Source organism: Nonomuraea sp. 3-1Str, from assembly GCF_031570565.1.
Lineage (GTDB): Bacteria > Actinomycetota > Actinomycetes > Streptosporangiales > Streptosporangiaceae > Nonomuraea.
On the sequence record NZ_JALHBK010000023.1, the window covers coordinates 57,672 to 152,909 of the forward strand.

General features: G+C 72.9%; 93 protein-coding genes, 1 tRNA gene, 1 pseudogene and 1 riboswitch (1 of these 96 cut by a window edge). Of the genes and pseudogenes, 49 read left to right on the plus strand and 46 right to left on the minus strand.

From position 1 onward, the window contains the following. The 4 genes in view from MTP10_RS29900 to MTP10_RS29915 are tightly spaced (each overlapping or abutting the next) and all read left to right on the plus strand, a layout consistent with a single transcriptional unit that may run on beyond the window. A protein-coding gene (locus MTP10_RS29900; RefSeq protein WP_310713278.1) for an acyl-CoA dehydrogenase family protein crosses the window boundary here: on the plus strand, positions 1 to 114 show its final stretch. Its footprint begins 1,062 nt before the window's first position; only the last 114 of its 1,176 coding nucleotides appear in the window; its start codon lies off the left edge, out of view; the stop codon is at positions 112 to 114. Then, positions 111 to 1,199, plus strand: coding sequence for an HAD-IIIC family phosphatase (locus MTP10_RS29905; RefSeq protein WP_310713280.1), 1,089 nt, complete (start codon positions 111 to 113; stop codon positions 1,197 to 1,199). Before MTP10_RS29900 ends, MTP10_RS29905 begins: the two co-directional genes overlap by 4 nt. Further along, entirely contained in the window at positions 1,196 to 1,990 is a 795-nt protein-coding gene (locus tag MTP10_RS29910; protein WP_310713281.1) for an alpha/beta fold hydrolase, read from the plus strand. Before MTP10_RS29905 ends, MTP10_RS29910 begins: the two co-directional genes overlap by 4 nt. Further along, the gene (locus MTP10_RS29915) at positions 1,981 to 2,712 is read left to right on the plus strand and encodes a 4'-phosphopantetheinyl transferase superfamily protein (RefSeq protein WP_310713283.1); all 732 of its coding nucleotides are present in this window, start codon (positions 1,981 to 1,983) and stop codon (positions 2,710 to 2,712) included. The genes MTP10_RS29910 and MTP10_RS29915 overlap by 10 nt, the downstream gene beginning before the upstream one ends. On the opposite strand, the gene MTP10_RS29920 is transcribed toward MTP10_RS29915, so the two are convergent. Genes MTP10_RS29920 through MTP10_RS29940 form a run of 5 tightly spaced genes read right to left on the minus strand, consistent with a single transcriptional unit; the run spans position 2,675 to position 14,204 of the window. Continuing rightward, positions 2,675 to 3,835, minus strand: coding sequence for an acyl-CoA dehydrogenase family protein (locus tag MTP10_RS29920; RefSeq protein ID WP_310713285.1), 1,161 nt, complete (start codon positions 3,833 to 3,835; stop codon positions 2,675 to 2,677). The two genes, MTP10_RS29915 and MTP10_RS29920, sit on opposite strands and share 38 nt — an antisense overlap. 7 nt (positions 3,836 to 3,842) lie before the next feature. Continuing rightward, the gene (locus MTP10_RS29925) at positions 3,843 to 7,811 is read right to left on the minus strand and encodes an SDR family NAD(P)-dependent oxidoreductase (protein WP_310713287.1); all 3,969 of its coding nucleotides are present in this window, start codon (positions 7,809 to 7,811) and stop codon (positions 3,843 to 3,845) included. Further along, positions 7,808 to 12,505, minus strand: a complete 4,698-nt coding sequence (locus MTP10_RS29930) for an SDR family NAD(P)-dependent oxidoreductase (protein WP_310713288.1) — start codon at positions 12,503 to 12,505, stop codon at positions 7,808 to 7,810. The genes MTP10_RS29925 and MTP10_RS29930 overlap by 4 nt, the downstream gene beginning before the upstream one ends. Before the next feature lie 60 nt (positions 12,506 to 12,565). Beyond that, positions 12,566 to 13,384 (minus strand): ABC transporter permease, encoded by an 819-nt coding sequence (locus tag MTP10_RS29935; RefSeq protein ID WP_310713290.1) that lies wholly within the window; start codon positions 13,382 to 13,384, stop codon positions 12,566 to 12,568. Further along, entirely contained in the window at positions 13,374 to 14,204 is an 831-nt protein-coding gene (locus MTP10_RS29940) for an ABC transporter ATP-binding protein (RefSeq protein ID WP_310713291.1), read from the minus strand. The genes MTP10_RS29935 and MTP10_RS29940 overlap by 11 nt, the downstream gene beginning before the upstream one ends. Before the next feature lie 185 nt (positions 14,205 to 14,389). Between MTP10_RS29940 and MTP10_RS29945 the strand changes: the two genes are divergently transcribed. The 3 genes from MTP10_RS29945 (at position 14,390) to MTP10_RS29955 (ending at position 17,017) form a co-directional block, all read left to right on the plus strand. Then, positions 14,390 to 15,055: a phosphotransferase gene (locus MTP10_RS29945; protein WP_310713293.1), complete on the plus strand. Its 666-nt coding sequence runs from the start codon at positions 14,390 to 14,392 to the stop codon at positions 15,053 to 15,055. A gap of 48 nt (positions 15,056 to 15,103) precedes the next feature. Further along, a complete protein-coding gene (locus MTP10_RS29950) occupies positions 15,104 to 15,532 on the plus strand; it encodes a DUF1707 domain-containing protein (protein ID WP_310713295.1) in 429 nt (142 codons plus the stop codon). A gap of 315 nt (positions 15,533 to 15,847) precedes the next feature. Continuing rightward, positions 15,848 to 17,017 (plus strand): acyltransferase family protein, encoded by a 1,170-nt coding sequence (locus MTP10_RS29955; protein ID WP_310713297.1) that lies wholly within the window; start codon positions 15,848 to 15,850, stop codon positions 17,015 to 17,017. 71 nt (positions 17,018 to 17,088) lie between these two features. Here the strand turns inward: MTP10_RS29955 and MTP10_RS29960 are convergent, their stop codons facing one another. The 3 genes from MTP10_RS29960 to MTP10_RS29970 form a co-directional block, all read right to left on the minus strand. Next, positions 17,089 to 17,442, minus strand: a complete 354-nt coding sequence (locus MTP10_RS29960) for a nuclear transport factor 2 family protein (protein WP_310713298.1) — start codon at positions 17,440 to 17,442, stop codon at positions 17,089 to 17,091. A gap of 40 nt (positions 17,443 to 17,482) precedes the next feature. Further along, positions 17,483 to 17,917 carry a MarR family winged helix-turn-helix transcriptional regulator gene (locus MTP10_RS29965; protein WP_310713299.1) on the minus strand — a complete coding sequence of 145 codons (435 nt, stop codon included), beginning with the start codon at positions 17,915 to 17,917 and terminating at the stop codon, positions 17,483 to 17,485. A gap of 113 nt (positions 17,918 to 18,030) precedes the next feature. After that, complete coding sequence (locus tag MTP10_RS29970; RefSeq protein ID WP_310713301.1) at positions 18,031 to 18,762, minus strand: helix-turn-helix domain-containing protein; 732 nt, start codon at positions 18,760 to 18,762, stop codon at positions 18,031 to 18,033. A gap of 287 nt (positions 18,763 to 19,049) precedes the next feature. On the opposite strand from MTP10_RS29970, the gene MTP10_RS29975 reads away from it, so the two are divergent. Then, positions 19,050 to 20,282: a serine hydrolase domain-containing protein gene (locus MTP10_RS29975; protein ID WP_310713303.1), complete on the plus strand. Its 1,233-nt coding sequence runs from the start codon at positions 19,050 to 19,052 to the stop codon at positions 20,280 to 20,282. Between the two features lie 216 nt (positions 20,283 to 20,498). On the opposite strand, the gene MTP10_RS29980 is transcribed toward MTP10_RS29975, so the two are convergent. Beyond that, a complete protein-coding gene (locus MTP10_RS29980; protein WP_310713305.1) occupies positions 20,499 to 21,215 on the minus strand; it encodes an FCD domain-containing protein in 717 nt (238 codons plus the stop codon). A 142-nt stretch (positions 21,216 to 21,357) separates the two neighbouring features. On the opposite strand from MTP10_RS29980, the gene MTP10_RS29985 reads away from it, so the two are divergent. The 5 genes from MTP10_RS29985 to MTP10_RS30005 are packed head-to-tail and all read left to right on the plus strand — an operon-like array spanning position 21,358 to position 27,794. Continuing rightward, positions 21,358 to 22,965: an ABC transporter substrate-binding protein gene (locus MTP10_RS29985; protein ID WP_310713307.1), complete on the plus strand. Its 1,608-nt coding sequence runs from the start codon at positions 21,358 to 21,360 to the stop codon at positions 22,963 to 22,965. A 6-nt stretch (positions 22,966 to 22,971) separates the two neighbouring features. Continuing rightward, positions 22,972 to 23,931: an ABC transporter permease gene (locus MTP10_RS29990; RefSeq protein ID WP_310713309.1), complete on the plus strand. Its 960-nt coding sequence runs from the start codon at positions 22,972 to 22,974 to the stop codon at positions 23,929 to 23,931. After that, positions 23,928 to 25,880 (plus strand): dipeptide/oligopeptide/nickel ABC transporter permease/ATP-binding protein, encoded by a 1,953-nt coding sequence (locus MTP10_RS29995; RefSeq protein WP_310713311.1) that lies wholly within the window; start codon positions 23,928 to 23,930, stop codon positions 25,878 to 25,880. Before MTP10_RS29990 ends, MTP10_RS29995 begins: the two co-directional genes overlap by 4 nt. Beyond that, positions 25,864 to 26,865, plus strand: a complete 1,002-nt coding sequence (locus tag MTP10_RS30000) for an ABC transporter ATP-binding protein (protein ID WP_310713312.1) — start codon at positions 25,864 to 25,866, stop codon at positions 26,863 to 26,865. The genes MTP10_RS29995 and MTP10_RS30000 overlap by 17 nt, the downstream gene beginning before the upstream one ends. A gap of 2 nt (positions 26,866 to 26,867) precedes the next feature. Then, entirely contained in the window at positions 26,868 to 27,794 is a 927-nt protein-coding gene (locus MTP10_RS30005) for a dihydrodipicolinate synthase family protein (RefSeq protein ID WP_310713432.1), read from the plus strand. A gap of 116 nt (positions 27,795 to 27,910) precedes the next feature. On the opposite strand, the gene MTP10_RS30010 is transcribed toward MTP10_RS30005, so the two are convergent. Both MTP10_RS30010 and MTP10_RS30015 read right to left on the minus strand, forming a co-directional pair. Beyond that, complete coding sequence (locus MTP10_RS30010; protein WP_310713314.1) at positions 27,911 to 28,474, minus strand: hypothetical protein; 564 nt, start codon at positions 28,472 to 28,474, stop codon at positions 27,911 to 27,913. 129 nt (positions 28,475 to 28,603) lie between these two features. Continuing rightward, positions 28,604 to 29,503: a LysR family transcriptional regulator gene (locus MTP10_RS30015; protein ID WP_310713316.1), complete on the minus strand. Its 900-nt coding sequence runs from the start codon at positions 29,501 to 29,503 to the stop codon at positions 28,604 to 28,606. A 79-nt stretch (positions 29,504 to 29,582) separates the two neighbouring features. Between MTP10_RS30015 and MTP10_RS30020 the strand changes: the two genes are divergently transcribed. From MTP10_RS30020 to MTP10_RS30030, 3 genes are all read left to right on the plus strand, one after another. Then, entirely contained in the window at positions 29,583 to 30,833 is a 1,251-nt protein-coding gene (locus tag MTP10_RS30020) for an MFS transporter (protein ID WP_310713318.1), read from the plus strand. A gap of 2 nt (positions 30,834 to 30,835) precedes the next feature. Beyond that, positions 30,836 to 31,717, plus strand: coding sequence for an NAD(P)H-binding protein (locus tag MTP10_RS30025; RefSeq protein WP_310713320.1), 882 nt, complete (start codon positions 30,836 to 30,838; stop codon positions 31,715 to 31,717). A 152-nt stretch (positions 31,718 to 31,869) separates the two neighbouring features. Then, entirely contained in the window at positions 31,870 to 32,466 is a 597-nt protein-coding gene (locus tag MTP10_RS30030; protein ID WP_310713322.1) for a YdeI/OmpD-associated family protein, read from the plus strand. A 15-nt stretch (positions 32,467 to 32,481) separates the two neighbouring features. On the opposite strand, the gene MTP10_RS30035 is transcribed toward MTP10_RS30030, so the two are convergent. Beyond that, positions 32,482 to 32,706: a hypothetical protein gene (locus tag MTP10_RS30035; protein ID WP_310713445.1), complete on the minus strand. Its 225-nt coding sequence runs from the start codon at positions 32,704 to 32,706 to the stop codon at positions 32,482 to 32,484. Between MTP10_RS30035 and MTP10_RS30040 the strand changes: the two genes are divergently transcribed. Together MTP10_RS30040 and MTP10_RS30045 are read left to right on the plus strand one after the other, a co-directional pair. Beyond that, positions 32,700 to 33,152 carry an MFS transporter gene (locus tag MTP10_RS30040; protein ID WP_310713435.1) on the plus strand — a complete coding sequence of 151 codons (453 nt, stop codon included), beginning with the start codon at positions 32,700 to 32,702 and terminating at the stop codon, positions 33,150 to 33,152. The genes MTP10_RS30035 and MTP10_RS30040 overlap by 7 nt on opposite strands. A gap of 72 nt (positions 33,153 to 33,224) precedes the next feature. After that, a complete protein-coding gene (locus MTP10_RS30045) occupies positions 33,225 to 33,701 on the plus strand; it encodes a VOC family protein (protein ID WP_310713324.1) in 477 nt (158 codons plus the stop codon). A gap of 50 nt (positions 33,702 to 33,751) precedes the next feature. Here MTP10_RS30045 and MTP10_RS30050 read toward each other — a convergent pair whose 3' ends face one another. After that, positions 33,752 to 33,961: a S1 RNA-binding domain-containing protein gene (locus MTP10_RS30050; RefSeq protein ID WP_310713325.1), complete on the minus strand. Its 210-nt coding sequence runs from the start codon at positions 33,959 to 33,961 to the stop codon at positions 33,752 to 33,754. A 218-nt stretch (positions 33,962 to 34,179) separates the two neighbouring features. Between MTP10_RS30050 and MTP10_RS30055 the strand changes: the two genes are divergently transcribed. Next, a complete protein-coding gene (locus tag MTP10_RS30055; RefSeq protein WP_310713327.1) occupies positions 34,180 to 34,923 on the plus strand; it encodes an ABC transporter permease in 744 nt (247 codons plus the stop codon). A 30-nt stretch (positions 34,924 to 34,953) separates the two neighbouring features. On the opposite strand, the gene MTP10_RS30060 is transcribed toward MTP10_RS30055, so the two are convergent. After that, positions 34,954 to 35,823 carry a LysR family transcriptional regulator gene (locus tag MTP10_RS30060; protein ID WP_310713328.1) on the minus strand — a complete coding sequence of 290 codons (870 nt, stop codon included), beginning with the start codon at positions 35,821 to 35,823 and terminating at the stop codon, positions 34,954 to 34,956. A 262-nt stretch (positions 35,824 to 36,085) separates the two neighbouring features. Between MTP10_RS30060 and MTP10_RS30065 the strand changes: the two genes are divergently transcribed. The 3 genes from MTP10_RS30065 to MTP10_RS30075 all read left to right on the plus strand — a co-directional run bounded on the left by MTP10_RS30065 (position 36,086) and on the right by MTP10_RS30075 (position 39,100). Further along, complete coding sequence (locus MTP10_RS30065) at positions 36,086 to 37,456, plus strand: MFS transporter (RefSeq protein WP_310713329.1); 1,371 nt, start codon at positions 36,086 to 36,088, stop codon at positions 37,454 to 37,456. A 100-nt stretch (positions 37,457 to 37,556) separates the two neighbouring features. Further along, entirely contained in the window at positions 37,557 to 38,105 is a 549-nt protein-coding gene (locus MTP10_RS30070) for a DUF4232 domain-containing protein (RefSeq protein WP_310713331.1), read from the plus strand. Between the two features lie 74 nt (positions 38,106 to 38,179). Further along, positions 38,180 to 39,100, plus strand: a complete 921-nt coding sequence (locus MTP10_RS30075) for a slipin family protein (RefSeq protein ID WP_310713332.1) — start codon at positions 38,180 to 38,182, stop codon at positions 39,098 to 39,100. Here the strand turns inward: MTP10_RS30075 and MTP10_RS30080 are convergent. From MTP10_RS30080 to MTP10_RS30110, 7 genes are all read right to left on the minus strand, one after another. Next, on the minus strand, positions 39,090 to 40,049 hold the full coding sequence (locus tag MTP10_RS30080) for a sugar kinase (RefSeq protein ID WP_310713334.1): 960 nt from the start codon (positions 40,047 to 40,049) through the stop codon (positions 39,090 to 39,092). The two genes, MTP10_RS30075 and MTP10_RS30080, sit on opposite strands and share 11 nt — an antisense overlap. Positions 40,050 to 40,145: 96 nt before the next feature. Then, positions 40,146 to 41,249: a winged helix DNA-binding domain-containing protein gene (locus tag MTP10_RS30085; protein ID WP_310713336.1), complete on the minus strand. Its 1,104-nt coding sequence runs from the start codon at positions 41,247 to 41,249 to the stop codon at positions 40,146 to 40,148. A 65-nt stretch (positions 41,250 to 41,314) separates the two neighbouring features. Beyond that, positions 41,315 to 44,062 carry a sugar-binding protein gene (locus MTP10_RS30090; protein ID WP_310713339.1) on the minus strand — a complete coding sequence of 916 codons (2,748 nt, stop codon included), beginning with the start codon at positions 44,060 to 44,062 and terminating at the stop codon, positions 41,315 to 41,317. Between the two features lie 17 nt (positions 44,063 to 44,079). Further along, a complete protein-coding gene (locus MTP10_RS30095) occupies positions 44,080 to 44,895 on the minus strand; it encodes a carbohydrate ABC transporter permease (protein WP_310713341.1) in 816 nt (271 codons plus the stop codon). Then, a complete protein-coding gene (locus MTP10_RS30100) occupies positions 44,892 to 45,788 on the minus strand; it encodes a sugar ABC transporter permease (protein ID WP_310713343.1) in 897 nt (298 codons plus the stop codon). Before MTP10_RS30100 ends, MTP10_RS30095 begins: the two co-directional genes overlap by 4 nt. Next, positions 45,785 to 47,197 (minus strand): extracellular solute-binding protein, encoded by a 1,413-nt coding sequence (locus MTP10_RS30105; RefSeq protein WP_310713345.1) that lies wholly within the window; start codon positions 47,195 to 47,197, stop codon positions 45,785 to 45,787. Before MTP10_RS30105 ends, MTP10_RS30100 begins: the two co-directional genes overlap by 4 nt. 4 nt (positions 47,198 to 47,201) lie before the next feature. Then, positions 47,202 to 48,392 carry a carbohydrate kinase family protein gene (locus tag MTP10_RS30110; protein WP_310713346.1) on the minus strand — a complete coding sequence of 397 codons (1,191 nt, stop codon included), beginning with the start codon at positions 48,390 to 48,392 and terminating at the stop codon, positions 47,202 to 47,204. 132 nt (positions 48,393 to 48,524) lie between these two features. On the opposite strand from MTP10_RS30110, the gene MTP10_RS30115 reads away from it, so the two are divergent. Further along, complete coding sequence (locus MTP10_RS30115; RefSeq protein WP_310713348.1) at positions 48,525 to 49,283, plus strand: DeoR/GlpR family DNA-binding transcription regulator; 759 nt, start codon at positions 48,525 to 48,527, stop codon at positions 49,281 to 49,283. 60 nt (positions 49,284 to 49,343) lie between these two features. Then, positions 49,344 to 50,687: a 6-phospho-beta-glucosidase gene (locus MTP10_RS30120; protein WP_310713349.1), complete on the plus strand. Its 1,344-nt coding sequence runs from the start codon at positions 49,344 to 49,346 to the stop codon at positions 50,685 to 50,687. Here the strand turns inward: MTP10_RS30120 and MTP10_RS30125 are convergent. Further along, positions 50,684 to 51,703, minus strand: a complete 1,020-nt coding sequence (locus MTP10_RS30125; protein WP_310713350.1) for a substrate-binding domain-containing protein — start codon at positions 51,701 to 51,703, stop codon at positions 50,684 to 50,686. The genes MTP10_RS30120 and MTP10_RS30125 overlap by 4 nt on opposite strands. 209 nt (positions 51,704 to 51,912) lie before the next feature. Between MTP10_RS30125 and MTP10_RS30130 the strand changes: the two genes are divergently transcribed. Beyond that, positions 51,913 to 52,950, plus strand: coding sequence for an asparaginase (locus MTP10_RS30130; RefSeq protein WP_310713352.1), 1,038 nt, complete (start codon positions 51,913 to 51,915; stop codon positions 52,948 to 52,950). A gap of 28 nt (positions 52,951 to 52,978) precedes the next feature. Here the strand turns inward: MTP10_RS30130 and MTP10_RS30135 are convergent, their stop codons facing one another. The 3 genes from MTP10_RS30135 to MTP10_RS30145 form a co-directional block, all read right to left on the minus strand. Beyond that, on the minus strand, positions 52,979 to 53,521 hold the full coding sequence (locus MTP10_RS30135; RefSeq protein ID WP_310713354.1) for a dihydrofolate reductase family protein: 543 nt from the start codon (positions 53,519 to 53,521) through the stop codon (positions 52,979 to 52,981). 121 nt (positions 53,522 to 53,642) lie between these two features. Then, positions 53,643 to 55,523 (minus strand): protein kinase domain-containing protein, encoded by a 1,881-nt coding sequence (locus tag MTP10_RS30140; protein WP_310713355.1) that lies wholly within the window; start codon positions 55,521 to 55,523, stop codon positions 53,643 to 53,645. A 192-nt stretch (positions 55,524 to 55,715) separates the two neighbouring features. Beyond that, positions 55,716 to 56,207, minus strand: coding sequence for a shikimate kinase (locus tag MTP10_RS30145; RefSeq protein WP_310713358.1), 492 nt, complete (start codon positions 56,205 to 56,207; stop codon positions 55,716 to 55,718). Between the two features lie 58 nt (positions 56,208 to 56,265). Between MTP10_RS30145 and MTP10_RS30150 the strand changes: the two genes are divergently transcribed. Next, on the plus strand, positions 56,266 to 56,547 hold the full coding sequence (locus MTP10_RS30150) for a hypothetical protein (RefSeq protein WP_310713359.1): 282 nt from the start codon (positions 56,266 to 56,268) through the stop codon (positions 56,545 to 56,547). A gap of 52 nt (positions 56,548 to 56,599) precedes the next feature. Further along, on the plus strand, positions 56,600 to 56,986 hold the full coding sequence (locus tag MTP10_RS30155) for a ChaB family protein (RefSeq protein WP_310713362.1): 387 nt from the start codon (positions 56,600 to 56,602) through the stop codon (positions 56,984 to 56,986). A gap of 146 nt (positions 56,987 to 57,132) precedes the next feature. Here MTP10_RS30155 and MTP10_RS30160 read toward each other — a convergent pair whose 3' ends face one another. The 3 genes from MTP10_RS30160 to MTP10_RS30170 form a co-directional block, all read right to left on the minus strand. Further along, the gene (locus tag MTP10_RS30160; protein ID WP_310713363.1) at positions 57,133 to 58,959 is read right to left on the minus strand and encodes a transketolase; all 1,827 of its coding nucleotides are present in this window, start codon (positions 58,957 to 58,959) and stop codon (positions 57,133 to 57,135) included. An 81-nt stretch (positions 58,960 to 59,040) separates the two neighbouring features. Further along, a complete protein-coding gene (locus tag MTP10_RS30165) occupies positions 59,041 to 60,138 on the minus strand; it encodes an SDR family oxidoreductase (RefSeq protein WP_310713366.1) in 1,098 nt (365 codons plus the stop codon). Between the two features lie 2 nt (positions 60,139 to 60,140). Further along, a complete protein-coding gene (locus tag MTP10_RS30170; protein ID WP_310713368.1) occupies positions 60,141 to 60,395 on the minus strand; it encodes a hypothetical protein in 255 nt (84 codons plus the stop codon). Positions 60,396 to 60,451: 56 nt separating this feature from the next. On the opposite strand from MTP10_RS30170, the gene MTP10_RS30175 reads away from it, so the two are divergent. From MTP10_RS30175 to MTP10_RS30185, 3 genes are read left to right on the plus strand one after another with little or no spacing between them, the layout of a single operon-like run. Next, positions 60,452 to 61,459 carry a DNA topoisomerase IB gene (locus MTP10_RS30175; RefSeq protein WP_310713370.1) on the plus strand — a complete coding sequence of 336 codons (1,008 nt, stop codon included), beginning with the start codon at positions 60,452 to 60,454 and terminating at the stop codon, positions 61,457 to 61,459. 43 nt (positions 61,460 to 61,502) lie between these two features. Next, positions 61,503 to 61,751 (plus strand): BON domain-containing protein, encoded by a 249-nt coding sequence (locus tag MTP10_RS30180; RefSeq protein WP_310713372.1) that lies wholly within the window; start codon positions 61,503 to 61,505, stop codon positions 61,749 to 61,751. Next, positions 61,744 to 62,463, plus strand: a complete 720-nt coding sequence (locus MTP10_RS30185) for a metallophosphoesterase (protein WP_310713374.1) — start codon at positions 61,744 to 61,746, stop codon at positions 62,461 to 62,463. Before MTP10_RS30180 ends, MTP10_RS30185 begins: the two co-directional genes overlap by 8 nt. Positions 62,464 to 62,747: 284 nt before the next feature. Here MTP10_RS30185 and MTP10_RS30190 read toward each other — a convergent pair whose 3' ends face one another. Further along, positions 62,748 to 62,897, minus strand: coding sequence for a GPGG-motif small membrane protein (locus tag MTP10_RS30190; protein ID WP_175593845.1), 150 nt, complete (start codon positions 62,895 to 62,897; stop codon positions 62,748 to 62,750). A gap of 89 nt (positions 62,898 to 62,986) precedes the next feature. Here MTP10_RS30190 and MTP10_RS30195 point away from each other — a divergent pair, with 89 nt between their 5' ends. Beyond that, on the plus strand, positions 62,987 to 63,940 hold the full coding sequence (locus MTP10_RS30195; protein WP_310713379.1) for an LLM class F420-dependent oxidoreductase: 954 nt from the start codon (positions 62,987 to 62,989) through the stop codon (positions 63,938 to 63,940). Between the two features lie 72 nt (positions 63,941 to 64,012). On the opposite strand, the gene MTP10_RS30200 is transcribed toward MTP10_RS30195, so the two are convergent. After that, positions 64,013 to 64,498: a DUF1360 domain-containing protein gene (locus tag MTP10_RS30200; protein WP_310713381.1), complete on the minus strand. Its 486-nt coding sequence runs from the start codon at positions 64,496 to 64,498 to the stop codon at positions 64,013 to 64,015. Positions 64,499 to 64,559: 61 nt separating this feature from the next. Then, positions 64,560 to 65,468: a 5-dehydro-4-deoxyglucarate dehydratase gene (kdgD, locus tag MTP10_RS30205; RefSeq protein ID WP_310713382.1), complete on the minus strand. Its 909-nt coding sequence runs from the start codon at positions 65,466 to 65,468 to the stop codon at positions 64,560 to 64,562. Between the two features lie 130 nt (positions 65,469 to 65,598). Between kdgD and MTP10_RS30210 the strand changes: the two genes are divergently transcribed. Continuing rightward, positions 65,599 to 66,513, plus strand: a complete 915-nt coding sequence (locus tag MTP10_RS30210) for a LysR family transcriptional regulator (protein WP_310713384.1) — start codon at positions 65,599 to 65,601, stop codon at positions 66,511 to 66,513. Continuing rightward, on the plus strand, positions 66,510 to 67,106 hold the full coding sequence (locus tag MTP10_RS30215; RefSeq protein WP_310713386.1) for a nucleotidyltransferase: 597 nt from the start codon (positions 66,510 to 66,512) through the stop codon (positions 67,104 to 67,106). Before MTP10_RS30210 ends, MTP10_RS30215 begins: the two co-directional genes overlap by 4 nt. An 80-nt stretch (positions 67,107 to 67,186) precedes the next feature. On the opposite strand, the gene MTP10_RS30220 is transcribed toward MTP10_RS30215, so the two are convergent. Then, a complete protein-coding gene (locus MTP10_RS30220) occupies positions 67,187 to 67,531 on the minus strand; it encodes a PRC-barrel domain containing protein (protein WP_310713437.1) in 345 nt (114 codons plus the stop codon). 190 nt (positions 67,532 to 67,721) lie between these two features. Between MTP10_RS30220 and MTP10_RS30225 the strand changes: the two genes are divergently transcribed. From MTP10_RS30225 to MTP10_RS30245, 5 genes are all read left to right on the plus strand, one after another. Continuing rightward, entirely contained in the window at positions 67,722 to 68,567 is an 846-nt protein-coding gene (locus tag MTP10_RS30225; RefSeq protein ID WP_310713388.1) for an SAM-dependent methyltransferase, read from the plus strand. Between the two features lie 232 nt (positions 68,568 to 68,799). Then, positions 68,800 to 69,681, plus strand: a complete 882-nt coding sequence (locus MTP10_RS30230) for an EamA family transporter (RefSeq protein ID WP_310713390.1) — start codon at positions 68,800 to 68,802, stop codon at positions 69,679 to 69,681. Positions 69,682 to 69,885: 204 nt separating this feature from the next. After that, positions 69,886 to 72,078 (plus strand): accessory Sec system translocase SecA2, encoded by a 2,193-nt coding sequence (gene secA2, locus MTP10_RS30235; protein WP_310713439.1) that lies wholly within the window; start codon positions 69,886 to 69,888, stop codon positions 72,076 to 72,078. A 55-nt stretch (positions 72,079 to 72,133) separates the two neighbouring features. Next, complete coding sequence (locus tag MTP10_RS30240) at positions 72,134 to 72,508, plus strand: VOC family protein (protein ID WP_310713391.1); 375 nt, start codon at positions 72,134 to 72,136, stop codon at positions 72,506 to 72,508. Positions 72,509 to 72,649: 141 nt separating this feature from the next. Next, entirely contained in the window at positions 72,650 to 73,534 is an 885-nt protein-coding gene (locus MTP10_RS30245; RefSeq protein ID WP_310713394.1) for a hypothetical protein, read from the plus strand. Here MTP10_RS30245 and MTP10_RS30250 read toward each other — a convergent pair. Continuing rightward, a complete protein-coding gene (locus MTP10_RS30250) occupies positions 73,437 to 74,597 on the minus strand; it encodes an FAD-dependent monooxygenase (protein ID WP_310713395.1) in 1,161 nt (386 codons plus the stop codon). The two genes, MTP10_RS30245 and MTP10_RS30250, sit on opposite strands and share 98 nt — an antisense overlap. Before the next feature lie 93 nt (positions 74,598 to 74,690). Here MTP10_RS30250 and MTP10_RS30255 point away from each other — a divergent pair, with 93 nt between their 5' ends. Continuing rightward, on the plus strand, positions 74,691 to 75,269 hold the full coding sequence (locus tag MTP10_RS30255) for a TetR family transcriptional regulator C-terminal domain-containing protein (protein WP_310713396.1): 579 nt from the start codon (positions 74,691 to 74,693) through the stop codon (positions 75,267 to 75,269). Positions 75,270 to 75,356: 87 nt separating this feature from the next. On the opposite strand, the gene MTP10_RS30260 is transcribed toward MTP10_RS30255, so the two are convergent. Then, on the minus strand, positions 75,357 to 75,932 hold the full coding sequence (locus tag MTP10_RS30260; protein ID WP_310713399.1) for a GNAT family protein: 576 nt from the start codon (positions 75,930 to 75,932) through the stop codon (positions 75,357 to 75,359). Between the two features lie 125 nt (positions 75,933 to 76,057). Between MTP10_RS30260 and MTP10_RS30265 the strand changes: the two genes are divergently transcribed. Genes MTP10_RS30265 through MTP10_RS30275 form a run of 3 tightly spaced genes read left to right on the plus strand, consistent with a single transcriptional unit; the run spans position 76,058 to position 79,613 of the window. After that, positions 76,058 to 77,260, plus strand: a complete 1,203-nt coding sequence (locus MTP10_RS30265; protein WP_310713400.1) for an acyl-CoA dehydrogenase family protein — start codon at positions 76,058 to 76,060, stop codon at positions 77,258 to 77,260. Positions 77,261 to 77,280: 20 nt separating this feature from the next. Next, positions 77,281 to 78,444, plus strand: a complete 1,164-nt coding sequence (locus MTP10_RS30270; protein WP_310713402.1) for an acyl-CoA dehydrogenase family protein — start codon at positions 77,281 to 77,283, stop codon at positions 78,442 to 78,444. Continuing rightward, positions 78,441 to 79,613 (plus strand): acyl-CoA dehydrogenase family protein, encoded by a 1,173-nt coding sequence (locus MTP10_RS30275; RefSeq protein WP_310713404.1) that lies wholly within the window; start codon positions 78,441 to 78,443, stop codon positions 79,611 to 79,613. Before MTP10_RS30270 ends, MTP10_RS30275 begins: the two co-directional genes overlap by 4 nt. On the opposite strand, the gene MTP10_RS30280 is transcribed toward MTP10_RS30275, so the two are convergent. Then, complete coding sequence (locus MTP10_RS30280; protein WP_310713406.1) at positions 79,578 to 80,174, minus strand: TetR/AcrR family transcriptional regulator; 597 nt, start codon at positions 80,172 to 80,174, stop codon at positions 79,578 to 79,580. The two genes, MTP10_RS30275 and MTP10_RS30280, sit on opposite strands and share 36 nt — an antisense overlap. A 182-nt stretch (positions 80,175 to 80,356) precedes the next feature. Here MTP10_RS30280 and MTP10_RS30285 point away from each other — a divergent pair, with 182 nt between their 5' ends. Beyond that, positions 80,357 to 81,121 carry a nuclease-related domain-containing protein gene (locus tag MTP10_RS30285; RefSeq protein WP_310713408.1) on the plus strand — a complete coding sequence of 255 codons (765 nt, stop codon included), beginning with the start codon at positions 80,357 to 80,359 and terminating at the stop codon, positions 81,119 to 81,121. A gap of 18 nt (positions 81,122 to 81,139) precedes the next feature. Here MTP10_RS30285 and MTP10_RS30290 read toward each other — a convergent pair whose 3' ends face one another. From MTP10_RS30290 to MTP10_RS30310, 5 genes are all read right to left on the minus strand, one after another. After that, positions 81,140 to 81,514, minus strand: a complete 375-nt coding sequence (locus MTP10_RS30290; RefSeq protein WP_310713410.1) for an STAS domain-containing protein — start codon at positions 81,512 to 81,514, stop codon at positions 81,140 to 81,142. After that, positions 81,511 to 82,689 carry a cobalamin B12-binding domain-containing protein gene (locus tag MTP10_RS30295; protein WP_310713411.1) on the minus strand — a complete coding sequence of 393 codons (1,179 nt, stop codon included), beginning with the start codon at positions 82,687 to 82,689 and terminating at the stop codon, positions 81,511 to 81,513. Before MTP10_RS30295 ends, MTP10_RS30290 begins: the two co-directional genes overlap by 4 nt. Continuing rightward, complete coding sequence (locus MTP10_RS30300; protein WP_310713413.1) at positions 82,689 to 84,290, minus strand: PP2C family protein-serine/threonine phosphatase; 1,602 nt, start codon at positions 84,288 to 84,290, stop codon at positions 82,689 to 82,691. Before MTP10_RS30300 ends, MTP10_RS30295 begins: the two co-directional genes overlap by 1 nt. Before the next feature lie 161 nt (positions 84,291 to 84,451). Next, the gene (locus tag MTP10_RS30305; RefSeq protein WP_310713414.1) at positions 84,452 to 85,813 is read right to left on the minus strand and encodes a VWA domain-containing protein; all 1,362 of its coding nucleotides are present in this window, start codon (positions 85,811 to 85,813) and stop codon (positions 84,452 to 84,454) included. Further along, the gene (locus MTP10_RS30310) at positions 85,806 to 86,645 is read right to left on the minus strand and encodes a MoxR family ATPase (protein WP_310713441.1); all 840 of its coding nucleotides are present in this window, start codon (positions 86,643 to 86,645) and stop codon (positions 85,806 to 85,808) included. The genes MTP10_RS30305 and MTP10_RS30310 overlap by 8 nt, the downstream gene beginning before the upstream one ends. A gap of 128 nt (positions 86,646 to 86,773) precedes the next feature. Between MTP10_RS30310 and MTP10_RS30315 the strand changes: the two genes are divergently transcribed. Further along, a tRNA-Lys gene (locus MTP10_RS30315) sits at positions 86,774 to 86,847 on the plus strand. Between the two features lie 50 nt (positions 86,848 to 86,897). Here the strand turns inward: MTP10_RS30315 and MTP10_RS30320 are convergent. Together MTP10_RS30320 and MTP10_RS30325 are read right to left on the minus strand one after the other, a co-directional pair. Beyond that, positions 86,898 to 87,311 carry a hypothetical protein gene (locus MTP10_RS30320; RefSeq protein ID WP_310713415.1) on the minus strand — a complete coding sequence of 138 codons (414 nt, stop codon included), beginning with the start codon at positions 87,309 to 87,311 and terminating at the stop codon, positions 86,898 to 86,900. A 56-nt stretch (positions 87,312 to 87,367) separates the two neighbouring features. Continuing rightward, positions 87,368 to 89,149 (minus strand): alpha/beta hydrolase, encoded by a 1,782-nt coding sequence (locus MTP10_RS30325; protein WP_310713418.1) that lies wholly within the window; start codon positions 89,147 to 89,149, stop codon positions 87,368 to 87,370. Between the two features lie 112 nt (positions 89,150 to 89,261). Between MTP10_RS30325 and MTP10_RS30330 the strand changes: the two genes are divergently transcribed. Then, entirely contained in the window at positions 89,262 to 89,639 is a 378-nt protein-coding gene (locus MTP10_RS30330; protein WP_310713419.1) for a VOC family protein, read from the plus strand. 46 nt (positions 89,640 to 89,685) lie between these two features. Here the strand turns inward: MTP10_RS30330 and MTP10_RS30335 are convergent, their stop codons facing one another. Further along, a complete protein-coding gene (locus MTP10_RS30335; protein WP_310713421.1) occupies positions 89,686 to 90,078 on the minus strand; it encodes a DUF1232 domain-containing protein in 393 nt (130 codons plus the stop codon). Positions 90,079 to 90,384: 306 nt separating this feature from the next. Between MTP10_RS30335 and MTP10_RS30340 the strand changes: the two genes are divergently transcribed. From MTP10_RS30340 to MTP10_RS30355, 4 genes are all read left to right on the plus strand, one after another. Further along, a complete protein-coding gene (locus tag MTP10_RS30340) occupies positions 90,385 to 91,245 on the plus strand; it encodes an aldo/keto reductase (RefSeq protein ID WP_310713423.1) in 861 nt (286 codons plus the stop codon). Between the two features lie 73 nt (positions 91,246 to 91,318). Continuing rightward, positions 91,319 to 91,522, plus strand: a complete 204-nt coding sequence (locus tag MTP10_RS30345) for a DUF5302 domain-containing protein (protein WP_310713424.1) — start codon at positions 91,319 to 91,321, stop codon at positions 91,520 to 91,522. A 184-nt stretch (positions 91,523 to 91,706) separates the two neighbouring features. Beyond that, positions 91,707 to 91,843, plus strand: a riboswitch (cyclic di-AMP (ydaO/yuaA leader). A 188-nt stretch (positions 91,844 to 92,031) separates the two neighbouring features. Further along, entirely contained in the window at positions 92,032 to 92,847 is an 816-nt protein-coding gene (locus MTP10_RS30350) for a hypothetical protein (RefSeq protein WP_310713426.1), read from the plus strand. A 264-nt stretch (positions 92,848 to 93,111) separates the two neighbouring features. After that, positions 93,112 to 93,951 carry an alpha/beta hydrolase gene (locus MTP10_RS30355; RefSeq protein ID WP_310713444.1) on the plus strand — a complete coding sequence of 280 codons (840 nt, stop codon included), beginning with the start codon at positions 93,112 to 93,114 and terminating at the stop codon, positions 93,949 to 93,951. Between the two features lie 19 nt (positions 93,952 to 93,970). Here the strand turns inward: MTP10_RS30355 and MTP10_RS30360 are convergent, their stop codons facing one another. The 3 genes and pseudogenes from MTP10_RS30360 to MTP10_RS30370 form a co-directional block, all read right to left on the minus strand. Next, the gene (locus MTP10_RS30360; protein ID WP_310713428.1) at positions 93,971 to 94,342 is read right to left on the minus strand and encodes a hypothetical protein; all 372 of its coding nucleotides are present in this window, start codon (positions 94,340 to 94,342) and stop codon (positions 93,971 to 93,973) included. Between the two features lie 39 nt (positions 94,343 to 94,381). Continuing rightward, positions 94,382 to 94,756: a roadblock/LC7 domain-containing protein gene (locus MTP10_RS30365; protein ID WP_310713430.1), complete on the minus strand. Its 375-nt coding sequence runs from the start codon at positions 94,754 to 94,756 to the stop codon at positions 94,382 to 94,384. A gap of 53 nt (positions 94,757 to 94,809) precedes the next feature. After that, positions 94,810 to 95,238 (minus strand): annotated as a pseudogene (locus tag MTP10_RS30370) (hypothetical protein); the annotation flags it as partial.

Genomic DNA, 95,238 nt, shown 5'->3' on the forward strand with positions numbered 1-95,238 from the left:
TACCCCGTGGCCCGCTACTACAGGGACGCCAAGGTGATGGAGATCATCGAAGGCAGCAACGAGATCCAGCGGATGACCATCGCTGGCCAGGCCGATCGGGAGAAGACCGGATGAGCGTGACCGCCGAGAGCCCGGACGCCGGCGTCGCCCTGCTTCCACGGAAGCCGGCGCGGGGCCGCATCAAGTGCATCGTGTGGGACCTCGACAACACGCTCTGGAACGGCGTGCTGCTGGAGGACGGCGAGGTGACCGTGCGCCCGGCCGTCGTCGAGCGCATCCACGAGCTGGACCGCAAGGGCATCCTGCACTCCGTGGCCAGCAAGAACGACCGGGACACCGCGCTGGCCAAGCTGCGCGCCCTCGGCCTCGAGGAGATGTTCCTCCACCCCCAGATCGGCTGGAACCCCAAGTCGGAGTCGATCCGGAACATCGCCAAGGCGCTCAACCTGGGCCTGGACGCGTTCGCGTTCGTCGACGACCAGGAGTTCGAGCGTGCGGAGGTGGCGCACGGCGTGCCGGAGGTCACCTGCGTGGACATCCTCGACCTGGAGGAGGCGCTGGCCCGGCCGGAGTTCCAGCCGCGGTTCGTCACCGACGAGTCGGCGCAGCGGCGCCACATGTACCGGGGGCAGATCGCCCGCGACGAGCTGGAGGAGGAGTTCGTCGGCACCAACGAGGAGTTCCTGGCGAGCCTGGAGATGGAGTTCACCATCGCCCCGGCCGCCCGGGAGGACCTCCAGCGGGCCGAGGAGCTCACCGTCCGCACCAACCAGCTCAACTCGACCGGCCGCACGTACTCCTACGACGAGCTGGACGAGCTGCGCGAGTCCGACGACCACCTGCTGCTGGTGGCCTCGCTCACCGACCGGTTCGGCAGCTACGGCAAGATCGGGCTGGCGCTGGTGGAGAAGGGCGAGGACGCCTGGCGGCTCAACATGATGCTCATGTCGTGCCGGGTGATGTCGCGCGGCGTCGGCATGGTGCTGCTCAACCACATCATGCGGCTGGCCGCCGAGGCCGGCGTGGCGTTGCGCGCCGACTTCGTGGAGACCGGCCGCAACCGCATGATGCAGGTGACGTACGCGTTCGCCGGCTTCAGGGAGGCCGACAGGGACGGCGCCCACGTGGTGCTCCAGGCCGACCTGAGCACGCTCCAGCCGCCCCCGTCGTACGTGCGGCTGGAGGTGAGGGCGGCATGACCGTCGGCGAGCTGGTGAGCGACGAGACGCTGGCGCGCTGGCTGCCGTTCCGCACACAGACCGGCGCCGAGCCGGGCGCGCTGCCGATGTACTGCCTGCCGCACGCGGGCGGCGCCGCCTCGGCCTTCCGGGTGTGGCAGCGCAAGCTGCCCGGCGTCGCGGTGCAGCCGGTGCAGCCGCCCGGACGGGAGGCCCGGCACAAGGAACCGCCGTACCTGCGGATGGAGCCGCTGGTGTCGGACCTCGCGGACGTCGTGCTCGCCGACGTGGAGCTGTCGGCGGCCGGCCGCAGGTACACCCTGTACGGGCACAGCCTGGGCGCGATCGTGGCGTTCGAGCTGGTCCGGGAGATCCGGCGGCGGGGCGGTCCCGAGCCGGTCCACCTGTTCGTGTCCGGCTCCGACGCCCCGCACGTCACCGACGAGCCGGGGCCGCCGGTCGGCCGGATGAGCAGGCCCGAGCTGGTGCACCTGCTGCGCGCGCTCGGCGGGACGCCGGAGTGGCTGCTGGCCGACCCGGAGGCGCTCGACATGGTGCTCCCGTCGGTGCAGGCCGACTTCACCGTCAAGGAGACGTACGTCTACCAGGACGAGCCGCCGCTCGACGTGCCCGTCTCGGCGCTGTGCGGGGAGACCGACCCGCGGGTGTCGCCGGTGAAGCTGGCGAGGTGGCTGGACCAGACGGCCCGCGAGTTCACGCTGCACGGGTTCGACGGCGGGCACTTCGCGGTGTTCGAGCAGGCGCAGCGGACCCACCGGATCCTGGCGGAGGCGCTGCGGCCGTGGGTGTGACGGTCGGCCCGGTGACGGTGCGGGAGTGGCGGCCACTCCCGCACCGTTCGCGCGTTCCCGGGCCGGCCGCCCCGGGGGTGTGGCCGGAGGTGTGGAAGGTGCGGCTCGACCGGCCCGAGCGCGCGGAGTGGCAGGACTGGCTGTCCGCCGCCGAGCGGGACCGGGCGGGCCGCTTCGCCGACGCGGGGGAGCGCCACAGGTACGTGGTGGCGCACGCCGCGCTGCGGTCCGTGCTGGGCGAGCTGTGCGGCGTGCCGCCTGGAGCGGTCCGGCTCACCGCCGAGGCGTCCGGCCGGCCGTGCCTGGAGCCCGGCGGCGGGCGGCCCGACTTCAACCTGTCGCACTCCGGCGACTGGGCCCTGGTCGCCGTGGCGGCGCCCGGCACGCGGGTGGGCGTGGACGTCGAGCGCGTCCGCGCCGACCTCGACCACCTGGAGCTGGCCCGGCGCATGTACCAGCCGGAGGAGGCCGAGCGGGTGCGGGAGATCGGACTCGTGGAGTACTTCCGGCTGTGGACCGCCAAGGAGGCGTACGTCAAGGCCACCGGAGCCGGGCTCGCCGGCCTGCGCTCCTGCCTGGTGCGCGACACGGGAACGGGGAGCGGGACGGTCTCGTCCCGCTCCCCGCGCGAAGGGTGGCCGGTGCGGTGGCTCGACGTGGCCCCCGGCTACGCCGCCGCCCTGGTCACGACCGCTTCGACACCGGCACCACGTACCGGCTGAACACCAGGTCCCGCAGCACGTCGTCGCCGCCCTCCACGATCGACACGTACCTCATGTCGCGCGTCAGCTTGCCGATGACCGACTCGTGCGTGTAGCCGAGCCCGCCGAACATCTCCGACGCCGTCGAGGCGATCTGCCAGCCGGTCTGCCCGCAGAACATCTTCGTCGTCAGCGCCTGCTTCAGCGTCCCCGTGCGCAGGAACTCCTCGCCCGCGTCCGGCCGGGCCGCGATCGCGTCGTACGCCCGCGCCGCGGCCAGGCACTGGTTGGTCATCACCTCGATCTGCATCTCGAACTGCCCCAGCCGGGAGGCGAACACCGCGTTGCCCGTCAGCGGCGCCCCCTTCACCGACTTGGACTTGCCGTACTCCATGCACACGTCCCGGATGCGGCGGGCCACGCCGAGGGCCGTGGTGGCGATGAGGATGCGGCTGGCGTTCAGGCCCACCTCCAGCAGGCGGAGTCCGTTGCCGCGCAGCACGTTCGCGGCCGGCACGCGCACCCCCGACAGCGACACCTGGTACGTGGCCGACGAGCGCAGCCCGATGACGTCCCACCGCTTGTCCACGGTGACGCCCGGCGTGTCACGCGGCACGAGCACCGCCAGGTAGCCCGACGGGTCCTCCTGGCTGCGCGCGACCACCACGAGGAACTGGGCGAAGCCCGTGTTCGTGGAGAACGCCTTCTGCCCGTCGAGGACGACCGTGTCCCCCTCGACCCGCGCGGTCGTCGTCATGCGGGCCAGCTCGCTGCCGGCCGCGTGCTCACTGCCGAGCGTGGCGCAGAAGCCGTTCTCCGCCACCAGCCGGCCGAGATACCGCTCCCTCAGCTCCTCCGAGCCGTACCAGGCGACCATGCTCGTCGTCAGCACCGGGATGAACAGCGTGAACGCCACCCCGGCGTCGGCGTAGGCCAGCTCGCTGGTGATGCGGACGCTCTCCTCCAGGCCGAGGCCGAGCCCGCCGTGCTCCTTGGGCAGCCACCAGTTGGCCAGCCCCGTCTCCGCGAACCGCGCGTAGAGGGGCAGCGGCGCGTCGGCCAGCGAGTCGAGGTAGGCGTCGTTGCCGGTCAGCTCGCGCCGGGCGAAGCCCTGGACGGCGCGCAGGTACTCGGGCTGTTTCATCGGCTGCTCACTCCTGCCCGTCGCGCGTGTCGAGCAGCTCGGCGAGCTGGCGCACCGTCGGGCACTCCAGCAGGCCGGTGACCGGCACGGACGCGTTCAGCTGCTTGCGGACCCGGGTGGTGAGCTCGATCGCGAGCAGCGAGTGACCGCCGAGCTCGAAGAAGTTGTCCAGCGCGCCGATCGGCTCGATGCCGAGCACCCGCGACCAGATCGCGGCCAGCGTCGCCTCGGTGCCCTCGCGCGGCTCCACGTACGCGTTGTTCAGCTCCGGCCGCGGATGCCGTTCCTGGTCGTCGTCATCGTCCCCGGCCTCGTGGATGTCGCCCGTGACCCACTGCGCCAGCCGCGCCTCCAGCGGGCCGGTCGAGATCACGAAGTGCCCGGCCCGGTCGGCCGCCGACAGCGCCCGCTCCAGCACGTCCACGCCCTCGGCCGGGGTCATCGCGTAGTCGATCACCGCGCCGCTGTGCCCGGCCACCCGGTCGGGATCGATGTTCCAGGTGTCCCAGTCGACGGTCACCCACCGTCCGGCGCCCGCCGTGCGGGCCGCGCGGACGTACGCGTCCAGCGCCGCGTTGGCCGCCGCGTACGGCGCGAGCGTCATGCCGCCCAGCACGGCCGCGATGGACGACAGCGTGATGCGCCGGTCCGGGACGCGTCCCCCGGCGTGCTCGCCGAGCACCTTCTGCAGCACGTGGAAGCCGGTCACCTTGGCCGCCAGGTGCGCGTCGCACTGCTGCCGGTCCATCAGGTGCGCGAAGTTGAAGTACGCGCCGTCCTGCACGCCCGCCCCGTGGACGACCACGTCGATCCCGCCGAACCGGCTCACGGCCTCCGCCACGACGGCGCGCATCGCCTCCTCGTCGGCCACGTCGGCCGACAGGGCGAGCACGGTCGCGCCCCGGCTCTCCAGGTCGCGGATGTTGCGGATGTGCCGGACCGTGCGCTCCGACCCTGGCGGGGCCGCCGCGAGGAAGGCGTCCCACTCCTCGCGCGGCGGCAGCGCCGAGCGGGCCGTCAGCACCAGCCGGCAGCCGTACGTGCTCGCCAGGTGCCGCGCGAGCACCAGGCCGACGTCGCCGAGACCGCCGGTGACCAGCACGGTGTCGCCGTCGCGGAAGCCGCGCTCGTCCGGGCCGGGCTCGTCCACCGGGTACTGCCGGTACTCCCGCAGCCACGTCTCGCCCGCGCGCAGCGCCACCGGCCCCTCGTGCGGGCAGACCGCCGCGGCCAGCACCTGCTCGGCCAGCGCGTCCTCGGCCGGCGCCACGTCCCCGCCCGCGCCGTCCACGTCGACGTGCCGGCAGCGCAGCCGCGGGTTCTCCTGCTGGAGGCTGGGCGCGAGGGCGGCGAGCGTGGAGTGCTCCGGATGACGCAGGTCGGCGCCGGACACGCTCACCGCGTGCGAGGTGAGCAGCACCAGCTCGGCGCGGGGCGCCGACCCGGTGTTGTCGACCAGCTCCCGCGCGAGGGCCAGCGCGGAGTAGAAGCCGCGCGCCTGCTCGGCGGTGAAATGCCGCACCGGGTCCGCCTCGGGCCCCGCCTCGGGGCTCGCCAGGCTGAAGCCGTGGACGATGGCGCGCGGCGCGGCCACCAGCGAGTAGAACAGCTCCGCCATGTCGTCGGCCTTGCCCGGCCGGATCGTGAAGTCACCGTCGTCGTCCTGGCCGAACCGGTCGCCCGCGCGCACGGCCGTCACCTCGGCGCCCGCCCGCGTGAGCCGCTCCACCAGCGCCTCGCCCCGCGCGTCGCCGGTGAACACCAGCCACGGGCCCGCCAGGCGCAGCCGGTCGTCCAGGCCGGCGAGGGGCAGCGGGTGCGGCCGCCAGGTCGGCAGGTACGTCCACCGGCCGCGGTCGAAGCTCTTCCCGGGGCCCTGCTGCTGCCCCTGGGCCTGCGCCGCCGGGTTCGGCTTGATCCAGAACCTGCGCCGCTGGAACGGGTACGTGGGCAACTCCACGCGGCGGCCCTGGCCGCCGTGCAGCGCCGGCCAGTCGACGGCGGCGCCCGCCAGCCACAGCCGCGCGAGCGTGGCCAGCAGCCACTCGGCGGCCGGGGTGTCACCGTCCGGCGCGACCACGACCTCCTCGACCTGCCCCGAGACCTGCCCGGATCCCTGCCCCGAGACCTGCCCGGTGGCCGGTCCGGACGGCTCGCCCTTCACCATGTGCACGCCGACGCCGCCCAGCCCGTCGGCCAGCGCGGCCACCGCCTGCTCGCGGTCCCCGCCCGTCGCCTGAGGCCCCGTGGCGCCCGGCCGCAGGACCTTCTCTCCGCCCGCGCCCGGCCGCAGGACCTTCTCACCGCCTGCGCCCGGCCGCAGGACCGTGTCCACGGCGGCGCGCAGCTCCGCCCCCCACGCGGCCGGCGCCTCGGCGTCCGGGACGCTCAGCCGTACCCTCGGGTTGCGCCGCTGCGTCTTGCCGCCGATCCATCGCGACGGGTCGCCGAGCGCCGCCACCGCGTCGGCGCGGTCACGGCACACCACCGCGCGCCGCAGCGCGAAGCCGCCCCGCGACACCTGGAGCGTGAACGCCACGTCCGCGACGTCCTCGCCCGCCTCCTCCGCGAGGTGCGCGCGCAGCCGCTCGGTCACGTCCGTGAGAGCCTGCTCGTCGGCCGCCGAGAGCACCAGCAGGTGCGGGCCCGGCCGCGCCGGCCGCGCGGGCCGGGGCGGCGCCTGCTCCAGCACCACGTGCGCGTTCGTGCCGCCGAGCCCGAACGAGCTCACCCCGGCCCGGCGCGGATGCGGCCCCGCCGCCCACGGCCGGTTCTCCGTCAGCACCGTGAACCGGTCCTGCGCGCCCGCCAGCGCCGGGTTCGGCGTCTCGTAGCCGGGGGTGCCGGGCAGCAGCTCGTGCTTCAGCGTCATCGCGGCCCGCATCAGCCCGGTCACCCCGGAGGCGCGGTCGAGGTGGCCCAGGCTCGGCTTCAGCGAGCCCAGCACGCACGGCGTCTCCCGCGTCTGCGCGAACACCCGGTTCATCGCCGCCAGCTCGATCGAGTCGCCCAGCATCGTGCCGGTGGCGTGGCACTCCACGTACCCGACCGTGTCCGGCTTGACCCCGGCCACGCCGAGCGCCGACTCGATCACCTCGGCCTGCCCGTCCACGCCCGGCGCGGTGTAGCCGGCCCGCAGCCGGCCGTCGTTGTTGGCCGCCGAGCCCAGGATGACCGCGTGGATCACGTCGCCGTCGGCCAGCGCGTCCGACATGCGCTTGAGCGCCACCACCCCCGCGCCGCTGCCCATCACGGTGCCGCTCGCCTCGGCGTCGAAGCTGCGCACCCGGCCGTCGGGCGACATGATGCCGCCCTGTTCGTACAGGTAGCCGGACGGCTGCGGCAGCGGCGTGAACGCGCCGCCCGCCACGGCGATGTCGCACTCGTACGTCAGCAGGCTCTGGCACGCCAGGTGCACCGACACCAGCGAGGTCGAGCAGAACGTCTGCACCGACACGGCCGGCCCGCGCAGCCCCAGCTTGTACGACACCAGCGAGGCCAGCGAGTCGCGCTCGTTGCCCACGGCCATGAGCAGCGCGCCGCCCGGCTGGGTGGTGAGGTGCTGGATGTTCTGCACGATGTAGTCGGGGAAGCCGCAGCCGCCGAAGACCGCGACCTGGCCGGGCACGTCGGTCGGGCAGTAGCCGGCCGCCTCCAGCGCCTCCCACGAGCACTCCAGGAACAGCCGGTGCTGCGGGTCCATGGTCTCGGCCTCGCGCGGGTTGATGCCGAAGACGGTCGCGTCGAAGCGGTCGAGCCCGTCGAGCGGCCCGCCGACGCGCACGTAGCGCGGGTCGGCCAGCTTGCCCGGCTCGACCCCGGCCTCCCGCAGCTCCTCGTCGGTGATCGCGCGCAGGCCCTTCACGCCGGCGAGCAGGTTGCCCCACAGCTCGCCGACGCTCCCGGCGCCCGGGAAACGCCCGGACATGCCGATCAGCGCGACCGCGGAGTCGTAATCGGTTCCGTTGTCGGTCATGAGGTCCTTCCGCTTCTGAGCATGGTGCGGCGCTGGGCGATGCGGGAGCGCTGCTGGTCGCGGGCGTCGGCCGGCTGCTCCTCCGGGTCCTGGCCGGCGCGGGCCGCCTCCGCCAGGGAGGCGACGGTGGGCGCCTGGTAGAGGATGTGCGGCGGCAGGTAGGCCAGCTCCAGGGCCCGCCTGACCTCGGCGATGATCTCCATGCCGAGCAGCGAGTTGCCGCCCAGCTCGAAGAAGTTGTCGTGCACGCCGACCTGCTCCAGGCCGAGCGCCTCCGCCCACACGCCGGCGATGGTCTCCTCGGTGGGCGACTGCGGCTCGACGTACGCGGTGGACAGGTCGGGCCTGGGGTGCCGGCCGAACGCGTCGCGGATCTTCTTGACCGTCGCCTGGTGGCTCTCGATGGAGGACTTCCGGCTCATCGCGACGAGCGGGGCGAAGTCCTGCGTGGAGGCCACCACGTGCTTCTCGCCGCTGGCCAGCACCCGCAGCAGCGTCTGCCAGCCCTGGTCGAAGGTGAGGCCGAAGTTCTCCCGGTACCAGGTGAAGTACTGCTTGGAGCCCTCGTCGTAGTTCTCCAGGCCGTCGGTCCAGCCGTTCCACGTCCACTCGCACCAGTCGACGGAGGTGACGGTCACGCCGGGCAGCTCGTCGCTGAGCGCGAACGCGTCGAGGAAGGCGTTGGCCGCGCAGTAGTCGACCTGGCCGGCGCCGCCGCCTGTCGCGGAGGTGGTGGACGAGTACAGCGCCAGGAAGTCGACCGGCACGTCCCGCAGCACCTCGGCCAGCGCGAGCGTGCCGCCGACCTTGGGGGCGAGCACGCGCTCGATGTCGGCGGCGGTCTTGAACTGCATGAGCCCGACCGCGGGCACGCCGGCGCAGTGCACGACGCCGTTCAGCTCGCCGAACCGGTCGAGAGCGGCCCCGACCGCGCGGCGTACGTCCTCGACGCGGGACACGTCGCCGGCGACGGTGACGACCTCGGCGCCCGCCGCCTCCAGCCGGCGCAGCCCCTCCAGGCGCCTGCGCACCTCGCTCGCCGTGCTCTCGGCGGCGAGGATCGCGTCCCACTGGTCGCGGGGCGGCACGGGGGTGCGGCCCAGCAGGACGAGCCGGGCCTGGAACTGCTCGGCCAGCCGCTCGGCCATGGCCAGGCCGATGCCGCCGAGCCCGCCGGTGACCAGGTACGCGCCGCCGGGCCTGACCTGCGCCACGGGCGGGGACTGCTCGATGACGGAGGCGTCGAGGACCTCGTAGTCGGGGATCCAGCGCCCGCCGCCGCGCAGCGCGACGACCTGGTCGGCCGGTTCGGCCCGCAGCTCGGCCAGCAGCGCGCCGGCGTCGAGGTCGCCCGGGGCCACGTCGACGAGGCGGGTGGTGACGCGCGGGTACTCGACGGGGATCAGGCGGGTCGGGCCGAGCAGCGTGCCGCGGGAGGACACGACCCGGTCGCCGGGGTGGACCTTCTGGCCGCCGCTGGCGACGATGTCCAGCGACCAGCCGGGCAGGCCGAGGTCGCCGGCCGCCTTGGCGAAGCCGACCAGCGTGTGCAGGCCGCGCTGGAGGCATTCGTCGGCGGGCTGGTCGGGGTCGGCGCACCACAGGTGGACGACCCGGTCGGGCACCCGGTCGCCGGCCGCCAGCTCGCGCAGCACGGCCAGCGCGTCCTCGGGCGAGCCGGGCCGTACCGTGATGCCGTCCTCTCCGACGGAGAACGCCTCGCCGGGCCGGACCGTCACGACCTCGCGGCCGGTCTCGCGCAGGTGCGCGAGCAGCGGCGCGGCGACGGCGTCGGCGACGCCCTCGGCGGTGTAGACCAGCCAGCGGGCGGCCTCGTCGGCGCGGGGCGGGCGGAGCGTGGTCTGCCGCCACACGGGCGTGTGGATCCAGCGGGTGTCGGGCAGCCGCGGGTACGCCTTGGCGATGCTCGTCGGGTCGCTCTCGTCGAACACCGGCGTGCTGCCGCCGCCGAGGGCCGACTCGTCGATCTCCAGCCAGTACTCCTGGTGCTCGAACGGGTAGGAGGGCAGCGGCACGCGGCCGGGAGCCCAACCGGTGTCCTCGTGCAGGGCGGCCCAGTCGACCGCCACGCCGGTGAGCCAGAGCCGGCCGACGGCGGTGGCGAGTGCCGCGCCCGTGTCCTGCTGGTCGTTGGCGCCGGGCAGCGTGGTGACGATGAGCGGCCACTGCGCGCGGTCGCAGGCGGGGTGGCCGCGGGTCAGCGCGCCCAGCGACTGGCCGGGGCCGATCTCGGCGAGCGCGAGGTCGGCGATGCCGAGCACCTTCTCCAGCGCCGCGCCGAACTCGACGGTCTCGCACATGTGCCGCGCCCAGTAGCCGGGGTCGGTGACGACCTCGGCGGTGGCGAGCTCGCCGGTGACGTTGCTCAGGTACGGCAGGGCCGGCGGGTTCAGCGTGACGTTGTCGCTGATCCAGGCGGTCAGCTCGGCGGCGATCGGCTTGAGCATCCGCGAGTGGAAGGCGTGCGTGGTCTCCAGCCGCCGGTGGCCGATCTTCAGCTCGCGCAGCACGGCCATGGCGGCTTCGACCGCCTCGGCGGGGCCGGCGAGGACCGTCTGCGAGCCGGTGCGCACGGCGACGTCCAGCTCCTCGTCGTACAGGTCGCCGAGGACGGTCCGCAGCCGCCGCTCGTCGGCCGAGACGGCGAGCATCGCGCCCTCCGGCTGGGAGGTGATGAGCTTGGCCCGGTAGGCGACCAGCCGCAGCGCGTCAGGCAGTGACAGCACGCCGGCCAGGCAGGCGGCCACGTACTCGCCCAGGCTGTAACCGACCATGATCTCCGGGGTGACGCCCCAGCGGATGAGCTGCCGGGCCAGCGCGTACTCGGCGACGAAGACGGCCGGCTGGACCAGGTGCGCCTCGGTGGTGGAGAGGGGTGCGGCGGGCTGGGCGCGGCCCAGCATCCGGGCCAGGTCGCCGCCGGCGGCGCCCCGCTCGGCCGGGGGGAACACGTCCGAGAGCTGCGCGGCCTCGGTCAGCCCGAGCACGGCCAGGCACTCGTTGACGTCCGCGCGGAAGCCGGGCTCGTCCGCGTACAGGTCGGCGACCATGCCCGGGTACTGCTCGCCGACCCCGGCGATGAGGAAGCTGGTCCTGCGGCCCACGGTCGCGTCGTTGCGGCCGAGCGCCGCGGCCGGGTCGGCCAGGCGGGCCGCGGCCTCCTCGGTGGTGCCGGCGACGACGAACCTGCGGTGGTTGAACACCTTGCGGCCCACCTGGAGCGTGTACGCGACGTCGCCCAGGTCGTCGGCGGCGTCCGTGAGGCGCTCGGCCAGCCGGGCGAGGGAGCGGTCGGCGGCGTCGGACGAGCGGGCCGAGACGGGCAGGATCTGCCAGCGGCGCGAGCGCGGCCGGCGCGGCTCGGGCGCGGGCGCCTCCGTCACGATGACGTGCGCGTTCGTGCCGCCCATGCCGAGCGAGCTGACACCCGCGATGCGGGGCCGCTCGGCGGTGCGCGGCCACGGGGTGGGCTCGGCGGTCACGCGGAACGGGCTGTTGTCGAAGTCGATCTCCGGGTTGGGGGAGCGGTAGTGCAGGGTGCCGGGGATCAGCTCCTTGCGCAGCGACTGGACCACCTTGATCAGGCCGGTGACGCCGGAGGCGCGGTCGAGGTGGCCGACGTTCGGCTTGATCGAGCCGAGCAGGCAGTACTGCTTGTCCGGGGTGGCGCCGAAGGCGCGGGTCAGCGCGGCCACCTCCATCGGGTCGCCGACCTCGGTGGCGGTGCCGTGCGCCTCGACGTACGAGATCTGCGTGGGGTCGACGCCCGCCCGCTTGATGGCGGCGGAGACGCAGCGGCGCTGGCCGTCGACACTCGGCGCGAGGTAGCTGAACTTCATCGCGCCGTCGTTGTTGATCGCCGAGCCGCGGATGACGGCGAGCACCGTGTCGCGGTCGGCCAGCGCGTCCGGCAGCCGCTTGAGCGCCACCACGGCCGCGCCGTCGCCGAACATGCTGCCCCGGCCCTCGGCGTCGAACGTGCGCACGTGCCCGTCGGGCGACTCCTGGCCGCCCTCCTCCCACAGGTAGCCGATCCGGTCGGGGATGCGGACGGACACGCCGCCGGCGATCGCCATGTCGCACTCGCCGCGCCGCAGGCTCTCGCTCGCCAGGTGGACGCTCACCAGCGAGGTGGAGCAGAACGTCTGCACGGACAGGCTCGGGCCGGTCAGGTCGAAGCGGAAGGAGACGTTCGTGGCCAGCGAGTCCTTGTCGTTGCCGATCATCAGGGCGGAGGTGTCGATGCCCATCTCGAACGCCCTGAGCCGGGTCAGCAGGTAGCCGCTGATGTTCATGCCGGCGAACACGCCCACGCTGCCCCGGCCCTCGGGAGCCGCGTACCCGGCGGACTCCAGGACCTCCCACACGCACTCCAGGAAGATGCGCTGCTGCGGGTCGGCGAGCGTCGCCTCGCGCGGGTTGTAGCCGAAGAAGCCGGCGTCGAAGCCCCGGATGTCGTCCAGGATGGGGCGCGAGCGCACGTAGTTCGGCTGCTGGAAGGTGGCGGGGCTCACGCCGGCGCTGATCAGCTCGTCGTCGGTGAACCTCGTGAACGACTCGACGCCGGTGCTGATGTTGCGCCAGAACGTCTCGACGTCGGCCGCGCCGGGGAACCGGCCGGACATGCCGATGATGGCGATGTCGGCGTCGCCGGCCGGATTTTGCTGATCCATCAAGGTGCCCCTCTTCACTGGAGTTGCCTTGCCGTTCGCTTCATGGGGGGCCGCCGCGCGTCACATGGGCCCGCCGCGGCCCCAGCCGCGGGCGAGCCGGCGGGCGGCGAACGCGCCGGCGACCAGGCCGACCACCAGCAGGACACCGGCGGACGGCAGCGCGCCCGCCACGTCGCCGCGGACGGCGGCCTGCATCATGCTCAGCGCCCAGTAGCCGGGTGAGACGTGGGCGGCGATCTGAGCCCACTCGGGCATGAGGCTCAGCGGTACGAGCGCCCCGCCCAGTGAGCTGAGCGTCAGCGCGCCCACGTCCGAGATCACGCTCAGCTCGCCGTGGCTGCGCACCACGGCGGCCAGCGCCGCGCCGATCGCCAGCAGCGCGAACGCCCACACCATGATGGCGAGCAGGACGTACACCGGGTTGGGCGGCACGGGCAGGCCGATGACGAGGCAGCCGTAGACGAGCAGGATCGTCTGCTGGACGACCATCACCACGAACAGCGGCAGCGTCTTGCCGACGACCAGCTCCGCGGCCGGCGCCCTGCTGACACGCAGCCGGTCCCAGGTGCGCCAGGTGCGCTCCGACAGGATCGAGTTGCCGACCAGGGAGATGGCGAACACCGAGAACATCACCATCAGGCCCGTCGCGACCTGCGTGGCGCCGCCGTCCACGGCCCGCACGTACAGGGGCTTCAGCACGAGCATCAGCACCATGGGCATGAGGACGTAGCTGATCATCTGCCCGGGGTCGCGCAGGCGCAGGATGGTGTTGTGCCGGGCCAGCGCGCCGATCCGGTACGCGGAGTCGAGCAGGCGGGACGTGCGGGCCGAGGCGCCGGCCCGGCGGGTGGAGTCGCGGGGCGCGGAGTCAAGGAGCATCGTGGACCGCCAGGGAGCGATAGAGGTCGTCCAGGGACGGGTTGCGCACGTCCACCGCGCTGATCGGGCGGTCGATGCGGCGCAGCAGGTCGATCAGGGTGACGGTGGGCTCCGAGGTGGAGACGCTGACCTCCTCCTCGTTGGAGAGGGTCACGCGCACCTCGCCCGGCAGGTCCCGCAGCAGCTCCTCGGACGTGCCCCGGGCGATGACCCGGCCGCCGCGCGCCACCGCGATCGTGGCCCGCATCTCGGTCAGCTCGGGCAGGTAGTGGGTGGTGTAGACGACGGCCGCGCCCTCGCCCGCGCGCTGCTTGACCACGTCGAGCATGGCCTGCCGGGTCTCCAGGTCGGCGCCCGCGGTCGGCTCGTCGAGCAGCAGCAGGGCCGGCCGGTGGACGAGCGCGCTGGCCGCCTGGGTCCGGCGCTGCTGACCGCCGGAGAGCTTGCCGGCCCGCCGGTCCATGATGCCGCCGAGGCGCAGCACGGTGCTCATGTCCTCGACGGCGTCGCGCAGCGCGACCCGCCGGAGGCCGGCGAGCCTGCCGTACAGCTCCAGGTGCTCGCGGACGGTGGCCGACGGGTAGAGGGCGATGTGCTGGGGCGCGACGCCCACCTCGCCTCGGGTGGCCGAGGGCGGCCTGCCGTCGATGGTCACGTGACCGCCGTCGGGGCGGATCAGGTACGACACGATCTCGACGAAGGTCGACTTCCCCGCGCCGTTGTGTCCGACGAGCCCGACGATCTCGCCGGCGGCCACGCTCAGACTGAACCCGTCCAGGGCCTGGATGGTGCCGTACCGTTTGACGAGATCGGTTGCCACCAGCAACGTGTCACCTCCTCAGCCAACCCACAATTGATGGAGTTAGGCGGATAAGTGCGGCAAACCTATGTTCCCTTGCACGATAGCGATGAATATCCCGTCGCCTGGTGGCCAGTAATGACCGGCAAAACCGGCCAATTACAAGATGCTTCGTGTATTCCATTTGACCGTCTAATCTGACTGATATGCACGTAGGCTCGTTGATCGCGGCCGGCTACGACTGCGACATCTTCCAGGCGGGGCCCGGTAAGATCATCCGGCGCGCCCGCGAGGGCCGCAGCCTCGAACGCGAGGCCTCGGTCATGCGGCACGCCTGGCGCAACGGGTTCCCCGTGCCCCGGGTCTTCGACGCCGAGGGGTCCGACATCCTCATGGAGCACGTCGAGGGGACGAGCATGCGGCAGGAGGCGGCCGAGCGGCCGGAGCGGATGCCCGCCCACGGGCGTCTCCTCGGCGACCTGCTGCGCGCGCTCGCCGCCGTGCGCGCCCCCGGCTGGCTCCAGGCCGCCGACGGCTGCCCCGGCAACCGGCTGCTCCACCTCGACCTGCACCCGGCCAACGTCCTGCTCACCGCCGACGGGCCCCGGGTCATCGACTGGGCCAACGCCGCGCGCGGCGCCCCCGGCGCGGACACCGCCTGCACCTGGCTCATCCTGGCCGCCGCGCCGGTGGGCGATCCGGCCGTGGAGGCGGGGCGGGAGGGGCTGCTGGAGGGCTTCCGCGACGGCGCGGACACCGAAGCAGCGCGGCCGTACCTGAGAGTGATGGGCGAGCGGCGCGGCGCGGACGGCAACGTCACGGCGGAGGAGCGGGCGGCGATCGACCGCTTCCTGGCCCGCGAGGCCCCCTGAGGCGAGTGGACGGGCAGCACGACAGGCGACACCCGGGAAGGCAGGCAGATGGACGAGCGGCGCGAGGTACGGGCCTCCGACGGTGACCGGGAGGCGGCCGCCGAGCGGCTGCGGGTGGCCGTGGAGGAGGGCTGCCTCGACTTCGGCGAGTTCGACGAGCGGGTCGGGCTCGCCTACCAGTCGGTGACGCGCCGCGACCTGGCCGAGCTGGTCGCCGACCTCCCGGACCCCGGCCTGCCCGCTCCGGACCCCGCGAGCCCGCCGCCGGGACGGCCCTCCTTACCCGGCTGGCTCAAGGTGGCGTGGGCCGTCTGGGGCGTGGCCCTGGTCGTGAGCGTCGCGAGCTGGGTGGTGGAGGCGCTGTCGGATCCCTGCCCGGTGGAGTTCTCGCCCGGCGGCCTGGCGGGGCCGGGAGTCGTCCTGCTCGTCCTGACGGTGGTCCTGCGCCGCCGCTCCGCGCCCCCGTCGGCGGGCTGACCCGTGGACCCACGTCCTGCTCCGGGACGGGGCCGGGCCCGCACGGACCAGGCTTCACAGTCCCGTCCCGCCCGCGCCACGCGCCCCGACCCCGCTCCCCGCCCGAAGCCCGCACCCCGCCCGGCCCCCGCACCCCGCCCCGCGTCGTCCTCGCGCCCTCCACGCGGAGAAGGGCGATCGTCGGGAGCGGAACGCCCGGGAGGGAAGCGCCCCGAGGACCCGCGCCCCTTCGAGGGCCGGCCCTCCGAAGAGGGGAGTGCCGGAGAGGAGCGGGTCCCCGGTCGGTCAGGGGGAGCCGGGGGAGGCCCCGGGCGGGTGGCTGAGCTGGACTTCGTGCGGGTGCTCGTGGTGGTCGGCCTCGTGCTGTTCCATTCGTCCCTGGTCTTCGACGTCAACGACGACTTTTACGTGAAAAATGCGGAAACAACCGGCATAACGACAATATTCGCCGGTTTCGGCGTTTTATGGGCGATGCCGCTGCTGTTTCTCATCGCCGGCTTCGGCGCCTGGCACTCGCTCCGCCGGCGCGGCCCCGGCGGGTTCGCCCTGGAGCGGTTGCGCCGCATCGGCGTCCCTCTCGTGTTCGGCACGACCGTGCTCGTGCCGGTGCCGCAGTGGCTGCGGCTGCGCGCCGACCCCGCCTACCACGAGTCGTACCTGGCCTTCCTGCCACGCTTCTTCGACATCCGGGTGGAGCCGTGGGAGTTCCCGTTCGTGCTGCAGGGCGACAGCTTCGAGACGGGTCACCTGTGGTTCCTCCTCCTGCTGCTCGCGTTCGCGCTCATGCTGGCGCCCGTGGTGCGCTGGTTCCCCGCCGCGGGCGCCCGCGCGCTCGGCGGCGGACTCGCGGCGCTGGCGCGGCGGCCCGGCGCGGCGCTGCTGCCGGCCCTGCCGCTGGCGCTGGTCAGCGCGGTGCTGGGGCTGGAGGAGGAGTACGCCGGCTGGAGCCGCTGGGCGTATCTGCTGTTCTTCGTCTACGGGCTGATGCTGGCCTCCGACGAGCGGCTTCGGGACGCCCTGCGCCGCGACAGGCGCGCGGCCGTGGTGGGCGGCCTGCTGCTGCCGGCGGTGGGCCTGCCGTTGTTCCTGGTCGCGGAGGGTGACGCGTTCACGGACCTGAACCCGACGGCGATGGTCGCGCGCGCCCTGTACGGCGCCGCGGGCTGGTGCTGGCTGGTGGGCATCATGGCGCTCCTCGACCGCCGCCGCCCGTCCCAGGGGGCCGGTGGCGGCGGCGGGAGGCGGCTGTACGCCTACCTGTCGGAGGGGGTGCTTCCCCTGTACGTGCTGCACCAGCCGATCGTGGTCGTGGTGGCCTTCTGGGTGGTGCGCTGGTCGGTGCCGGGGCCGGTCAAGTTCGTGGCCATCGTGGCGATGTCGCTGGTGCTGATCCTGGCCGCGTACGACCTGCTGGTGCGGCGCACGGCGGTGACGCGCTTCCTGTTCGGCATGCGCCCCGCCCGCCGCGGAGGGACCCCGTCATAGGACCGTGCGGGGACCCGTCACAGGGCGGTGCGGGGACCCGTCACAGGGCCGTGCGGCCCCGCGCGGCCGGGTCACTCGGGGCGGCGCAGGGTGGACATGCCCCAGAGCTCGGCGATGCGCCCGTCCCGTACGCGGAAGATCTCCAGCATCGCGGGCGGCGGTTGCCCGTCGTCGTCCGTGACGCCGTGCAGCGTCGTGCGGACGGCCGCCCGGTCACCGTCCACGAGCATGTCCTCGACCACCACCCGCATGCCGGGGAACGTGGCGTGCATCCCGGACCAGGCGCGCTTGACGCTCTCGACGCCGACTGTGCCCATCGGGTGGCTGATGAAGTCCGCCGCGAAGAGGGCGTCGGCGGCGCCCACGTCGCGGGTGTTGAACGCCTCGTACATCCGCCGCCCGAGGGCGCGCACGTCGTCCGTCATCTGATCCACTCCTGTCGTGATGGGCCGGGAACCGAGGGCGTCACCGGCTCGCCCGAACGTTGGCGCGCAGCCGCGCCAGGACGCCGAGCACCCTCTGCTGGTCCTGGGGAGAAACGCCGTCGAGCAGCCGCGTCTGGTAGAGCCGGTGAGCGCTCGCCAGCCCGGCGGCCGCCTCCTCACCCGCGGGGGTCAGGCGGGCGAGGGTGTAGCGGTTGTCGGAGGGGTCGAGGCGGCGGCTGACCATCCCCTCCGCCTCGAACTCCTTGACCAGCCGCGTCACGCTCGCCCCGTCGAGGGAGAGGATCTGCCGCAGGTCGCTGTGGCTCGTCTCACCGTGGCTCCACAGCCGCGTCAGCAGCCGGACCCGCGGCCGGCTCATGCCGACGTGGTCGGCGAACGCCTCCCGGACCTCCGCGTAGGTGCCGGTCAGCTCCTGGAAGAACACGTCCTCCGGAGCGTCCTCGCTGTCCGCCATCGGCCGCCCGCCTTCTCTTGATGTTGCCAACCATTGTCGACATCAAGGATTGGCATGTCAAAAGACTCGGCGCCGGGTGGTGCGCGGGGGCGCCTTGTGAGCGAAAGGGCAAGCTAACGCTCTGTCGATCGCCTCGACATGAAATCGTGCCGCCACTGCTCGGCGGCCTGGACCAGGCTCTGGCTGACGTGCTCGAAGAACTGGCTCATGTCCTGCAACCGGGCGCCGGCAGGAGTGGTGGCGTCCAGAATCTCGGCTCCGTCACGGGCGAGACCGGCGATTGTGGCGTTCTGCCGGGCGCTGACCAGCCAGGCCCGGTACCAGACGTCGGGGTCGATGACGTACCGGTCGCGCCGCCGCCGGGGATCGCGTTCACGCCGGATCAGCTCATGCTGTTCGAGCTCGCCGATGGCCTTGGAGATGGACGCCGGGCTGACCTGGAGACGCTGGGCGAGTTCGGCGGCGGTGAGGCTGCCGCTGTCGGTGGTGTACAGGCAGGTGAGTACCCGGGCGGTCATGCGCGGCAGCCCTGTCGTGATCATCGCCGCGGTCAATCGTTCCTCCAGGGCGTGAACCGCTTGGGGGTCTCGCCCGGGTGCGCCGGTGGCAGCCGGTGGCGCCGGAGCCGGGGCGGGGGCCTGCTTACGGCGGCGAGCCCGGCCTTCAGTTGCCTGATGTGCCCGGTCGGCCTGGTAACCGTCGGCTCCACCGTTGCGGGTCACCTCCCGGGTGATGGTGGAGATCGGTCGTTGCAGGTGCTTGGCGATCTCGGTGTAGGTGAGTCCTTCGGCCAGCCCCGTGGCGATGTGCCGGCGGTCCTGGTAAGTCAGCCTGCCTCCCGGCATTGGGCGTGCCTCCTGTCGCTGTGCCATGCCCAGCCCGCTCGGATGTGTCCGCGGACAGTGGACAGTATTGCGTTCGTCGACATCTCATTGCAAGTCGGTTCATCCGACTTGCATTCGTTGGCATACTCATTGCAAGTTAACAGTGAGATGACCTGGCAAAACGCGCTACTTCCTGGATTTGAGTTGCCGAATTTCTGAATGCAAGCTAGCTTTTGATCTGCGCCGAATGAGTACTATCGCGAAGCGATCAGTTTCGCGCTGACGTCCCCCGCCCGGAAGGAATCGACATGACCAGATCTCTCCCCTCAACCGCAGGGCTGCTCATCACCGCCGTGACGTTGGCGGGGGCCGCGACGGCGGCTCCCGCGGCATCTGCCGCCGCGGCGGACACCCCCGATCACGCCCGTGTCCAGAAGGCGCTCGACCACGCCGTGGCCGACGGCGGTGTGCCCGGCATGGTCGCCGAGGTTCGCGACAGTCGTGGGCGGTGGGTCGGCCTGGCCGGGGTGGCCGACACCCGAACCGGCCGCGAGCGCCGGCCGCACGAGCGGTTCCGTATCGGCAGCGCCGCCAAGCCGTTCACGGCCACCGTGGTCCTGCAGCTGGCGGCCGAAGGAAAGCTGAGCCTCGACGACACCGTGGACAAGTGGCTGCCCGGCCTCGTCAAGGGCAACAACAACGACGGCGGCACGATCACCATCAGGCACCTGCTCAACCACACCAGCGGGATCTTCAACTACGGCAACGACAAGGAGGAGTTCGCCAAGTTCTCCGGCCCCGCGTGGCTCGAGCACCGCTACGACACCTACACGCCCGAGCAGCTCGTGAACATCGGCCTGCGCAATCCGCGCTCCTTCGAAGCGCCGGGTGACGGCTTCGTGTACTCCAACACCGGCTACATCATCGCCGGGATGATCGTCGAGAAGGTGACCGGCAAGACGCTCGCCGGCGAGATCGAGCGGCGGATCGTCCGCCCGCTGGGCCTGACGGGGACGTACCTGCCGGGCAAGGAAACGAAGATCCGCGGACCGCACCCACGGCACTACTCGACGTTGTTCGCCGCCGAAACCGACGCCAAGGTCTACGACGTGACCGACCAGAGCGCCACCACCGGCTGGGCGGCCGGCGGCGTGGTCTCCACGGTCGGCGATCTCCAGCGATTCAGCAGCGCGCTGCTGCGCGGCAAGCTTCTTCCGCCCGCCCAGCAGCGGGAGATGTTCACCATGGTCAAGACCGGGGTCAAGATGCCGGACGGTACCTGGAAGGACACGTGGATCCCCGGCACCACGTACGGTACCGGCGTCTTCTCGTGGGAACTGTCATGCGGTGTGAAGGTATGGGGCATCGGCGGCGCCATCACCGGTGGGTTCACCTTCGCGATGGGCACCCGGGACGCCGAGCGCGTGATCGCCATCAACATGAACATCGACCAGTACGGCCAGAACAACTCGCTCGACATCTCCAAGACCGTGTTGCAGGCCGAGTTCTGCCCATCCGGTTCCCGGACGCCGAGCAAGTGACGGCGGGGACGGGCGCCGCTTCCGCACCGGGGAAGCCGCGCCCATCCCGCCACCGTTCCGCTCCTTCCTGGCTGTACGCCCGAACCGAACGCCCGAAGACTTGATCCCGCGGGGGCCGGCGCCTCGCCCGAGAGGTTGCCCGGCCCCCGTGAGGGGATCGCCTTCGCGTGGAGATACGGCCCTGCTCGCGTTTCGGCTCAATCCCGTAGCCGGTGATCAGAGAGGGCGCGGTCCGAGACGCTCCAGGCGGTTGCGGACGCCCTCGAAGTGCGCCTCGACCGCCGCTGTGGCCGCCGCCCGGTCGCCCGCCGTGACCGCCGCCAGGATGTCGCGGTGCCGCCTGGCCACGTCCGCCGGCGCCTCGTCCGGCGTGCCGATCTCATCGCGGAGCTGGTGGTAGACGTCCCAGAACGCCCCGAGGAGCTGGCTCACCAGCGGGTTGCCGAGCGGCCGGTAGAGCAGGTCGTGGAAGAGCCGGTCCGTCTCGGGAGGGACCGCGCCGACCTGGGCCTCGGCCTCCATCCGGGCCATCACCTCGGTCACTGGAGCGAGGTCGGCCTCGTCGCCGAGGTCGATGAGGCGCACCACCAGGCCGCTCTCCAGGACCTCCCGGATCTCGGTCAGGTGGCCGAGATGGTTGCGGCCGTCCTGGAGCGTGATGCGGCTGTGGAAGGCCAGCTCGTCGACCAGGCCGGCGAGCGACATCCGCCCGACGAACATCCCGAACCCGTGGCGGATCTCCACGATCCCGACCGCCTGGAGGGCCTTCAGCGCCTCACGGACGGAGTTACGGCTGATGTCCAGCTCCTCCATCAGCTCCGACTCGGTCGGCAGCGGGTCGCCCGCGACCAGCCCGCGCCTGAGAATCAGGTCCTTGACGCCCTCTTGGGCCTCCACGGCCCGGCTGAGCCGGGAGCGCGGGACAGTCGTCATGAAGAATCCCTCTCTGGTAGGCGCTTAGGTAACATTCCGGAAATCTCCTGTTGACCTCAAGCGCTCCCCGCCTCTAGCGTCCACGTTACGCACAACATAGGACATGGGATGTCCCACGTTCTACCCCTTTCAGGAGGCATCCGTGAGCTCTGACCTCAGCCGCCGCGACTTCCTGCGTTACAGCGGGGCAACGGGGGCGGCGGCGTTCATCGCGGCCACCCTCACCGCCTGCTCGGGAGGCCCCGCCTCCACGGGCTCGGTCGGGGCCGGCTCGAACAAGGACCTCATCACCGCCGTCATCGGGTACGGCAACGACCAGAGCTGGGACCCCACCCAGACGGCCTCGGCCTTCGCCATGGCCGGCATCACGCACATCTACGAGGGCCTGCTCGACACCGACCCGATCACCCGCGAGCCGTACCCGGCGCTGGCGACCGCGCTGCCGTCGGACCTGAACGCGACGACCTGGACGTTCACCCTGCGCGAGGGCGCCAAGTGGCACGACGGGCAGCCCGTCACCGCCGACGACGTCGTCTTCACCTACCAGCGGGTCCTCGACCCGGAGGCCAACGTCCTCGTCGGCAACTTCTTCCGTTCCTGGCTCCAGGAGGTCAAGAAGGTCGACGACCGGACCGTGGAGCTGGTCTTCAAGTTCCCCTTCCCCGACGCCGCGCCCCGGCTCACGATCGCCAAGATCATGCCCAAGCACGTCTTCGGGCAGCCGGGCGCCTGGGACGCCGCCAAGGGCGGCAAGGCCGTCGGCTCGGGGCCGTACAAACTGACCGCGCACAACCCCAAATCCAACACCACCTTCGAGGCGTTCGACGGCTACAACGGGCCCCGCCCGGCCGCGGCCAAGAAGATGAACTGGCTGAGCATCGTGGACGCCTCCGCCCGGGTCGCCAAGATCTCCGGCTCGTCCGCCGAGGCGCAGATCGCCGACAACATCCCGTACGCCAACGTGGACCAGCTCAAGCAGCAGGGACTCACGGTCGAGGGCGGCGCGGGCATGAACCACCTGTTCCTCATGTTCAACACCGGCGCGAAGCCGTTCGACGACGTCCGCGTCCGCCAGGCCCTGCACTACGCGATCGACAAGAAGAAGCTCATCGACGTGGCGCTCAAGGGCCACGGCACCGCCTCCAGCTCGTTCCTCAACGAGGGCCACCCCGACCACAAGCGCGCCGCGGTCGTCTACGACTACGACCCCGACAAGGCCAAGGCGCTGCTCAAGGAGGCCGGGGTGAGCAACCTGACGGTCAACCTCATGTCGGTGAACGTGAGCTGGCTCGTGGACTGCCTGCCCACCATCGCCGCCTCCTGGGAGGCCATCGGCGTCAAGACCACGCTGGAGCCGCAGGACACGGCCGCGCTGTTCGCCAAGATGGACCAGTTCCAGGACTACCAGGTGGTCGCCGCCGCCTCGAACCCCAACCAGTTCGGCATGGACGCCGACCTGATCATGCGCTACAACTACGTCTCCGGTGGCCTGTGGATGAAGTACAGCCACTTCGAGGGCAGCAAGGACGCCAAGACGCTGTTCGCCATGATGGACGAGGCCACCAAGCAGCCCGACAGGACGAAGAAGGCCGAGCTGCTGCACAAGTACCTCGACCTGATCGCCGAGCAGGCCGTCGTCTACCCGGTCGTGCACACCGAGCTGATGACCGCCTGGGACCCGAAGAAGCTGTCCGGCGTGCGCGCGCAGCCGTACCCGGGCATCAACGTGCTCCAGACCAAGCGCGTCTGAGCCGCCATGGTCCTCATCGCCCGCCTGCTCGTCCGGCGCGTCCTCATCCTGGTGCCGCTGGTGCTCGGGGTCGTCGCGTTCGTGTTCATCGTGATGCGCTTCTCCAACAGCAAGCCGGAGTACGCGTACTTCCAGGGCGCGAACCCGACCCCCGAGCAGATCCACCAGTTCCAGCTGGAGAACGGTCTGCTCGACCCGCTGCCGCTGCGCTACCTGCGCTTCGTCGCCGACCTGGTGCGCGGGGACATGGGCACCAGCGTGCTCACCCGCAAGCCGGTCATCGAGTCGGTGACGACGGCGCTGCCGCTGACGCTCCAGCTCACGTTCCTCGGCCTGGCCGTGGCCGTCGGGCTGGCGCTCTTCCTCGGCGTCACCGCCGCGCTGTTCCGCGACCGCTGGCCTGACCAGGTGATCCGCATCGTCTCGCTGGTCGGGGTCGCGGCGCCCGCGTTCTGGCTGGCGCTGCTGTTGATCCAGTGGCTGGCCGTCGGCGAGGGCCTGTTCCCGACGGGCGGCTACATCAACCCGGCCGACTCCTTCTCCGGCTGGCTGCGCTCCATGACGCTGCCCGCCCTGTCGCTGTCGCTGCCGGCCGCCGCCCAGCTCACCCGCGTCATCCGCACGTCCATGGTCGAGGAGCTGGACCGCGACTACGTCCGCACCGCCATCGGCAGCGGCCTGCCGCCCGTCGTCGTGGTCGGCCGCAACGTGCTGCGCAACGCCCTCATCAACCCGCTGACCGTGCTCGGCCTGCGCATCGGCTACCTCATCGGCGGCACCGTCGTCATCGAGCAGATCTACGGCCTGCCCGGCATGGGCCAGCTCATGATCAACGCGGTGCGCGACGGCGACCCGGCCGTGGTGCAGGGCGTGGTGCTGACCATCGCCGTCGGCTTCATGGTCGTCAACCTCGCAGTCGACATCCTCTACCTGCTCGTCAACCCCCGCCTGAGGAGCGCCGCATGAGACGTGCCCTGGGGGAGCGCCTGTCCCGGCCCGGCATCGGCTTCCGCCGGCTGCGCCCGCTGTCGTGGGCCGCCCTCGCCGTCATCGCGCTCGTCGTGCTCGCCGCCCTGCTCGCGCCGTGGATCGCGCCCCACTCGCCGTACGTGCAGGAGGCCGCCGGCGGCGGCCCGTCCGCCGGGCACTGGATGGGGCTCGACAGCGCCAACCGCGACATCCTGTCCAGGCTCCTGTACGGCGCCCGCTGGTCCCTGCTCATCGGCCTCGGCGCGACCGGCCTCGCCCTGGTGGCCGGGGCGGTCGTCGGCGCGGTCGCGGCCACCTCCCGCAGGGGCGTGGACGAGACGCTCATGCGGGTGCTCGACGTCATCATGGCCTTCCCCGGCATCGCGCTGGCCGCGGTGCTGGTGGCCGTCTTCGGCGGCAGCATCCCGGTGCTGGTCATGGCCATCGCGTTCCTCTACATGCCGTCCGTGGCCCGGGTCGTGCGGGCCAACGTCCTGGCCCAGTATGGCGAGGACTACGTGGCGGCCGAGCGTGTCATCGGTGCCCGCACCCCGCACATCCTGCTCCGGCACGTGGCCGTCAACTGCGCGGCGCCGGTGCTCGTGTTCTGCACGGTGATGGTGGCCGACGCCATCGTGCTGGAGGCGTCGCTGTCGTTCATCGGCGCCGGCGTCCGCCCCCCGAACCCGTCCTGGGGCAGCGTCATCGCCGACGGCAAGAACCTCGTGCTGCTCGGCGGCTGGTGGGCGACGGTCTTCCCCGGCCTGTTCATCCTGCTCACCGTGCTGGCCCTGAACATCCTGTCCGAGGGCGTCTCCGACGCCTGGGCCGCGCCCGCGGCCAAGAAGGCCGTGCCCGTCAAGGACGACCCGGTGGAGCGCGCCGAGCCCGGCTCCGGGGAGCTCGTCGAGCTGCCCGGCCTGGCCGAGGCCGCCCGCCGACTAGCCGAGCGGGCCCGGCCCCTGCCGTCGGGGCCGCCGATCCTGTCGGTGGAGCGGCTGCGCATCGGCTTCACCGGGGGCGTTGACATCGTGGACGGGGTCGCCTTCGACGTACGGCCCGGCGAGGTGCTGGGCCTGGTCGGCGAGTCGGGATGCGGCAAGTCGCTGACCGCGCTGACCATCATGGGCCTGCAACCCCGTGAGGCCCGCGTCAGCGGCCACGTCCGCTTCGACCAGCGGGAGCTGCTCGGTCTGCCGCGCAAGGCCCGCCGCCGGCTGCTCGGCCACGACATGGCGATGATCTACCAGGACGCGCTGTCGTCCCTGAACCCCGCCATGACCATCAAGGCCCAGCTCAAGCAGGTCACCCGCCGCGGCGGCCGCCGCTCGCCCGCCGAGCTGCTGGAGCTGGTCGGCCTCGACGCCGGCCGTACCCTGTCGGCGTACCCGCACGAGCTGTCCGGCGGGCAGCGGCAGCGGGTGCTCATCGCGATGGCGCTGTCACGCGAGCCCAGGCTGATCGTCGCCGACGAGCCCACCACCGCGCTCGACGTGACCGTACAGGCCCAGGTGATCGAGCTGCTGCTGCGGCTGCGCGAGGAGCTGGGGTTCGCGCTGATCCTCGTCTCCCACGACCTCGCGCTCGTCGCCGACGTCACCGACCGGGTCGTCGTCATGTACGGCGGGCAGATCGTCGAGACCGGCGCCACGGCGGCGCTCGTCGGCGCGCCCGCCCACCACTACGCCCGCGGGCTGCTCGGCTCCGTGCTGTCCCTTGAGTCGGGGGCCGAGCGGCTCACCCAGATCCGCGGCGTCGTGCCGCCGCCCTCGGGGTTCCCCGCCGGATGCCGGTTCGCCGACCGGTGCCCGATGGCGACCGCCGTGTGCTGGACCGACGCGCCACCGCTGGAGGGCGACGCGCACCGGCACGCGTACGCCTGCCACCATCCGGCGACCACGCAGCCGGCCGGCCTGGAGACCGCGGGGAGTGAGCACCTTGCTTGAGCTCAAGGACGTCCACGTCGTCCACAAGGCGCGCACCGGCGGGCTGTTCTCCCGCGACCGCGTCCACGCCCTGACCGACGCGAGCCTGACCGTCGCCCCCGGTGAGACCGTCGGCGTGGTCGGGGAGTCCGGCTGCGGCAAGTCCACCCTGGCCAGGGTCCTCGTCGGGCTGCAACGGCCCACGTCCGGCACCGTGTCCCTGAACGGCCGCGACCTGTGGGCCATGAACGACGCCGAGCGCCGCGCCCTCGTCGGCACCGGCGTGGGCATGGTGTTCCAGGACCCGTCCACGGCGCTCAACCGGCGGCTCCCCGTCCGGCAGGTCCTGCGTGACCCGCTCGACGTGCACCGGCGCGGCACGCCCGCCGAGCGCGACGCCCGGGTCCGCGAGCTGCTCGGCCTCGTCGGGCTGCCCGCCTCCGTCGCCGACGCCCTGCCCGGCCAGCTCTCCGGCGGCCAGCGCCAGCGCGTCGCCGTCGCCCGCGCCCTCGCGCTGGAGCCCGCCCTGCTCGTCGCCGACGAGCCGACCAGCGCCCTCGACGTGTCCGTACGGGCGCAGATCCTCAACCTGCTGCTCGACCTCAAGGAACGGCTCGGCCTGGCCATGGTGTTCGTCTCGCACGACATCCAGACGGTCAGGCGGATGAGCGACCGGGTGGTCAGCATGTACCTGGGGCGGATCGTGGAGCAGGCGCCGGCGCGGGCCGTACCCCTGCGGGCCCGGCACCCGTACACCCGGGCGCTGTTCTCTGCGACGCCCGGCCTGATCTCGCCCATCACCCCCATCCCGCTGACCGGCGCCGTGCCCTCGGCCACCCGGCCGCCGAGCGGCTGCCCGTTCCGTACCCGCTGCTGGCGCGCGGACGACACGTGCGCGGCGGCCTGGCCCGCCGCGACCGCCGACGGCGACGACCACCACTTCCACTGCCACCACCCGGTGGCGGCGGGAGCGACCGACCTCGACCTGATCCAGGAGCGCTCGTGACCATGCCTGACCCCGCCGGACCCGCGCCCGCGACGGGGGTGATCCCCCCGGTGTGCACCCCGATGACCCCCGAGCACGAGGTGGACGTCCGGTCGCTCACCCGGCTCGTCGACCACCTGATCGAGGGCGGCGTGGACGCGCTGTTCGTGCTCGGCTCGTCCTCCGAGGTGGCCTACCTCCCGGACGCCCACCGGCGCGTGGTGCTGGACACGGTGGTGGGCCACGTGGCCGGGCAGGTCCCGGTGCTCGCCGGAGTGATCGACATGACGACGCCCCGCGTCCTCGACCACGCGCGGGTGGCCGTCGAGGCGGGCGTGTCGGGCCTGGTCGCCACGGCGCCCTTCTACACCCGTACGCACCCGGAGGAGATCCGCGCCCACTTCCGGCTCATCGCCGACCGGACCGGGCTGCCGCTGTACGCCTACGACCTGCCGGTGTCGGTCCACACCAAGCTCCCGGCCGCCCTGCTGCTGGAGCTGGCCGCCGAAGGGGTGCTGGCCGGGGTCAAGGACTCCAGCGGCGACGACGGCGGCCTGCGGGAGGTCATCCTGGGCCGCACACCGGGGTTCAGCGTGCTCACGGGGTCGGAGGTGACGGTCGACTCGGCCCTGTGGATGGGCGCCGACGGCGTCGTGCCCGGGCTCGGCAACGTCGACCCGCACGGCTACGTCCGGCTGACCGCCTGCGCGGGCCGGGGCGAGTGGGAGGCGGCCCGCCAGGAGCAGGAGCGCCTGGTGCGGCTCTTCGACATCGTCCGGGTGGGCGGCGCCCGCATGGGGGGCAGCTCGTCGGGACTCGGGGCCTTCAAGGCGGCGCTGTACCTGCGCGGCATCATCGCCTGCCCGGTCACGGCCCCGCCCCAGATCCCCCTGAACGACGACGAGATCGGCCGCATCGGGAAACACCTGGCCACGGCGGGCCTGCTGTAACGCCTGGCCGCCCACGTCGGGACAACGACGGGGTCCGGGCTGTGACGGTGGGGGAGCCGAGCTCCCCCACCGTCAGCCGGGCTGCCGTCTTGCCAGGATCGCCATCGCTCCCGTGATCAGCCGATGTACGAGATCCAGCCGTACTCGTACTGGGTCCAGCCGTTCTCGTCCCCGCTGTGCCTGCGGCCGGTCATCACCTGGTTGGCGCCGCCCATCGAGGCGTGGTTGTTCTCCCTGACCCAGCCCTCCAGCTGCCTGGGGGTGATCTGCACCGCCTGGCCGCCCAGGAACAGCGCGCCGCTGTAGTAGATGGTGTCGCCGTTCTCGTCCCCGTCGTGCCGGATCCCGGTGATGGCCTGGTTCGCCGGAGTGTGGTAGTCGTGGCTGTTCTCGTCCGTCTTGGTGCCCCAGATGTCCGCCTTGAGCACCGTGACCTGGACGTTGTCGATGTAGATGCGGCCGCAGCGGAACGTGGTGTCGCCGTTCTCGTCGCCGCGGTGCTCGCGGCCGATCAGCACTTCGTTCGTCGGGCAGCTGAACTTGCTGTTCGACTGTCTCAGGGTCGAGACCTGTCCGGGACGGATCTCGATCGTGGCAGCCGCGGCGGGGCCGGCGGGGACCAGGGTGAGGGCGGCGACAGCCGTCGCCGCCAGCGCGGCCGGCAGAGACTTCATGAGCATGTCCATGTCCTTCGACGAGAGCCTGCGGTGAGCGAAATCCATGGTCGCCGTCATGACGGCGACCGTCGTCCGCCTGCGGGGTGAGCACGGGTCCGCCTGTGCGGTGATCCACCGCCCGGCATCGTCGCCTCAGGAGTCCGGCGATCCTGAGGACTCCGCTGCAGGGACGCCGAGCCCGGACAGGAACGCCGCCGCCGCGGGGGAGGGAGGGAAACGGCTCCAGATGAGGTGCTCCATGCGGGCGGGGGCGTCGCGAAGCCGGAGGACGGGCAGGTCGGGGAGTTGGGACACGAAGGCGGCGGGCAGCATCCCGATGCCCAGGCCCTGCCGGATCAGGCGCGCGATGAAGTCCACGGACGTCACCTCGAACGCGACCTCGCGCCGGACCCCGGCTGCGACGAACGCCTCGTCCGACTGGGCCCGCGCGGCGGTGCCCGGGGGGAAGTCGACGAACGGCTCGTCCGACAACTCGCGCAGGTCCACGCGTTCCCTGTCGGCCAGCGGGTGGCCGGGCGCCACCACGGCGACGAGGTCGCCGCGCCCCAGCTCGCGACCGCGGACACCCTCGGGTCGTACGCCCACCGGCAGTCCCAGGAACGCGGCGTCCAGGGTGCCCTGCCGCACCCGTTCGGTCAGCTCCTCGCTCGCGCCCGAGCGGAGGCTGATCCGCACCTGCCGGTGCCGCAGGTGGAAGTGCTGCAGCGCGGTCGGGAGGTCGACCGCCGCGACGGTGGGAATGGCGCCGACGGCGAGCCGGCCGCGGATCTCGCCGGCGGCGGCCGCCACCTCGGCGCGGGCTCGTTCGGCGGCGTCGAGGGCCTGGCGGGCGGCGGGGAGGAACGCCTCGCCCGCGGGGGTCAACTGGACGCGACGGCTGGTGCGCTCGAACAGCTTGGCGCCGAGCTCGCGTTCCAGGCGGGCGATCTGGTGACTCAGCGCGGACTGGACGACCAGGCACTGCTCGGCGGCGCGGGTGAAGTTGCTCGTCTCCGCGACAGCGACGACATAGCGCATTTGCTGGAGCTCCATGGATCAATCGTGATGCGCGATCGCTTCGATGACAAGCATGTGTTGGACTCATTGATCCCCTGTCACCCAGGCTGGGGGCATGACAGCGATAAGACCTCACGAGGACGGCGGCGGCCTGTCACGCGGACTGCTCCTGCTCATGTCCGTGGCGACGGGGCTGGCGGTCGCGGGGAACTATTTCGCGCAGCCGCTGCTTGACCTGATCGGCCGGGAGCTGGCGATCGGGCCGTCGCGGGCGGCGCTGTTGGTGACGGCCGCGCAGGGCGGGTACGCGCTCGGGCTGATCCTGCTGGTGCCGCTCGGCGACCTGATGGAGCGGCGACGGCTGGCGGTGTCGCTCTACGCGGTGACCGCGGTGTTCCTGCTGGTCTCGGCCACCGCCCCCAACGGCACGGTGCTCCTCGTCAGCACGGCCCTGACCGCGCTGACCTCGGTCGGAGCGCAGGTGGTGGTGCCGTTCGCGGCGACGCTCGCGGACCCGGCCGAGCGTGGCCGGGTGGTGGGCACGGTGATGACCGGGCTGATGCTCGGCCTGTTGCTGGCGCGCACCGCGTCCGGAGCATTGTCGGAGCTGGGCGGGTGGCGGACGGTCTACTGGGTGAACGCGGCGCTGATGGCGCTGATGGCCGCGCTGCTGCGCACCTTCCTGCCCCGGCTCGGGGGAGACGGCGGACGCCGCTCCTACCTGGGGCTGCTGCGCTCGACGGTGGCGATGTTCCGGTACGAGCCGTTGCTGCGCTGGCGGGCGGGTATCGCCGCGTTGAGCCTCGCCTCGTTCAGCGTGCTGTGGACGGCGCTGACCTTTCTGCTGGTGGGCTCGCCGTACGGCTGGTCGGAGTCGGCCGTCGGCCTCTTCGGGCTGGTCGGCGCCGTGGGCGCGCTGACCGCCACGGTGGCGGGGCGGCTGGCCGACCGCGGGCTCGTACAGATCGTGACCGGCGCCGGCACGGTCCTGCTGGTGGCGTCCTGGGCGGCGATCTCGGCGGGCGGGCGCTCGCTGATCTGGCTGCTCGCCGGCGTGATCGTGCTGGACCTGGCGCATCAGGCGGTGCTCAACAGCAGCCAGAACGTCCTCTACGCGCTCCGGCCCGAGGCCCGCAACCGGATCAACTCCGCCTTCATGACGTCCCTGTTCGTCGGCGGCGCGGTGGGCTCCGCGCTGGCTTCCGTCGTCTGGTTGACCGGCGGCTGGACCGGCGTGTGCGTCCTGGGCGCCCTCTTGTCGGCCGGAACCGTCGTGCTCTGGTGCCTGGAGCGCGTCACCGCCGACCGGGCGGCAGGCAAGCCCTCGAAGACCTCAGTCCGTATCCCCACCACCACAGGAGAATGAGCATGTCGCGCACCGTACTGATCACCGGAGCCACCGGAACCGTGTCCACCGCCTTGCTGACCGCGCTGGAAGGGGCCGATGTGGACCTTCGCGCTCTCGTCCGCGAAGAGTCCAGAGCGGACGGCCCGCGCCGGCAGGGCGCCGAGGTGTTCGTCGGCGACCTCGACGACGCCCGGTCGCTGCCGCCCGCCTTCGAGGGCGTCCACGACGTGTGGCTGCTCACCCCGAACGGTCCGCGCGCTCCGGAGAACAACATGAACGTCATGTGGGCCGCACGCCAGGCGGGTGTGGAGCGCGTCGTGCGCCTGTCCGTCGTCGGCGCGGCGCACGACGCGCCGAACCGCAGCGGCAGACTGCACGCGCTGTCCGACCAGGAGACCGAACGATGCGGCATGCGCTGGACGGTCCTGCGTCCGCACTGGTTCATGCAGAACCTGCTGAACGAGGCGGGCGACATCGCCGCCACCGGCACGTTCGCGCTGAACATGGCCTCGGCGCGGATCGGCATGATCGACGTACGCGACATCGCCGAGTGCGCCGCCCGCGTGCTCCTCGACGACCCGGACCGTCATCACGGGGAGACGTACACCCTGACCGGCCCGCGCTCGCTGACGTTCGACGAGGTCGCCGGCCGGCTGAGTCACGCCCTCGGCAGGTCCGTCACGTACCTGCCGGTCAGCGACGACGCCAAGCGCAAGACGCTGCTCGGCCACGGCGTCCCGGCCTGGATCGTCGACATGCTGGAGGAGTACGCGCAGGCGTACGCCTCCGGCTGGGGCGACTTCACCACCGGCACGGTCGCCGGCCTGCTCGGCCGCCCCCCGCGCGACATCGCCGACTTCGTCCGCGACCACGCCGCGGCGTTCGCCGACGTCGCTCGATGACGCGATCGATCAGGTTCCCGGGAGAGCGGTCGTCAAGAAGGTACGACGTTCTCCCCTTCCCTTGAGGAACGTGACCTTCCTCAATGCCTCGTAGCGTTCCCTGTGCGCGGCAGGACGCCGGCGTCACCCGAGCCGAGGAAGGGAACATTTAGATGCCCCGAGGACCCGTCGCCGCCACCGGCACGGACACGAGTGTCATGGCGTTCGGCAGCGCCGACGAGTGGGAGGCGTGGCTGGCCGAACAGCACGGATCGGCGGCCGACGTCTGGCTGAGGATCGCGAAGAAGGGGTCGGGCACGGTGTCCGTGACCCGTGGCGAGGCCCTCGACGTCGCCCTCTGCTACGGCTGGATCGACAGCCACACCCGATCGTGCGACGAGGCGTCCTACCTGCAGCGGTTCTCGCCGCGCCGGCCCAGGAGCGTGTGGTCGAAGGTGAACGTCGCCAAGGTGGAGCAGCTCCTCGCCGAGGGCCGCATGCGGCCGGCGGGCCTGGCGGCGGTGCTGGCGGCCCAGGCGGACGGGCGGTGGGACGCGGCGTACGAGTCGCCGAGGAACGTCACCGTCCCCGAAGATCTGACCGTGGCGCTGGAGGGCGACGAGCGGGCCAGGGCCTTCTTCGACACCCTCGGCAAGACGGACCGGTACACGGTCATCCTGCGGCTCATGACCGCGAGGACGCCGCAGACGCGGGCGGCCCGCCTGCGCAGAATGGTCGCCACGCTCGCGGCGGGCGAGAAGGTGCGCTGACCACACGACCGCCGGCTACGGCGTGGCCTCCGGCCGTCGCCACAGGAGCGCTGCGCCCGTGCGGGCCGTCCGGTGGTAGGGCGGCAGATCGTCGCCGCTCCAGTACACCTCCACCTGTGGCGAGTCCATCCCCATCTGGACCAGCTCCCGTTGGGCGTCCACGGTCAGGTCCCAGGCCGGGACGCCCGGGGCCGCCTCGGCCAGGTAGACCCGCCGCCCGTCCGGCGACCCTCCTGACACGGACCGCCAGGCCCGCCGGACCGCGACGACGCCGGCTGGCGGGCGGATTCCTGCTGTTCACCACGGGTGCCGTACTGATCGCCATGGCGCACACCGCTCGATGGGAGCATCTGGTGTTCTACGGGATCGTCGGGTCCGGATCGGGGCTTGTCATGGGCGCGCTGCCCAAGCTGATCGCCGACATCGTGCCGTTGACCCGGACCGGCACCGCCAACGGCATCAACAACATCTGCCGCACCGTCGGCAGCGTCATCGGCAGCCAGCTCGCCGCCGCGGTGATCGTCTCCAGCACCTCGGGACGCGCCGTGGGCGTGCCCGACTCCGCCTTCACCACCCTGTTCTGGCTGAGCGCGGCCGTCGCCGTCGTCGGCGCCGCGATCTCACCCTTCGCCGTACGGCGTAAGGCTCCCGCGGCCGCGGTCTCCGCCACGCCGCAGGACGCATGACGGGAACGGCTCAGGCGTCGCGGCGGTTGTTCCTCGACGAAGCATCGAGCACGTGAAGAGCAGGAGCCTCCCATGACCACAGCCGAGGACAAGCCGTCCCCCGTCCGCCAGCTCCGCCTCGTCGTCGAGGCCGAGGACTACGAGGCGGCGCTCGCGTTCTACCGGGACGTGCTGGGGCTGCCCGAGCAGGCGGCGTTCTCCAACGACGGGGACGCCCGGGTCGCGATCCTCGACGCCGGCCGCGCCACCCTGGAGATCGCGAACACGGCCCAGAAGGAGTTCATCGACGAGGTCGAGGTCGGCCGCCAGGTGGCGCCCAGGATCCGGATCGCGTTCGAGGTCGACGACGCCCAGGCCACCACGGACCGGCTGGTGGAGGCCGGCGCCGAGCAGGTCGCGCCGCCCACCCTCACCCCCTGGCAGTCCCTGAACGCGCGGCTCGACGCCCCCGCCGGGCTGCACATCACGGTGTTCCAGGAGACGCTGAGTCTTGAGGAGCGCCGCTCGCTCGACGGCTTCGGCACCGAGGCGCCCTCGCCGACGGACTGACCTCAGGCGGCTGATCCGGGGGAGTGCCCTTCCCCCGGATCAGCGCTCACTCACACTCCGGCCAGGCTGAACCGCTGCCTCTCGGAGTCGATCGCGAGGATCCTGACCGAGACGCGGCTGCCGACGGGCCAGGACTGCTGGGGCGCGAGACCGGTGAAGCCGTCGTACTCGACGAACGAACCGAACGGCACCTGACTGGTCACCACGCCCTCGACGACGTCACCGACCTGGTGACGGGCGAGAAAATCTTGCCAGCTCATACATGTCACCTCCATTCCGTCACGAGTGGCTGTCCGCACTGCTCGTGGCGGGGGCGGGCCTCTGGCCCGCGCGGTGATCAAACGCCGGCCGGGTGCCCGTTCTGTGCGCGGCGCATGGCCGACCCGGCAGTCATGGACCCGATGGTAGCCCGGGAAAGGCCGGTCCGGAAGGGCCCCGCCTCCCGGCGGGAGCGGCCGGCGACGTCAGACTGCTTGTCGTGCGCTCCTCATCGCTGATCACCGTCACCCCGCTCCTGCCGGTCGCGCTGGTCGTCCTGGTCGTGCTGGCGACGCTGGTGGCGTGGCTCGGCCGGCTCGGTCACGGACGCGCCGTGGTCACCGCCTGCCTGCGCGCGGCCGCGCAGCTCGGCGCGGTGTCCGTGGTGATCGCCTGGGTGGTCACCCTCTCCGCCGCGGTGGCGGGCTTCATCCTGCTCATGTACGGGGTCGCCGCCTTCACCGCGGGCCGGCGCATCACCCCCGGCCGGGCCGGGTGGTGGGCGGCGGTGCCCATCGCGGCGGGCACCGTACCGGTGCTGGGCGTCCTGGCCGCGGGCCGGGTGATCACCACGGCCGGGATCGTGATCATCCCGGTCGCCGGGATCCTGCTCGGCGGCTGCCTGACCGCCACCACGCTGGCCGGGCGGCGGGCCATGGACGAGCTGGTCCAGCGCAGGGGAGAGGTGGAGGCGGCCCTGTCGCTCGGGTTCGGCCCGAGGGAGGCGGCGCTGGAGATCTGCCGTCCGGCGGCCGCCCAGGCGCTGGTGCCCGCCCTGGACCAGACGCGGACCGTGGGGCTGGTCACGCTTCCGGGCGCGTTCGTGGGCATGCTGCTGGGCGGGGCGAGCCCCGTACAGGCCGGGATCGTGCAGCTCGTGGTGCTGGTGGCGCTGCTGGCCGCCGAGGCGGTGGCGACCGTGGTGACCATCGAGGTGGTCGCGCGCGGCGGGTTCGGCCGCTGAGAGCGCCGTCCGGGAACCCGCGGACAGGCGTCAGCCCGGGGCGCCGGCCGCGTAGAGGACGTCGCGGAGCCCGGGGAGGTGCTCGCGGTCGGCGTGCCAGACGAGCCGGAGCTCCAGATCCGGCGCCGGGAACGGCAGCCGGGCGAGCGTCCCGGCTGCGAGCGCGGCGGACACCGCGAAGTCCGGCAGCAGCGCGACGCCCAGGCCCTGCTCGGCCCAGGCGCGCATCACCTGCACCCCGCCCACCGGGACCCGTTCCGGCCCGGGGCCGATGAGCCGGTCGGCGGCCATGAGGAACGAGCACCCCGGCGCGTTCACCAGCAGCCGCTCGCCGGACAGGTCGTCCGGGGACAGCTGGGACCGTGCGAGCAGCGGATGGCCGGGAGCGGCGACCAGGACGAGGGGGACGGAGTCGACGTCGAGGAAGGTCAGCGGCGCGGGCGGCGGGGCGAACCCGAGATCGCCCAGCGCGTCGCCCGTGTCGAGGACCAGCGCCGCCTCCAGCCGCCCGGACGTCACGTCGGCGAGCAGGTCGTCGCGGCTCACGCTGGGCCGCACCTCGACCCGCAGCCCCGGACGGCGCTCGGCCAGTCTGCCCAGCACCCGAGGCACGCACGCGGCGACGATCGTCTCCAGCGCGCCGAGCCGGACGTCCTCCGGCTGCCGCGCCACCTCCCGGCGCGCCTGCTCGGCCTGGTCGAGCAGGCGCCGCGCCCAGCCCTGCAGCCGCCGCCCGGCGCCGGTCAAGAGCATCCCCTTCGGCGTCCGGTCGAACAGCGTCACGCCGAGGGACCTCTCCAGGACGCGGATCTGCTCGGAGACGCTGGACGGGGCCATGCCGAGGGCGTTGGCGGCGTCGGTCACCGTCCGGTGCCGTACGACGGCCTCGAAGGTCCGCAACTGACGCAACTCCACGCTCGTCCCAACCGCCCGGACCGGCCCCGGCATTCCGGAGTAGACGGCATGTATGTGGCGCTCGCCGAGCTGCTGGGGGTGCCGCTGCTCACCGATGACGCCAAGTTCGCCGGTTCGGCGGGTCACCGCGCCGAGATCCACCGCTTCCCGCTGCCTCCGGTGTAGCGAGGGGCGTTCGGAGATTCCGAACGCGGGCTGCGGTCCTGCCGGTGGAGGGGAGGCGGGGCCGGGCCGGACAGTGGGGCGCATGACTTCTCCCTCCATCGTCGCGGCCCCGCCGGGTCGCGGGCGCGCGGCGGCGCTGCTCGGTGTGTCGCTCGGCTACTTCATGGTGCTCCTCGACATGACCGTGCTCTCGGTCGCCGAGCCGGACCTGGCCGTCTCGCTGCGCACCTCCATCGCCGGTCTGCAGTGGGCGACCACCGGCTACACCGTGGTCTTCGGCGCGCTGCTGCTGTCGGCCGGGGCGGTCGCCGACCGTTACGGGGCCGAACGGGTGTTGCGCGCCGGTGTGGCCGTGTTCGCGCTGGGCTCGCTGCTGTCGGCGTTCGCCCCGGGGCTGGGCGTGCTGGTCGGGCTGCGGGCGGTGCTGGGGGCGGCGGGAGCCGCCTGCGTGCCCGCCTCGATGGCCGTCATCGCGCGGCTCTACCCCGCGCCGGCCGAGCGGACCCGCGCCGTGGCGGCGTGGGCGGCGATCAGCGGCGCGGCCGTGGCCGCCGGCCCCGTCGCGGGCGGTGCGCTGGTGGACCTGGCCGGGTGGCGGGCGATCTTCCTGGTGAACGTGCCGATCGGCCTGCTGGTGCTCGCGCTGACCGCGGGGCGGGGCCTGGCGTGCCCGCGCGGCGAGCGGCGGATCGACTGGCCCGCCCAGCTCGCCGCCTGCGCGGTGCTCGCGCTGCTGACCGACGCGCTCATCGCCGCGGGCTCGCGGTCCTGGGCGCACGCGGCCGTCTCCGCCATCGCCACGGCGCTGGCCGCCCGCGCGTTCGTGGTCCTGGAACGGCGCAGCGACGCCCCCGTCCTCAACCGGCCGCTCCTGAGCAGCGGCGGCGTACGGGCCGGGCTGGCCGCCGGGGCGGCGGTGAGCTTCACCCTGAACGGCAGCCTCTTCGTCCTGCCGCTGCTGCTGCAGCAGGGCCGTCACCTCAGCGCGGTGGCCAGCGGCCTGGCCTTCCTGCCGCTCACCCTGCCGTTCGCGGTCAACCCGCCGCTGACCGGCCGGATCGTCGCCCGTGTCGGCCCGCGCCCGCCGATCCTGGTGGGGCTGGCGCTGCTCGCCGCGGGCGGCGGCGGGCTGGCCTGGGCGGTCGCGGCCGAGGCGGGGTACGGGTGGCTGGCCGTGGGGCTGCTGCTCACCGGCACGGGGGTGTCGCTCGTGCTGCCCGCCCTGGCGGCCGCCGTCATCGCCGCGGCGCCCGAGGGCACGGCCGGGGCCGCCGGAGGGCTGCTCAACGCCGTGCGCCAGACGGGCGCCACGCTCGGGGTCGCCCTCATGGGCGCCTTCGCCGGCCTGGGAACGGTGACCGGCTCCGCAGTCTCGCTCCTGCTGGCGGCCGTGCTGTGCGGGGTGGCCGCGGTCTGGTTCACCCGTGGCTCGGGGGCTGCCCGACGAGCTTGAGCAGCCGCCTGTGCGCGGGCGCGGGACGATGCCCGTTAGCTGCACTTACGTGGCTGATTGGCGGAGTTGGGTGGGCTCTGGATGGGCATAAGTGGTGTTGATGAGAAAGCTGGGGATTGCCGGGATTATCGGCGGGCTGCTGCTGACGGCGGGCACCGCCTGCACCCAGGCACGCCCCGCGTCCTCCGCCGCGGCATCGTCCGCCCCCGTGTCGTCCGCCCCCGTGTCGTCCACCACCGCGTCATCCACCACCGGGCGCCCGGCCGGCGCGGACGTCTGCTCCGCCGGCGGCCTCCGGGTGCGGCTCGGCCGGGTGGACCCCGGGGCCGGCAACCGCTACGCCCCCCTGACTTTCACCAACGTGTCCGGCGCCGCCTGCGTCCTGTCCGGCCATCCGGGCATCGCCCTGCTCGACGCGGACGGCGGCCTCCTGCCGGTGAGCGTGCGGAACCTGGAGGGGCCCGGCGAGGTGGCGACCCTGGAGCCGGGCGCGAGCGTGAGCTCCGTCCTGCACTGGACGGTCGTGGAGCCGGGATGCGTCAGCCCGGCCCGGCTGCGCGCGACGCCCCCGGGCGGAGGGCCCGGCGTGACCGTCCGGCTCCCGGGCGGCCCGGTGTGCGGCGGCGTCGACGTGACGCCGGTGGGCTGACTTCCGGCGACGTCGGCCGCACCCTCCCATGACGGTTCTTCCGGGCCTAGGCTCGACATGGAAGGGATGCCGTCATGGACATCAACATCATTCTCATCGTGATCGCCTTCTTCGTCATCGTGGTGGCACTCAGCAGCGTGCGGGTCGTCAACCAGATCGAACGGGGCATCGTCTTCCGCTTCGGCCGGGCACAGAAGGAGGTCCGGGAGCCCGGGCTGAGAATGCTCATCCCGTTCGCGGAACGGATGAAGAAGGTCAACGTCCAGATCGTCACGATGCCCGTCCCCACGCAGGAGGGCATCACCCGCGACAACGTCTCCGTCCGCGTCGACGCGGTCGCCTACTTCAGGGTCCAGGACCCGCTGCGGGCCACCATCGAGGTCCAGAACTACCTGTACGCGGTGGAGCAGGTGGCGCAGACGTCGCTGCGCTCGATCATCGGCAAGAGCGAACTGGACGACCTGCTCACCAACCGCGAGGAGCTGAACAGGGGCCTCGCCCTGATGATCGACAGCCCGGCGCTGGGGTGGGGCATCCACATCGACCGGGTCGAGATCAAGGATGTCCAGCTTCCGGAGACCATGAAGCGCTCCATGTCGCGTCAGGCGGAGGCCGAGCGCGAGCGGCGCTCCCGGGTGATCGTGGCGGACGGGGAGCTGCGGGCCTCCCAGAAGCTCGCCGACGCCTCCGAGATCATGTCGAAGACGCCCGGCGCGCTGCAGCTGCGCCTGCTGCAGACCGTGGTGGAGGTGGCCGCCGAGAAGAACTCCACCCTGATCATGCCGCTGCCGGTGGAGCTGCTGCGCTTCTTCGACCGCGCCACGCAGGCCACCGGACAGGTGGCCGAGCAGCCTCGCGAAGAGCGGGCCGGGCCGGGCGAGATCGAAGGAGACAGCCAGCCGAGGCTGGAGCAGGCGCCGCTGGAGGACACGCCGGCGCTGACGGAGGCCGCCGTGCCGGAGCCCGCGAAGGAGCGCGGGGCGGCTACCTGCTGACGCCGTCGTCCGTGCCGCGCTGGAGGAGGTGCAGGTCGGAGGGGCGGGGCAGGCTCTCCCAGTCGCCCTGCGAGGTGACCGCGAACGCGCCCGCCGCGCAGGCCGTGCGCAGCCGCTCCTCGGGGTCGTGGCCCGACAGCCAGCCGGCCAGCCAGCCCGCCGCGAACGCGTCACCCGCGCCGACCGGGTCCACCTCCGTCACCCGGTACGGCTCGGCGTGCCGCACCACGCCGTCGGACAGCTCCAGGGCGCCCTCCGCGCCCGCCTTGACCAGCACGTGCCGGGGGCCGAGGGCGGCGAGGGCGCGGGCCAGCTCGACCGGCTCCTCGACGTCGGCGATCAGCCGGCCCTCGGGCCCGGTGGCGAACAGCACGTCCACGTCCGCGACCGTCTCCCGCAGCCACGCCCCGGCCTCGGCGGGCGACCAGAGCGCCGCCCGGTAGTTGACGTCGAGCGACACGAGCGCGCCCGCCGAGCGCGCCAGCGCCATCGCGTGCCGGACGGCCTCACGGGCGGAGCCGGACAGCGCGGGCGTGATCGCGGACACGTGCAGGACACGGGCGCCGCCGACGAGGTCCGGGTCGAGGTCGCCGGGCGACAGGCGGGAGCCGGCGCTCGCGGAGCGGTAGTAGCGCACGTCCACGAGCTCGGCGGTGCGCCTGCCCTTGATCATCAGTCCGGTGGGCGCGCCCGGGTCGGTGATGGCGCGGGCGTCCACGCCCTCGCCCAGCAGCGTGGACCGGATCAGGTCGCCGAACTCGTCGGCGCCGACCCGGCCCACCCAGGTCGCGCGATGGCCCAGCCGGGAGACGCCGATCGCGACGTTGGACTCCGCGCCGCCCACCCCGAGATCGAAGTCACGGGCGAAGCGGAGCGGGCCGGTACGGCGGGCGGCGAACAGCGCCATGGTCTCGCCGAAGGTCACCAGATCGGTCGCGGGGGAGGTCATCGGAGGTGGTTCCGCTCGTGCACGCTCGCCAACATACGGCCCGTGGGGGGCGTAGATCCACTGTTCGCGGCCCTTCTTTGTGCATCGCACGGCATGTCAGGACTTGGAGGGGCCGTCGGCCACCGCTGTCCGGTGCTCGTCGCCGGGGGCCAGGAACTCCAGCAGCCGCCGCGCCTCCGCCTCGGCCTCGTCGAAGGAGGCGCTCGGCTCCCACCGGTGGAGGGTGAGCGTGGAGACGCCCCTGGCACGGGTGACGGTCCAGTCCCCGGCCGTGAAGCCGTCCACCAGGACGAGGCGCGGCATCACGTTCGTCCCCATGAACCCGCCGAGCGCGCGGAGCCCCGTCTCCGTGATCACGCGGGAGCGGTCGGCGTGGGACAGGAACAGGTTGTCGAAGTCGTACATCAGCCGGGCGGGCGCCGGGACGTCCTCGTCCGGCCGGGGCGCGTCCGGCAGGTCGTAGTACGTGCGGCCGTCCTCGCCGCGGAACCGCACGAGGTCCATCCCCTCCACCGCCTCCGCCAGCCGGGTCAGGCCCGACCAGGTCTGCGCGTCCTTCACCGTCGCCGGCCCGAAGGCCGCCAGGTAGCGCGTGACCAGCTTGGCCGCGGTCATGGGTGGCACGTCGAGGCCGTCCAGCCACGTGTCGGCCGGGGTGTGCGCGACCGGGCCGCTCCTGCCCCACAGCCCGCGTGGCGGCACCTGCGCCAGCGGCACCAGCCACCGCACTCCCTGCCCGAGCGCGTGCGGGTCGCTGCCCGGCCACCGCTCGGCGAGGGCCCGCCCCAGCTCGGCGAACGTCATGGGCCGCTCCGCCAGCAGCGTTCGGCCGGTCTCGGCCAGCTCGTCCAGGTCCACGCCCGCCAGGCGCCGGCCGAACGTCGTGCGGGTCATCCGCTCCGTGACCACCTGCACCAGCGGCCGCATCGCCAGGCAGTCGCGCGCGCTCACCAGGTGGATCGTCGAGCGCTGCAACGCCATGCGGACCAGCGCGCGGGACTCCAGCAGGCCGGAGGCCGAGGCGGGGTCGAAGTCCTCGATCCGATTCCACAGGCCGGTGTACCAGGTGTGGGGGGTCTGCGCCTGGAGGCCGCCGAGGTGCTCGACGACGTCCACCACCGGCAGGCCGGTACGGCGCAGCAGCAGTTGCCGCGCGAGGGTGGCCCGGTTGAGGGCCCGGCGGCTGAGCAGGGGATCCATGCCGGCAACACTAGAGGGAATCGCGGAAGACATCCTTCCGCGATTCCCTCGTTGCCGCGAGGTTGTCAGCGCACGGCCACCCGCGAGGCCGCGGTGCCGCCGCCCGGGGCCAGCCAGCCGGCCACGACGGCCGGATCGGCGCCGAGCGCCCGCGTCAGCGGCACGCTCACGGTCGTGACGCCCTTCCCGCCGACCTTGACGACCCGGCTGCCCGCCGTGCCCTGGGCGTCGCGGACGAACAGGTGCGCCTCACCGGCGCCACCTGCCCGCAGCGTCACCCTCACCGAGCCCTGGCCCCCGGTGGCGCCAGGGGTGGCGGCGCTCACCCGGCCGCTCTCGGACGCCTTCGCCGCCGGGCCGCCCGCGAGCGGCAGCCCGAGCCGGACCGCCTGCTCCAGCGACTGCGGCGAGTCCAGGCTCGACAGGCCGGTGGCCGGGATCACCGGGTCGGGCGGCGTGGTGGGCCGGCCCGCCGGCGGCTGGTAGCCGGGCAGTGTCGCGACGCCCCACCGGTACGGGTCGCCCTGGACGCCGCCCCACGTCGACCAGCCGATGCGCGTCTGGCCGGTCTTGTCCTGGGTGTCGGAGTCGTACACGAGGATGTTCAGCCCGAGGTGGGCCGGGTCCACCGCGCCCGGCAGCTGCTCCATCGGGATGGCCAGCTCCACGGCGTACGCGCCGGACGACACCTTGGACGCGATCCGCACGCCCGTGGCCGGCCCCTGGTGGTTGTCGGCGTCGCGCAGCGCGCACGGCGGCCCCTCGGCCGTCACCGGCAGCACCGCCGCCTTGAACGTCGTGGAGGTGTTCTCGGAGGTGCCGCGCGGGTCGATCGTCACCTCGACCGCGTCGGTGCGCCAGTGCCGCTTGCAGTCGGAGGCGGCCAACCGGGTGCCGAGCACGTCGTCCTTGACCTGCACGAGCAGGTAGAGGGTGTCGTCGTGCCAGGTGACCTTGGCCGTGCCGGAGCAGTCGGCCGCCGACGAGCACGCGGTCCCCTCCCACAGGCGGGAGATGTCCAGGGCCTTGCCGGTGTACTCGCCGTCGCCCTCCGCGCCGTCCACGGCGGGCGCCGAGGCGGCCCGCGGGATGGCCGTCGCGGGGACGAGCTCCAGGGCCGGCTTGGTCACGCTGGAGCCGTCGGAGCCGGTCGTGGTGATCGTGTAGGCGTAGTCGCCACCGTCGTTGGACGTCTTCAGCGAGGCGTCCGTGTTGGTGACGGTGAACGTGACCGTCGCCGACGCCCCGGCGGCCAGCCCGCTGTAGGGCGCCTCCGCCCGGTCGGCGGTGAAGCCCGCCGGCAGGTCCAGGCGCACGGTGCCGGACTGCGCCGCGTCGCTGACGTTGGTGACGACGACGCCGACCTGGCGCGAGCCGCCGGACGGGAGCGTGAGAACCGGGGTGACCAGGCCGCGAAGCTGCGGCACGCCGACCTCGGCGGCCCACTTCTCGTACTGGCCGACCTGCGGCAGGAGCTGCTGGACGCCGCGCACGGCCGGGCTCACCTCGACCTGCCGGTCGGTGTGGCCGGCGCCCCGCTCGGTCGTGAGCGTCGCGGCGAGCCGCGCCCGGTCACCGGGGGCCGCGCCCTTCGGCGGGGTCACGGTGAACGTCGCCGTGCCGGTGCGTCCCGGCGTGAGCCGGCCCAGGTCGCCGGTGCCGTCGGCCTTCCAGCCGTCGGGCACGCGCAGTGCCACGGTGGAGCGGCCCAGCGGCTCGCGCGGCGGCGCCGTCGCGGTGACCTTGACGGTGAACGCCGCGCCGGGGCGGACGTCGAACGTGCCGGGACGCAGGTCGAGCAGGGTGCCGAGCGGCACGGCGCCGCTCGCCCGCACCAGCGCGCCGTCGAGGATCGCGGTGGGCGCCGCGGCGGCGGCCGTGCCCGGCTCCGGGAACGGCACCCGCGCGTCCGCCTGGGTGAAGAAGTCGCAGCCGAGCTGGGCCGGGTCGGAGGGCACGTCGGGGAAGACGGCCCAGCCCTGCGAGGCGTACGCGCGCTGGGAGTCGCGCTCGATCGCGGCCCATGTCCGGCCGCCGTGGCTCGCTGAGGGGCGTCCGCTCCACACGCCGTAGACGTTCTGGGCCGGGTTGGCGGGGCGGAAGGTGGCGGCGCAGTCGGGGCCGGTGCGCGACGTGCCGCGCCCGCCGCCGAGGAGCACCTTGGCGGGCGCGAACGGCCGCAGCCCCTCGCGGGTGATCTGCTCCGGGTACGCCTTGGGGTCGGCCGCCGCGTAGAACGCCTGCACGGCCAGGCGCGCGGCCTGCTGGTGGTTGCCGTGGTTGCCGGGGGAGGGGGCCGGGTCCATGGTCAGCAGGACCTCGGGACGGGTCTGCCGGACGATCCGGACGACCTTCTCCAGCGTGTCGTCGCCCCAGATCTGGGCGGTGAGCGGGGCGCTGACCGTGTAGTAGAAGTCGACGTCGTCGAGGTTGAACACGTCGCGGACCCCGGCCCCGCCGACGGCCGTGCGCTCCTCGGCCTCGCGGATCAGGCCGAGCGCCGGGCCCTCCTCGGGGCCGACGGCGTTGCCGCCGCCCTCGCCCCGGGTGACGGTGACGACGCCGGTGCGCACGTGGTGGTCCTCGTTCCACTGGCCGAGCGTCGAGAGGCTGAACGCCTCGTCGTCGGGGTGGGCGCCGACGAACAGCACGTCGAGGTCCGCCGCCGGCCCCGAGCCGGTCGCGGCCGGGTCGGCTGACGTGGCCGGGTCCGCTGACGCGGGCGGGGCGGGGGCGAGCGCGAGGACGAGCGACGCCGCGGCGGTGAGGACCGCCCATCGGCGAGGTGAGGGGGGTGGCGAGGGTCTGCGCAAAGGGACCTCCGGGTGGGTTACTCGCGGACCGCCCCCTGGAGCAGCCCGCGAACGAAGTGACGCTGCAGGAACAGGTAGAACACCACGACCGGGGTGGCCACGATGACCGATCCGGCCGCGAGGAGGGTGAAGCCCGAGGTGTACTGGCCCTGGAAGAAGGCGAGGCCCAGCGGAGCCGTCCGCAGCGACTCGCTGGTCACCATGATCAACGGGATGAGGAACTCGTTCCACGTCCACATGAAGACCAGCACGATCAAGGTGACGATGGCGGGCCGGGCCGGCGGCACCAGCACCTGCCACAGCGTGCGCCACGTCGAGGCGCCGTCGATGCGGGCGGCCTCGGCGATCGCCCTGCTGCTCGCCCGGAAGTAGGCCCTCATCCAGAACGTGCCGAACGCCACCGACAGCGCCACCTGCGGCAGCGCCACCGACCAGAACGTGTCGATGAGGCCGAGCGAGCGCAGGTCGAAGTAGAGCGGCACCGCGATGGCCTCGCTCGGCATCATGATCCCGAGCATGAACAGGTAGAACAGCACGGTGTGGCCGCGGAAGCGCATGGTGCCGAACGCGTACCCGCTCATGATCGACAGCACCACGCTGACCACCACGACGAACGACGACACGGCGAGGCTGGTGCGCAGGTACGTGCCGAACCGGCCGGCCTCCCACGCCGCCGCGAAGTTGCCCAGGTGCGGCCCGAACCCCTGTCCGGCCGGGCCCGCGTCGTCCGGGCCGAGCGCGGCGCCGAGGATCGTCACGACGGGGAACAGCGCGAACGCGGCGAACGCCCACAGGATGACGTAGTTCGCCACCCGCTCGGTACGCGAGATCACGAGGTCCCCCTGTCGGCCAGCCGGTTGACCGCGAACGAGATCGCGAAGATGACCACGGTCAGCGTCACGCCGATCGCCGCGGCCGAGCCGACCTGGCCGAGCCCGAAGGCCCGGTGGTAGACCTCGAACGACGGCACCGACGTCGAGTCGCCGGGCCCGCCGCGCGTGGTGACGTACACCAGGTCGAAGGTCCGCAGCGCGGCGATCACCGTCAGCGTCAGCGCGACGGCGATCTCCCCGCGCACCGACGGCAGCGTGACCGCGAAGAACTCCCTGACCGCGCCGGCCCCGTCGAGCCGCGCCGCCTCGTACAGCTCCATCGGCACGCGGCTCATCCCGGCCAGCAGCAGCACGGTCACCAGCCCCGTCTCGAACCACGTGCCCACCACGCCGACGGCCGGCAGCGCGAACGTGTGGTCGCCCAGCCAGCCCCGCGTGAGCCCGTCCAGGCCGAGCGCGCCGAGCACCGCGTTCAGCGTGCCGTCCGGCGCGTACACCCGCCGCCAGGCGACGGCCACCACGACCATGGCCACCACCTGCGGCAGGAACACCACGGTCCGGAAGAACCCGAGCCCGCGCACCTTGGCGTGGTTGAGGATCGCGGCCAGCGTCAGCCCGATGGCCAGCGGGATCACCGCGTAGAACACGATCAGCACCAGCGCGTGACCGAACCCGGCCCGCAGCCGCTCGTCCGAGAGGATCGCGGTGTAGTTGTCCAGGCCCGCCCACCGGCCCAGGGTCAGACCGTCCCAGTCGTACAGGGAGATCTGCACCGCGCGGCCGATGGGGTAGAGCAGGAACGCCGCGTACACGGCGAACGCCGGCAGCAGGTACAGGTAGGCGATGCGCCTGGGCTCTCCCGGAGGCCGGCCCATGCTCACCCGCCTGCTCACCCGTTGCTCTCCGCGAAGGTCTTGTAGTCCTTCTCCAGCGTGTCGAGGAACTCCTTCGGCGTGACCTTCTTGGCGAGCAGGTCCTGCAGCGCCGCGCCGAGGGTGTCGGCGAAGGTGGGGGTGGCGTAGTCGAGGTACGGCACGAGCCCGTTCTCCTTGGTGGCGGTGCCGAACGCGGTGAAGACGTCCTGCTGGGGCCCGGCCTTGACGGTCTGCTGCCCGGTGTCGGCGACCGGCAGGTTGCCGGTGGAGGTGAGCACCTTCATGGCGTCGGCGCTGGTGATGAAGTCGACGTAGGCCGCGGCGGCGTCCGGATGGGGGCTCTTGGCGGTGATCGCGAACGGCAGGCCGGTGCCGCCGGTCGCGACGGGCGGCGCGTCCGGCGTGGCGCCGGGCGGCAGCATGAACCCGAGGTCCCTGCCGAGGGCCTTCTCCAGGTCGGCCAGCAGCCAGGTGCCGGCGACTAGGAAGACGCCCTGGCCCTTGCCGAACGCCTGCCAGGCCGGGTCGTAGCCCTGGCCGTTGAAGCCCTTCTCGAAGTAGCCCTGGTCCACCCAGCCGACCAGCTCCTCGGCGGCCTTGACGTTCTCCGGCGTGGTCCACGAGGCGCCCTTGCGGCCGAAGGCCAGCGTGGCGATCTGGTCCGCCGGGACGTGGCGGCCCTGCACGGTGCCGAACACGTGGATGGCGGGCCACTTGTCGAGGTTGCCGAGCTGCATCGGCACCTCGCCGGCGGTCTTGGCCTTGGCGAGCGCCGTCTGGAGGTCGGCCCACGTCTTCGGCGGCTCCAGGCCGAGCTTGGTCAGCTTGGCGCGGTTGTAGAAGACGCCGACGACCTCGCCGACCTGGGGCAGGCCGTACAGGTTGCCCTCGCCGAACACCTTGCCGTCGGCGCTGTAGCGGGAGTAGCGCAGCACCGACTCGGGGTAGCGGCTCTTCCAGCCGTACGCGTCGGCGTAGGAGTCCAGCGGCAGGAGCTGGCCGGCCTTGACGAACTGGCCCATCGACGAGCGGCCGTTGTTGGCCTCCACCACGTCGGGCGGCTCGTTTCCGCTCAGCGCCAGGCGCAGCGTGGTGTTGAGGTCGTCGAACGAGCGGGACACCCGCTTGAGCTTGATGTTGGGGTACTTGGCCTCGAACGCGGCGTTGAGCTGCTTCATCTGGGCGGCCTGCCCGCCGCGCACCTCCTGGTCCCAGACGGTGAGCGTCACATCGCCCAGGGACCCGGCGTCGGTGCGCACGGCCGAGGGAGCCGGCTGGTCGGGGGTCGGCGCGGGCGGGGCCGAGGAGCCGGGCGCGCACGCGGTGGCGGCGAGGGCCAGGACACCGGCCGCGAGCGCGGCGAGCGCGCCCCGCCTCCGCGGAGCGCGGTGGCCTCGCGTCCGGCCCTCACGCGTCGGGGTGATCATGGTGCTACTCCTTCTGAACGGGCACGCGCGGCGCGGCCGGTACGTCGGGCTCGGTGGGCGCCTCCGGAGCGGGCTTCTCCAGGTCGGCGTGCCGGGCGATCGTGGCGGCGGCCCGGCGCACCGCGCCCACCGGGACGGCCGGCACGAGCCGGTCGAGGAAGGCGTACCGGCGGGCCAGCGAGTCGCCGTAGGCGCCGCCGCTCCCGGCCGCGCCCCGCACCCCGTGCCACCAGTCTGCGATGTCGCCCCAGCCCGGCGCGGCCAGCGACCCGCCGAACTGCTGGACGGCCAGCGCCGAGCACACCCCGGCGAACGCCAGCCGATCGGCCAGCGGCCACCCGCGCAGGGTGCCGAGCACGATGCCGGCGCCGAAGACGTCGCCGGCGCCGGTCGGGTCGAGGGCCCGCACCCGGGGGGCGGGCACGTACGCCTCCTCGCCGGTCGTCGAGTCGATGGCCATGGCCCCGTTCGCGCCGTCCGTGACGACGGCCAGCGGCACCTTGTCGGCGATGGCGTACAGGGCGTCGCGCGGGTTGTCGGTGCCGGTGTAGGCCATCGCCTCGACCGCGTTCGGCATGAACGCGTGGCAGACCGAGAGCTGGTCCAGCAGCGACGGCGACCAGGCGCCCGACGGGTCCCAGCCCACGTCGGCGAAGATGAGGGCGCCCTCGCGCTGGGCCAGCTCGGCCCAGTTGCACGCGGCGCCGGGCGGCGCGCCGAGCGGCTCCTCGGCGGAGAGCGTCACGATCACGGCCCTCGACCGGGGCGGATTGCCGATCATGTCGGAGGCCGACATGGGCGCGGGATGGCCGTGGGTCACCATGCTCCGGTCGCGGTCGACGGCCATGGAGACGGTCACCGGCGTGTGCCAGTGCTCGAACCGCCGCGACTTGGACAGGTCCACCGCCTCCTGCTCGGCGAGCGTGCGCCAGCAGAAGTCACCGTAGTCGTCGTCGCCGAACGCGGCGGCCAGCGACGTGCGCAGGCCCAGCCGGCTGGTGGCGATGGCGAGATTGGCGATGCCTCCCGGACACGAGCCCATGCCCTCGGCCCACGTCTCGGTGCCCGCGGCGGGCATCGCGGGCAGGCCGGTGAACACGATGTCGAGAAAGACGGTGCCCGCTAGGAAGACGTCGAACTGCGGGGCCCCTGGGCTCCGCTGATCGGCGAGAGGGTCGTACGCCTGGGCAGACACGGGTATGGGACCTCCTCGACAGACCGAGATGTGCGCAATCTTGCACGTTTACTCGCGTACATCAAGTGTTTCGTGTGAGCAAATGGTAGAAGATGCTCGTTCATGCGCGTGTTTGACTGTTAGAATCCGATCGTGCTCCAGCACCTCAGGCATGCGGAGATCATGCGCCGTGTCCGGCTCTCGGGGGCGACCAGCGTCCGTGACCTGGCGGCGCAACTGGGCGTGAGCCCGTCCACCATCCGCCGCGACCTGGAGGTGCTCGACCGCGACGGCACGCTCCGGCGCGTGCGCGGCGGTGCCCTGGCCGGCGCCGACGCCGACGCCGACCGGCCCTTCGCCGAGGTGGCCGTGGTCGACGAGCAGGACAAGGAGGCTGTGGCCGCGCGCGCCGCGACACTCGTCGGCGACGGCGACGTCGTCCTGCTCGACATCGGCACGACCACGATGCGGCTGGCCTGCCGGCTGCGCGGGCGCCGCGTCACCGTGGTCACCTCCAGCCTCGCCGTCCTCGACGTGCTCCGCGACGACCCGGTGGTCGAGCTGCTGCTGCTCGGCGGGATGCTGCGCCGGCCGTACCACTCGCTGGTCGGCGTGCTCACCGAGGAGGCGCTCGGACAGGTGTGCGCCGACCGGGTGTTCCTGGGCGGGAGCGGGGTCCGCGCGGACGGCCAGCTCGTGGACACCACCCTCGCCGAGGTGCCGCTGAAGCGCGCGATGATCGCCGCGGCCGGGCAGGTCGTGCTGGTGGTGGACCGGCACAAGTTCCCCGGCACGGGGGCGCTGCGGGTGTGCGGGCCGGAGGACGTGGACGTGCTCGTCACCAACGAGGGCGCCGACCCGTCCACGCTGCGCGCCTGCGCGGACGCCGGCGCCGAGATCCTGCTGGCATGACGACCGTACGACCACCCGTGCGACGACCCGTGTGACGACGCGAGCCTGTGAGGAGATCGGATGAGACTGGCCGTTCTGGGAGGCGGGGGCTTCCGGGTCCCGCTCGTGTACGGCGCGCTGCTGCGCGACACCGCCAAGCCCCGGGTGGAGGAGGTGGTGCTGTACGACGTGTCGCCCGAGCGCCTGGAGGCCGTCGGCCACGTGCTCGCGCAGCTCGCCGCGGGGCACGACGACCCGCCCCTGGTGCGCGTCACCACCGACCTCGACACCGCGCTGCGCGACGCCGACTTCGTCTTCTCCGCCATCCGGGTCGGCGGGCTGGCCGGCCGCACCGCCGACGAGCGGGTCGCGCTGGACCTCGGCCTGCTCGGCCAGGAGACCACCGGCCCCGGCGGGGTCGCCTACGGCCTGCGCACGATCCCGGTCGCGGTGCGCGTGGCCGAGCGGGTGGCGGCCCTGGCCCCCGGCGCGTGGGTCATCAACTTCACCAACCCGGCCGGCATGGTCACCGAGGCCATGCGCCGCGTCCTCGGCGACCGCGTGGTCGGCATCTGCGACTCGCCGATCGGCCTGGTCCGGCGGGCCGCCTCCGCCCTCGGGCTCGACCCGGCCCGCGTGTCGCCCGACTACGTGGGCCTCAACCACCTCGGCTGGCTGCGCGGCCTGTCCCACCAGGGCCGTGACGTGCTGCCCGGCCTGCTGGCCGACGACACGGCGCTGCGGCAGGTGGAGGAGGCGCGGATCTTCGGCCCCGACTGGGTGCGCACCCTGGGGGCGCTGCCCAACGAGTACCTGTACTACTACTACTTCACCCGCGAGGCCGTCGCCGCGACCTCGAGCCGCACCCGCGGCGAGTCCCTGCTGGAGCAGCAGGAGCGGTTCTACGCGGCGGTGCGCGAGCGGCCCGGACAGGCCCTGGCCGAGTGGACCAGGGCGCGCAGGGAGCGGGACGAGTCGTACATGGCCGAGGCCCGCGACGTCACCGACGCCGGCGAGCGTGACGCCGCCGACCTGGAGGCGGGCGGGTACGAGGGCATCGCGCTGGCGCTCATGGCGGCGATCGCCCGCGGCGAGCCCGCCACGATGATCCTCAACGTGCGCAACGGCGTGGCCGTGCCGGGCCTGCCGGAGGACGCGGTGGTCGAGATCCCGTGCGCGGTGGACGGCTCGGGGGTCAGGCCGCTGGCCACCCGGCCGCTGCCCGGCCGGTTCCTGGGGCTCGTCCAGCAGGTGAAGGCGGTGGAGCAGACGGCCATCGAGGCCGCCCTGACCGGCTCGTCGCGGCTGGCAGTCGAGGCGTTCGCGCTGCACCCGCTGGTGGACTCGGTGGGGACGGCCCGCCGGCTCCTCGACGGCTACCGCGCCCGCGTGCCGCAGCTCGCCGAGGTGCTGCCCGGCCGTTAGCCCACGGTCCCGGTCGTCAGCCGCTCGTACAGCGTGGGGTCGCTCGACGCGCGGACGATCAGCTCGGGGCGGAGCAGCTCGCTCTCGGCCTGCTCGCCCCCGAGGACGCGGACGAGCTGCCGCAGCCCCCGGCGGCCCATCTCCCGCATGGGGGAGCGGACCGTGGTCAGCGGCACCGGCAGCTCGGCCGCCAGCGGCGTGTCGTTGAACCCCACGACCGCGATGTCGGCGCCGACCCGCAGCCCGTGGTCGCGCAGCGCGCCGATCGTGCCGATGGCCCCGAAGTCGTTGACCACGAAGACGGCCGACGGACGGGGGCCGGTCGCGAGCAGCCGCTCGGTGCCCGCGCGCCCGCCCTGGGCGTCGAAGCGGGAGTGCACGATCCGGTGCGGGGGGATCGGCAGCCCCGCCTCGCGGAAGCGGTCGGCGAAGCCGCCGGTGCGGTCGATGCCCGTGCTGGCGTACGGCTCGCCGGCCACCACCGCCACGTCCTCGTGGCCCTGCTCCAGCAGGTGGTCGGCGACCATCCGGCCGCCCAGGTAGTCGTCGCACACCACCGCCGGATGCCCGCCGGCCCGCCGGTTGACCAGCACGAACGGGACCCCGCGCGCGGCCACCTCGTCGAGGAACACCGAGTCGGAGTGGGCGTCACCGAAGATCAGGCCGTCGACGCGGCGGCCGAGGACCATCTCGGTCCGGGCCCGCTGCACCTCGGGGACGTCGCGGGTGTTGGTGACGAACGTGGACAGGCCGTGCTCGGCGGCGGCCTCCTCGACGCCCTCGTAGATGGTCGCGAGAACCATGTCGGACAGGCGGGGGACGAGGACGCCGATGAGGTTGCTGCGCTGCGTGCGCAGGCTCATGGCATGGGGGTTGCGCTGGTAGCCGAGCTCGTCGGCGAGCCGGCGCACCCGCTCGACGGTCGGGCTGGACGCCGCCCGGAGCCCCTCGCCGGGCTTGGCGTGCAGCACGCGTGACACGGTGGAGACATGCAGACCGAGCTGGTCGGCGATCATCTGCAGGGTTACCGGTCGTGCCTTCTCCGCACCCAATGCCCCTCGGCCTCCGGTGAACTCTGGCTCGCCCGGTTCGTGTGCCGGGGCGGGCGGCCGGCGGTTTTCTTGATTTTAACGCTGAGTTATTGACATCACTCAGGCGCAGGTCAGATGCTACCAAACGTTTGGCCCAAACGTTTGGGCAATCACGTTCCCGAGGAGGCCGTCGCGTGTCCAAGGTCATCGTCCTGTCCACGGGAGGGACCATCGCCACCCGCCGGGACACGCAAGGGGTGGGCCTGGCCGAGGACGCGGCCGGCGACCTCCTCGGGCGGCTCCCGGCCGATCCCGGCGTCGAGGTGGAGGGCGTGGACGTCCTGCGCGTCGGCAGCTACCTGTTCACACCGGCCGACATGCGCGAGGTCGCCCTGCGCACCCGCGAGGCCCTCGCCGACGACCGCGTGCTCGGCGTCGTCGTCACCCACGGCACCGACACCATGGAGGAGACCGCCTACCTGGCGGACCTCTTCCACGACGACCCCCGGCCGGTCGTCTTCACCGGAGCCCAGCGTCCGGCCGACGCCGTGGACGGCGACGGCCCGCGCAACCTCGCCGACGCGATCACCGTCGCGGCGTCCGGCGCGGCGCGCGGCCTCGGCGTGCTGATCTGCTTCGACGGCGTCGTCCACGCCGCCCGGGGGACCCGCAAGACCCACACGGTCGCGCCGGCGGCGTTCTCCGCGCCCGACGGCGGCCCGCTCGGCCGGGTGCGCGCCGGCGAGGTGGACATCACGCTGAAGCCGGTGCGGTCCGAGCCGCTCGACCTGGACGCGTACGCCCTCGACGGCGTCCGGACCGACGTCGTGGCCCTCTACCCGGGCTGCGACGACACGGCGCTGGTCGCGGCGGCCCGCGCGGGCGCCACCGGGATCGTGCTCCAGGCGCTCGGCGCGGGGAACGCCAACCCCATCGTCACGCGGGAGGTGGCCCGGCTCACCGAGGCCGGCGTCGTCGTCGCCCTGTCGACCCGGGTCGACGCCGGGCCCGTCGCCGCGCTGTACGGCAACGGCGGCGGCGCGGACCTCGTCGCGGCCGGCGCGATCCCCACCGGGATTCTGCGCGCGCCGCAGGCTCGCGTGCTGCTCGGCGCCCTGCTCGGCTGCCACCGCGACCGCGCCCGGGTGCGCGAGGAGCTGGCGGCGCGCACGGGCGCCGCACACACCGAGGACCGGCCCTGGTCCGCCGGCACGACCGAGAGGACGAGGTGACTTAGGAGAACCCTCCACCCCGGAGCCGTCAGCTGACCACGCGCAGCCAGATGTTCGTGGCCAGCGGCGCCTCCGTGAGGCTGAGACGTTCGAGCTTGACGGTCCGGCCGCCCGGATGGTCGAACAGCCGCACCCCGTCGCCCAGCATGATCGGCGCGACGCACACGAAGACCTCGTCGAGCAGCCGAGCCTCCAGGCACTGCCGGGCGACGTCGGCGCCGATGACGTTGACGTACGCGTCACCGGCGGCTGCCCTGGCCGCGGCGACCCCCTCGGCGAGGTCGGCGACGAAGGTGGTCCCCGGCGTCTGACGCTCCGGGGGCCGGTGGGTGAGCACGAACTGCGGCCCGCTCCAGCCTCCGCCGAACGCCTTGCCCTCCTTGTCCGTGCCCTTGTGCGGATCGTCGCCGCCGAAGCTGCGATTGCCCACGAGCAGCGCGCCGATCCGCCCGATCAGCTCCTCCACCGCCGGGTTGGGGCCCAGGTAGTCCGTCAGCCACGACATGTCGCCCCCGGGACCGGCGATGAAGCCGTCCAGCGACATCGTGGCCGAGTACAGCAGCTTGCCCATCGCCCCGCCTCTCCCAGGCCCGGACCTCGTGCCGCTCCATCATGACCCGAGCCGGTGAGAGCCGTCACGGGAGAGACCCGAGTGACCTCCGAGCGACTGCCGGGCCCGCCCTCGGGGGCCGCTAACCGAACGCGAGCCGCTCCCGGCGCCGGTAGCCGGGCCGGGTCAGCGCCAGGAACACCCTGGACGTCCGGCCCGTCCCGGCCAGGAGGCGCTCGGACTCGTCCCCGGTGGCGTGCCGGTCGAGCCACGGCATCCTGAACGTCATCTCCCGTACGCCGGCTCGCCCGGCGACCTGCCTCTCGACCCGGGCCCAGGCCGCAGGTGGCACCGACACCCTGATGATCGGGAACAGCTCGGCCTCCTCCCCGGCGATGTGCTCGGCGAGGAGATCCAGCATCGGCTTCAGCTCGCGCCCGAGCCGGGCCAGATCGCCGTCCACGGCCGCGTGGCAGCGCTCCAGCAGAGGGCTCAGCGCCTCGTGGCCGCCGGTGTAGGGGGAGAGGTCCACGTTCCGGCCGGCGGCGCGCGCGACGACCGGCCACAGGGCCGCGTCGCCGTCGACGTGGTGATGGATGGCGGTCAGCAGGGACCTGGTGTACCAGCGGACCGCGCCCACCCGTGCGGAGGTGAACGTGGCGGGCTCCGCCAGCAGGCCGGTCAGGCGGCGCAGGTCGGTGAGCATGGCCCGGTGAGCCACGTACATCGGGGTCAGGTCGGGCTCGGGCTCCCCGTCACGCCGTCCGGACGCGTCCCCCACCGTGGCGACGACTGCGGGACCGGCCCCTTGATCGGTCCCGTGGTCGTCCGCGTGGTCGTCCCCGGTGCGGGTCGTGGTGCCGGCCTGGGGGCCGGTCCGGGCGGGGGGACGTTCGGACGCCCAGGCGCGTAAGCGGGGCCAGGCCCGGACCAGCGCGGCGCTGGCCGGCTCGACGCAGTCGCCGCTGACCGCCACCAGCGTGCCGGCCTCCGCCCGGGTGGGCGGCACGGCCACGCTCCGCCGTACGAGGAGACCGGCCTCCGTGAGCCGGTCCAGGACCCCGTGCGCGTCGCAGCCGACGGCGTCCTCGTCGAGCAGGCGCAGCAGCAGCGCGGGCGCCTCCTCCTGCTGACGCGGCGTCAGCGACGCGAACACCCGCTCGGCCACCTCGCCGAGCGACGGCGGCCCCATAAGCCCCGCCGGCGCCACCAGCCGCCCCCACCCGCTCCAGGCCCCCTCGACGACGGCGCCCGCACTGCCGGCCGCCGGGACAGGAGGGCGGGGCAGGGCGTCCGCGACCGCCAGGAGCTCCGCGGACGGCGGGCGGTCGGCCGGGTTCTTCGACAGGGCCTGCCCCACCAGGGCGCGCAACGGCTCCGGCAGCGCGTCCAGGTCGGGGTCCACGGCGAGCAGCCGGTGCATCACCTCGCCCAGACTCTCCCCGCGGAACGGGTCGTGGCCCGTGGCGGCGAACAGCAGCACCCCGCCCCAGGCGAACACGTCGGCCTCCGGCCCCGGCCGCCCTCCGGTGAACACCTCGGGGGCCAGGTACGTACGGGTGCCGACCGTGCCCGGGACCGTCACGCCGAGGTCGATCACGGTGGGCCCGTAGGGGGAGAGCAGCACGTTCTCGGGGCGCAGGTCGCGGTGTGGGATGCCCACCGCGTGCAGCGAGCGCAGCGCGGTCGCCACCGCGAGGGCCAGCGCGGCCAGCTCCCCGCCCGTGTACGGCCCGTGCCGCTCCACCGCCTGCCGCAGGTCGGGACCCTCGACGAACTCGCTCACGATGTACGGCACGGCCCCGTCGACCCCGACGTCCACCACTCGGGCCAGGTGCCGCGGCGAGACCCGCCAGACGGCGTCGGAGAGCTGGTCGGTGACCTCACCTCGGGGCACCTTGAGCGCGAACCGGCGGCCTTCGTCGTCGTAGGCGTCGTAGACCACGCCCCGCACGCCGGCACCCAGCCGTCCGGCCAGCCAGTAGCCGCCGAGGCTCACGGGGTCGCCCGGCACCAAGCGCATCGTCACTGATGCTTAGATGCCGCCGGAGGGAGATTGGTTGCGCCTCGCGCCGGCCGCCGCCGGGTCCGCCCTGGGAGAGCGATGGTGACGGCGGACGGGAGAGGACGTCACAGGTCCTCCGCGCGCCTCGGAGGACCCGTGCGTCATGATCATTATGCCAGCGTCCCGGACGGGGACGACCCGCGCCGGCCGCTAGGAGCCGTCGCCGCCCGCGGACGAGCCCATCTTCCGCAGCACCTCCTCGGCCACCTCCTCGGGCGTCATCCTGCTCACGTCGCACGTCAGGTCGGCCACCTCGCGGAAGTACGGCTCCCGCCGCGCCCGCATCACCGACGGCGCGAACTCCGGCCGGTGGTCGCCGGAGCGCATCCGCTCGGCCAGCACCGCGTCGGGCGCGTCCAGCCACACCACGAACGCCTTGCTCCGCAGCTCCGCGCGCACCCGGGGGTTCTCGACGGTGCTGGCCGCCGCGGTGATCACCTTGCGCTCGCCGCCCAGCTCGGACAGGACGTGCTCGGCCTCCCGCCGGTGGAGGACGTCGGCTCCGTCGCGCGCCACGATCTGCGCCGCCGTGGCTCCGTACCGGTCGAGCAGGAACGGGTCGCTGTCGCTCAAGGGCAGGTCAAGGGCCTGACTGACGAGGCGTCCCGCGGACGTCTTGCCCGAGCCCATAAGCCCGACCATCACTACTGGTTTGTTTTTTGCCATGTGGATAGAGGTTCCTCTTGTCAAGGAGGTACTAATGACCATCGCCGGAAGCATCATCCTCATCATGCTGGGCGCGATCCTCACGTGGGCCGTCGAGTTCGACCTCGCTGGCCTCGACATCAACGTCGTCGGCGTCATCCTCATGCTCGGTGGTCTGATCGGGCTCCTGTTCGGCATCTACCGGATCCAGGTCACCCGCAGGGCGGTAGGACCCATCGACGAGCCGGTGCACCGCCACGAGATCTACGAGGAGCCCGAGGCGCGCCGGACGACGGTGTACGAGGAGCGCCGCCGCTACGACGAGCCCCCGCTGTAACCGCCATCATCAGCCACGAGCGGGGAAGAGCCCCTGCAGGAGGTGAACCGACATGCCAGCCGAAGATGAACTGCCGTCGACGATCCGCCGTTCGCCGAAGAAGGCGCAGGCCACGTGGATGAAGGCGCACGACTCCGCGGTGCAGACGTACGGCGAGGGGCGCCGCGCCCACATGACGGCCTTCGCCGCGCTGAAGCACTCGTTCGAGAAGGTCGGCGACCACTGGGAGCCCAAGTCCGGCAAGGGACCGTCGGACCAGGGCGCCAAGGATCGTTCCGGCCGCACGGCCGAGGGCGTCGACGCCAACGCCAGCAAGGACCACCTTCAGAAGGTGGCGTCCGAGCTGGGCGTCACCGGCCGGTCGAAGATGACCAAGGAAGAGCTGGTCGAGGCCATCAAGAAGGCCAACCGCCGGGCCACCGCCAAGGCCCGCCGTTAGGACGCGCGCCCGGCGGGCCGGCCCGGCCCACCGGTCCGCACATCCCCACCGGTCCGCATCGCCCGCCCGTCCCCACCCGTCAGGCCCGCCAGGTTCGTCCCGGCGGGCCGTTCGCCTGCCTCCCCCGCGAAGCGGAGAAGCCGCGCTCAGAGCAGGCGCTTGACCGCGTCGATGATGGCGCGGCGGTCGATGCGCGCGTCCGCGAGCTGCTCCTCCGGCGTGGCCGATCCCGGCAGCCCCCGTACGGCCAGCTTGACCACGCGCGGCCCCAGCTCGCTCACCGCGTCCAGGACCGCGTCGCCGAGGCCGCCCTCGGGCCGGTGGTCCTCGACGGTGATGAGGTTCCCGGTCGTGGTGGCGGCGGCGGTGAGCGCGGCCGTGTCGACGGGCTTGACCGAGTAGAGGTCGATGACGCCCACCGGAATCCCCGCGGCGGAGAGCTCGTCGGCCGCCGCGAGGGCCTCGTGCACGGTCACCCCGGCGGTCACGATCGTGGCCCGGTCGGCCGGTGTGTGGCGCAGCACCCGCGAGCCGCCCACGGGGAAGCGCTCGCCGGGCCGGTAGATGACAGGTGTGTCGCCGCGGGTGGTCCGGAGGTAGGACACGCCGGAGACGCCGGCCATCTCGGCCGTCAGGGCCGCGGCCTGGTTGGCGTCGCACGGGTAGAGCACCGTGCTGCCGTACACGGACCGGAACATGGCCAGGTCCTCCAGCCCCATCTGTGACGGGCCGTCCTCGCCGATCGCCACGCCGGCGTGCGAGCCGACGATCCTGATCGACGCCTGGCTGACCGCGGCCATCCGGATGAAGTCGTGCGCCCGGGTGAGGAACGCCGCGAACGTCGCCGCGTACGGCACGAAGCCGCGCGCCTGCATGCCGACGGCGGCGGCGACGAGCTGCTGCTCGGCGATGTACATCTCGAAGAAGCGCTCCGGGAACGCCTTGGCGAACTCCTCCGTCCTGGTGGAGTCGGCCACCTCGCCGTCCAGCGCCACCACGTCGCCGCGGGCCGCGCCGAGGGCGGCCAGCGCCTCGCCGTACCCGGTCCTGGTGGCGACGCGCGTGCCCGGCTCGTACTCCGGCAGCGTCAGCGGCCCGTCGTCGAAGCGGTACGGCTGCGGCATGGGCTCCGGCCGGTGCACGTCCACGGTGAGGTTGCGCACGCCGCCCAGCTCGGCGACGGCTGTGTCGGGGTCCTTGAGGGCCTTGCCGTGGGCGCCCTCGCGGTTCTCCACCTCCACGACGCCCTCGCCCTTGCGGGTCTTGGCCAGGATGACGGTGGGCCGCCTGCGGGTGTTGCAGGCGTCGCCCAGCGCGAAGTCGATCTGCCCGGGGTCGTGGCCGTCGATCTCGATGGTGTGCCAGCCGAACGCGCCGAACCGGCGCGCGTACGCGCCGGTGTCCCAGCCGTGCCGGGTGGGGCCGCGCTGGCCCAGCCGGTTCACGTCCACGATGAGCGTCAGGTTGGCCAGCCCCTCGTCGCCCGCCAGCTCGGCGGCCTCCCACACGGAGCCCTCGGCCAGCTCGCTGTCGCCGCACAGCACCCACACCCGGTACGGCAGGCGCTCCAGCCGCCCGGCCATCGCCATACCCACGCCGACCGGCAGGCCCTGGCCCAGCGACCCGGTGGCCACGTCGACCCAGGGCAGGCGCGGGGTCGGGTGCCCCTCCAGCCGGCTGCCACGCTTCCTGAAGGACAGCAGCTCCTCGTCGCCGATGGCGCCCGCCGCCTTGAACAGCGCGTACAGCAGCGGCGAGGCGTGCCCCTTGGAGAAGATCAGATGGTCGTTGGCGGGGTTGTCGGGATGGTCGAAGTCGTAGCGCAGATGGCAGCTGAACAGCACCGCCATCAGGTCGGCGGCCGACATCGACGAGGTGGGGTGGCCCGATCCGGCGGCGGCCGAGCTGCGCACGGAGTCCACGCGCAGCTGGGCGGCCAGCTCGGTCAGGTAGTGCAGATCGCGTTCAGGCATGGTCAGGGCCTCCTCTGGTCGTCCGCCGACTACCCCAACTCGCCCGCTTAACGCCGTGTCCCCGCCGGTCGGGCAGACCTTTCAGCGCTTGCGCCGGAGGAGCGCCGTGACCGCCGCCGCGCCCGCCGCGAGGCCGAGGAGGACGGGCCGGCGGTGCTGGGACAGCCAGAGCTGGGGGCTGCGCGCGTGCGAGCGCCGGTCGAAGCTGCCGTGGGCGCCGTAGTCCTTGTCCTCGTCGGCCGGCTCCCACAGGTTGGCCACGCCGCTCGGCTGCTCCTCGTCCGTCACCTGCGACTTCATCCCGGTACGCGCCAGGTAGCGGTCCACCAGGGCCGGGGCGACGCGCTCCGCCATGATGGTGGCGGCGGTGGTGACGCCGACCCAGTACTCCTTGCGCTCGGGGTGCTCGGCCGCGTACACGATGCCGCGCGCGGCGACCTCGGGCTGGTAGATGGGCGGCACCGGCTGGGGATGGCGGCGCAGCTTGGACAGCACCCAGTCGAACTGCGGCGTGTTGACCGCCGGGAGCTGCACCAGGGTGATCTTGATGTCGCTGTTCTCGGCCATCAGCTCGGTGCGCACCGACTCGGTGAAGCCCTTGATGGCGTGCTTGGCGCCGCAGTACGCCGACTGCAGGGGGATGCCGCGGTGCGACAGGGCCGAGCCGGTCTGCACGATGGCGCCCCGGCCGCGGGGCCGCATGAGGTCGAGCGCCACGCGGGTGCCCCACACGTAGCCGAGGTAGGTGACGGCGGTGGTCCGCTCGTACTCCTCGGGGGTGACGTCGGTGAACTTGGCGAAGACCGACGAGAACGCGACGTTGATCCACACGTCGATGGGGCCCATCTCGGCCTCGATCTGCTCGGCCGCATCCCGGAGCTGCTCGTAGTCGGCCACGTCGGCCTCGAACACCTTCCCGCTGCCGCCGGCGGCGCCCACGTCCACGGCGGCGGCGCCGAGCCCGGTCGTGCCACGGGCGATCAGCGCCACCTTGGCCCCCTTGGCGCCCAGCTCGCGCACCACGGCCCGGCCCACGCCGCCGCTGGCGCCGGTGACCACGACGACCTTGCCGCGCAGGTCGTGCGTGCGCAGCCCTTCGGCCGTCTCGGCGACGGCGCCGGCCAGGGAGCCGGCCGGCTCCCCGGCCGAGGTGTCCAGTTCGGTTCGCTGCGGTGTCATGCTCAGCCTGCCTCTCCCACGTTCCTGCTCTTCTGCCGCCGTACGGCCAGCACGATGTCCACGATGGTCACCACGGCCGCGACGGCCGCGATGCCGGTCAGCACCGGGATCCCGGCGATCAGCCCCAGCGCCGCCAACGCGAGGGCGAACACGAGGATGAACGAGCCGGCCCGGATGTGGACCACGTCCCTCGGCGTGGCCGGCACCATGGGTTTGCCCGACTCCGAGCGCTGTTCCCACTGGTTGTTCTCAGACATGGCGGATCACCTGCCCCTGCCGTTTGGTGCCTAACGTTGGGGGTAGCCGGGCGTCCGTGGCCGAGCTGCATCCCAGTGACCAGAACGAGCCGGGGATCCATCGCCGGCGCCGTGGGCGGGGTTTCGGCTACCACCACGCGGACGGCCGCCCTGTGGACCCGGAGACGCTGGCGCGGATCAAGGCGCTGGTCATCCCGCCCGCGTGGACCGATGTGTGGATCTGCGCCTCGCCGGACGGTCACCTGCAGGCGGCCGGCACCGACGCCGCGGGGCGCCGCCAGTACCGCTACCACGACCTGTGGCGCGAGCAGCAGGACAAGATCAAGTTCGACCGGGTGCTGGAGCTGGCCGAGCGGCTGCCCGACTTCCGCAAGGCGGTGGACGAGGCGCTGCGCGGCCGCGGCCTGACCCGGGAGCGGGTGCTGGCCGCCGCGGCGCGGATGCTGGATGTGGGCTTCTTCCGCGTGGGCGGCGAGACCTACGACACCTTCGGGCTGGCGACCCTCCGGATGGAGCACGTGACCTGCTCGCGGGACACGATCACCTGCGCGTACCCGGCCAAGGGCGACATCCCGCGCGAGGTGGTGATCGCCGACTCCTCGGTGTGCTCGGTGATCAGGTCGCTCAAGCGCCGCCACCCTGACGGGGAGCTGCTGTTCTACCGGCAGGGGCACGGCTGGGTGGACGTGCGCAGCGACGACATCAACGACTACCTCCGCGAGAAGATCGGCGACGACTTCACCGCCAAGGACTTCCGCACCTGGCACGCGACCGTGCTGGCCGCCGTCGGCCTCTCGGTGTCCACGCACGCGGCGGAGGGGCGCGGCGAGACCGCCCGGAAGCGGGCGATCACCCGGGTGATGCGGGAGGTGTCCGATTACCTGGGCAACACGCCCACCGTGGCGCGCGAGTCGTACGTGGACCCCCGTGTGGTCGAGGCGTACCAGCACGGACGCACGGTCGCGCCCGCCCTGACCGAGCTGGGAGCCGAGGCGGACTTCGGCCAGCTCGCCACCCATGGCGCCGTAGAACGCGCCGTTATCGACCTGATACGCGCCGTTTGAGGGATTCATACCCGGGCATGCGGCGTCAGGGAAGGAGGCATCCATGGAAGCTCCGCAGTACGTCGCGGCCCGCATCCAGCAGGCGCTGGCCGAGGACGCGCGGACCCACGAGCTCGGCATCCACGTCGACGTCAGAGGGGACCAGCTGTTCCTGCGCGGCCAGGTGAGCGGGAGCGATCAACGCGTACGACTCGGGGAGGTGGCGCACGAGACCGCCCCGGACCTGAAGGTGCACAACGAGATCAAGGTCGTCGTCGTCAACGAGCCGGGGGAGGATGAGCACCTTGACTGAAGTCCGCATAGCGGCCGTGGGCGACATCCATCTGGGCGAGGACGTCCGTGGCGAGTACCGCAAGCGGCTCGAAGGCATCGAGGAACGCGCCGACGTGCTGATGCTGGCCGGAGACCTCACCCGGCACGGCACGCTGGAGGAGGGCCGGGTGGTCGCCGACGAGCTGCGCGACCTGCCCGTGCCGGTCGTCGCCGTCCTCGGCAACCACGACTACCACTCCGACCTCCAGCACGAGATCGCCAGTGAGCTGCGCGACGCCGGGGTGACCGTGCTGGACGACGACGGCGCGGTCCTCACGTGCGGCGGCACGAGGCTGGGCGTCGTGGGCGGCAAGGGGTTCGGCGGCGGGTTCGCCGGCAAGTGCGCGAGCGAGTTCGGCGAGCGCGAGATCAAGGACTTCGTGGGCCACACGCGGCTCATCGCCGAGAGCTGGAAGCTCGCGCTGAAGGAGATGCAGGCCGACCGGCGGGTCCTCCTGTCGCACTACTCGCCCATCAAGGAGACCCTGGAGGGCGAGCCGCTGGAGATCTACCCCTTCCTCGGCAGCTACCTGCTCGCCGAGGCCGTGGACACGGCCGGCGCGGACCTCGTCCTGCACGGCCACGCCCACAAGGGCACGGAGAAGGGCCTGACCCCGGGCGGCATCCGGGTCCGCAACGTGGCGCTGCCGGTGCTGGGCAAGGCGTACGGGGTGTACTGCCTCGAATGCTGAGGCGGGCACGCTGAGGGCCCGGGAAGCATCCTGAACCGAAACGTCAGGAACCGAAACTCCCGGAACCGCGGAACAGAAGGGCGGCCGCTCCGATCCGGAGCGGCCGCCCTTCCCTTTCGATAGCTGATCTTTTGGCTGATTTTCGGGAATTTGATTACATTTTCATCTCGTCGCCGGATAAAGGCGTGAGACGGGTAACACGGGATGGCACAGCCTGTCGGGTAGGTCCGCCGGGCCGGCGTTCGCCGGCCGGGCGGAGAACGGGTGGCGCGTCGGTGGCGCCCCTAGACATTGAAGATGCTGACACCGCCGGGGCCCACCAGGAAGCCGAGGACGATGAGGACGATCCCCCAGAGGAGATCGCGACGGGCCAGAATCACATAGATGCCGGCGATGACGAGAACGACCGCGATGATCCACAGCAAAGTAGCCATGGCCCGCTACTGCCCGGGCCGAAAGGCATTTAACATCCATTCCTGGCGCACGCCATGTTTTCCCTGAGTGCGCCGGGAAGTGGACCTTCATGACCACATTCGGATACTTCCTTTCCTGCGAGGAGCACGGCCCCCGGGAACTGGTCCGGCAGGCCAAGGCGGCCGAGCGCGCGGGGTTCGAGGCGCTGTGGATCTCCGACCACTTCCATCCCTGGCTGGACGCGCAGGGGCAGAGCCCGTTCGTCTGGTCCGTGATCGGCGCGCTGGCCGAGGCCACGTCGCTGCCCATCACCACGGCCGTCACCTGCCCCCTGATGCGGATCCACCCGGTGATCACCGCCCAGGCCGCGGCCACCACGGCGGCGCTGTCCGGCGGGCGCTTCCGGCTCGGCGTCGGCACCGGCGAGGCGCTCAACGAGCACGTCATCGAGTCGCGCTGGCCGCCGGCCGAGGAGCGGCTGGAGATGCTGGAGGAGGCCGTCGGCTTGATGCGGGAGCTGTTCACCGGCGAGCTGGTGACGCACCGCGGCGCCCACTACCGGGTGGACACCGCCCGCCTCTACACGCTGCCGGACGAGCCGCCGCCCATCTACATGTCCGGCTTCGGGCCCAAGGCCATCGAGCTGGCCGGCCGCATCGCCGACGGCTACATCTCCACCGGCCCCAGCGCGGAGATGGTGGAGCAGTTCCACAAGGCGGGCGGCGCGGGCAAGCCGGCGATGGGGGGCCTCAAGGTCTGCTACGCGCCGGACGAGGCCGAGGCGCGCAGGACCGTCCACCGGCTGTGGCCCAACCAGGGCATCCAGGGCGAGGCGTCGCAGCTGCTGCCCCTGCCCCGGCACTTCGAGCAGCTCGCCGAGTCGGTCACCGAGGAGCAGGCCGTCGGCGGCAGCCCGTGCGGTCCCGACCCCGAGGCACACGTCCAGGCGATCCGCGCGTACGTGGACGCCGGCTTCGACGAGGTGTACGTCAACCAGATCGGGGCCGAGCAGGACGCGTTCTTCGACTTCTACGCGCGTGAGGTCCTGCCCCGGCTGCGCTGACGGCACAGGGACCGCCCGCACGGCATGGGAGGGAAGGGCCTCGCCGAGGCCCTTCCCTCCCATGCCCTGCGGTCAGGACGCGGAGCGCATCATCTTCGCGTAGGCGAGCTGGAGCCAGTCGGAGGCGGCCACCGCGGTCATCGTCGCCCCCGCCAGCCGCGTGAACCGGGGCGCGAAGACCAGGCCGGCGGCGTAGGCGGTGGCCGTCCACTGCGCCAGGCAGAACGGGCACGACACCAGCTCGCCGACCGAGTTGCGCGGCTCCTCCTTCAGCTCGGCCGGGCCGCTCGTCCCCTCGTACCGGGTGAACGGCGCCCGCAGCGGGCTGGTCACCGGGTCCTTGGCGATCAGCCGCGACACCTTGTGGGTGCAGGCCGCCATCAGCGCCACGTCCATCAGCCCCACCCGCTCCGGTGCCTTGCGCCCCATCAGCGCGGCCGCGCCCACCGCCGCGGCGATCGCCCCGCCGTACACGGTCATGATGCGCAGGTAGCCGCGCAGCGGCCGGTCGTGCTCGCCCTGGTACTCGCGTTCGGTCTTCTCCAGGAAGTCGGTCATAGGGCCTCGCGCTACCCCCGCTCCGGCGCTCTACTCACGCGCGCCGGAGCGGGGACGCGGGTCAGGCGCTCACCCGCCCGATCAGGGCCGACAGCCGGTCCTGCTCCTCGCCGGTGAGGTCCACCAGCGGGGGCCGCACCGGGCCGGCCGGGCGGCCGGCGGCGCGCAGGCCCGCCTTGACGATGCTCACCGCGTATCCCCGCCGCCGGTCGCGCAGCTCCACGTAGGGCAGGACGAAGTCGTTCAGCATCCCGGTCACCGCGGCGGTGTCGCCGCCGCGCACCGCCCGGTGGAAGGCGAGCGCGAACTCCGGCAGGAAGTTGAAGATCGCCGAGGAGTACGTCTCGACACCCAGCGCGTGGTACGGCAGCGCGTACAGCTCGGCCGTGGGCAGACCGCCGATGCAGAGCAGCCGGCCGCCCAGGCGGGCGCGGACGCGCGTCATCTGCTCCAGGTCGCCCACGCCGTCCTTGAAGCCGACGAAGTTCGGATGCTCGGCGGCCAGCCGCTCCAGCGTCGCGGTGGAGTAGCGGGCGTTGGCCCGGTTGTAGACGATCACGCCCAGGGCGGTCGCCCGGCACACGGCCGCGACGTGCGCGGCCAGCCCCTCCTCGTCGGCCTCGGTCAGGTACGGCGGGAACAGCAGAATCCCGGCCGAGCCGGCGAGCTCGGCGGAGCGGACGAGCTGGACGGCGGTCGCGGTGCCGTGCCCGGACGGGGCCAGCACCGGGACCCCGGCGGGCGCGGCGTCCACGGCGACGGCCACCACCCGCTCCACCTCGGCCTGGGTCAGCGAGAAGAACTCGCCCGTGCCGCCGGCCGCGAACAGCCCGCCCACCTCGTGCCGGCCGAGCCAGGCGAGGTGCTCGCGGTAGGCGGCCTCGTCGAAGGACAGGTCGTCCTTGAAATGGGTCACGGGGAACGACAGCAGCCCTGAGGCCAGCCGGGCGCTCAGCTCGTCGGGGGTCATCGGGTCTCCTTCGTCGGGGGATTCGTCCCCTTTGGGGTCGGTGTCCCGTCATGACCATAGGCAGCGTGACTCATGCCGGTCCAACACTCTTTTCGCATCCTCCGATGCGTGCCGCGTATCATTGCGGAGCATGGTGTCGATGGAGCAGCTCGTCGGGTTCGTCGCGGTCGCCGAGGAGCTGCACTACGGCCGGGCAGCCGCGCGCCTGCGCATGACGCAGCCGCCGCTGAGCCGGCGCATCCAGGCGCTGGAGCGCGAGCTGGGCGTCGAGCTGTTCGACCGGACCCGCCGGGCGGTCCGGCTCACCCCCGCCGGGCGGGCCTTCCTGGCCGAGGCCCGCAAGGTGCTGCAGGTCTCGCAGGAGGCGGTGCTGACCGCCCGCCGCACGCCGCGCGGCGACGCCGGTGTGGTCACCCTCGCCTTCACCGCCACGACCGCCTACTCCTTCCTGGAGCGCGTCGTCACCGAGGCGGGCGCCCGGCTGCCCGGCGTGGAGCTGGTGCTGCGCGAGATGGTCACCGCCGCGCAGGTGGAGGCGCTGCTGTCTGGCGCCGTGGACGTCGGCATGGTCCGCCCCCCGGTGCGCACGGCCGACATCCGCACCGCCCCCCTGACCAGCGAGCCGCTGCTCGCGGCCCTGCCCGACGGCCACCCGCTGGCGGTGCGGGCGCCGTACCCGAGCGTGGCCGACTTCGACGGCGAGCCGTTCATCATGTACTCGCCGTCCGAGGCCCGCTACTTCCACGAGGTGCTGGTCGCCGTCTTCCGCACGGCCGGCGTGCAGCCGGTCCACCGGCAGTACCTGAGCCAGGTCCACACGGTCCTGGCCATGGTCAAGGCCGGGCTCGGCCTGGCGCTGGTGCCCGCGGCGGCCTCCGCGCTGCGCATGGACGGTGTCGTGCTGCGCCCGGTGACCGGACTCGGGCCAGGCACGGTGCGGCTCGATCTCGCCTGGCGGGCCGGCAACGACAATCCCGTGCTGGCACCGCTCCTGCGCGCGATCCGACGTCTAGCGGGGGACCGGGAGGGTAGCCGGATCACATGAGCAGCCACAGTCATGAAGTCACCGACGCGATCCTCGACACGCTCAAACGCGCGAGCTCGGGGCTGAAGGACGCGGGAGTGCAGTTCGCCCTGGCCGGGGGGTGCGCCGCCTACGCCAGGGGCGCGGCGCCCTCGCTGCACGACGTGGACTTCGTCATCACCGAGCATGACGTTCCGGCCGCCCTGGAAGCGCTGCGCGCCCTCGGCCTCGAGACGGCCAAACCGCCGGAGGACTGGCTGGTCAAGGCGTACGACGACGGACGGCTGGTGGACCTGATCTTCCGTATCTCCGACCGGCCGGTGACCGACGAGCTGATCGAGCGGGCCGAGCCGATGAAGGCGTCGGCGGTGATCGTGCCCGTGCTGGAGGCCACGGACCTGGTGATCTCCTGGTTGATGCCGCTGTCGGAGCACGCCTGCGACTACGGCGCGCTGCTGCCGCAGGTGCGGGCGCTGCGGGAGCAGGTGGACTGGCAGCGGGTGGCCACGGTGACGGCCGCCTCGCCGTACGCGGCGACCTTCCTCACGTTGCTGGAACGCCTGGGTGTGTTGGAGGCGCCGGCCGAGCCCAAGGGCGACCCGTCCTGGCCCTGAGAACGGACCCTGGGGACGGATCCTCAGGACGGACGAAGGGCCGCACCCCGAGGGGTGCGGCCCTTCACCTTGACCGAAGGTCAGTGCGGGAACCGGCCGTAGTAGTCGCCCACCCGCGTCCGGTACTCGGGCTCCTTGAAGCGGCCCTCGTCGAACTCCGGAGCGTCCTTGATCTCCGCCTTGGTACGCGAGACGTACACCTCGCGTGCCTGGGGGTCGATCCGGGTGATGACACTCGCCGGCAGCATGACCTTCTTACCGAAGATCCACGGACCGGTGTCGACGACCAGGTAACTCTCGCCGACCTCGTACGTGGCCTCGTCGACGGAACCGATCTTTCCGTCGGTGGCGTGGACGTGGTAACCGTTGATGTCCAGCGCCTGGCCGCGGTCGTAGACGTCAGATCGATAGTCCCAGAGCTCCATGAAGCTCACGTCCTCTCTGCTTCCGTCTCGTACTCGGGCCCGCTCCAGCTACCCGGGACACGGCGCGTAAACCGCGTCCCGGAAATTCGTCAACGGACGGCCAAGCGGCCTGTGCGAAGCCACAGGTCGGCGCAGACATGGAGCCCCCGATTTCGGTACGATCCGCGTCACCGACCAAAGGGGAGTCCGGATGAGCCTCGGTTCCTCCAGCGCGTGGGCGAGCGGTGAGTGGTCCCATGAGGAGTGGGCCCCGCCCGGGGTCGACCCGTCCACGCCCAGCGTCGCCCGCGTCCACGACGCCCTGCTCGGCGGCATGGAGAACTTCGCCGCCGACCGGTCCGTCGCGCGGCGGCTGAGGGAGGCCGTGCCCGAGATCGTGGATCTGGTCTGGTGCGACCGGGCGTTCGTCGGCCGCGTCGTCGACCACCTCGTCCGCGAGGCCGGCGTCCGGCAGTTCGTGGACCTCGGCGCCGGCCTGCCCACCATCGAGAACACCCACGAGGTCGCCCAGTTCGCCGACCCCTCGACGCGCGTCGTGTACGTGGACGTCGATCCGTCGGTGGAGCCGCACGCGCGCGCCATCCTCAAGGGCAACCCGCACGTGGTCGCCGTCACCGAGGACGCCCGCGACGTCGCGGCCGTGCTGGGCAACCCCGAGCTGCGGCGGCTCATCGACCTGTCCCGGCCCGTCGCGGTGCTGGCGATCGGGCTGCTGCACCTGTTCCCCGACCAGGACGACCCGCACGGGATCGTCCGGCGCTACATGGACGCGCTGCCGTCCGGCAGTCACCTGGCGGCCTCGAACATGCTGGCCTCGGCCAACCCGAAGGCCCAGGCGCTGGAGGCGATGCTCCGGGTCACGATGGGCACCGGCCACTTCCGCTCCCGCGAGGAGATCGGCCGCTTCTTCGACGGGCTGGAGCTGGTGGAGCCCGGCCTGGTGCGCTTCCCCGAGTGGCGGCCCGACGACCGGCTGCCCCACCCGCCGGCCGCCTGGGAGGAGCTCCTCCTCGGAGGCGTCGCCCGCAAACCATGAGGCCCCGCAAACCGTGAGGCCACGCCGAGCGTGAGGCCACGCAAACCCGTGAGGCCCCGCCGACCCCGGAGCCGCTAGGGTGAGGGACGTGCCGCGCTTCCTGATCTGCTCCCCGCCGCCCGCCCGGTAGCGGGCGGCCTCTTCTGACATCTCGCCGGATCTGACCGATCCGGGGGTGGTCGCTGCCCGCGTACGGGCCCCCTTCCGACCACTCCATCCGGAGAGATCTGTCATGACGCATGTCCCCTCACCCGTCTCCGCGCGCCGGGGAGCCCTCTACGTGTCCGTGGCGGCGGCCGCCTGGGGCACCGGCGGCGCCGCGGGATCCCTGCTCTTCCAGTCCGGCGGGCTCGGCCCGGCCGGCGTGTCCCTGTGGCGCTACGCCCTCGGCGCCGTCTTCCTGCTCGCGCTCACCCGGCTGACCGGCGGCGTCCTCCCGCGCCTCGACATCCGGATGGTGGTCGTGGGCGCCGGGATGGCCGTCTACCAGACCGCGTACTTCGCGGCCATCGAGCGGTCCGGCGTGGCCGTCGCGACCGTGGTGACGATGGGCGCCACCCCGGTCGTCACCGAGCTGGGCGGGCGGCTCCTGCTCGGCGAGCGGTCCGGCCGCACCGGCCTGCTCGCCCTGGCCGCCGCGCTCGCCGGGCTGTTCCTGCTCACGGGCGAGAGCCTGCTCGCGGGCGGCGGCCGGCTGGGGGGCGTCGCGTTCGCCCTGGTGTCGGCCGCCGGGTACGCCGCGGTGACGCTGTACTCGCGGCGGCACCGGGAGGACCCCGGCGGCATGGCCGTGGGCGGGTTCGTGGTGGGCGCTGTGTGCCTGGCGCCGTTCGCGCTGGCCGGCGGCGCGGTGCCCGAGCCGACCGTGACGACCGTGGCGCTGCTGGCCTACCTCGGCGCGGTGCCGACGGCGCTGGCCTACGCCCTGTTCTTCCGAGCGCTGACCGCACTCCGGGCCGCCACCGTGTCGGTCATCTCCCTCGGCGAGGCCGTCGGCGCGGCCGTGCTCGGCGTGCTGCTGTTCGGGGAGCGGCTGAGCGTGGCCGGCTGGGCCGGGTGCGCGCTGCTGGCCGCCGCCGTGGTGGTGCCGGCCCTACGCCCCGAGCAGCGATGACAAGGTGACGGACGGTTGATCGAGGGCCGACCGGGGAGCGGGACGGCGGCGCGGAACGCCGTGCACGTCCCCATATGGGCTAGGGTCCGGTACGGCGACGCATGCCGTACCGTCGCTCCGCTCCCCACTTCGGTCACACTCGTGGAGGTGGGCACGAGAGGAACGCTGCCGGGCAGAGCGCGCGTTGGAGGGACTGTGGCGTCTATTTCCGGAATCTTGAAGAACCTCCTGGACCGGCCGGGAGGAGTGAGTCTGGGCCCGTACCAGAAGGTCGTCAAGGCGGCCCGCGAGCTGGCCGGGCCGGTCGGCGAGCTGGACGAGCTCGCCCGCCCCGCGATGGACGACCTGGCGAGGTTCTGCGCCGTCGCCCGGGAGGCGGCCGACCGCTCGCTCGGGCTCCGGCCGTACGACGCGCAGCTCCTCGGCACGCTGGCGCTGCTCGACGGGAAGGTCGCCGAGATGGCGACCGGCGAGGGCAAGACGCTGTCCGGCGCGATGGCCGCCGCCGGCTACGCGCTGCAGGGCAAGCGCGTCCACGTCATGTCCGTCAACGACTACCTGGCCCGGCGCGACGCCGAATGGATGGCGCCGTTCTACGAGGCCATCGGCGTCACCGTCGGCTGGGTCGGGCAGTCCTCCACGCACGAGGAGCGGCGCGAGGCGTACTCCAGGGACGTCACCTACGGCGCGGTCAGCGAGATCGGCTTCGACGTGCTGCGCGAGCGCCTGCGCACCGACGCCGCCGAGCTCATCGTGCCCGCCCCCGAGGTCGCGCTGGTCGACGAGGCCGACTCCGTGCTGGTGGACGAGGCCCGCGTGCCGCTCGTCATGGCCGGGGCCTCCGACGCGGGCAGCGCCGTCCCCGAGATGGCCGCGCTGGTCAGGCAGCTCGTCCGCGGCTACCACTACGAGGTGGACGACCAGGCGCGCAACGTCTACCTGACCCCCAAGGGCGCCGACACGGTCGAGAACCTCCTCGGCGTCGACCTCTACGACGAGAACGAGCCCGGCACCCTCATCGAGCTCAACCTCGCCCTGCACGCCCACATCCTGCTGGCCCGCGACGTCGACTACATCGTCCGCGACGGCCGGGTGCAGCTCATCAACGCCTCCCGCGGCCGGGTCGCGCTGCTCCAGCGCTGGCCCGACGGCCTCCAGGCGGCCGTGGAGGCCAAGGAGGCGCTGGCGCCCAGCGAGAAGGGCGAGATCCTCGACTCCATCACCGTGCAGGGCCTCGTCCGCCGCTACCCGCAGATCTGCGGCATGACGGGCACGGCCGTCGCGGTCAGCGAGCAGCTCGGCGAGTTCTACGGGCTCAAGGTCGCCGTCATCCCGTCCAACCGGCCCTGCGTCAGGAAGGACGAGCCCGACCGCGTCTACCCGGACGTGCCCGAGAAGGACGCCGCGCTCGTCGAGGAGATCGAGGAGGTCCACGCCACCGGCCGGCCCATCCTCATCGGCACCCTCGACGTCGCCGAGTCGGAGAACCTCGCCGGGCTGCTGCGCCGGCGCGGCCTGGACCCCGTCGTCCTCAACGCCAAGAACGACGCCGAGGAGGCCGCGATCATCGCGCGGGCCGGCGAGCGCGACGCGATCACCGTCTCCACGCAGATGGCCGGTCGCGGCACCGACATTCGCCTCGGCGAGGGCGTGGCCGAGCTGGGCGGCCTGTACGTGATCGGCTCCGGCCGCCACGCCAGCAGCCGCCTGGACGACCAGCTCCGCGGCCGGGCCGGGCGGCAGGGCGACCCCGGTGGCTCGGTCTTCTTCGTCAGCATGCGCGACGAGCTGGTCACTCAGTTCGCGGCCGACGAGCGGCCGCCCGCGGCCGACGCCGACGGCGTGGTCAGGCACCGCCGCGGCGCCTACATCGTGGCCCACGCCCAGCGGGTCGCCGAGGGCGTCAACCTGCAGATCCACCGCAACACCTGGCGCTACACCCGGCTGCTGGAGCAGCAGCGCGAGCTCATCCTGGAGTGGCGCGACAAGGTGCTGCACGGCGACTCCGCCGCGCGGGCGCTGGCCGAGGGCGACCCCGAGCGGTGGGCCTCCATGCCCGAGGAGACCCGCGAGGAGACGGCCCGGCAGATCGTGCTGCACGCCATCGACCGCTGCTGGACCGAGCACCTGGCCTTCCTCACCGACCTGCGCGAGGGCATCCACCTGCGGGCCCTCGGCCGGATGAGCCCGATCGACGAGTTCCACCGGGAGGCGGTCGCCGAGTACAAGGCGATGCTGGCCGAGGTGGAGCGGCGGTCGCTGGAGGCGTTCGAGGCGCCCGAGCCCGACCTCAAGCGGCCCACGGCGACCTGGACGTACATGGTGCAGGACAACCCGTTCGGCACCGAGTGGGACCGGATACTCAAGCGGGTGGGGTCGGGCGGCCGGCGCCGTTAGAAACCGGCCGCCGTACCTGACAGAAGATGGCAGGTATGCCTGCGAGGCTTGGGCCATGACAACGAAGGCGAAGCTCCTGGCCGTCACCATCGACTGCGCGGAGCCCAAGAAGCTGGCCGAGTTCTACCACGAGATCACCGGCCTCGACCTGCAGTACGCCGAGGACGAGTACGCCGCGGTGGGCGACGGCACCACCGCGATCTACTTCGGCCGCGTCCCCGAGCGCGAGCCGGCCCCCTGGCCGGGCGCGGCCAAGCAGTTCCACCTCGACTTCCGGGTGCCCGACGTGGAGAAGGCGGTCGAGGAGTACATCGCGCTCGGCGCGACCAGGCCCGACTTCCAGCCGGGCGTCACGGACGAGGGCGTGGGCTGGATCGTGCTGCGCGACCCCGAGGGGCACCTGTTCTGCGTCTGCCCCGAGCGTTCCTGACGCCGGCTTCGGCCCTGGTCGATGGGGCCGTCCGGGGACTTGGCGGGCTGATGTTGTCCAAAAGGATGATTCGTGTGCTCCGCTTCCCTCTTAAGCTGGAGCAATGCGCCTCCACACGTCCCTGCCCCTGCGTGGGCGCCGATGACCTGGGCCGGACTCCTCATCGCCCTGCTCGGCGCCCTGGGATACGCGCTCGGGGCGGCCCTGCAACAGTACGAGGCCGTGGCGGGCGGCGCCTCGCTCAAGCTGGTGAGACGCCCCCGCTGGGTGATCGGCGGGGTCATCGGGTTGACGGGGGCGAGCCTGCACGCCGTCGCGCTCAGCTTCGCGCCGCTGGTCGCGGTGCAGCCCATCAGCGTGGCCACGCTGGTGTTCGCCGTGCCGCTGGCCGCGCTCATGTACGGGCGGCGGCCGTACCGCGCGGAGATCCTCGGCTCGCTCGCGGTCGCCGTGGGCCTGGTGTGGCTCATGCTGCTCGTGCCCGCCCACAACGTCGTCCCGCACCTCACCGACGGGGCCGCGCTCGCGTTCATCGGGGTGATCGCGGCGATCGCGCTCGTCTCCGAGCTCGTCGCCCGCCGGCTGCGCGGCCCCGGCAAGGCGCTGCTGATGTCGGTGGGGGCGGGAGTCGTCACGGCCAGCGTGTCCACGTTCGTGCGCGTGGTGGGCGGCGGCATGCAGGGCGACTGGGGCAGGCTGCTGCACTGGTTCACGCTGGTCGTGCCGGTGCTGCTGGTCTGCGCGGTGGTGCTGCTCCAGCGCTCGTACGCCATCGGCTACTTCGGCATCGCCTACGCGGGCGTCCAGGTCGTCGACCCGGTCACCTCGGTGCTGGCCGGGGCCATCCTGCTGGGCGAGCCGCTGCCGGCCGGCCCGTCCACGGCCGTCCCGGCGCTGCTGGCCGGCGCGCTGACCATCGCCGGCACGATCACGCTGGGGCGCCTGGCCCCCGACCACTCGCGGCCCGTCGCGGTGGAGTCCATTCCAGTACCTCCCGCATTGACTTCGGCATCAGATCGGAGCTGAGCCGGGCCGCCAGGGCCATCCCCGCGTCGCGCAGCGACACCGCGACGGGGTTGCGCACCTTCGTCGCCCGGCACACCGCCGTCGAGCGCCGCACGAGCGTGGCCGTCCGCTCCACGCGGGCCGCCGAGTAGGCGGCCAGGTCGCCGCCGGCCACGTACGCGAGCACGACCGCGTCCTCGATCGCCTGGCAGGCGCCCTGCCCCAGGTTCGGCGTCATCGGGTGGGCCGCGTCGCCCACCAGCGCCACCCGTCCCCGGTGGAAGGCGGGCAGCGGCGTGGCGAACGCGTGGATGTCGTTGCGCAGGATCCGCTCCGCCGGGACGTCGCGCAGCAGTGACGGGATCGGCTCGTGCCACCCGCCGAACCTGCGCAGCAGCTCCTCGCGCTCGTCGCCGCCCGACTCCCCGGCCGGGGACACGTCGGTCGCGTAGAAGTAGACCAGGCCGCCCGCGAGGAGGTGGGCGCCGAACACCCTGCCCCTGCCCCACGTCTCGGTGCTGGGCAGCGGGCCGCCCGTCCACGGCACCAGCCCCCGCCAGGCCGTCACCCCGGAGTACACCGGGCCCGGGTGGAGGGGGAACAGGGCGCGGCGGGTCGCCGAGTGGATGCCGTCGGCGGCCACGACCAGCTCGCCCACGCGCTCGCCCTCGCTCGTGCGGACGGTGCCCGTGTCCGGATCCACCTCCGTCACCTGGACGCCCAGGTGAAGGGCGTCCGCGCCCAGCGCCTCCGCCAGCAGCTCCACGAGCGCCGCCCGCGGCAGCACCACGACCGAGTCGCTGAACTCCTTCCTGACGCTCTCCTCCGTGCTGCGCGCCAGCCACCGGCCGTCCGGCCTGCGGATGCCCAGCGCTCCCTGGACCCGGGACAGCGCGCGCACGGAGTCGCCGAGCCCGAGGGTGTCGAGGGCCCGCAGCGCGTTCACCGCGACGGCCAGGCCCGAGCCGACCGGCTTCAACCGCTCGGCCCGCTCCAGCACCGTCACGTCCCACCCCGCCTGGCGCAGGGCGATCCCCGCGGTCAGCCCGCCGATCCCCGCACCGATCACCACAGCAGCCGGCATCTTCGCCTCCTCAACTACGTCTGTAGTTCCACGATACTACTCCTGTAGTGCGATAACTACAGGGGTAGTGAGTTGCCCGTAGGATCGGGTGCTGTGAAGCGTTCAGAGGCGGTGGCGGAGGCGGCGATCACGCTGCTGGCCGAGCGGGGGATGCGCGGCCTGACCCATCGGGCCGTGGACGAGACCGCCGGCCTGCCGCCCGGCTCGGCCTCCAACCTCGCCCGCACCCGCGCCGCGCTGCTCGAACTCACCCTGGCCCACCTCGTCGGGCTGGAGGAGCGCGCCTTGGCCCCGGCCCTGGAAGCCGGGCTGCCGGCGCGCGACCGGCGCCCGTCGCGCGAGGACCTCGTGGAGCTGCTCGTGGAGGCGCTGGACGTCCAGCTCTCCGACGCCCGGCGCACGCTGGCCCGCTACGAGCTGGCCCTGGAGGCCACCCGCCGGCCCGAGCTGCGCCGCGTCTACGACCGGGCCGGCCGCCGCTTCCGCGACCCCGCCGTGGCGTTGCTGGCCGCCCTGGGCTCGCCCGATCCGGTACGGCACGCGCACCAGCTCGTGGCGTTCACCGAGGGCGTCATGTTCGACGCGATCGCCGGGGCGGGGGAGCGCCCGTCCAAGGACGACGTCCGGGCGGCGATGCGCGAGCTGCTGACCGGCATGCTGGGAGCCGGCTGAGCCCGTCCCGGCCGGGCGGGCCCGTCGGGCGGGTCCGACGGGGGCTCGTCGGGCGGGCCCGTCAGGCGGGCCCGTCAGGCGGGCTCGTCAGGCGGTGAGGCGGGCCCGGTGGGGCGGCCACTCCTCCTGGAGGATGCCGAAGAAGACGGTGTCGCGCCAGGTGCCGTCCGGCCGCCTGCGGTGGCGCCGCAGCGTGCCCTCGTGGACGCCGCCGATCCGCCGGATCGCGTTCTGCGAGCGCGTGTTCAGCACGTCCGTCTTGAGCAGCACGCGGTTGTACCCCAGCTCGCCGAAGGCGTGGTCGATGAGCAGCACCTTGCAGTTCGTGTTCACGGCCGTGCGCCAGACCGCCCTGCCGTACCAGGTCCAGCCGATCTCCACGCTCTCGTCAAAGCCCGGCACGTCGCCGTAGGTGGTCCAGCCCACCGCCCGGCCGCTCTCGCGGGGGACGACCGCGAGCGGGACGTGCTTGTCGTCCGCCATCAGCCCGGCGGCCACCTCCCTCAGCTCCTCCTCGGTCCGGGGACGCGCCGGCATCCAGCGCCACACCTCCGCGTCGTCCCCGCCGGCCGCGAACAGGTCGGGCACGTGGGAGAGGGCGAGGGGTTCGAGCCGGACGACGTCGTTCTCGAGCACCACGGGAGAGGGGAGCTTGGCGGTCATGGCGGCCAGCCTAGGAGATGACCGGAAGCCGGGTCATGGCCACATGGCGCCTTTTGACGACGACCACTGTCTTCGACGAAGACCACTGTCGACACGCATACCGGCCGGTCGGTAGGCTCGGCGGCATGGACTTCGCCTACGACAGCGTCACCCAGGAGTTGCGCGAGCGGCTGCTGCGCTTCATGGACGAGTGCGTCCACCCGGCCGAGGCCGCCTTCGCCGAGCAGGCCGCCACCAGCGGCTGGAGCGCCCCGCCGCTGCTGGCCGACCTCAAGGACGAGGCGCGCAAGCGCGGCCTGTGGAACCTGTTCCTGCCCGGCGCCGACGGGGCCGGGCTGACGAACCTGCAGTACGCGCCGCTGGCGGAGATCATGGGCCGCAGCCCGCACCTCGCTCCCGTCGCCACCAACTGCGCCGCGCCGGACACGGGCAACATGGAGGTGCTGTCCATGTTCGGCGACGACTGGCAGCGCGAGGAGTGGCTGCGGCCGTTGCTGGACGGGGAGATCCGGTCCGCGTTCGCCATGACGGAGCCCGACGTGGCCTCCTCCGACGCCACCAACATCGCCACCTCGATCGTCCGGGACGGCGACGAGTACGTCATCAACGGCCGCAAGTGGTTCATCTCAGGCGCCATGAACCCCGAGTGCAAGATCTTCATCGTCATGGGCAAGACCGACCCGGAGGCGCCGTCGCACCGGCAGCAGAGCATGGTGCTGGTGCCGCGTGACACGCCCGGCATGCACATCAGGCGCGGCATGAGCGTGTTCGGCTACGACGACGCCGACCACGGCGGCCACGCCGAGATCGTGTTCGAGGACGTCCGCGTCCCGGTGGACAACCTCATCGGCGAGCAGGGCGGCGGCTTCGCGATCGCCCAGGCCAGGCTCGGGCCGGGCCGCATCCACCACTGCATGCGGCTCATCGGCATGGCCGAGCGGGCCGTCGAGCTGATGTGCCGCCGCGCGCTGAGCCGGACCACGTTCGGCAAGCCCGTCGCCCAGCAGGGCGTGGTCCAGGACTGGATCGCCGAGTCCCGCGTCCGCATCGAGCAGCTGCGGCTGCTCGTCCTCAAGACGGCCTGGCTCATGGACACCGTCGGCAACCAGGGCGCGCACACCGAGATCCAGGCCATCAAGATCGCGACTCCGGTGACCGTGGAGTGGATCCTCGACAAGGCCATCCAGGTCCACGGGGCGGGCGGGGTCTCGCAGGACTTCCCGCTGGCCGGTCTGTGGGCCGGGGCCCGCTCCCTGCGCCTGGCCGACGGCCCGGACGAGGTCCACAAGCGGTCCCTGGCCTACCGCGAGCTCAAGAAGTACATGTGACACCGATCGGAGGACCCCGAGTGGACGAAGCGCGGCTCAGGGAGCTGGTGGCGGACTTCCTCGCCCGCCACGACCCCGGAGGCGACCGGCTGGAGTTCCTGCGTGCCAGGTTCGACGCCGGGCTGGCCTGGGTGTGGTATCCGGAGGGGCTCGGCGGCCTCGGGCTCTCACCCGAGCTGCAACGGGTCGTGGAGGAGGGGCTCGCCGGCACGCCGCAGATCGACACCGGCGTCCAGGGCATCGGCCTCGGCATGGCGGCGCCCACGATCCTGACGTTCGGCACCGAGGAGCAGCGGCGGCGGTTCCTGCGCCCGCTGTGGACCGGGGAGGAGATCTGGTGCCAGCTCTTCAGCGAGCCCGGCGCCGGGTCCGACCTCGCCACGCTCGCCACCCGGGCCGTCCGCGACGGCGACGAGTGGATCGTGGACGGGCAGAAGGTGTGGACGTCCGGCGCCCACCACGCCCGGTGGGCGATCCTCGTCGCCCGCACCGACCCGGGCGTGCCCAAGCACCGCGGCCTGACGTACTTCGTCTGCGACATGCACGCCCCCGGCGTCGAGGTCCGGCCGCTGCGGCAGATCACCGGCGAGGCGGAGTTCAACGAGGTCTTCCTGACCGGTGTGCGGCTCCCCGACGACCTGCGGCTCGGCCAGGTCGGCGACGGCTGGCGCGTCGCGCAGACCACGCTCATGAACGAGCGCGTCGCCATCGGCGGCGCGCGCGTGCGGCGCGGCGGCGGCATGCTCGCGCCGGTGCTGGAGACCTGGAGCGAGCACCCCGAGCTGCGCACCCACGACCTGCACCAGCGGCTGCTCGCCCTGTGGGTGGAGGCCGAGGTCACCCGCCTGTCGGGCGCGCGGCTGCGCGAGCAGCTCGCCGCCGGCCAGCCCGGCCCCGAGGGGTCGGGCATGAAACTGTCGTTCGCCAGGCTCAACCAGGCGCTGTCGGGCCTCGACGTGGAGCTCCGCCGCGACCTCGGCTACGACGACTGGGCCTTCCGCCGCTCCGACACCGTCGACTTCTACGGCCGCGGCGCCGGCTACCGCTACCTGCGCGCCAAGGGCAACTCCATCGAGGGCGGCACCTCGGAGATCCTCCGGAACATCATCGCCGAGCGCGTCCTCGGCCTGCCCGCCGAACCCCGCGTCGACAAGGACGTCCCCTGGAAGGACCTGCCGCGATGACCCTGCTGTACTCGGAGGTCGAGGAGGAGCTGCGGGCCGCCGTCCGCGCCGTGCTCGCGGACCGCTGCCCGCCCGCCGCCGTCCTGGCGCGCGTCGAGTCCGAGCCGTACGACCCGGGCCTGTGGAAGACCCTCGCCGGCGAGATCGGCGTTGCGGGGCTGCTGGTCCCGGAGGCGCACGGGGGAGCCGGGGCCACGGCGAGCGAGGCGGCCGTGGTGCTGGAGGAGCTGGGCCGCGGGGTGGCGCCGGTGCCGTTCTTCACCAGCTCGGTCCTGGCCACGTATGCGCTGGTCCGCGCCACGGGGACGGGCGCCGGTGAGACGGCCGCCGGTGAGACGGGCGCGGGCGTCGGGCTGCTGCGGGGACTCGCGGAGGGCCGGATGACGGCCGCCCTGGCGGTCCCGTTCGCCGCCTCGCCGTACCGGCCCTGGCACGGCTCCCCGGTGAGCTCCGGAGAGCCCGGAGGCGGCGGCGGCGAGGCGCTGCTGTCGGGGAGCGTGCGGAGCGTGGCGGGGGCCGACGTGGCCGACGTCCTGCTCGTCCCGGTCCCCGGGGCCTCGGCGGGCGGCTCGGCGACCCTCTACGCCGTCGAACGCGACGCCGCGGCCGTCCAGGCGGTGCCGTCGCTGGACCTGACGCGCCCGGTGGCGACCGTGACCCTCGACGGCGCGCCCGGCACGCGGCTCGGCGTGGTGGACCTGGCCGAGGTGCTGCGGTTCGGCGCGGGGCTGCTGGCCTCGGAGCAGCTCGGCGTGGCCGAGTGGTGCCTGGAGACCACGCTCGCGTACGTCAAGGAGCGCCGTCAGTTCGCCCGGCCGGTGGGGTCGTTCCAGGCGGTCAAGCACCGGCTGGCGGACCTGTGGCTCGATGTGGTCAGGGCCAGGGCCGCCGCCCGAGGCGCCGTGTCGGCTTCTGGGGAGGGAGCGCCGGGCGGGGCCGGGCTCGACCCGGTGGCCGTCGCCGTGGCCCAGGCGTGGAACGGCGGCGTGGCCGTGCACGCGGCCGAGGAGGCTCTCCAGCTCCACGGCGGGATCGGGATGACCTGGGAGCATCCCGTGCATCTCTTCCTCAAGCGCGCCAAGGCCGGAGAGATCGCTCTCGGCACCCCCGGCGACCACCGGGAGGCGCTGGCCTCACTCGCCGGTGTGCCCGGCCCCGGCGCGGAGTGAGGTGAGCAGCAGGTCGGCGAAGTGCCTTCCCACCTGGGCGCCCGTCAGCGGCCCGTCCGCGTGGTACCAGGTGCCCAGGTGGTGGACCGAGCCGAAGAAGTAGTCGACGACCAGGTCGGCCGGGACGTGGTCGCTGAAGGTGCCCTCGCGCTGCCCCTCGGCCACGAGATCGCGGAATCGCTCGTGGTAGCGTCGGCGCTCGGCCCGCACGCTCTTCTGCGTCTCGGGCGCCAGCAGGTGCATCGACCGGAAGAAGATCTTGGAGTCGTCGAGGTTGGCGGTGGTGGTCTCGACGACGTCGGCCGCGGCGGCGTGCAGCCGCTCGGCGACCGTGCCGGAGCCGTCGGCGATCAGGGTGAGCCTGTCCATCTGCATGCGCAGCACGCGAGCGTAGATCTCGTGCAGCAGGTCATCCTTGGAGCTGAAATAGTGGTACATGGCGCCCTTGGTGACGCCCGCCGCCAGCACGATCTCCTGCACCGAGGTGCCCTCGAAGCCTCTCGCGGCGAACAACCGCGTCGCCGCGCTCAGCAGCCGGCCGCGTACCGGTTCTTCCTTCACGTGTCCCCCTTGGTCACCTCCGACAGGATACCGACTGGTCGGTTGAGCGGTCTTCCCGGTGCTATTTCCGTCACCTTAGGGTGCCCTTGCTTGGAGTGGGGTATTACTTGACTTGGCGAGGGATCTTCGGCGTGGCAGATCCCGTTTGGTTCGGTTCGATCTCATCATTCGGGGAGTTTGCCGTGCCCGGTGGCTCTATCTACGTGCAGCAGGACGCGAAGTACGCCGGCTCGTCGCCGCAGTGGTACTACGAGAAGTTCTGGCGTGAGGCGGCCAAGGGCCGCCAGCGGTCCCGGATGGTCAAGGCGGCGGTCGGCTTCGTGGCCGGCATCGGGCTCGCCATCCGCTTCGGTCTCGACCTCGTTCCCCTGTACGGTCTCGCGCTCGCCGGCGTCGTCGCCGTCGCCGACTGGTGGCTCGCCTGGAGCTCGTTCCGGGCCACGGCGGTCTGGCGGGGCCAGCGGCGCGGCGAGGCCATCACCGGCCGCCTGCTGCGGCGCTCGCTCCGCAGGCGCGGCTACAAGGTCCTCGACGGCCGCGCCATCCGCGGCCAGGCGTCCATCGACCACCTCGTGATCGGCCCTGGCGGGCTGTGGATCGTGGACAACGAGTCGTGGAGCCCCGACACGGAGATCGCCGCGTACGGCGGCAGGCTCTTCTTCGGCGAGAAGTACGGCACCAACGTCGCCAGACCGCTGGCCGAGACCGCCCGCGCGTTCGCCGAGGTGCTGACGCGCGAGACCGGCGTGCCGGTGACGATCACGGTCATGCTGGCCGCGCACTCCGGCTCGCTGCCGCGCGGCGGCAGCGTCACGGCGGAGGGCATCACGCTGCTCAAGCCCCGCCTGGTGGCCCGCCGCATCAAGGCGTCGCGGGAGGTCGTGCTGGACGACGACCAGATCGAGCTGCTGACCCGCACGGCGGCCCGCGAGCTCCAGCGCTCCTGACCCGACCCCGGAGCCAGGTCAGACGCGGTCGTCGAGGTGGTCGTCGTGGCGTGGGGCGCTCTCGCCGGTGAGGTGGGCGAGGGTGCCGGTCATGTCCAGCAGCCGCTCCAGTGCGGGGCCACGGTCGTCCAGGAACAGCAGCGCGCCCGCCTCGCCCGCCCGGCGGCGGGCCACCAGCAGCGCGGACAGGCCGCTGGAGTCGCACAGCCGCAGCCCGGCGCAGCCGATCCGCAGCTCGCGCGGCGCGCCGGGCCCGGTCAGTGCGGCGGTGACGGCTTCGAGGAACTCCTGCGCGGTGGTGTGGTCGAGATCACCGTGCAGGCAGATGCGGAGGATGTGCGGTGCGGGCGTCTCCTGGGTGAGTTCCAGCGGCTCGGGAACGAAGCCGGTCACGCGCTGCCTCCAGGAGCGTCGACGGCGGGCGAGGGCACAGCGGTGACGTCCACCGCGGGACCGGCCTCGGCGGGGACGCCGGCGGTACGCAGCGCCTCGCGCCCGTACGCGAGAAGGCCCGTCGTCCGGGGGAAGTCGGTGAGCCGCGCGGCGAGCAGGTCCAGCGCGGGCAGCAGCGTGCGCGCGGGGACGCCCCGCGCCGTGAGGATCTCCGCCGTCCACGTCAGGAAGGCGCCGAACAGACCTGGATCGTCCAGGTAGAGGGCAGTCGCCAGGAAGTCCACGACGTGCGCCACGTCCTCGGCGGTGTGGCGGAGCTGCTGGGGGGTGTAGGAGGCCATCGCGGGGACGCGCTCGCGCAGCCCGTCCATGACGTGCCTGACCAGCCGCGGGGCGGACTGGGTGACCAGCGTGTACTCCTGGTCGTCCAGGTGCGGCAGGTCGTCGACGGCCTGGCGGCTCGGGGCGGGGCGGGGCGGGGGGGCGTCCGCCAGCCGGTCAGCGGCCGAGCGGGCGTCGGGGGCCCAGGCGTCCGCGCCGGGCAGGCGGGCGTAGCGGCCGTCGGGGCCGAACGCGGCGCCACCGGCCAGCACCGGAGTGCCGGTCGCCTGGCAGGCCGTGATGGCGGCGTGCGCGGCCGGCAGCCGCGTGGCGATCGAGCTGGAGAGCGCCACGACGTCCGGGCCGGTGCGGGGCAGGTGCGCGATCAGGTGCTGCGTGGGCACCTGCGCGCCCAGGTAGTCCACCGTCCAGCCGCGCAGGCGCAGCACCTCGGCGAGGATCCGCGCGGGGAAGGCGTGCCACTCCCCGTCGATGCACGCCACCGTGACACGACCCCCCGCCCGCGCGGCTCCGGCGGCGGACTCGCGCGCCTGCCGGCTCGTACGGGCGGCATCGCGGGCGGCGGGGTGGTGGGCCAGGGCGGCCAGTACGCGCTCGTTGACCGCCGTGATCGTGTGCTCCTGCGCGACCGTGATCAGGTTGGCCGCCCACTCGCGGCCCACCCGCGCCTGCACCGGCGCCACGACGTCCATCAGCAGGCTCTCCATGTCGACGCCGTCGTCGAGGGCGGCCAGCACCACGTCCACCGCCGCGTACTCGTCACCGGCCGCCGCGGCCTCCCACAGCAGCCCCGCCCGGTCAGTCTCAGGGCCGTGCGGAGCGTTGCCCGCCATCACCGCTCCGCGCCCCGGCCCGCGCGGGGTGCGGTGATGGCGATCACCGCCACGTCGTCGTGGTCGCCGCCGCCCGCCCACTGCGCGGCCAGCATCTGGACGCGCTCGGTGACCGCCTCGGGCGGCATCCCGGCGCACTGCTCCAGCTCCTCGCGCAGCCGCTGCTCGCCGAACAGCTCGTCGCCCAGCGGGCCGCCGCGCGCCTCGGTCACGCCGTCGGTGTACAGCAGGCAGGTGTCGCCCGGCTCCAGCACCACGGACTCGGTGGTGCTGGTGATCCGCTCCAGCATGCCGATCAGGGTGCCCCGGGTGCGGGACTCCTCCACCCGGCCGTCGGCCCGCAGGATCAGGGGAGGCTCGTGGCCCGCGCTGGTCAGCCGTACCGTCACCCTGGGGCCGTCCCGCCGTACGGACGCCAGCACCAGCGTGACGAACCTGCTGCGGTCACCCCGCAGCAGCACGTCGTTGAGCAGCCCGAGCAGCCGGCGGTGATCGTCGGCCATGGGCAGCAGCGCGTGCAGCGTGGTACGGATCCGGCCGGTGAGCACAGCCGCCTCCAGGCCCTTGCCGCACACGTCGCCCAGCACCACCAGCGACTCCCCGCCCGGCTCCGTGGCGGGGTGCAGGTCGAAGAAGTCGCCGCCGACCAGCTCGGTCGCGCCCGCGGGCCGGTAGCGGGCCGACAGCTCCACCCCGTCCAGGTGGCTGGTCGAAGGCGGCAGGAGCTCGCGCATCAGGGTCTCGGTGATGGCCGTCTGCTCGGCGTACAGGCGCGCGGCGGACATGGCGGCACCGGCCCGAGCGGCGAACAGCCGCGCGAACACCTCCTCGCCCTCCGAGAAGCCCCCCTGGCCGGAGCGCCGCAGCAGCACGAGCGCGCCCGCCGGAACCCCGTGGCCGGGCAGGGCCGTGACGACCATGGACCCCGGCTCGCCCAGCTCGCCGCGGGCCATCCAGCCGGGGACGGAGGCGGGGTCGATCCAGCGCGACGGCGTCGGCGGGAACCCCCGCAGCGCCTCGGTCAGCCCCGGTACCTGCATCGGGTCCACGGACAGGCTCTCGCGGACCACGCGGCCGTCCGGCCCGCAGTAGGCCACCGAATGCCTGTGCCCGGACTTCGGCAGGATGACCAGGGCGGCGTCGGCCAGGTGCCGGGCGGCCAGGCGAGCCGTGACCTCCATGCAGCGGCCGAGGTTCAAGGAGGAGAGCAGCTCGTTGGACGCCTCGGCGAGGAAGGCGGTCCGCCGGCGCTCGATCCGCAGCGCCTCGGACACCCGGTGGTGGTCGGTGGCGTCCACCAGCCACCACACCACGGACGAGCCGTCGCCGGGCGACGGGTGCGCCTCGAACATCCGATCACCCACCGGCCCGCGTACGGCGCCCTCGGACGCGGCGCGCGGCTCCGAGAGGGGCGGCGGTGGCACGGGGGAGGACCGGCCGGTCAGGGTGTCGTGGGCCCGGGACAGCCAGGCGGGGACGGCGTCGGCCAGCGGCACCCCCGGGGCGGCCGCGGGCAGCAGAGCCCGGGCCGCGTCGTTGACGAGCCCTATGACGCCGTCACCGCCGATCAGCAGCACCGGATACGGCGCGTCCTGCCACACGGTTCCGGCCCGGCTGTGTTCCGCTTCGCTCGTTGCACCCGTCAAAATCGCGAGCCCCAGGCGGGCCCTGCCTCCTCGATGTCATATCGCCCTTTACGGACTTTCCGCCCACTGTAGCCCACGTTCCCTCGTTTCTACTGGACGGTAACGTGGCCTGAGGGTCAGTCGAGGCTCTCGATGAACGCTGTGAGCTGGGAGACGTTGCGGCACTCGTACATGGGCACGACCCCCGCGTACGCGCTCGCGACGGAGTCGCCGGTGTCCCACTGCGCCTTCGGCTCGGGGTTCAGCCAGTAGGCGTGGCGGGCCCGGCCGGCCAGGGCCCTGAGGGTGTCCAGGGCGGGCGGCTGGTAGTTGGAGCGGGCGTCGCCGAGGATCAGCAGCGACGTCCTCGGCCCCACGGCGTCGCCGTGGCGCTCGGCGAAGCGCTCCAGCGCGTAACCGTAGTTGGTACGGCCGAACCGCACCATGTCGGCCTCGTCCGCCAGCCTGGTCATGGCGTCGACCACGTCCGTCCCGGGCCGGAAGAACCGGGTGATCTCGTCCACCGTGTCCACGAACCCGAACGCCCGTACCTTGGCGAACTGCTCTCTCAGCGCGTACGTGAGCAGCAGCGTGAAATGCGCGAACGACGAGACCGAGTCGCTGGCGTCGCACAGTACGACCAGCTCGGGCCGGTGCGGGCGGGGCGGCCGGAACGACGGCGTCAGCGGCACGCCTCCGCTCTGCAGGGACGCGCGCACGGTCCGGCGGAAGTCGAGCCGGCCCCGCCTGCCCCGCCGCCGGCGGATCGCCAGCCGGGTCGCCAGCCGCCTGGCCAGCGGATACACCTCGCGACGCAGCCGGGCCAGGTCCTCCCTGGTCGCCCGCAGGAAGTCGACCTGGTCGAGCGGCGGGCGCACGGCCGAGCGGGCGATGCGCTCCACGCCCGAGTCCTCGGCGATGCGGCGGCGCACGTCGGCGGCCACCGCCTCCTCGAAGCGCCGGACCCCGGCCGTCACCTGCTGCCGGACCGTCCGCTCCGCCAGGCCGCCGCGCTCGCGTCCCGCGAGGACCTCACGGAGGATCCCGGCCATCAGCGTCTCGGGCGACAGGGCCCGCATGACACTGTAGGAGAACCAGTTCTGGCGACCCGGCCCGGCCTGCTGCCGCCCGAACCGCTCCACCATGGCCCGGGCGAACTCCCGCATCTCCGCGTCGCCGCCCCCGGTCACCAGCCCGGCCAGCCGCTCCCGCAACTCGGCGACCGACGCCTCCTCCAGCTCCCTCCGGCGACGTTCGTCCGGTCCTCCCGACATGACGGGCGGGAACCACAGGTCGAACAGCACGTCGAACCCCGGCCGATGCGCGGGCCGCTTGACCAGCGTCGCCGCGTAGGCGGCGCGCAGCGACTCGCGCTCGGCCAGGTCGATCACCCGCAGGGCCCGTACCGCGTCCAGCCCCTCGGCCACGGACACGGGCAGTCCCGCCTCCCGCAGGGCCCGCACGAACCCGACATGCCTGCCGACCAGCGACTCACCCACCGGACAGGCCCAGTTCCTTCAACACCCGCCGGTGGTCGGAGGCGTGCTTGAGCACCACGCCCAGCGTCCCGGCGACGGTCGCCTCGTCCAGCTCCTCGCGTCCCAGGGCCAGCAGCGTGTTGGCCCAGTCGACGGTCTCCGCCACGGACGGCGCCTTCTTCAGCTCCAGCCCCCGCAGCGTCGCCACCGTACGGGCGAGCTGCTCCGCAAGGTCGGCCCGGATCGTCGGAACCTGCGCGAGCACGATGTCCCGCTCCCGCTCGGGCGTCGGGTAGCCGATGTACAGGTACAGGCAGCGGCGCTTGAGCGCCTCGGACAGCTCCCGGGTGGCGTTGGAGGTCAGCACCACGAACGGCCTGCGGACCGCCGAGATGGTGCCCAGCTCGGGGATCGTCACCTGGAAGTCCGACAGCAGCTCCAGCAGCAGCCCCTCGACCTCCACATCCGCCTTGTCGGTCTCGTCCACCAGCAGCACGGTCGGCACGCCGGCCCGGATGGCCTTCAGCAGCGGCCGTTGGAGCAGGAACTCCTCGCCGAAGATGTCCTCGTCGGTGCTGGTGGCCTGGATGCGGAGCAGCTGCTTCTTGTAGTTCCACTCGTACAGGGCCCGCGCCTCGTCCAGCCCTTCGTAACACTGGAGCCGTATCAGCTCGGACCCGCTCGCCCGCGCCACGGCCTTGGCCAGCTGCGTCTTGCCCACCCCGGCGGGCCCCTCGACCAGCAACGGCCTGCCGAGCGCGGCGGCCAGGAAGACGGAGGTGGAGATGGCGTCGTCGGAGAGGTATCCCGCGGCGGCGAGCCGCTCACCGACCTCGGCGGGGGAGTCGAACATGAAGGCTCCTGTCGTCACAGCCGAACCTTATTCTAGTCTGCCCGGCTCCGGCGGTCCCGCCCCATCTGATGCCGGGCTCCGACCGATTCGACCAGGATGCCGAGTGCCGGTATATTCCTCTCAGCAACGCGCCGCTAGCTCAGTTGGTTAGAGCAGCTGACTCTTAATCAGCGGGTCCGGGGTTCGAGTCCCTGGCGGCGCACCGCAACAAGACCCCAGGGCGCTCCGGCGACCTGGGGTCTTTGTGTTGGGTCAGGGGGACGGGGTCCCGTCCGGCCAGACGCAGGGAGAGCTGGCAGCCAGGTAGAGCTCGCCCTCCTTGGTCAGGGTTAGCGCGAGTATGAAGCCATCGGATGGCGACATGGCGTTGACGCCAATAGCGCCCGGCTTGCCAGAAGCGGTGATGCGGTGGCCTTGGGCCTGCCAATGAGCGCTGATCTGCTGTGAGAGGGCAATCTGTTCCCCCTTGGGGACGTCACGCAACCAGTAGGCCCGGCCGACGACCACCTTCCCTTGAGGCTGATCGCCGCTGAGGCAGGTGTGCGGCGGCACCGAGCTCTCGATCAGCTCCAGTCGTGGAGGAGGACTGACGGCTCCTGCCGTATCACGGACGAGTTGCTCGACGCGGGCGACGGCCTCGGATTGGCTCAGAGCGGGGTGGTTCACGGCGCATCCCGATAGCGAGAGTGTCAGCAAGGTGAGAGCGAAGCGAAGCACATGGATCACCTGTCCGATGGGTGGCCCAGTTCGGGCAACAGCAGTTGTGGCTGCGGATTCAGCGGTGCGGGGTACACGAGATCGTCGTATTGGCCGTTGATGATCCGCCCCATGTTCTGCAACGAAACGGAATATGGCTGCCAGTAGCTGCTGTGCGCCGAGGTGAAGACCTCTCTGCCCACGGGGAGACGTTGAGCACCGAAAGAGGCGTCACCTGGGTCTGCGCCGAAGCGACCGAGCGCGGCGACTGGGTCATTGCCGGCCTCTCCTACCCAGACGTGCTCCGCTTCGAGGCCGAGTTGCCGGACATGATCCACTCCAACTCCAGGGCTGCCGATGAGGATGACGTCATCGGCGAACCGCCCCGGGCGCAGAACGGCGGCGCGACCGGTCGTCAATGACCCGTAACTGTGACCCACAACAACCGTCCGAGCCCTGTTGGACGGTGTGTGGGCAGCGTGAAGCCCGTCGAGGAAGGAGGCGAGTTTCTTGCCGCCCTCGGCGGCGGCCGAAGAAAAGGCGACGGATCGGACTGGATCGATCAACCCTGGATCGAGCTGTGGGGCGTCATAGCCGAGCCACGTGATAGAGGCAACGGTGCTGCTGCCGCTGTTATAAGAGGCCTGCTGCCACAACGCCCGGGACCGTTCCAGATCCCCCCGTGCGGCGTCCAGTCCCGACGTGAGCCCCGACACAGACGTGACCGTGATGTCCGCCGTGTCCGGATCGCCCCAGGAGACGACGAGCCGCCCCTGACCCGTCACGTCGAACGCCAGCAGCAGCGGCGCCGGATGTCCCGCCACCGGGTGGAGCTGAGACTCGATGAGGTCGATGCGCCGCAGCCGGGCGGCGATGCGTTCCCAGCCGCCCAGCAGGCCCGGGTCCGCGAGCCGGCCGAGGTCGGCCGTGGCCGTCTCCAGCTCCCGCTCCAGCCGGGTCCGCTCCTCGGCCAGCCCGCGGCGGTTGGCCCGGTCCCGGACCGTCGCCGGCAGGCCGTTCAGCAGCCCGGACCACCGGAGCGTCACCAGGCGTTCCCGTGCCTCGGGCGGCAGCGTGTGCCACCACGCGGCGACCCGCGCCGCCAGGCCCGCGTCGGTCCCGTTCTCCTGGACGGTCAGCAGCCGCGTCACCGCGTGCTCCTCGCCCGCCGCGATGCGCGCCAGCAGGCGCTCCGCGCCGCCCGGGTCGGGGGCGTGGCCGCCGAACAGCCCGTACGCCGCCAGCCCCGCCGGCAGCGTCGGGCCGGGCACTGTCTGGCGGATCAGGTTGAGGCGGCGCCGCAGGTCGTCGCCGTGGGCGGCGGCCCAGGTGGCGATGCGGCGGAGTTCGTGGCCGGGCTCGGCGGGCAGGCCGGGGGCGGACAGCTCGGCGGCGAGGCGCGCCCCGGCGACCGGCAGCGTCTGTGCGGCGTGGCCCAAGGACGCCACCAGGGCGGTCATGGCGACCTGCTCGATGCCCTGGAAGCGGCCCGGGGCGGGGGCCAGAGCCGCGACGGACGTGGTCAGCGCGGGAACGGTCGGTGCCGGTCCGCCGTGCCGTACGACGAGGAGGGCGAGCGCGTGCAGCGCGTCCGCGAGCGAGGACTGGAGGCGGGCCCGGTGGCGGGCCAGGTCCGCCGCGAAGGCGGGGGCGCCGCCGCCGACCCAGGCGTGGGCGTGCGCGAGCCGGGCCGCCGGGTCGAGGCCGGCGTGATGGCCCGCCGCGAGTGCCGCCGCCCGCCCGTACGCGGCCAGTGCCGCCGCCGCCCGCTCGTACGCCGCGAGCGCCGCCGCGCTGTGATCCGCCATGACGCGGCCAAGAATGCCAGGGCAGCCCGTGGGCCTTCAGGCGTTCGGCGACTCCTCCGGGTATCGGGGTATGCGGCATGAATCTCCGGTGGGGCGGGGTAGTGAAGTGTTCATGGCTTGTCGGATCAGTGAGTTGGTGCTGGATTGTCGCGACCCCGAGCGGCTGGCGGCGTTCTGGTGTGAAGTGCTTGGGTTCGTGGTGATAAACCGGGATGAGGGGAGCGTGGAGATCGGGCCGGGGGAGACCGGGTTCGGGGGGCTGCAGCCGACCCTCGTGTTCAATCCGTCCGACGATCCGAGGCCCGGGAAGCTCCCGCTGCACATCGACGTGAACCCGACCGATCGCGACCAGGCCGCCGAGCTGGAGAGGCTGCTCGCGGCGGGGGCCCGGCCGGCGGACGTGGGGCAGACCGGCGAGGAGTCGTGGCACGTGCTGGCCGACCCGGAGGGCAACGAGTTCTGCCTCCTCCGCATGAGGCTGGACGACTGAGCTCGCTGCCGCTCGCCGGTGCGCGCGAGTGGGCGGCGGTTGGTGGTCAGCTGCGGTCGCCGAGCAGGCGGAGGAGCAGCCGGGGCTCGCCCGGCCAGGCGTCCAGCAGCACCTCGCGGGGCACCTGCCGGGCGGCGTACCGCAGGGCCAGGGCGACCACCACGATGTCGTCCAGCGGCCCGATGACCGGCAGGAACTCCGGGATCAGGTCGATCGGGCTGGCCACCCACACACCCGCGATCACGATCGCGATCTTCGCCCGGCGCGGCACCGCGGGGTTGCTCCGGAGCCTGCGGACGGCGGTCAGGCAGTCGGGGATGAACGCGGCGAGGTCCCGCGCGAGCCCGGGCGGCAAGCGGCGCGCCAGCAGGACGAGCACACCCCACGTGGCCGCCACGCACACGACGGTGACCGCCAGCCCGATCAACCAGCCACGCACGACGTTCCGCCCTCTTTCGAGCCGTGGCGATCACCGCCCGGCCTCCGCACGACCTCACATCACTGTACGGCGACTCCCCGGCACGCCCGCCCCCGTCCGCACACCCGACGGGTCCACGTGCCCGCCCGCGACCGTCCGCCACCGGGCCCACGTGCCCGCCCGACGACCGTCCGCCACCGCGTCCACGTGCCCGCCTCGTGCGTGGCACCCGCGCCCCGGGCGCCGGACCACAAGCGTCACCCCCGGCTGGCGAAACCGGTAGGGTCGCCTTCCTCTTTCGGTCGCCCCAGGGGGAGGATGGTCCGCATGAACACGCGACCACTCGGACAAACCGCCGTCAGCTCCATCGGTCTCGGCGCGATGCCCATGTCGGTGGCCGGGCACATGCCCGACGAGGCCCAGTCGATCCGGACGATCCACGCGGCGCTCGACGCCGGCGTGACGCTGATCGACACGGCCGACGCCTACACGCCCGCGTCCGACGAGGTGGGTCACAACGAGCGGCTGGTCGCCAAGGCGCTCGCGAGCTGGGGCGGTGACGGCGACGCGGTGCTGGTGGCGACCAAGGGCGGTCACACGCGGCCCCCGGACGGCGGCTGGGCCGTGGACGGACGACCGTCGTACCTGGTCGAGGCGTGCGAGCGGTCCCTGAAGGCCCTGGGCGTGGAGGCGATCGGCCTCTACCAGCACCACCGGCCCGACCCGGCCGTGCCGTACGAGGAGACGATCGGCGCGCTGCGCGACCTGCTCGACGCCGGCAAGATCCGGATGGCGGGCATCTCCAACGCGAACCCGCGCCAGATCAGGATCGCCTACGACATCCTCGGCGGCCGGCTGGCGAGTGTGCAGAACCAGTACTCGCCCGCGTTCCGCTCCAGCGAGCCCGAGGTGGACCTGTGCGAGGAGCTGGGCGTGGCGTTCCTGCCGTGGTCGCCGCTGGGCGGGATCAGCGCGGCGGGGCGGCTCGGCGGCGCGCACGAGGGGTTCGCCAGGGTGGCCGAGCAGCGCGGGGTGTCTCCGCAGCGGGTCTGCCTGGCCTGGGAGCTGGCGCGCAGCCCGGTCGTGGTCCCGATCCCGGGGGCGAGCCGGCCGGAGAGCATCCTCGACTCGGTGGCGGCGGCGGACCTGGTCCTGACCTCCGAGGAGCTCGCCGCTCTCGGCGGCTGAGGAGGCCCGCCGGTTTCGCGCGGCGGGTTCGGGCGTGCGAAGCTTTGAATGTCCCCAACACCAGGAGGTCCTCATGACGGAAACACCGGAGCCGGAAGCCAGCGAAGCAACTCCCGAGGACGAGTTGAAGCGCAAGTTCCGTGAGGCGCTGGAGCGCAAGCGTGCCCGGCAGGCCGACTCGGGCGCTGGTGGCAGGGGCGGCGACGCTTCCAAGATTCACGGCGCTCACGGACCGGCCGCCAGCAAGCGTTCCTTCCGGCGCAAGAGCGGAGGCTGAGGCGTCCGGAGCACGGGCTGAGACCTGGTTTCCTGGAGGGGTACGGCATGCCGTACCCCTCTTTTTCTTTGCCTGAAAGGTAGATCTTCGCCCGATTTATGGGCTTACCTTTGCTTTTGTCCGGTTTGCTGGCTAGAGTCAAGCGCATTCCGGTCAGTGACCTAGCCCTTCGAGAGGAAGCGGCGGCTGACCGGCGCCGAATCCCGCACCGCGCGGGAACCGGGGACCCACTTCTGGGGTGAATCCGGCCGCACCTGGCCGGTAGGGCATCTCCACGTCCGAACCCGTCAGCTAACCCGGTAGGCGAGATGGAGAGGACAAGACTTCATGCGCTACCGCGTACCCCCGGACGGGGCAGTGTCACCAGCCGCCTCCTGAGCGGCACCCGTTCCCCCTGACCTTCTCTCGCGCTCTCGCGTAGCGCCCGTTCGGCGTTCTGCCCGGCTACGCGTCCCCATCTCTTCGGAGCGCGCCCCTCTGTACCCCCACGTAAAGGACTTTTTCAACACATGTCCGAACGACTTGGCATGCGTTCCTTCAGCCTCTTCACGGCGGCCGTACTCGGCGCGCTCACCATCGGCGCCGGCACCACGGCCGCGCACGCCGACACCGACGAAGGCCGGCAGGTTCTCCTCAAGGGCTCGACCACCGCCTCCTACTTCTGGGACGACTCCTCCGGCCGCGCCGGTGACACCGGCCTGCCGGCCAGCGGCAAGCCCATGCAGAAGGGTCTGGCAGCCAGCCCCAGCTGGCCGCTCATGACCGAGGGCTACGTCATGTACAAGGGCAAGAAGGCCCCCTTCTTCGTCGGGGACCGCGGCCCGGGCGTGCCCTCCAGCAGCGGCGTCATGCTCGACCTCGACGCCAAGACCTTCGCCCAGCTCACCGGCGGCCGCTTCAACTCCAGCACGCTCGGTGTGGACGGTGTCGGCGGCCAGGGCCACATCAAGGTGAGCTACGTCATCACCAAGTGGGGCAACGGCGCGGGCAAGAAGAACCACCCGGTCGCCTTCTCCACCGGTGCCTGGCGTCGCGTCGACCACAACCCGGCCAAGCCGCCGGTGCTGGCCGAGGACAAGTCCACCACTCCGGAGGAGTCCGGCGCCGGATCCGCGGGCAAGGGCACCTCCGTCTCGTCCCGTGACAAGGACGACGCAGGCGTGGTGAACGCCTCCGAGACCACCACCCGCACCGAGGCCCGCGACGCCGCCTCCGGCGACGAGGGTCTGAGCACCTCGGCCAGCCTCGCCCTGGTGGGCGTGGCCGCGGTCGGCGGCGGCCTGTACCTCGGCCGCGACCGCCTGCGCAAGCTCGTCCAGCGCTGACCGCCCGGCCCGCATGCCGCCCCCTCAGGCGGCACACGGGCCGGCACCCGACCATCGGCCGGGTCCGGACGCCACCCCGTCCGGTCCGGCCTCCCCCGGGGGCCTGCCTGCCTCTCCATCCAGGCCCCCACCTCGCCACCCCGTTCCGGAACCGCCGCCGCCCCGGCGGTTCCGGGACGGGGTGCGCGCATTTCCGCGCACACGGGTCCCCGCGTGGGGGCTTTACCGGCCCGCGATCCGAATGTCATTCTGTTTCTCGTGACCATGCGAGCGAAGGCCAACGGCATCGAGATCGCCTACGACAGCTTCGGCACGGCCGGGGGCCGTCCCCTCCTCCTCGTCATGGGCCTCGGCGCCCAGCTCATCCACTGGGACGACGACCTGTGCCACCTCCTCGCCGAGCAGGGGCACCACGTCGTCCGCTTCGACAACCGCGACGCGGGCCTGTCGACGCACCTGCACGACCTCGGCCAGCCCGTGCTCGGGGGCCCGGCGCCGTACCTGCTGGACGACATGGCCGACGACGTCGCCGGGCTGATGGACGCGCTCGGCTGGAGCGCCGCCCACGTGGTGGGCGCCTCGATGGGCGGCATGATCGCCCAGACGCTGGCCATCCGGCATCCCGGCCGGGTGCTCACGCTCACCTCCATCATGTCCACGCCCGGCTCGCGGGTCGCCCCTCCCACGCCGGCGGCGAGCGCGGTGCTGCTGGCCACGCCGCCCGCCGGGCGCGAGGAGGTGGTCGCGCGGGCCCAGGACGCCTGGGAGGTGATCGGCTCACCCGGCTTCGAGCCGGACCGCGCGCGCATCGCGGACGTGGCCGCCCGCGCGTTCGACCGCTGCTTCGACCCGCCGGGCACCGCACGCCAGCTCGCGGCCATCATGGCCTCCGGCGACCGCACCGAACGGCTGCGCCGGCTCGACGTGCCGGCGCTCGTGGTCCACGGCGAAGCCGACCAGCTCGTCCCCCTCGCGGGCGGCCGGGCCACCGCCGAGGCCATCCCCGGCGCCAGGCTGCTGACCTTCCCCGGCATGGGCCACGACCTGCCGCGTCCGCTCTGGCCGGACCTCGTCGCCGCGATCGCCAAGCTGACCGCCGGATGACCCCGCCGGCGCCGCCCGGCTAGACGTCCAACTTCTCCTCGATGGAGCGGAGCTGGTGCCTGGCCATCGCCAGGTTGGCCCGGGCCCGGTCCAGGGCCAGGTAGAGGAACAGGCCCTTGCCGCCGCGCCCGCTGATGGGCCGGATGATGTGGTACTGCGAGCCGAGCGTGATCAGGATGTCCTCGATCGTGTCCTTGAGCCCGAGCGAGTCCATCGTGCGGAGCTTGGCCTTGACCACCTCGGTGTTGCCGGCGCCCGCGACCTGGAGGTCAAGCTCCTTGGAGCCGCCGAGCGAGCCCAGCGTCATGCCGCTGCCGTGGTCGACGACCGCCGCCCCGATGGAGCCGTCGATCGTCATCATCTCCTTGAGAGAGACGTCCATGCTGGCCATGTCATTTCTCCGTTCTCTGCTGATTTCTCTGGTGGTCGGTCATCGCGTCCGTGCCGCGATGGCGGCCAGGGCGGCCGCGGTCCTGCGGCCCTCCAGCCGGAGCAGCCCGAGGTTCGTGCCGGGCTGGGCCAGGACTGTGAGGACGATGGTGGGGCCCGCGGCGTAGAACGCGGCGAACCCGGCCGTGCCCGAGATGAGCGTCTCCTCCAGGTCGCCCCTCCCGGAGATCGCGAGCATGCGCCTGCTCATGGCGAGCAGGGCGGCGGTGAGCGCGGCCGTCCGCTCGCCGTTGTCCACGGCGGGGTCGCAGGCGACGGCCAGTCCGTCGACCGTGCAGGCGACGCTGCCGCTGACGTCCGGGGTGCGCTCCCGCAGGAGCACCATCTCCTTGAGCACCTCGTCGTGCAGCTCCACCGGTGGCCTCCTTCTGAACGAGGGCAGTCTCACGACGGTGAGTGGGGGGAACCTCATACCAGCTCCTCCAGCGCCTTCTTCAGCCGCATGAGCAGGGCCAGATCCCTCGGGTCCGCCGTCACGGCGGGGCCGAGGGGGCGGGGCGCGTGCGGCTGCGCGCCGGCCGCGTCGGGGAGGAGAGGCGGCGGACCGGCCGGCGCCGCGAGCGGCATGCCGGGCGGCCCGCTGGAGCCGCCGGGGAACGGGGCGGCGGGAGGGCCGGCCGGATCCGGCGGCTGAGGCGGCGCATCCGCCGGATCCGGGGTCTGGGGGGAGGGGCGGGAGCGCCGGCCGCCGCGTGGCCGCCTGGGCAACGGGGCGTCGTGCTCCCCGCCCGTCGCGGGCTCCGGATGCCCGGGCTCCGACGGCGACCGCGGGTGCGCGGGCGCCTGCGGAGACGTGGGCCGGCGCCCGTACGGCCCACGTCTCCGCAGGCGCCCGCG

What these genes read in the sequence shown, in the direction of transcription:
- MTP10_RS29930 (WP_310713288.1), bottom strand. Translation starts at nt 12,505, where the DNA reads ATGGATCAGCAAAATCCGGCCGGCGACGCCGACATCGCCATCATCGGC.
- MTP10_RS30120 (WP_310713349.1), top strand. Translation starts at nt 49,344, where the DNA reads ATGAGACTGGCCGTTCTGGGAGGCGGGGGCTTCCGGGTCCCGCTCGTG.
- MTP10_RS29970 (WP_310713301.1), bottom strand. Translation starts at nt 18,762, where the DNA reads ATGCCGGGAGGCAGGCTGACTTACCAGGACCGCCGGCACATCGCCACG.
- MTP10_RS30015 (WP_310713316.1), bottom strand. Translation starts at nt 29,503, where the DNA reads ATGGAGCTCCAGCAAATGCGCTATGTCGTCGCTGTCGCGGAGACGAGC.
- MTP10_RS29935 (WP_310713290.1), bottom strand. Translation starts at nt 13,384, where the DNA reads ATGCTCCTTGACTCCGCGCCCCGCGACTCCACCCGCCGGGCCGGCGCC.
- MTP10_RS30140 (WP_310713355.1), bottom strand. Translation starts at nt 55,523, where the DNA reads ATGCGCTTGGTGCCGGGCGACCCCGTGAGCCTCGGCGGCTACTGGCTG.
- MTP10_RS30155 (WP_310713362.1), top strand. Translation starts at nt 56,600, where the DNA reads ATGCCAGCCGAAGATGAACTGCCGTCGACGATCCGCCGTTCGCCGAAG.
- MTP10_RS30125 (WP_310713350.1), bottom strand. Translation starts at nt 51,703, where the DNA reads ATGATCGCCGACCAGCTCGGTCTGCATGTCTCCACCGTGTCACGCGTG.
- MTP10_RS30160 (WP_310713363.1), bottom strand. Translation starts at nt 58,959, where the DNA reads ATGCCTGAACGCGATCTGCACTACCTGACCGAGCTGGCCGCCCAGCTG.
- MTP10_RS30065 (WP_310713329.1), top strand. Translation starts at nt 36,086, where the DNA reads ATGACTTCTCCCTCCATCGTCGCGGCCCCGCCGGGTCGCGGGCGCGCG.
- MTP10_RS29965 (WP_310713299.1), bottom strand. Translation starts at nt 17,917, where the DNA reads ATGGCGGACAGCGAGGACGCTCCGGAGGACGTGTTCTTCCAGGAGCTG.
- MTP10_RS30070 (WP_310713331.1), top strand. Translation starts at nt 37,557, where the DNA reads ATGAGAAAGCTGGGGATTGCCGGGATTATCGGCGGGCTGCTGCTGACG.
- MTP10_RS30295 (WP_310713411.1), bottom strand. Translation starts at nt 82,689, where the DNA reads ATGGCGGGCAACGCTCCGCACGGCCCTGAGACTGACCGGGCGGGGCTG.
- MTP10_RS29905 (WP_310713280.1), top strand. Translation starts at nt 111, where the DNA reads ATGAGCGTGACCGCCGAGAGCCCGGACGCCGGCGTCGCCCTGCTTCCA.
- MTP10_RS29925 (WP_310713287.1), bottom strand. Translation starts at nt 7,811, where the DNA reads ATGACCGACAACGGAACCGATTACGACTCCGCGGTCGCGCTGATCGGC.
- MTP10_RS30265 (WP_310713400.1), top strand. Translation starts at nt 76,058, where the DNA reads ATGGACTTCGCCTACGACAGCGTCACCCAGGAGTTGCGCGAGCGGCTG.
- MTP10_RS30275 (WP_310713404.1), top strand. Translation starts at nt 78,441, where the DNA reads ATGACCCTGCTGTACTCGGAGGTCGAGGAGGAGCTGCGGGCCGCCGTC.
- MTP10_RS30170 (WP_310713368.1), bottom strand. Translation starts at nt 60,395, where the DNA reads ATGTCTGAGAACAACCAGTGGGAACAGCGCTCGGAGTCGGGCAAACCC.
- MTP10_RS30195 (WP_310713379.1), top strand. Translation starts at nt 62,987, where the DNA reads ATGACCACATTCGGATACTTCCTTTCCTGCGAGGAGCACGGCCCCCGG.
- MTP10_RS30180 (WP_310713372.1), top strand. Translation starts at nt 61,503, where the DNA reads ATGGAAGCTCCGCAGTACGTCGCGGCCCGCATCCAGCAGGCGCTGGCC.
- MTP10_RS30145 (WP_310713358.1), bottom strand. Translation starts at nt 56,207, where the DNA reads ATGGTCGGGCTTATGGGCTCGGGCAAGACGTCCGCGGGACGCCTCGTC.
- MTP10_RS29950 (WP_310713295.1), top strand. Translation starts at nt 15,104, where the DNA reads ATGGACGAGCGGCGCGAGGTACGGGCCTCCGACGGTGACCGGGAGGCG.
- MTP10_RS30200 (WP_310713381.1), bottom strand. Translation starts at nt 64,498, where the DNA reads ATGACCGACTTCCTGGAGAAGACCGAACGCGAGTACCAGGGCGAGCAC.
- MTP10_RS29995 (WP_310713311.1), top strand. Translation starts at nt 23,928, where the DNA reads ATGAGACGTGCCCTGGGGGAGCGCCTGTCCCGGCCCGGCATCGGCTTC.
- MTP10_RS30210 (WP_310713384.1), top strand. Translation starts at nt 65,599, where the DNA reads ATGGTGTCGATGGAGCAGCTCGTCGGGTTCGTCGCGGTCGCCGAGGAG.
- MTP10_RS29990 (WP_310713309.1), top strand. Translation starts at nt 22,972, where the DNA reads ATGGTCCTCATCGCCCGCCTGCTCGTCCGGCGCGTCCTCATCCTGGTG.
- kdgD (WP_310713382.1), bottom strand. Translation starts at nt 65,468, where the DNA reads ATGACCCCCGACGAGCTGAGCGCCCGGCTGGCCTCAGGGCTGCTGTCG.
- MTP10_RS30030 (WP_310713322.1), top strand. Translation starts at nt 31,870, where the DNA reads ATGCCCCGAGGACCCGTCGCCGCCACCGGCACGGACACGAGTGTCATG.
- MTP10_RS30245 (WP_310713394.1), top strand. Translation starts at nt 72,650, where the DNA reads ATGACCTGGGCCGGACTCCTCATCGCCCTGCTCGGCGCCCTGGGATAC.
- MTP10_RS30325 (WP_310713418.1), bottom strand. Translation starts at nt 89,149, where the DNA reads ATGGCGGATCACAGCGCGGCGGCGCTCGCGGCGTACGAGCGGGCGGCG.
- MTP10_RS29960 (WP_310713298.1), bottom strand. Translation starts at nt 17,442, where the DNA reads ATGACGGACGACGTGCGCGCCCTCGGGCGGCGGATGTACGAGGCGTTC.
- MTP10_RS30260 (WP_310713399.1), bottom strand. Translation starts at nt 75,932, where the DNA reads ATGACCGCCAAGCTCCCCTCTCCCGTGGTGCTCGAGAACGACGTCGTC.
- MTP10_RS30050 (WP_310713325.1), bottom strand. Translation starts at nt 33,961, where the DNA reads ATGAGCTGGCAAGATTTTCTCGCCCGTCACCAGGTCGGTGACGTCGTC.
- MTP10_RS30250 (WP_310713395.1), bottom strand. Translation starts at nt 74,597, where the DNA reads ATGCCGGCTGCTGTGGTGATCGGTGCGGGGATCGGCGGGCTGACCGCG.
- MTP10_RS30355 (WP_310713444.1), top strand. Translation starts at nt 93,112, where the DNA reads ATGCGAGCGAAGGCCAACGGCATCGAGATCGCCTACGACAGCTTCGGC.
- MTP10_RS30165 (WP_310713366.1), bottom strand. Translation starts at nt 60,138, where the DNA reads ATGACACCGCAGCGAACCGAACTGGACACCTCGGCCGGGGAGCCGGCC.
- MTP10_RS30340 (WP_310713423.1), top strand. Translation starts at nt 90,385, where the DNA reads ATGAACACGCGACCACTCGGACAAACCGCCGTCAGCTCCATCGGTCTC.
- MTP10_RS30230 (WP_310713390.1), top strand. Translation starts at nt 68,800, where the DNA reads ATGACGCATGTCCCCTCACCCGTCTCCGCGCGCCGGGGAGCCCTCTAC.
- MTP10_RS30080 (WP_310713334.1), bottom strand. Translation starts at nt 40,049, where the DNA reads ATGACCTCCCCCGCGACCGATCTGGTGACCTTCGGCGAGACCATGGCG.
- MTP10_RS30225 (WP_310713388.1), top strand. Translation starts at nt 67,722, where the DNA reads ATGAGCCTCGGTTCCTCCAGCGCGTGGGCGAGCGGTGAGTGGTCCCAT.
- MTP10_RS30345 (WP_310713424.1), top strand. Translation starts at nt 91,319, where the DNA reads ATGACGGAAACACCGGAGCCGGAAGCCAGCGAAGCAACTCCCGAGGAC.
- MTP10_RS30350 (WP_310713426.1), top strand. Translation starts at nt 92,032, where the DNA reads ATGTCCGAACGACTTGGCATGCGTTCCTTCAGCCTCTTCACGGCGGCC.
- MTP10_RS30330 (WP_310713419.1), top strand. Translation starts at nt 89,262, where the DNA reads ATGGCTTGTCGGATCAGTGAGTTGGTGCTGGATTGTCGCGACCCCGAG.
- MTP10_RS30220 (WP_310713437.1), bottom strand. Translation starts at nt 67,531, where the DNA reads ATGGAGCTCTGGGACTATCGATCTGACGTCTACGACCGCGGCCAGGCG.
- MTP10_RS30240 (WP_310713391.1), top strand. Translation starts at nt 72,134, where the DNA reads ATGACAACGAAGGCGAAGCTCCTGGCCGTCACCATCGACTGCGCGGAG.
- MTP10_RS30190 (WP_175593845.1), bottom strand. Translation starts at nt 62,897, where the DNA reads ATGGCTACTTTGCTGTGGATCATCGCGGTCGTTCTCGTCATCGCCGGC.
- MTP10_RS30360 (WP_310713428.1), bottom strand. Translation starts at nt 94,342, where the DNA reads ATGGCCAGCATGGACGTCTCTCTCAAGGAGATGATGACGATCGACGGC.
- MTP10_RS30020 (WP_310713318.1), top strand. Translation starts at nt 29,583, where the DNA reads ATGACAGCGATAAGACCTCACGAGGACGGCGGCGGCCTGTCACGCGGA.
- MTP10_RS30105 (WP_310713345.1), bottom strand. Translation starts at nt 47,197, where the DNA reads ATGATCACCCCGACGCGTGAGGGCCGGACGCGAGGCCACCGCGCTCCG.
- MTP10_RS30010 (WP_310713314.1), bottom strand. Translation starts at nt 28,474, where the DNA reads ATGCTCATGAAGTCTCTGCCGGCCGCGCTGGCGGCGACGGCTGTCGCC.
- MTP10_RS30025 (WP_310713320.1), top strand. Translation starts at nt 30,836, where the DNA reads ATGTCGCGCACCGTACTGATCACCGGAGCCACCGGAACCGTGTCCACC.
- MTP10_RS30045 (WP_310713324.1), top strand. Translation starts at nt 33,225, where the DNA reads ATGACCACAGCCGAGGACAAGCCGTCCCCCGTCCGCCAGCTCCGCCTC.
- MTP10_RS30075 (WP_310713332.1), top strand. Translation starts at nt 38,180, where the DNA reads ATGGACATCAACATCATTCTCATCGTGATCGCCTTCTTCGTCATCGTG.
- MTP10_RS30135 (WP_310713354.1), bottom strand. Translation starts at nt 53,521, where the DNA reads ATGGGCAAGCTGCTGTACTCGGCCACGATGTCGCTGGACGGCTTCATC.
- MTP10_RS30005 (WP_310713432.1), top strand. Translation starts at nt 26,868, where the DNA reads ATGCCTGACCCCGCCGGACCCGCGCCCGCGACGGGGGTGATCCCCCCG.
- MTP10_RS30150 (WP_310713359.1), top strand. Translation starts at nt 56,266, where the DNA reads ATGACCATCGCCGGAAGCATCATCCTCATCATGCTGGGCGCGATCCTC.
- MTP10_RS30085 (WP_310713336.1), bottom strand. Translation starts at nt 41,249, where the DNA reads ATGGATCCCCTGCTCAGCCGCCGGGCCCTCAACCGGGCCACCCTCGCG.
- MTP10_RS29945 (WP_310713293.1), top strand. Translation starts at nt 14,390, where the DNA reads ATGCACGTAGGCTCGTTGATCGCGGCCGGCTACGACTGCGACATCTTC.
- MTP10_RS30310 (WP_310713441.1), bottom strand. Translation starts at nt 86,645, where the DNA reads ATGTTCGACTCCCCCGCCGAGGTCGGTGAGCGGCTCGCCGCCGCGGGA.
- MTP10_RS29975 (WP_310713303.1), top strand. Translation starts at nt 19,050, where the DNA reads ATGACCAGATCTCTCCCCTCAACCGCAGGGCTGCTCATCACCGCCGTG.
- MTP10_RS29920 (WP_310713285.1), bottom strand. Translation starts at nt 3,835, where the DNA reads ATGAAACAGCCCGAGTACCTGCGCGCCGTCCAGGGCTTCGCCCGGCGC.
- MTP10_RS30215 (WP_310713386.1), top strand. Translation starts at nt 66,510, where the DNA reads ATGAGCAGCCACAGTCATGAAGTCACCGACGCGATCCTCGACACGCTC.
- MTP10_RS29910 (WP_310713281.1), top strand. Translation starts at nt 1,196, where the DNA reads ATGACCGTCGGCGAGCTGGTGAGCGACGAGACGCTGGCGCGCTGGCTG.
- MTP10_RS29980 (WP_310713305.1), bottom strand. Translation starts at nt 21,215, where the DNA reads ATGACGACTGTCCCGCGCTCCCGGCTCAGCCGGGCCGTGGAGGCCCAA.